Here is a 115,343-nt window from a genome sequence, read left to right on the forward strand (position 1 = left end):
ATATTCTTCCGCCGACTGACATCATTCCACCAACGGATATTCTTCCGCCGACTGACATTATTCCACCTACAGATATTATCCCCCCAACAACTTACATCGGTTCACTGTTGTCGAGCGGGGCGTTTGTGTCTGGAGATGTGTACTGTGACGGCGTTCATCTTGAAAACGGAACGTTCAGTGTTAAACAAGGCGTGAGTTTTAGTTGTACCTTGGGTCACCTTACTTTAGGTGATTTCACTGCTCCTTTCCCTGAGATAACAGAGTTCACGATTTCAAATGATGGGCTTAACGCGGCATTTGAGTTGACAGAATTACACGGAGACAACGTTACTAAAGTACTCGAATCAATTGATGTTTGTGAGACAGAAAGTGCTATCTGTTTAAAAGAACTGGATGCTTTTGATATTGAGGATGTGTTCTCGCAACTTGATGATCAAGATGCTGTCGATGCATACTTTTCATCGAAAGAAGAAGAATCTACCGATGAAGTAGGTAAGGCTCCTAGTTCACACGTAGACACAACTGTTGTTCCTGCGGTTGACCCTAATGCGGACAATAACCTTAACGCTGGTTTTGTTTCTGCAGACGCGGAGTCTACCTATGCTTATAAGCCAAGTGTTGAAGGTAAGGTGTTAACTCGCAGTAAGCTTACAGATGCTAATGGTACGCCGATTTCTGGGATCAGTTTCTTTTCGGCTAACGCGACGGGCGTGACGGATGAAGAGGGAATTTTTGAGTACCTGTGGGGTGACAGAATCGCTTTTGGTATTGATACGTTTGAGTTTGGCTCCATTACGGGTAATCAGATTGCTTATCAATTGTCTGATGTGACCAATAATGTGGTAGAGAAAGCGAATATCCAGTCATTACTAGAGCGCTACGCGGTTGATCATCTAAGCCATTATGAGATATCTGAAGAAGTCCAAGATACCTTTTCAAAGTACCCTAACGTTATAAATGAACTGATTAACCTAACTCTGCCAAATGGGGGATTAATAGAGGGTACAGACTTTGAACTTCCTAATGAGTTTGTTGGTCAGTTTAGCCAAGGGTTAACGGCAGTAATCGATGAGCAGCTGCGCCAAACGCCTCAGTTTATGGATTATGTTCGTCAACCTGCCGTTTTATCTATGGATTCTGGTCAGTATGTAACAGAGTCTCTGCAGCAAATCTTTCACAACGTCACCACATTCCATGTATTCAATGATAATGGTAGCTTTTACGGTGCAACGGGTTATACCCGTGGTATGCGAGCTCTGAATATATCGAACAGAGCATTCCCTGTGATGATGCCAAGAACTGATAAAAACCGTGAGCTTTACTTTGGTGAGCAACAGGCCTGGACTCGTGAAGGCAAGCCTTACATCGCACAACACCCAAGCATCTCGATGCCGCCGATTCCTTTAGTCTCTGAAGACAACGCGACTTATGGTTTTCCATTCGTTACAGCAGGCGAGATAGGCAAAGGTAAGGTCGTGTTCATGGGTAATGGCTTATATCCAAGTATTCTGTCATGCCCTGAAAATTATTGGGCCAATCGAACATTGCATATCGATAGCAACAAACAACAGTGCACTGTTTCGACGTTCGAAAACCTACTGCATGATGACCAAGGCAGCATGAGGTCGTTTTTCTCGAACTTGTTTGAGTGGTTCAATAATGGTCTGCCTATTGCTGGGATGAATACAGTCACCAATATTGACCAAGCTTATTCGGCTTATCACCACTCCACAATGGGTAAGCAGTACACGTTTTTTGTTAGTCCTCAGTATGGTTTTGCATCAGTAGAAAAGCGCGGTTCAGGTGACTTTGATGGTTTGGATGCGAGCACCACGCCTATTTTGATCCTTCAGGCATACCCACCTAAGTTGGTTCAAGATGGCATGACTAACCAGTTTGTTGCTGACTTGGATAACCCTAACTTAAACCAAGACGATATTACGGCTCTTATTAACTATGTTAATGACGGTGGCAATATCTTGTTTATGGATGCGATTCAAACGACTAACCCTGAACCTATTGGGCGCTTAGCGGACGCCGCGGGTGTATCTCTAGGTGGTGAAAACGTTACGCCAACAAACCAAGCTTTCTGCGGTAGCTCTTATTACTGCCAAGCGCCGTATCCAAATCTTCACGTGAAGAGTGAAAAGGAAATGGTGGTTCTTGAGCGTTTTCAAGATAACCAAGGAGAGCCTCCGTTCACGGTAAATCAAGATGGTACGGTTGAGTGGATTGAAGATGAATCCAAAATCAAGTTTGAAATCCCGACTTATGAGGTTGCTAAGTTAGACGCTGAGGGGAAGCCAGTGCTTGATGCGTCTGGTGTAACGGTAATGGAGGCAAAATCCGCACGTATCTTTGTTGAATCTGTAGCAGAGCGTGAAGCGGCGATCAAAGAACTGCAGTCGGCATTCGTTGGCACTGAGCTTTGTCAGAACGAGTATGAATACGAATTTAACTGTATAGAGACTCGTTCTGGAGACGGTGTGACTGTTCGCGGTGCTTATCATAGAGCCGATTTCGATCGCTATGAAGTGAGTAAAACCATTGTCGACAGTATGGTGAAAGCAGCGAACTTGGGTTCTAACTTTACAGCGCTCTACGAGCACGAGATTTACTATCGCACGAAAGGTACTCAAGGTAAGCGTCTGTCTAACAGCGAATTGAATCAAGCGTTTGATAACCTGTCTGTTTGGATGTGGAATGACAACGCATACCGATTTGAAACAGACATACAAGATGAGTTGGGGTTCAAGCAAGCTGTTCAGTTCCTTAACTGTTATACCGAAGACTTACATCAAACAGATACACTAGAAGCACAGTGTCCTGTTGACCTAAAAGCGTCGTTAGTCGCTAATGGAATGATACACGGCGAAGGTGAGTTATCGGGACAGTTGAATCCGAGCTATCCATTAAATTACATGGAGAAACCTCTGACTCGCATTATGTTGGGGCGCTCATTCTGGGATCATGAAATCGTTGTTGATACCACAATGTATCCGGGTCGAACTTCAGGTGCATCTTCGTCAAGTTCGGTTCTTGTCCAAACAGATGGCAAGGGCGTCACGTATTCGGCTGGGAACAATCAATCGACAGGTTTATGGGCTCCTCAGCTACAAGATGTGACGATTAGTCATGGTGTCGCTGCAACGATCACTGTGATGATAGCGGATGACCTTACAGGCAAGCCGAATCATGAAACCAGTTTGAAGCGCCCTCCGCGTATGCAAACTAACTATGCTTACGACGGTTCGAACTTAACCTTCAAGGTGCCATATGGCGGCCTTATCTACATTCAACCGAAAGTAAAAGAGCTTGGTGAAGTCTCGTTTAGCATTGAGGGCGCGTTAAAAGCTGCTTGGTGGAAAGAGGGACAGTGGATTAACACTATTCAATCGGCAGACGCACCAATTGCAGAAATCGATACGGGTTCATTTATTTACACTACACCAATAAGGAATCTAGAATCCGCTGATTTGAACCAATTCGCAACAGATATGAATCGATTCGCTGAAGCTGCAAGTGACTTCTACGGGCGTGATGAGAAACAAAGCACTGGTTTACACCGTAGGTTCACTTATCCAGAACTGAAGGCGTTCCGCCATCGTTTTGTGAATGACGTGCAGATTTCGATTGGTGCTGCTCACTCTGGTTACCCAGTGATGAATTCAAGCTTTAACGCAAATCGGACATACATTCCAACCAACCCTGTGAACGACTGGTTGTTGTGGCATGAAGTTGGTCATAACTTAGCATCAGCTCCTTTCCTAGCGGCTGGTAGTACAGAAGTGACCAATAACCTTCTTGCGTTGTATATGCAGGAGTTAGAGGGGCGCAATGCAAACCCTGAAATGGATCGTATTAAATCGGATATTAAGAAAGCACCTAAATGGCTAGAGCTTAATAATGAACATGCGTGGTCACATGGTGATGCAGGTTTACGATTAGTTATGTTTGGTCAGCTAAAAATCTGGGCAAAATCGAATTTTGCAATTGATGATTGGTATACACGCGGCGCAAGCCAATCTGATGTGTATGGTGAAGATGAAGGCTGGAACATGTTCAAACTTATGCACCGTAAAGCTCGAGGTGATACAGAGGGTGATGCGGTTGAAAACTATTGTAGTGCCAAAGATACTGGGCTAACCGGTGGCGACTTAATGCTGGTATGTAGCTCCTACGCTTCGAACTATGACTTAAGTGATTTCTTTGTTGCTTGGAACGTGGGAGAAACCTCGATGACTAATGCTGATGGCTCGAAGTCTTATAGTGGTGGAATTAGCTCTAAAGGTCTTAGTGCGGTTGAACAGTTAAAACTAGATAAACCAAAGAACAGCCCCTTGAATGTTGATTCAATTTACTAACGCTAATTCTTGCTAAGGCATTTTACAGCTAAAATATAAACGCCACACTTAAATTACGTGTGGCGTTTTTGTTGCAATGTTCTAGAAATTTCAGCTAGATCAGTCTTCTACATGATGTTTAATACTTCGGCTGCCATTGGTTGGCTGTCCTTGCTAGAGAAAGCAGGTTAAACTGTTTGCATCATAATTCTAAAGGATGGTGCCATGTACCACGGTCATATCTATTTCCCTCTGCGCTTTGCAGAGCAGGCAGAAACACTGCGTCAGAAAATTCTATCGGAACGTAAAGATGTGTTAGAGACTTTCCCATTAATACAGCGTTTGGTTGGCCCGCATAAAATGCCGATGTTTGAGATTCACTTTGCGAACAAAGAGTCGGGCATTGTGGAATGGCTTGAAAAAGAACGCGGTGACATGTCGGTGTTGATTCACCCAGTAACCGGCGGTGAAGAAACTCTAGACCATACAGTACGTGCGACTTGGCTTGGTCGCGAGCTTGGTGTATTCGAAGATACGCTGACTAGCTAATTCAATTCTGCGCCCGACAGTGTGTACCTAATATTTGTACTTAGTAACTTAGTAATTTAGGTGCTGTCGGGTGTGTCGGTGCACACCTCGTTTTGCTCATTGTCTTCTTGCCTAAATAACTAGCTTCTCCAGCTATTGCCCAGTAACAGTGATACTGCTACCGACACACCTAATGCGATTAAGATATTAGGTAAGTACAGCCCCCAAATCGCGACACAAACCGCCACCGTTACCGCTGCCCACAATAGTGTTTCTAAAATCCAAGTGCCCATAACATAACTCCTAACTAGATTGTGCGACTAGCATAACCAAGCAAGGGTAAACTTTTGGTCACCATCCAATAACCATTTAGGCAAATCGTTACAGCATGACTTTGACGATGAACTCATGGTTGTGAGTTTCATGAGTAAACTGCCAACCTTGGTTCTGACAAACGCGATCAATGAGCTCTAGGCCAATACCAAATGAGGTTTGCTGTTCAGAGTCGTTTGCTAGTTTTTCATCTTCCAAACGGTTGATCACCTCAAACTGATGTTCTGTCAGTGTGATACATATATCTCCGTTGCCACCGTGTTGGAATGCATTTCGGACTAAGTTGGTGATCACAACCTCAGTTAACTCGCGGGGGAGGGAGTGTTCGCCTTGATCGACCTTGGTTTGAATGTCCACTTCTTTGTTTTTTAGAAGATATCGTTGGCTTTCGATAATATTATTGAGCAGGGATTCTAGCTTGATTTGCTCATAGTTGGTCTCTATCTCGTTGTTACGACTCATCCATAGCAGAGTCGTTACCAAGGCCTTCATGCTGATGGCTGAACGTTGGATTCGCGCTACGGCACGTTGACCACTGTTTGGAATGTTTTCGGATAACCGCACCAGCATATCGCCACTGGCTGAAATAGTGGCAATCGGTGTTCTTAATTCGTGGCTTGCTGCTCTCAAGAAAAAGCTCTCACGCTCATTGGCTTGGCGTTCACCCTGTACGCTTTTAACCAGTTGCGAAGCCAACTTATGGATCTCTTTATACCGAAACTGAGTCAGCCCTTCTGTGTTGTCCACATCCAGAGATTCAGACCATTTTGATAGGGTAAGAATCGGTTTGGTGACTCTGTGTATCAAAAGGCGAATGATCAAGAACACCAAGAGCAATAGGACGCCGATGGCAATGAAGGCATTGTTAATTTGGTTGACGGAATCGGGTGGGTTGAGCTCGAATAGATTCAAGTAGATGGCTTCATCGTACTCAGAAATGATGTACAGCGATTCGTCTTTTCCAGAAATTTGATGTTTGGCGGCGTAGAGGTATTGGCCTGACTCATTGTTATGTGATTGCTCGTAATGTTCATAAATAGCGTCGTTATCAAATGCATTCCAATCAAAGGCTTGTTGAAATTTAGCGGGCAGTTCCGAATAGGTTAGAAAGGCTTGGAATGTCGGGTTTTGATAGTCTGGTAGTTGCCCTGTTTCGATGTAACGTTGCTCTGCGACTTCCAATTCATACAAGAATCCATATTTTGCCGATTCATTAAGGCCAATCTGGTAGCTCTGTGAAACCATCAAACTGTAGATTGCCGTTAGTAACACCACTATTCCAAATAAATAGAGGTAGATGTCACGCTTAATACTGACTCGATTCATGTTCGCGTGTTTCATGATGGCTCCTCATGCAAGACAACACCAATACCATGAACTGTGTGAATCAGTTTTGAGTCAAAGGGCGCATCAACCACTTGTCGAAGCTTAAACAGGTGCGCTTTCACGCTGTCAGAGCTTGGCATTTCGTCTTCCCATGCTTCTTCAAGTTTGGCTTTGCTCACCACGTTAGGGCTGTTTCGCACTAACATCACAAGCATTCGCCAACAGACTGGGGACAGCCTCAATAGCTTGCCGTCTCTAAGGGCTTGGTGCTTGTCTAAGTCCAGTTTGAGATCTGCCACAGACAGTGACGTCACCGATCCTTGAGAGCGACGTATCAGCGCCATAAGCCGTACTTTCAGCTCTTCCATCGCAAAAGGTTTCACTAGATAGTCATCCGAACCCACTTCGAACCCGGCGATTTTGTCTTGTAATGTGTCCCTTGCCGTTAACATAAGGATAGGTGTCGTGACACCTTGGTGGCGAAGAGATTGACAGACATCGAGCCCGTCCATTTTGGGCATGTTGATGTCCGTCAAAATGATGTCATAACGCCCCTCTAACGCAAGATTGAGTCCTGCGCTGCCATTGTAAGCAAAGTCGAATTCGAAACCGTCGAGTTCCATATAGTCTGCAATGGCTTCTGCTAAGTCGCTGTCGTCTTCAATCAGCAGGGCGTTAATGCTCATAAGTGTCCTTACTTTGTTTCTCGTTCTCTTTTCCAAGCCCAAATAGGCGGCTGAATAAGAAGCTGTAGTCGATAATTCCAATTTGGCGCATGCCATAACTGTTGGCACAGTTTAACGTAGCCGTGGAAATATACCTTAAATGGGTTCACAGAGTTGATTCTCGGGAACACACCGTATCTGACTTCTTCCTCTTCTTTAGCGAAGGTGCCGAACATACGATCCCAAATGATAAAGATGCCAGCATAGTTCTTATCAAGATACTGCTTGTTGGTCGCGTGATGCACTCTGTGGTGTGAAGGCGTATTAAACACCGCTTCAACAGGGCGGGGCAGGCGCTTAACTGTTTCGGTGTGCAATAGCGTTTGATAAAGCTGCACAAAGGTTTCACACATCAGCACCACAAACGGATTGAATCCGAGCAGGATTAACGGCAAATAAAAGAAGAACGGGAAGAACCAATCCAAAGGCCCGAATCGGTAAGCGACAGAGATATTAAAGTAAGGCGAGCTATGGTGAACAGAGTGCGTTCCCCAAGCTAAACCGTTGCTGTGCAAGAATCTGTGTTCCCAGTAGTACGCGAGATCGGCCAAGATCAAGCAACCCAGAATTGTCCAACCAGATATCGGTAGCTGAGTTAGGCTGAAATTCTCGTAGGCGTAAACAAACGTGCCCACATAGGCTAACCCGACAAAGAAAAGGGTCACCAACAAGAAGAACAAGGTGACTAAGTTAGTCGCGCTGTCTCCCAACATATTCCAGCTGAGCTTTTTCTTAAAGGCATAGCGGATAAGCTCAAAGATAAACAGAGCCAGAGCAAGCAGCAGAAAATTATCATCTACCCAAGTTTCGGTTAGGATGATGCTCGTTTCTGTGAATGTTTGAGAGAGAAAATTCCCAATGCTATCCATAGTGAAATTCATAACTAAATCCTTTACTGATTGTTCTTATAATAGACGTATAACTCACTAGAATCTGGCAAACCATGCTGGTTCAGCTGGTGATGTTCTATAACCATATCCACTTCTTTTAGAATCGCGATACCTTCCCAAGCATGTGCTAGTTCTTGTTCAGTATGTTCGCCTTTACCTAGCAGAAGGGTGCTTTTGGATTTCCTTGGAATCTTAATTAATGGTTTTTTTTTATTTAATTTTGATTGCTGAGTCGGGAAGCCAATCGTGATTGTTGCTTCGCTGAAATCTAAGCTGATGTCTTGATAGATCACGATGACTTGTTGTTGTGCGCTCTCTTTGTCATCGGATTCGAGGTTCTGGTAGAAGTCCACCCACAACTCTGGAACATCCTCTAATGGAATCGTTTTGCTCAAACCTTGCAGATAGGTCGTGTTTGCAGTCGCCTGTTGTTTGACCTCTACGGACTTGTTTTTTGGCTGTTTGTAGATTGATGACTTGTTCGTTGATAACTCAGCGATTGGCTGCTCCGTCGATGCATCCGCAATCGCAGGCTGAATATGTAATAGCCCCCAGACAGCACCAGTAATACCGACTGTCGTGAGTATTGAAGCGAATAATTTCATGCTCTTTCCTTGTGGTTCATTTTTCTTATCAAGGACAGTAAAGGAGGCGAGGTAAACAAAAGGTAACCGTGGGGATTGTTTTGGTCAGAGGGTATAGGTGATTCATTAAAAAAGGCTCCTCAATTGAGGAGCCTTTGCTTTACAAAGGAACTGTTTTATCAAGAGCCTCTGTTCGTCAGCCTTAACCGCTAAACAGAGTAGGGGGATTAAGCCTCTGCAGTCACTTTAGAATCGCTCATCTTTTTAAGAGCTGCGTAACCAAAACCTGTTACCGCTGTACCTGCTGCAATCGCCACTAGATACATAAGAACTGGAGAGATAGCGCCAGGAATTAGCAGTACGAACAAGCCGCCGTGTGGAGCCATTAGTTGTGCACCAAACATCATTGATAGAGCGCCCGTTAGTGCGCCACCTGCCATACATGCTGGGATAACACGCATTGGGTCTTTCGCTGCGAATGGGATTGCACCTTCAGAGATGAAACATAGTCCAAGAACGAATGATGCTTTACCTGCTTCGCGCTCGCCTGCTTCAAACTTGTCTTTCACTAGGAAAGTTGCAAGGCCCATACCTAGAGCCGGAACCATACCTGCAGCCATGATTGCTGCCATTGGTGCGTAAGTTTGTGAAGCCAATAGACCAACACCGAACGTGTAAGCCGCTTTGTTTACTGGACCACCAAGGTCGAAACACATCATTGCGCCTAGAATCACACCCAGAAGAATCGCATTAGACGTTCCCATGTTGTTTAGGAAGTCTGTCATTGCGCTCATCACGCCTGAAACTGGACCACCAACGATGTAAATCATGACCAAACCAGTGAACAAACTCGCGATAAACGGAATGATCAGAATTGGTTTGAGGGCTTCCATGGACTGTGGAAGTTGAACCTTGTCGGCAATGAATTTTGCTGCGTAACCCGCAATGAAACCCGCTGCGATACCACCTAGGAAACCTGCACCTGTTGAGCTAGCCAACATACCGCCAATTAGACCTGGAGCCAGACCCGGACGGTCTGCAATAGAGAATGCAATGAAACCAGCAAGAACAGGAATCATCAGTGCGAATGCAGAACCACCACCGATAGTCATCAATGCTGCTGCTAATGTACCTTCTTCTTTGAACGCTTCGATACCGAATACGAAAGACAGTGCGATGATCAAACCACCCGCAACAACCACAGGAAGCATGTGAGATACACCTGTCATTAGGTGCTTGTACACACCTTTCTTCTCATCAGCAGGCACTGAATTTGAAGACGCTGTGTGCTGGTATGGCTTAGCTTCAGCGAATGCTTTTTCCATCTCTTGCTTTGTTTTCTTCAAAGCAGGACCTGTTGTGGTTTTGTATAGCGCTTTGCCGTTAAAACGATCAAGAGGAACGTCGATGTCGGCAGCGATGATAACAAGATCAGCGTCTGCGATTTCTTGGTCTGTCAGTTGGTTTTTCGCACCTACTGAGCCGCGAGTTTCCACTTTGATCTGGTGACCTAAGCGTTTGCCTTCTGCTTCAAGTGCTTCTGCTGCCATAAAGGTGTGTGCAACGCCAGTCGGGCAAGCGGTAATCGCTACGATCTTCTTGCTGCCTGTGCTTACTGTTGTAGAAGAGTTTGTTGAAGTACTAGTAACGGTAACTGCTTTTTCAACTTGAGCAGCGTCTAATACCGTTGCTTCTGCTACCGCTTTCTCTAGAAATGCTTTTGCATCTGCTGTGCATTCAGAGATAGCTGCTTGGTACACTTTTTTGCCAACAAAGCGCGCTTTATCAACGTTTGTGTTGGCAGCAATAACGACAACGTCGCTGCTGTCGATCGTGTCTTGTGATACTGGAGAGTTAGGTAATACGCTAGATTGACATTCAATAGCGGCGTTCCAACCCAGTGTTTTTGAAGCTTGCTCTAACAAGCCTGCTGCGATGATGCTGTTTGCTACGCCACTTGGGCAAGCTGTGATGATGGTAATATTCATAATAATCCCTTTGTCCTATTTACTTGTGTCTAACTGACTAGTTGGAGCACTAAGCGCCTGTAATTGGATATTTTGTCGTACTGAATCCAGCTCTTGTTGGCTGGTTACACCCACGCCTACCTGTGAAACTGCTAGAGCAGATAGGGCGGTTGCGAATTGAATAAGTTCTGGTTTTGGCATCTGTTGCATGTGACCCCAACATAGGCCTGCAACTAAGGTGTCACCTGCACCTACCGTGCTTACTACTTGCATGCGCGGTGGTTGAGCGTGTAACCACTCACCTTGGTTAAGCCACATCACACCTTCAGCACCAAGTGACACAACGATGTTATCGATGCCTTTTTCACTTAGGGCTTGGCCTGCGTGTTGGCATTGGTCGCGTGTAGTTAGTTCGGCGTTGAATAACTGAGATAGCTCTTCATCGTTTGGCTTGATCAGCCATGGTTGTGCATCGAGTCCCGCTTTAAGTGCATCACGGCTGCTGTCGAACAACACTTTCTTGCCCATATCGTGAAGTTTCTGAATCCACGATGCGCATAACATAGGTGAAATACCCTGAGGTGAGCTGCCTGCAATCACGAAATATTCGTGGTCTTCAGCTAACCCGAATAGAGTGCGCTCAAACTGCTCGATGGCAATCGGTGTTACCGCTACGCCAGGGAAGTTGATGTCGCTAACTTGACCACTTTCTTCTACTAACTTCACGTTGATGCGAGTTGCGCCGTCGACACGAATAAAGCGGTCAGTTGCGCCCATCTGTTCGAACAGTTGGCAGAACGGTTCTTCGTTATTGCGACCAAGGAAACCTGTTACGGTGACTTTAGCGCCAAGCTCTGAAAGTACTTTTGCTACGTTTACGCCTTTACCCGCTGCATGCAGTGAGCTTTTGTTCACCAAGCTAACTGAACCTACGTTTAGCACATCGATGCTACCTGTCAGATCCAGAGCAGGGTTTAGGGTTACGGTAACGGCTTTGATTTGTTTATCAGACATATCGATTTCCTAACCTTCGCCAAGGCCAGAAGCGATAGCTTTGCCAATAGACTCAAGTGCTTGAGCTGCATCTTCACCTTCAGCAACAAACTGAAGCTGATGGCCGTGTTTAACGCCAAGCGCGATTACTTTCATCAAGCTCTTCGCGTTCACTTCTTTTCCATCGCCATCTAGGTTTGATACGCGGATAGTTGATTCGAACTTCTTCGCTTCAGCGACTAGCATTGCGCCCGGACGAGCGTGTAGGCCGTGTGCATTTTTGATTTTGAATACCGCGCAGTTGTCGTCGTCTTGAGAAGCTGTAGAAACCGCTTCACCTTTTAGAAGGCCAATCACTTGTGCTGCGTCAGCGGTTAACAGTTGTTGCTGTTTACCTTCGAAAACCATCTTGCTTAGGTTTGCCAGAATAGATTGGTGAGCGCTGTTACAAGCAGCAAATGCCACCAATGCTTTAACTGGTGTGCCTTCGTATTCGCAATCGTTCGCTGTTGAAACGAAAGATACGCCAGTGCGAGTTACGCCTTTATCGCTGCCCAACAACCACAAGCCTTGGCCTAGGTGAGTCGGTGTTTTTGTTACTAAGTCAGCAACGAATGCATTGTCTGTGCAACCTGTGTTCTTAAGTAGGCCGCCCGCAACTGCCGACATTTGAATCATGTCGCTCGCAGGGAACAGTAGCTGAACTAAAGAAGCGTCTAGGTCGGCTTCAAGCTGAACTTCGCCGTTAAGTAGAGCGATGATTTCGTCTTCTGATTTCGCTTGCTTTAATTTCTCTTCAACACCGTCTGCCGCTAGAACCTTTGTTAGTTGCTTAAGGATGCCTAAGTGCTCGTCAGATTTCGCTGCAATACCAATTGCTACGTAAACACGGTTGCCGTCTGCCCAATCAATACCTTCAGGGAAGTGGTGTACCGCAACGCCTGTCTCTTTCACTAGGCCACGAGTATCCGTCGTTCCGTGAGGAATCGCGATGCCGTTACCTAGGAACGTAGAGTTCTGGTTTTCACGGTTCAACATTCCTTCAACGTAACCAGAGTCAACTAAACCTTTAGCTGTCAGGTCGCCAGCAATGCTTTGGATTGCTTTGAATTTGTCTTCGGCAGTTTGGCCTAGAGTGATGTCAGATTTTGATAATTTAAGCATGGTGCCTCTTTAGCGTATCGCTTGAGAATTTGTGTATCGCTACGATTCAGTCTAGAGCAATATTTGCCCGCTGCTTTATGCTTGCTGAATCGGTTCAGCATTCGGTGTAAAAAAATTCAGCAAAGCCGATTTTGGTTTTCAAAATAGTTTTGCTGCGTGTCGTAATTCCAGTTTCGTTAACAACAAGAAGCTGAATCACGACAAATGGCGCTCAATTCATTCAAAAGGATGATTGAAGTCACTTTTCAGATTTTGCTGAATCCTTTCAGCTTTTATACTGAATCGATTCAGCATATAATTCAACTAATCCAGGGATCAGATCATTGGTTATATGATCCTACGCACAAAATACAGGTCACTCATATGACACTTGATGAAATCGCTAAGTTGGCTGGAGTATCGAAAACCACAGCCAGTTATGTCATCAACGGCAAGGCGCAGAAATACAGAATCAGTGAAAAGACTCAACAGAAAGTCATGGCGGTTGTAGAAGAATATAATTACCGTCCAGACCACGCCGCTTCGTCGTTGCGCGCTGGTAATAGCCGTTCATTTGGTTTGATTATTCCGGATCTGGAAAACAGCAGTTACGCGCGTTTAGCTAAATTGATAGAGCAGAATTCACGCAAAGTGGGCTACCAGATATTGATTGGTTGTTCTGATGATGATGCTGAAACCGAACGAAAAGTGGCTGAAGCTTTGGTAAGTCGTCGTATTGATGCCTTGCTGGTTGCGAGCTCAATGCCAGATGCCAACGAGTTCTACTTAAAGTTGCAAAACTCAGGAACGCCTGTGATCGCAATTGACCGTCCGTTAGATGATGAGCACTTTGCTTGCGTACTCAGTGAAGATTTCGAAGCCGCGTTTGAATTGACGCACTCGATTCTCGATGACAACATTCATAGTGTTGGTTTGATAGGTGCACTTCCTGATCTAAATATCTCACGCGAACGTCACCTAGGTTTTGAAGCGGCGAATAAAGCACATACTCAACAAACAGGGCTAGCAGAAAACAAGCCGATGGTTGTGGGTTATGGTGAGCACTTTGATAGGGAATCTGGACGCGAGGTTTTTGAAGAGTGGATTGCAAAAGGCACGGTTCCTGATGCGATTGTGACTATGTCTTACACCTTGTTAGAGGGTGTGTTGGATGTGATGGTTGAAAAGCCAGAGCTGATTAATCAAGTAAAACTGGCAACCTTTGGTGATAACCGACTGCTCGACTTCTTGCCTTTCAAAGTCCATTCACTGCCGCAGCAATTCGAAGTGATTGCCGATAGTGCTTTTGCTTTGGCGTTAAATGCATCTGCTAAGCGTTACCAAGCGGGTATTGAACTCGTGCCGAGAAGCTTAGTGAAACGAGGCTAAATACGGTTAGTTTCCGTTTAACAGTTAGTTAGAACCAAGTAATAAGCCCAACTCTACAATGGCAACAATGCCGAGCAACAAAGCCAACACCTTCCAAAACTGGATTGGGTTTCGGTTTATCAAAGGTTGCTTGGCTTTGCTTTTCACCAAACTTTGGTTTGGCGTGTAAAGGTCTGCCACAAAATCCCCCAACACTTGATGGCGCTCGCTTGGTGATTCCGCGCAGGCTTTTTGTAACACCAAATCCACCCAGCTTGGTAAGTCAGTTCGTTTTTGAGTGATGGGTTGGTATTCCCACTGATGATGACGAGATTGCTTAAGTGATTGTGCGGTCATTTCAGAGTAGGGCAATTCACAGGTTAGCATCTCATAGCCGATCACAGCGATAGAGAACAAATCTGAGGTGGTTGTCGCGGTGTTATGTTTGATGGTCTCGGGCGCAATGTAATTGACCGCACCTAATGGAGTGTCGTCTTTGTCTGCGAGCTCTCCTTCTTCAAGTCCTCTCACTAATACAGCGCCGAGGTCGATGATTTTAATCTCACCATCACGTTGAAGCATGATGTTCTCGGGCTTTAAATCTCGGTGCACCATATCCGCACGTTGCAATACTCGAATGCCTTGTGTGATTTTTTCTAGTATGTCGCGTACTTCATTGAGTGACGGCTTTGGATTGTCGTACATCCATTGTCTTAGCGTGATGCCTTCTACCCATTCGCAGATTTGATATAAAAATTGCGAGTTCTCTGGCGTCGGGTAGACCTTCATTACCTTCTTATTGTTCAGCAAGATGCCCGCCCATTGTTCATTAAAGAAGGCTCTCAGTTGCGACGGGCTATCATGATATTGGACGGAAGGGACTTTCAGCACGAACTCGGTTTGTGTCTCTTTCTGCATCACACGATACACATGGCTTCTAGAGCCTGCATACAACACCTCAAGCACCATAAAGTTGTCGATACTTTGCCCGAGCTTTAACGCGGGTGGGATGGCACGTTTAGCCAGTTTTTCATGGAACTCGATGAGCGAAGGCTTAGGTAGATGACTAACTTGCACAATCAAGCAGCTCACGTTGTCTGAACTGTTGTGGCTTAAAGCAGTGTTACAGATGGTTTGTGCTGCGTATTCAAAATCCGCTCCAGGCTTATCGATGTGTTCTTTGAAAGTATTGGGAGCAACAAACTCGTGCACACCATCCGAAGTGAGGATAAAGCAGTCGTTTTTCTTGATAGGCAGGGTTCGATAGTCAACGTTGAGTTGGTTGTCCATGCCTAAGGCGCGTGTTAAGTAATGCTTCTGCCCCATATTTTTACGGGTGTGGTCGCGTGTCAGTTGGCGTAATTCTCCATCTCTTAGTAAGTAAATGCGACTGTCGCCAACGTGAAATATATGCGCGGTGTTCGATTTCAATATCACGCTGCTAAAGGTGGAAACGAGCGCATTATGGTTCACTTGTTGTGCGGGATGAATATTAGAAACAGACGTGTTGAAGAGCCAAGAATTGAGTGAGGTTAAGACCTTTTGTGCCGAACGTTGAATGCTCCAGCTTTGGGGAGTGGCGTAATAGTCGTCGATAAACTGCATCACACTGGTGTGGCTGGCTTTTTGGCCGTGTTCACTGCAACTTGCACCGTCGGCTATACAAGCAACACTGCCTTTTAGCTCTTGCTCAGCGCGAGTTTTTGGGTGTTTTACAATGATGGCGTCTTGTTTTTCATCACGAATGCCTTTATTCGAATAACCACCAAACTTGAGTGTGAGCTGGTTATTTGATTCTGGCGTGACGACTTGCCCTTGGCTGAATGAAATTGTCATAACTGATCTTCTTTTAACTGTTCTTCTTCCCGCTTCCTTGACAGAACATCCTAGGAAGAACAAAAGCTCTAGTGAACGTAGAGCCTTTGAACGAAGCACCTAGCGTTGATGTATTCGCTAAGGTGCCTCTCCCGATTCAATAATATCAATGCTTCTTAGCACAGAGACTAATTTGAAACATTAATTAGCGTGACACTGCCGTCGTCATTCACTTCAGCAATTTGGCCGTTAGGCTCTTCCATGAACATCAGAGTAACGAAGCCTAGTACCGCTGTTCCTGCAATCACTAAGAAGAAGGTTTGGTAACTTACGAATGAAAGCACAGTTAGGTAAACCACCGCACCCACGTTACCGTAAGCGCCAGTCATACCTGCAATTTGACCTGTCATACGACGTTTAATCAGAGGTACTGTTGCAAACACCGCACCTTCACCGGCTTGTACGAAGAAAGAACACGCCATTGCAGCAACAACCGCTAGCCATACTGGCCATGTACTGTCTACTTGACCCATTGCAAAGTAACCTACAGCAAGACCAATCGTCAGAATAAGCAGTGTTGGTTTACGACCGAATTTATCTGAAATCCAACCGCCACCTGGGCGAGACATCAGGTTCATAAAGGCATAAGCCGATGCAACCATACCCGCAAGAACCGGCGTTAATTCAAAGGTTTCAGAGAAGAACAGTGGCAGCATAGAAACAACAGCCAGTTCAGAACCAAATGTCGCGAAATACAACACGTTAAGTACCGCTACTTGCTTGAATTTGTACTGGTGAATCTCAGGCACTTCTTCTTTAAATACGTTCTTGTTTACTTTCCAAACTTGCGACACTTCGTACACGTAAAGTGCGGCTAAACCTGCATACACTGAATACACCGCCATGTCAGACAACATGTTGATGTTGGTTGGTGATAGCTTCCATGTCAGTAGCGCTAAAGCGGCATACATTGGGATCTTCATAATAAGTAGGAAGAAAAAGTCACCCTTTGATGTCACTTCCATTGCCGTTACTTGAGCCGGTTTGAAGTAAGTCGATCCTTTTGGTGTATCCGTTACGTTTTTGTAGAACACAAACGAGAACGCTAAGCTCATTACGCCAGTAATACCGACCGCATAACGCCAGCCGTCTTCACCACCAAATGCTAAAGCCAGAGTTGGAAGCGTGAATGCTGCCGCTGCTGAACCGAAGTTACCCCAACCGCCGTAAATACCTTCAGCTGTACCTAGTTCATTGTGTGGGAACCACTCAGACACAAGACGAATACCAACGACGAAGCCAGCGCCAATGAAGCCAAGTAGGAAACGAGCAATCGCAGCTTGAATGAAAGAGTCTGCCAGAGCAAACATAAAACAAGGGATTGAACAGACCGCGAGTAGCGAAGAGTAGACCAATCTTGGGCCGTACCTGTCGGTTAACATACCAATGGCGACACGCGCCGGAATGGTCAATGCAACGTTGAGAATAAGCAGTGTTTTGATCTCTTCAGTAGAAAGACCAAGCGACGTTTTTACCATTTGCAGTAGTGGGGCAAAGTTGAACCACACAACAAAGGTGATAAAAAAGGCCATCCAGCTTAGGTGTAAGACCTTCATCTTACCCGTAAATGAAAGCAGCGAAAATTTAGTGTTATCCATGGTTTAAATCCTTTAAATCTGGAAAATTACCCGGTTTGTGCATCTGCGTTACTTCCGAACTTCGAACGCTTTTAATGTGCATAAACCCTGTGCCGAAATTGCTCACGCTGATAAAGCGTTTACATGATGATGTCGGCGTTTAGTTAACTGGCGATAGCAAGCGGTGCGAGAACCTGAACCTGTTCTCCTTGCTTGCGAACTTCAAATTTCACGAGTTTGAGATCGGGTTGTTCAAGGCACGCGCCAGTTTCTAAGTGGTAATGCTGCTTGTATAAGGGTGAGGCGACGTAAGGCTCACCGCTTAATGAACCAATTATACCACGTGACATAACATTCGCCTTGCCTACAGGATCGTAATTAGAGAGCCCATAAAGCGTGTCACTGCGCTTACAGTAAAAAATAGCCACTTGGTTATCGTCTACTTTGGCGCAAATACCACCGTTTGGGGTTAGGTCGCGGGTGTTGCATACGGTTGTCCAATTTTCCATGACTTTCTCCTAGTCAAAACATAAAAACTAATAATCAATTTAATTAGGGTGATAGCCAACAGCGGTTTTCTTGGGCTGCGCCGCTGTCGACTATCGATATTGGGTTTAGTTGTTACTGATTCACTCACCAGCAATTCGTCTTACGAAACTTCCGTGACTTCGATTTGGTCAGCCTTGGTAAGCATTTCATCTCGTTGTGAATCTGAAGAAGAGCTCAAGCTCGGCTTAGGAAAACGCTGCTCTCGTTCTTTGATGAATGACAGGCTAGTGTCCATTTCTTCGCTGTTGATGTAGTGCTGGAAACGCTTCATTTTTTCAGGGTTTTCGATGGTGGTTTTCCATTCACACTGGTATTTTTCGATGTTGAGAGCGATATCGGCCTCAAGTTCTTCAGCAACGTTGAGCTTGTCTTCAATCACGACTTGCTTGAGGTATTCGATGCCGCCTTCAAGGTTTTCCATCCAGACCGATGTACGCTGTAGGCGATCTGCGGTACGTGTGTAGAACATCAGAATACGGTCGATGTATTGCAGAAGGGTGATTTCATCAAGGTCGGTAGCAAAAAGGTCACCGTGGCGAGGACGCATACCGCCGTTACCACAGATGTAGAGGTTCCAACCTTTGTCGGTGGCGATAATGCCAAAGTCTTTTGATTGGGCTTCTGCACATTCACGAGTACAGCCAGAAACCGCAAACTTGATCTTGTGTGGTGAGCGTAAGCCTTTGTAGCGGTTTTCTAGTCGAATCGCTAAGCCAACACTGTCGTCGACGCCGTATCGACACCAAGTGCTACCCACACACGATTTCACGGTACGTACCGATTTACCGTAGGCATGGCCTGTTTCAAAACCCGCATCGATTAGTTTTTTCCAGATGATTGGCAGTTCGTTAAGTTGCGCGCCAAACAAATCGACACGCTGACCACCGGTGATCTTGGTGTATAGGTCGAACTCTTTTGCGACTTCGCCAAGCACGATTAGTCTATCGGGTGTGATTTCACCGCCAGCAATACGTGGAACCACCGAGTAGGTGCCGTCTTTCTGCATGTTGCCGAGGTAGATGTCATTGGTGTCTTGCAGTTCGATGTGTTGATCTTCGAGGATGTAATCGTTCCAGTAAGAAGCCAAAATTGAACCGACTGCTGGCTTACACACAGTACAGCCTAATCCGTTTCCGTGAGAATCTAACAGCTCATCGAACGTCTTAATTTTGTTGACTCGAATGATGTCAGTCAGCTCTTGGCGAGAATAAGCAAAGTGCTCACAGATATCGTTAGAGACTTCCACACCTAGGTTACTTAGCTCGCTATCGAGAACCTGTTTAGCAAGAGCAGAACAACCGCCACAACCTGTCGAAGCGTTGGTGGTCTCTTTTAATGCAGCAATAGTGGTGCAGCCAGCAGAAACTGCATCTTTGATATCGCCTTTGGTCACATCAAAACATGAGCAGATCACAGCGCTATCGGGCAGAGCTTCAACACCCATTGCCGAACCTGAATCATCTGCGACATTAGGTAGAATCAGTACTGATGGGTTTTCAGGAAGAGGCATGTCATTTTGTTTGATTTGCAGTAGCGAACCGTAAGCTTCGGCGTCACCGACTAAAACAGCACCGACAATCTTCTTGCCATCAGCCGATATGATCAGGCGTTTGTAAACTTGTTCGATTTCATCGTTATAGGTATACGATTGAGCGCCTTCCGTTTGGCCGTGTACTTCACCGATACTTGCTACGTCTACACCCAATAGCTTGAGTTTGGTACTCATGTCAGCGCCAGTAAATACAGCATCGTCCGTACCGCCGGACACAATATGCGAAGCCGCGACTTTAGCCATCGAATAACCGGGTGCCACTAAGCCGAAGATCTTGTTGTCCCAAAGCGCACATTCACCAATCGCGTACACGTTGTCGATGTTGGTTTGGCAGTGATCATTAATCACGATGCCACCACGTTCACCAATGGCGATATCAGAGCTGTGAGCCAGCGCATCTTGAGGGCGAATACCCGCAGAGAACACGATCATATCGGTTTCAAGGTGGGTGCCGTCTGCAAAGTTCATTCTGTAGCGAGCGTTCTCACCCGCGACTATCTCAGAGGTTGCCTTCTCGGTATGAACTTGCACGCCAAGGTCTTCAATTTTTCTGCGCAGTAGAGCACCGCCACCGTCATCTAACTGCACGGCCATCAGGCGAGGTGCAAATTCAACAACATGTGTTTCCAAGCCAAGGTTTTTGACTGCGTTTGCCGCTTCTAAGCCAAGCAGACCACCACCAATAACGACGCCAGATTTGCTGCCTTTGCTAGATAGTTCAATGGCGTCTAGATCTTCGATGGTGCGATAAACGTGGCAGTGTTCTTGGTCGTTACCGGGAATTGGGGGAACAAAAGGGAATGAACCGGTCGCCAGAATCAAGGTGTCATAACTCTCGGTATGTCCCGATTCAGTCACAACGCACTTATTTTCAGTATCTAGTTGAGCGACTCTCGCGTTGAGAAGGTAATTGACGCCATTACTTTGGTAATACTCTTCGCTGGTTAATGCTAAATCATCAGCATTTCCGCGCTTGAAGTAAGCGGTCAACTGAACACGGTCGTAGGCCAACCTTGGCTCTTCACTAAAAGTAATAACATCAAACTCATCACTGTCTGATTGCAGGATGTTGTCGATAAATTTGTGTCCAACCATGCCGTTACCCACAACGACGATTTTCTTCTTGCTCATAATCCATTCCTTATTCTCGGTGTCACTACCACTAGCATCTAATTTCTAGCTGTTAGCAGATGAATACCGGGTTGAGATTCCACTCAATTCATAATCATCAAGAAAAACAAAAATGTTTTTTCTAAGTCTTGGTTTCTAGTGGAGCAAGGAGGATGCCAGATTGCAGTTTGTTCATTTAAATAAAATTTAATTTATATTTTTCAGTCGTTTAAAATTTATAAGCGGCACGCATTTACCCCTAAAGTGGTATGTGGATTTTTTGTTAGATTTATATAAATGAGCGTTTGTGGTGCAACTTTCCGCAAGATGGTGCAAAAATTAAGTTTCTATCTTGGTTAAGTTGAAATCTATTCAGTGTTGATATTTTGTTTTTTATTAAGTGATTGTTTTTAATGTTAAATATTTCATTTTTGTCGGCTGGTATTAAGTGGCGTGCTATTTGCTTGGTTTGAGTTATTACAATTATGGATAATTGAGCGAGAAACGGATGACCGATTCAAACAGCGGCTGGATAAAATCAACTTGTGCTTATTGTGGTGTAGGGTGTGGAATAGAAGCGAGACCAACATCGTTAGGAAAGCTAGAAGTACGTGGTGATAAAGATCATCCATCAAACTATGGAAAGCTATGTACTAAAGGGATTGCGCTTGGTGATACTGTCACACCTTTAGGACGTCTAACACAGCCGGCTCATATTCAGAATGAGCAAAAACAAGAGCTGGATTGGAACAGTGCTACTCAGTTGGTCGCAGACAAATTCAATCAAACGATTGAAGAATTTGGGGCCGATTCGGTTGCGTTTTATGTTTCTGGTCAGCTGCTTACCGAAGACTATTACGTTGCCAATAAATTGATGAAAGGCTTCATCGGTAGTGGCAACATCGACAGTAATTCTCGCCTTTGCATGGCTTCAACTGTGGTCGGGCATAAGCGAGCATTTGGCGCAGACACAGTACCTGTTTGTTATGAAGATCTCGAGCAAGCCGATCTAGTCGTGATTACTGGCTCAAACCTCGCTTGGTGTCACCCTGTGTTATTCCAAAGGTTAAGAGCCGCCAAACAAGCCAACCCTGTATTAAAAGTGATCGTTATTGACCCGCGTTATACCGACACTTGTGAAATTGCAGATATCCACTTGGCGTTGGAATCCGGCTCAGACGTAGCACTGTTCAATGGTTTGCTAGCCTACTTAGATGACAACGACCTGCTCGACACTAACTACATTGAACATCACACCCAAGGTTTTACCGAAGCCATTCGATCCGCGACTCATTACCGTTATACCGAATCAAGTAAGTGCGACAAAAGTGTTCCTGAGCTCACAGGGTTAACAGAGCAGCAGTTAAAACAGTTCTACAGTTTGTTTGCATCGAACGAGAAGGTGCTGACCATTTACTCCCAAGGCGTGAACCAATCTACACAAGGGTGTGACAAGGTGAATGCCATTATTAACTGCCATTTAGCCACCGGGAAAATAGGTAATCCGGGTATGGGGCCATTCTCTGTAACGGGCCAGCCGAACGCAATGGGTGGCCGAGAAGTGGGCGGTTTAGCCAATACCTTAGCGGCGCACTTTGAATTTTGTGATCCGCAATCACACCAAACCGTGAGTGAATTTTGGCAAACCGACAGCTTAGCCACACATGCGGGGTTAAAAGCGATTGACCTGTTTGATGCGATGAATGAAGGCAAAATCAAAGCGGTGTGGATCATGGCAACCAACCCAGTTGTGAGCCTGCCTGACAGCGAAAAAATCAAAGCCGCATTAGAGAAGTGCCCATTTGTGGTGGTGTCGGATTGTATTGCCGATACTGAAACCACTCGCTTGGCCGATGTGGTGCTGCCCGCACAAGGGTGGAGCGAGAAGTCGGGTACTGTGACTAACTCTGAGCGCCGAATCTCACGCCAACGCCGTATATTACCAAGCCCAGGGGAAGCTAAACCTGATTGGTGGATCTTAAAAGAAGTCGCACAAAAAATGGGGTTCAACGATCAGTTTGATTACCGCCACGAAGGCGAGATCTTCAAAGAGTATTGCGAGATGACAGCGCTCGGCAATGAAACAGGTAAAGCGCGTGACTTGTGCTTAATTGGACTCACGCAACTGGATGAAAAAGGCTATGGCGAACTCACTCCACAGCAATGGCCAGTACTTGAGTATCAACCTGAGATCATTGAGCAGCGTATGTTTACCAATGGTGAGTTCTTTACAGAATCTGGCAAAGCGCAGTTTATTGCAGTTGAGCACGACAAACCGATTGCCGATACCAGCCTTGAATTCCCACTTATCATGAACACAGGCCGAATCCGAGACCAATGGCACACCATGAGCCGCACGGGCTTGGCCGCAGGTTTAGGCGAACACACCCCAGAGCCGTTTGTCGCCATGCACCCAGATACGGTTGCAGAGCTTGGCTTAGATGAGTTTGGGCTAGATGCCTTCAACCACTCCACTATTAATCCTGTGGTGAAAGTACGCAGTGCACAAGGGGAGTGCCAAGCTCGCTTAGTGGTGACCAAAGAGATGCGCCGTGAACAAGTCTTCATGCCGATTCATTGGAACGCACCGACCGCCAAAGACAGTAAGCCGTGTGACTTGATCTTGCCTCATACTGATGCTGCATCAGGCCAACCAGAGTTCAAACATACCCCAGTAGTGGTTGAACCGTGTGGTTATCGCAGTGAAGCCGCACTGGTCAGCGACAAGGTGATGGATTGCAGCGGCTTTGATTACTGGGTTCGCCAAAGAGTGGAGGGCGGTTTTTTGTATCGTATTTCATCATCGAAGAACCCAATGGAGTTGGTGATTCAACTTGCCAACACACTCGATGCTTTACCAGAACCGAATGCAGAGGCGATTAAATCACTCCATTACCACGGCAATAAATCATTCAAGAACTACGGTTCTGCCAAGCTGGGTCAGTCTGGCGTAAAGCAAGCCTTTGTGGTGAACAGTAAGCTCGACCATCAAAGCATCGATTGGCTGGTGGAATGCCTAACCCGAGAAGCCGATGAAGAGTTCGAAGCCGAGTTTTTGAGTGCTTTGGCGAGGTAGTTACTACCTCTCACTCACCGTACCTATAGCGAAAGCGCCGACAACCATGTTGGCGTTTTTTGTTTGAAAATTAGATACATAAGATATGGCCATTCTTGGTCCATACTGCAGCTCAATCCTCATACGAGTCACTGGCCTTTTAGCTCAAATACTTAGGTTGCCTTAAATCAATAAACAAGATTACGACCAATCTATACATTGAGCCATTGCTTGGCTTTAGCTTTAACTATATGTGAAATTTATGATTTCGGTCATATTTGATGCGAAATAAGTAGGTAAGATTCTGTTATTAAATAAGTTATTTTAAGCGGTCTGTTCTATTTAGTTACTAAACAGAATTGTGTCAGGTACGCATGAAGAACTATTCACACGCATCTACAGTAAGTATCGCACTTTCAAACTTGATACTAAGTGTTTTAATAAAAACTGAGGAAATGATGACTAGGAATTATTGGGGTTACAGAATAAATAAAGACAAAATTGACTTCTTTCGTTCTGAGTTAGAGCAGGGACGGTTACGTCAAGGTTGGGGATGGGATCCAAAACAGTGCTTGAACAACTTGGAAATGGATAGTGGTGCAAGAAGAAACCTTCCTATTTTTAATAAAGTTAAAAAAGGTGACATTTTACTCATTCCTCGACTTCCTACGTGGAATGAAGTCGCTGTAGTTGAAGCAACTGAAGATTTTGACAAAGGGTACAAATATGAAATTGATCAAAATCTTGGAGATTTTGGTCACATTTTTCCAGCAAAGCTTATAAAACAATTTGTTAGAAAAAATGAGTCAATTTCGGGTGATATTCGTTCTACATTAAAAAATGTATCAAGGTTTTGGAGCATAGGGCATTGCGCTGATGCGATCGAACAAGTTATCTCAAAAGAAGACTCTGAATTAAGGAATGAAGTTAGTTTTACAGATCGATTCCACAGTATTCTGACTGATAGTTTATCAAATAGCTTTGATACGGAAAGTTTTTCTAATGAAGTTTATGACCGTTTGAATGCGAATTTATCTAACGAAGAGTGGGAGTACGCTTTAGTTGAGGGACTTAAAAAAATATACCCTGCTCCAGTTGTAGTTGAGCGTACGGGGGGAATTTTAGAAAAGCAGCATGGCACGGACATATTGATCAAATTCCCAGGGTTATCCGACTTTCAGTATGCAATAGCTATTCAAGTGAAAGATTATTCTGGTTATATGTCTGGTTATGCTGTTCAGCAAATTTCAAAGGCTGATGGTTACTGGAAAACTGAGGGGCTAGTACTCATAGATAAGTATGTGATCGTTACTAAGTGTAAAAGAGAACAAAATTTGGATGTCGCACTCTTAGATGATTCAGTAAAAATTATTTTTGCGAATGAACTAAAAGAGCTGTTATTAAAAATAGGAATGAGCGAGATGGGGTTGTCAGTCGATACCAACAACTAACAAATAATTCAGGAATGATTCAGTATACCTGGAATTTAAAATTCGGCTTACTTCAGTGATTACAATGATAATTTTAGTGTATTGGTTGCGTTGTCAGCTATCTAATGGGAATTATTGCTTAGGAAATAAAAATGGCGTTTGTAATAGCAAATACAGCAACCAAAAATCAGTTGCTCTATGCATTTGAACCAAGTCTTTCAGCAGACTGTATAGACTTTAAGATTGTTCAGCTTGAACATGTTCAGTATGACCATGATGGCAATATATTGGTTGACTCTGGGACTCTAAAAGAATTTGAAGCTTTGGGCATTCCGGTATTCGAAAGGAAGTCATCGGCGAAACAATTTCTGGTGGGTTTAAATTTGGTAGGTAAGGCTAAGTATGTTGGTGTACGTTACAAACGTGCCTTTGAACATCAATATATAGATCTAGGCTTATTTTCAAGTTGGACGGCTCTAAATCGCTAAACGTGAGCTTCGTTATAATCAGGACTATGGCGTCATGGTTAATTTTTGACGTTATCTTTATCCTAGATTACATAGTTTATCTGTATCGAATGTAAGCTTATAACCATCCTTTTCATGCCGGCAACTATCGCTACTTTTGTGGGTTTTCCTGAATCTAACAATTGTTCATATGTTGTTAGATGTAAGGTTGCATTCCATGGCTAACATCATTGTCCAAGTTGGCTGGGTGTTCTTGTCTAATAATGTTTACCACAACACGCTTCAACGCATTAGCGGCAGCCATACCATTTTTGACTAAGCATGAAGAATAGTGTGATTTTACCTAGGTCGATACTGAAGAATCAGACATGTATAATACGATGCAATTAAGCACTACACAAGTGTAGCAGATCCTCGGAAGAGGGCGCCCATGTTACTCGCTAGGTTACCAATAAAAAAAGGTATTTTCATGGTTAAAAATGACTTTCAATTTATTAACGAATTAGCGGTCGATTTCTTTGGTCAGCAGTATATTGTTGAGCGACTGAAGCTCATTGAAAGTAATAAGTTGACTGGTTGGGAGATCTGGCTTCAGGTTGAATTTGCCATGTTTCTGGAAACTCAACTGCTTGTGGATGAATGGATCCGAGAGTTTCAGTATTCAATGGACAGGCGAATCTCTAAGAGTAAAAAATTCATGGCGATAGACTTTTTGATTCGAAAGAAAAATGCCCGACTTGGGCATTATATAGCACTTGAAATCAAACAAAACTTGAGTGCCGCTTCATGTATTGCAGGTATGATGAAAGACGTGTGTAAAATTAGTCAAGTGAAAGGTTCAGAGAACGATATTAGATCAATGTGGTCATTGGGTATTCATCCTTTTTTACCGCAAGTACAGCTCGAGACTTTAGTTAATGAATACGCAGAAAGCTATGATGTCGAATTGGCGTCGGGCTGTATTTCAACGAACCGAATAGGCAAGACCAAATTTGCGTTTACAGTATTTTAGCTAGCAAATAAGGATGAAGTCTTTACGCAGCCAACACTAAATCCCAAGTGTTGAACAAGCCCGAAGCCACTTCATTAAATAAATTGTACGATTGCATTTGAAAGGCACATCGCTTTGAGGTTCTCTTAAGGCGAGTGAGGTCCAAATAAGGTAGCGATAACAATCTTATTAATCATTTAGCCATTTTCCTGTTTCTTTCGTCGTCACATCTCCTCTGATTCCGAAAATGCCATTCTCTTTATTTGCGATGCCTTTCGGCTGGGTTAAAGTCACCATCAAATTATGAATCGATACTGGATGTGATAATGGGAATTAATCGCATTAATCATTTGCCTTGCAAGTATTGATTGGTAAGGTGTTGTTAAAGATAGGTTTATCGTATTTTAAGTTGGTTGGCTTTATGGAGGAGGAACAATGGGAAGTGGCAAAAAGAATATTTGGCTTGAGTCTGATTCGATTGTAACAAGGAAGAGCCCAAAGCCTCTTAAGCTTAATACGTTAGAAAATATCTACGTTAAAGAGCATGACATTAAAAGTAAAATCACAAGGTCGTTCTTTATTGCGCTTGTGTTTAGTTTACCTATTTTCCTTTTTCGTCCACTTGCTGGTATTGGTGTGTTTTCCATAATTGGCATCGCTGGATACCTTTTAACCAAAAAGTATGAGTTACGTGTCGGTGTTTTCAATAACGATGACGTTGGTGTTGTAGAGTCTGGGTTATATTCGTCAAACAAACGCGAGGAACTCGATGAAATAGTAAGGCTCGTGATGGAATATAAAACAGGCAAGTAATAAAAAATAAGGATTAATATGATGCGTTACGCTCGGCGGTTACGCTCGATGGTTACAGTAAGAGTACCGTGTACTTAACTAGCTCTTTGGGGTTCACTTTCTTACGGGCGTTAGGATTGATATTGATTATTGACACATATAATAAGTTGGTTGGTCAAAAAAATGAAACAAGCTGTAGAAATGAAGAAATTTAACTTACCTATTAAAAAGGTAGGTGCCGGAATTACCGTTGCTTTTGTTCTCTTTAGTTCAGTTTATACTGTTAATGAGGGGCACATTGGTATTGTTAAGCGCTTTAGTGAAGCTAAAACACAGGTAAGCCCAGGCTTACACTTCAAAGTACCGTTTATCGACAGCGTTGAAGAAATTGAAGTTCGAACACGCAAGAATGAAGAGAAAATGGCCTCTAGTACAAAGGAGCAGATGCCAGTTACTGTCGTCGTATCCGTTAACTGGACGGTAGATAAATCTGCAGCGTTAGATCTTTTTAGACAGTATGGCGGTCTTCCGCAATTTGAAGCTCGTATTCTTGACCCTAGATTTAGGTCGGCAACCAAGGATGTTATTCCTAAGTATGATGTAGAGCAGTTAATTCAAGATAGAGCGAGTGCTATTCAGGCGATTGAATCCAATTTAATTGAAGAAATGGCCGCGTTTCCAGTAAGCGTAGATAATATACAGATTGAAAATATAGCCCTACCCAAAAAATACCTTACCTCAATCGAAACGAAGCAGACTGAGAAAAACTTAGCAGCTGCCGAGAAACATAAACTGGCTAGACAAAACTTAGAAGCTCAAAGAGCCGTAAATACGGCAAAAGCCGAAGCTGATGGTATTGAGCTTATCGCTATAGCTGAAGCGAAGGCGATTAAATTAAAAGGTTTTGCTGAAGCAGAAGCGATTAATGCAAAGGCCAAAGCTCTTGGGGACAACCCATTAATCATTAAACTGACCGAAGCTCAAAACTGGGACGGAAAGCTGCCAGCAACAATGTTGGGTGGTGAAAATATGCCTATTTTGGACATGAGAGCTAAGTAGCATTAGAGAATTAAAGGTAATCCTAATTCAGAAGGGGTGAGATGTTGCACAGTCAGCATTTACCCCTGAAGCTTGCATAAGCCCAAAGTCACTTTGTTAAGCAAACTGTACGATTAGGTTTGAAGGGCACACCGTGTTGAGGTTTCTCTCAAGGCGAGTGAGGCCAAGGTAAGGTTGTGATAGTGATCTTATCAAGCCGTTAGTCATTTGCTGTTTATTGTCGCCATGTTTACTCTTATTCCACAAATGCCACCAGCCTTGTTCTCGTTGTCTTTCTGCTAAGTGAGTTGGCTCAAGCTTTACACATGCCAAAACCAATATTAAAAATACGGCCGTATGACCTAGTTTATTTAGTGTTCTTGTCCAATATTGTGCATTGTCACACGCTTCAACGCCTATACGCATGAATGGCATATTTACTATTGTAGTCAGTAGGTTAAAGTGGGGTGATGCTTTATGAAGCAGGACTTACTATTTTGGCCTGCGGTATGAGGGCTAAAGTGGTTTTTAGCTAGGTCGATACCATAGAAATAGGTACCGCATAATGTGGCAGAACCTCGAAAGGGGGGATCCATGTCATTCGTAATATGGATTTCAACATCGAGGGTTTTGAATGAAAGCAGTAATCGGAAGTCTAAAGAGGTTTTGGAAACGTTATAAAGAAGAAAACCCAACTATACAGCTTAGCGTTCCATTTGTGGGAGGGTTCGCTGCGAACATTCCTTTAGTTGAAAAAGGGAAGATAAAACGGACTAGAACTGGAATAAATGCTCAAGATAAAATCGGTCTTTTTGTCGAATCCAACACTAATAATTTAGTTAAATTCTATAGTCAATATGAGTTAGAAAAAGAATATAAATTCTGTCGCGCACCATATGCTGAAACCATACCTCTAAGAAAAGGAAATAAAGGCTTTTCTTATGGAAAAAATGTAGATGATTTAGAAGTGTGTTTTATTGACGCGAAATACCAGGTTCCCGACTATTTAAAAGAACATTCAGAAAAAGCAGTAGAACTATTTAAAGCCTTAGGCAAGATAAAAATTGATGAAACATCAGGCGAGTGGCAAAACGATTACTCCATACGTATCACTAATTTTGATGTAACGGAAAACAAAATTCATATCCAACCAGCTACTTACTTTGATCAAGTCGCAACGAATCTAACTTTAGATTGGGCTTCTGGTGTATTAGGGGAAGACCCATTACTAACGATTCGAAATGATTATGAAAAAGCTCATAATGGTCTAATTACTCCTCTAAGATCATCAATACTTTCAAATACTCTAGGCGTGGCTGCTATTGTCGTTAATCCAAATACAAAAGAAGTACTGATACCCATTCGTGGGAATGAACAAGCTATAATGGATAACGGCCTAGGTAAATTCCATTGCTCTGCATCTGGGGTTTTTGCATGGAATGAAAATGATACTATTACGAATACCTTATCATTCGACTTTTTCTGTAAAGGAATAGAAAAGGAAATAAAAAGTGAAATTGGACTTAGACCAGATCAATATAGCCTAATACCGCTTGCGTTTACAAGGGAGCTAGTCCGAGGAGGTAAACCCCAGTTATTTTTTATTGCTGAAACTACATTAGATATTGCTAGTATTCAATCTGAAATGAAAATGGCGGAGGAGAGTTGGGAATTTATTAGTATTGAGAGTGTTGATGAAAGTAATCCACTTTATAAATATATCGAGTTCCCTTTAAATGCCCCCCAAGAGATGTTCACATATGAAGGATGGATGGCCATGAAGATTGCAATGGCATATTTTTATAGAACAGAACCACCTTTCAACGCATGCTAGCTGATATCCACATAAACGAATAAGGATTAAGGCTTCACGCTGGCAACACTAAATCCCTGAGTGTTGAGCAATCCCGGAACCATTGTATTGAGTAAACTGTACGATTAGGCTTGAAGGGCACATTGCTTTGAGGTTTCTCTCAAGGCGAGCGAGGCCAAGGTAAGGTTGTGATAACCAACACAGGCCTCACGCTTATACGCATGAGTGACATATTTGCTATTGTAGTCCGTAATTTAGAGTGGGTTACCGAGTTATGAAGTATGACCTTACTATTTTGGTTTACGGCATGAAGGCTAAAGTGGTTTTTAGCTAATTAGATAGCGCAGAAATAGATACCACATAAATATTGTAGAACCTCGGAAGGGGAAATCCATGTTATTCGTTATATAGAAAGGGAGGTAGAGTGCTAAATCGTATCGCTAAGTTGTTAATGCATTTATTGGCTTCATCTATAACGGCTTTTTTGGCTGGGATTTTGAGTGTAATTCTAACGATGATGGGAGGTTTTCTAATAATTCCTGCTTTTCAAACTTGGTTTATCATGAAGTATCAAAGAGGGAATGTTTTTATATCAAGTATGATTGCGTTTGCCCCTTGGGTTGCCATTCATTTTTATGCAATCAATCAGCCTAATCTCACTCAAGTGGTAATCAATCTAGCATGTCAGTCTGCAATTGCTGGGATTATTTTATACGGACTTAGATATCATGCATATCCGAAAGTTATGGATTATTGGTCAGGTAGATAACTTTGTATAACAAGTATTTAAGAGTGAACCCAATTCGAGTTACCACACTCCTAGTAGTGGGCTAACGTGCTTCAAATTAGAATGTCGCGTGCTCAGGGGCAAGGGTCTTATCCAAGCCCCTGAACAAGAAGACGATAAAAATGCCAATTCTCAGCTGCAGCAGGCTAGGCTCCAGTTTGATTTGAAGTTTCTTTTCCATGATATCCCTTGTGATGCACTAACGATGCGATGAATTAAATGTTTATCAAAGGATATCTATAGTCTTTGTGTTTCATTTCTTTTTTCAGTGCCTTATGTAGCAAGAAATGTCTGGTTTGTTTGTTCCTCAACTTTATCTGATTCAAAATCTTGCTGTTTGATCAAGCTAATGGCGAGACTTATTGGCATTGGTTTATAGAAGTAGAAGCCTTGGATGTAGTCGACGCCTAGTTTCGACAAGATCTTCAGTTGCGACTCGTACTCAACGCCTTCAACTATGACTTGCATGCCTAAGGTGCGTGATAGCTGAAGCATGGATTCTAATAGTGGGATACCAAAACTGGATTCGTCGGATATGTTTTTCACGAACACGCGATCAATCTTGAGAATACTGAACGGAAATTGCCTTACAAAGTCTAATCCTGCGTAGCCAGTACCAAAGTCATCTATGGCAATTCTCACACCAAGATCAGATAGCTTTTGCAAGTTGTCCTTAATTTTGACCATATCGGCATCAGAACACTCACCATCCTCTGTCACCTCGAAAACCACTTGTTTGAGAATCTCAGGGTGTCTTTTAAAGATGCTAATCACTTTATTAGTGAAGTTACTGTTGGATACAACGTTTCGGCTGATGTTGACGCTGATGTACTTTGATGCAAACACCTCTTGATTACTTTTCAATGTCGTTAACACTTCATGCAGCACGAAATAGGTCAGCTTCTCAATCAAGCCTAAACTTTCAGCCAATGGAATGAAGATAGCAGGGGAGACGTTACCTTCAATTGGATCGTTCCATCTCAATAATGACTCACAGCCTACGATTTTATTGGTGCTTTGGTTAACGATAGGTTGCATGTGAACATGTAGGTGTTTGTTTTTCAGAGCACTGGATAGCGAATATTCTAAGCTACGTTGGCTCTGTTTTTTATGCTTGAGGGAAAGGCGAATAATGGTCGTAATTCCGGCCATAAGAAAGCCGAACCATAAGTGACTCAGCATGAAGTTAATATAATACTGATAACCAATGTATGAGGTGACGGTGAATGGGTAGATGTCTGACTGTATCCGTACTGTCGCGTTGTATGAGCCGAGGTCGGTAGGGTGAATGTCTCTTTTGATCACCTCAACTTTAGAGTTAATGCCCTGGCTATTCAAATTAGCTTCTACAAGCTCAAAGATGAAGTGCGGAGGAATCATCAGGCTCACTCCTGAGCCTTCCTTAGTCGAGAATATCAGCATGATTGATCGAACTTGAGTGATGGCCGAGTTTGAGTACGATAAGGTCGTTAAATTCGGGGCGTCATTGAGTCGCTGCCTGATGGTGTTGTATAGGCGAAATGAAACTTCACCCTCGGTGGTTGAACAGTAAAATCGGTTCTCTTTGTCGAACACCGCGGCTTCTTTCACCCAATCAGCTTCAAAAACGTTTTGTCGAAGTTGTCTAACAATCGTGTCGCAAGGCTGATCTGGGGTAATTTCAGATAAAAAACGGTCGAACCTTGATTGAATCCCTTCTAACCTCGTTTCTACTAACCTTGATGTGTCTTCGGTTAACGTTTGGTAATGAGAAGGTGTCAAAGGAATGAGCAATGCCATGAAAAAAAAGAAAGAAATGGCAAAGAAGAACGAAGTTTTGGCAAAATGGTGGTACTTGATATCCATATTAAGAGAAGCGTGACCGATTGGTGTGTGCATGCAACTTAATTTATAAATTTAGCGATAATAACGCAAGCTTATGCATAAATAGTGTGAACAAAAGTCTGAGTTATTGATATAAATAGCGTAACGCATGGTCGCACTATAGAAATCAGGATGTTAGATATGCTTCCAAGGTTGAGTGTGTCGTTTTTTTGTTCAGTACTTTTGCGTTTTTTGATGAAGCGGATTGTTGCCGGTTTTTTATCATCAAGTTGAAAACTGTAATTTTTGAAATAATGCGAGTGAGTGGATTTGAGCGTAATGATAAAAAATATGATTTGGATGTTGGTGCGTGTGTTTATCGCGTTTCTGATGATTGCTCCTACCTACGCGATCTTTATCTTGTCTAATTCCGCAACACCTCGTCTTTTTGAGACCAAACCAGAAGTGTTAGCTTGGCTTTCGTGCTTTCTTCTTGTGATTGGTTATGTACTGATTAGGTTTTCTAGAATGAGGTATGTGGGAAAACTATTATCGCTTGGTGTATTGGGGGCGGTAGTGTTAATCATGTATGTCGATGAGCGTTATCGGATTTTTGAAGTCAGTGTTCACGCATGGAGCTTATTTTTAGCCGCTCTGTATTTGATTATGCTTTTGTATTTCATTTTCCCGGTTAAGCAACTTAAGCCGCTACTGAGTTTAGTGCCTGTCGCAGGCGTGTCGTGGTTTTTAGTCTGGGCTTTCGTGGGCCCAATAAGCTTAACGTATGAGTTGATTAGCAGTAAAACAACAATTTCAATTGTGAACTATCAAAAGGTAGTCGACTTGCTACCTGAGTTGTACCTAGATGGTTTCCAGTCAGGTTTGTTTTCAATGCTTCTTGTTATTTGGTTGTATGCTTTTGTGGTTTTTGGACATAATCCTAAACGCAGTTATCAGAAACTGGCCACCTATTTAGCAAAGAGCCGCTAAGAAGATGAGTGAAACGCAATAGAATCGAAAAGGGCAAGGTTAGTTAACCTTGCCCTTTGTTGTTTGGGTCTGTTTCTTCAATCTGTTGTTTAGAACAGTTGCTTAGATTTGTAGAAAGGAGCCCTAAATCGCTTTGACGCTGCTTCGTTCAACTAACGTTGGCTCTAACTCAACAACTTGCGGATACGCATCTGGTGTTTTGAGTCGGTTCAAGAGAGTATCTACCGCCGCTTTACCTAAACGGTGCTTTGGCTGGTGGATAGTGCTCAAAGCTGGGGTCATGTACTTTGACAAGTGGATGTCATCGTAGCCAATGATCGAAAGATCGTTTGGAATCGACGTGCCATCTTGTGCGGCAGCGTGAATCACACCCATTGCCATCATGTCATTACTCACGAAGATTGCTGACGGCATTACGCCTCGGGTTTTTAGTGTTTGGTAAGAGTCAAAACCGCCGTCGCATTCGAAGTTGGATTCAACAATCCACTTAGGGTTGATCTCTAGCTTTGCTTCTTCCATCGCTTGCTTGAAGCCTTGATAACGAGAAGAGGCTTGATTGCGGTGAAGTGGGCCGGTGATACAACCAATCTGAGAGTGGCCGTTGTCTATCAAATGCTTGGTCGCCATGTAGCCACCTTGGTGCGAGTTGTCTTGGATCTTATCACTCGCGAACAGCATTGGGCCCCAGTCCATGACCACAACAGGTAGTTCTGGGTAGCGTTCAAATACGTCAATATGCTGCCCTTCAAGGGTTGAACACATCAACATCAAGCCATCGACTCTCTTTTGCAACAAGGTATCGATAGATGACTTCATACGGTCGCTGTCGCCTTCGGTGTTACACAAGATAAGGTTGTAGCCTTTCTCATAACAACGACGTTCAACACCTTTTACTACTTCGCCAAAGAATGGGTTTGTAGAGGTAGTAACCAGCATGCCTAAGGTTTTGGTTTGCTTCATTTTCAAGCTGCGAGCCAATGCAGACGGCGCGTAGTTGAGCTCTTTAGCCGCACTGTTAACACGCTCAGCGATCTCTTCACTGACAAAACGTGACTTGTTGATCACATGGCTGACGGTTGAAGTAGAAACCTTTGCTAGCCGAGCGACGTCTTTCATTGTTGCCATAAAAAATCCTTGTGGGAGTAACTTGCCACGTTGCGCGATATTCTGCCTGAATACAGGGGCTTATGCTTGTTATTTGTTGTTACCGAATTTGAAGGCTCACATCCGTTAACTACGGTTTAGCTCAGGAGTTAAGCCTTCAAATGGGTCTAAAGTTAGGCAGATAATTGCTCTGATAAAAACGCATCGGTTTCAGAACGGTTCGGAATCGACGTTTGAGCACCAAAACGAGTTACGGAAATAGCAGCAGCGGCATGAGCAAACTTAATCGCGCGCTCAAGTGGCATGTCTTCAAGCAAGCCTGTCACCAATGCGCCGTTGAAGGTATCACCAGCAGCGGTTGTGTCTGTCGCTTCAACGCGAAACCCTGCAATGAGCTCACCTTTGTCGTTTTTACTTACCCAAACGCCCTTCGCGCCAAGTGTGATCATCACAGTCTCGATGCCTTTTGCGTGCAAAGCTAAAGCTGCCTGATGAGCGGATGCGCTGTCAGTAACGGTAATGCCTGTCAAAACTTCTGCTTCGGTTTCGTTGGGTGTAATCACATCAACGCAAGCAAGCAATGAATCCGATAATGGACGAGCAGGTGCCGGGTTTAGAATCACTTGAGTGCCACTCTCTTTTGCTACTTTTGCTGCGTATTCAATGCCTTCAATTGGCGTTTCAAGCTGAGTCAGCAGGTATTTAGCGCCGCGAATCTTCTCTAGGTGAGGTTCGATTTGGTCGCAAGTCAGCTTGTTGTTGGCTTCAGCAGAAAGACAAATGCTGTTTTCACCTGTTGCTGATACTTGGATCATCGCGATGCCTGTCGGCGTGTTGTCTGCAACGATAACACCATCGATGTTGATGCCATCTTTAGCAAAATCTTGACGAATATTGATGCCGAATGGGTCGTCACCGACACAGGCGATAAAGCCGATATCTGCGTTTAATCGCGCTGCAGCTACCGCTTGGTTTGCGCCTTTGCCGCCAGGGATGACCTGATAGTTGCCGCCAATCAAGGTTTCACCCGGACGAGGGAAAGAAGGAACTTGCAGTACGTGGTCAGCGTTAACGCTACCTAAAACAATCAGTTGAGTCATGATACGAGCCTTATGATATATCGTATTTGAAAATGCATGGGTCTTTCTCATTACGTAAATTGCTCGCCTTGTTAGACGGCTTATGAGAAACAGCGATGCACTGTCGGTTTTTTTGTTTTTTCTTGAGTCAGCAAGTCAGCAAGTTAGTGAGCTAATGAGCAGGGAGATAGGGGACTCCCTGCTTAATTAGATTTCAGCGTTAAACTGAATTACTTAGTAACAAACAAGCTTACTTAGCGATGATTTTTAGAGCTACTGGTACGTACTCGTCTACTGTCTCGCCTTTCAGTACTTTGTCTGCTATTTCAATACCTAAAGAACCGATTAGGTCAGGCTGTTGTGCAACCGTTGCGCCTAGTAGGCCGCGGTTAACAGCAGCGATACCGTCTTCAGTGCCATCAAAGCCAACGATCATCACTTCTTTACCTGAAGCTTGAACGGCGCGAAGAGCACCTAGTGCCATTTCATCGTTTTGAGCGAATACCGCTTGTACATCTGGGTTAGCAGCAAGCAAGTTTTCCATTACGTTCAGACCTTTAGTACGGTCGAAATCAGCAGGTTGGCTTGCAAGAAGCTCAAGGTCGCTGCCGTTTACTGCGTTCATGAAGCCTTCGCCACGTTCACGAGCAGCCGATGTACCCGCGATACCTTCAAGTTGGATTACTTTCGCTTTCTCGCCCACTTTTTCCATGATGTAGTGACCCGCCATTTCACCGCCAATTACGTTATCAGAAGCAATGTGGCTCACTACGTCACCACGGCTTGCACCACGGTCTAGTGTCAGTACTGGGATGTTTGAACGGTTAGCAATACGAATCGCATTAGACACAGCGTCTGAATCCGTTGGGTTAATCAGGATTGCCTTAACACCACGAATGGTTAGATCTTCAATGTTCGAAAGCTCTTTGCTTGGATCGTTTTGAGAATCAAGAACGATAAGCTTGTAGCCTAGCTCTTCTGCTTTCGCTTCTGCGCCATCTTTCATGGTTACAAAGAATGGGTTATTCAGTGTAGACAGAACGATTGCCATTGTATCTTGCGCCTGTGCAGACACAGATACTGTTGTAGAAAGAAGGGCAGCAGAAATAAGAGTCGCTAATTTTTTCATGGTGTAAGTCCTTTATGTAGGGTGAGCTAGGTTGGATAACCCTAGCTCGTTGTTACATTATTTATAGATTTAATGTTTATAGGTTTGTTACTGATAGATATTTCAATTAAAGGTGCTTTTCTATGGGTTTTCTATAGATAAAGCAGGGTGTTGCATTGACTCAAACTAGAGTCTTATTTGTTTTTGTTGTCGACCAATACTGCCAGAAGAATAACCACTGCTTTTGCAATCATCTGGTAGTAAGAAGATACGTCTAATAGGTTTAGGGCGTTGTTTAGGAAGCCGATAATCAGTGCACCTATCAATGTACCCATAATGCGACCACGACCGCCCGCTAAGCTTGTGCCGCCAAGAACCACGGCTGCGATGGCGTCTAATTCATAACCCATACCTGCGGTAGGTTGAGCAGATGACAAACGCGATGCCACGATGATGCCAGCCACTGCAGCTAGCAGGCCACAGATTGCGTAAACGCCGATTTTCACTTTGTCTACGTCGATGCCTGATAGGCGAGTTGCTGATTCGTTGCCACCCAGTGCGTAAACGTAACGACCAAAGCGTGTGTGGTTTAATAGGTACCATACTGCTGCGAACACCACGACCATGATCCATACTGGAACTGGGATGCCCATTGCGTAGCCTGTACCGAACCAAGCGAATGCGTCTGCTGTGTCTGTAAAGCCTGTTGAGATAGGGCGACCGTCGGTGTAAACCATGGTTACGCCGCGAAGTAGTGTCATGGTTACAAGCGTTGCGATGAAGGCTTGGACTTTACCCTTAGCGATAATCACACCACTAATAGCACCTAATGCTGCACCAGCTACTAGAGCGGTTGGCACTGCGATCATCACAGGGATTTCCATGCCAATCATGCTGGCTGCGAATGCACCACAAAGCGCAAGTACAGAGCCGACACTCAAGTCGATACCCGCGGTTAAAATAACCAGTGTCATACCGACTGCGATAATCGCGTTAACTGAGGTTTGACGCAGGATATTCAGAATGTTGTCGACAGTAAAAAAGTTTGGGTTTAGGAAAGAAACGACAACAATCAGGAAGATCAAAGCAATCAATGACTTTTGATCAATCAGCCACTCTTTGCTGATTAATGGTTTTTTCTTTGGCGCTTCAGTTTCAGTTGTTTTGCTCATGGTTTTAGTACTCATGCTGCGTCCTCGTTGATCTTTTTACCGACCGCACACGCCAGTAATAATTCTTGGTTTGCTTCTTTAGCATCAAATTCACCGCTTACACGGCCTTCATGCATCACCATGATGCGGTCACTCATTCCTAACACTTCTGGCATTTCAGATGAGACCAAAATAATGCTCATGCCGTCGGCTTTAAATTTATTAATGAGTTGGTAAATCTCTTTCTTAGCACCGACATCGACACCACGCGTTGGCTCATCGAGAATCAATACTTTTGGTTTTGTCATCAAGCCTTTAGCGATAGCCACTTTCTGTTGGTTACCACCAGAAAGGTTGCCAATGATTTGCTCGCGAGTCGGGGTTTTGATGTTGAAGAGCTTGATGAAGTCATCCACGGCGATCACTTCGTCTTTATGTTGGATTTGACCGCTCTTTGTCAGTAGGTCAAGTGAACATAAAGACATATTCTCTTTCACTGAAAGCCCTAGAACTAAGCCATCGCCTTTACGGTCTTCAGAGATGTAAGCAATGCCATTCGCCAAGCCATCTTTCGGGCTTACCGGGTTGATGGTTTTGTTTTCTAGGTTGATGACGCCGCGTTCACTTGGAAGGGCACCGTAAATCACTTTCATCAGTTCGGTACGACCTGCACCCATTAGGCCAGATACACCAAGAATCTCGCCGCGCTTTAGAGTAAAGCTCACGTCATGAACACCAGAACCTGTCAGGCCAATCACTTCAAGGCAGGTTTCACCGTGGCTCTGTCCGATACGTGGATATTGCTCGTCCAGTTTACGGCCAACCATCATCTCGATTAGGCCATCTTCGTCGGTGTCTTTTACTTCACATTGTCCAATGAACTTACCGTCACGAAGCACGGTGATGTCATCACAAATCTCAAAGATCTCTTTCAAACGGTGAGAGATGTAAACAATGCCACAGCCTTCATCACGTAGTTCGTTAATTACTTTAAATAGAGACTCAGTTTCGGTATCGGTTAGTGCATCCGTTGGCTCATCCATGATGATGACCTTAGATTCAAACGATAGGGCTTTCGCTATCTCTACCATTTGCTGCTCACCAAGGCTTAGCTGACCTAAAGGAGTTTTTGAACTGTGTTTTACGTTAAGGCGTTTAAGTAGCTTGTCCGCTTCTTGGTACATTTCGTTCCACAAGATACGTCCCATGGTGCCTGTGATTTCACGACCTAAGAAGATGTTCTCGGCGATGGTTAGCTCAGGAATTAGGTTCAACTCTTGGTGAATGATGCTAATGCCGGCTTGTTGTGAATCACGTGGTCCTTTAAATGCTGCGGGTTTACCTTGGTATGCGATAGTGCCGCCGTCCAAGTGGTAAATGCCGGTAAGCACTTTCATCAACGTTGATTTACCTGCACCGTTTTCCCCCATTAACGCCATTACGCGCCCTGGGTAAACGTTGAGGCTCGCCTTATCTAATGCTTTAACACCTGGGAAGGCTTTCTCAATTGAGCTAAGTTCTAAAATGGCTTGAGTCATGTCGGTTCCTTTACTCGGGGCCAGTTGTATTTGATTGTTTTGGTTCAGTGATGACACTGAGCTGTCGTTGCGCTTAGGTTCAAACGCTGAGCTTGAGCTAAAACGTTACGCCAGCTTGGAAAATAACATTTGCGTATGGCGTGCATTCGCCAGTGCGAATAACCGCGCGGCTGTCATGCGTTCGCTCTTTGAATTCTTCATGAGTGATGTAAGTAATCGAAAGCGATTTGCCGCAACGCGCTTCTTCTGTCTTAACTAAATCAATCAGTGCAGCGTGATGGTCTGGGCTTACTTTCGCAAACTCTTCTGCAATCACAACGCCTTCAATCTGAGATTCATCCAGCATGGTTTTTACCGTTTGCTGAAAGCTCGGAACACCATGAGTTAAGGCAAGATCAATACGAGTTACGTGATCTGGAATCGGCAAGCCCGCGTCACAAATCGTGATTTCATCTGTGTGGCCAAGAGTCGCCACTAAATAAGAGAGTTCAGAATTAATTAGAGTACTTTTTTTCATATCACGACCTATCGAAAAATAACGTTTAATGGGTTGAGAACAACTCAAGAAAAACCATCGAAACGTTTCGATAGTGATAATAGTGTCTGATTTATCATTTGCACTCTTCACTTTCCTAGAGTGTGATAACGATCATCGAAACGTTTCGATGGGGCGTTTTTTAGTGATCTTAATCAACGCCATTGATTGCATAAATACGTTCACAATGGAGATATAAAGAGTGCGCTACGGCTTGTTGCTCATACAGTTTTGACACAATGTAGTGTCGCTTAAATTTAATTAAGTGGGGTCAACCGACAAAATGTAGCCAAACTTGGTGATTGTGGTTATCTGAATGTCTGGTGTTCTTAAGCGCGTAAAAACATTACGCAGATTATAGATGACGTTAGCAAGTATGTGAGGAGAGGTGAGTTCCCCTTCCCAGCACATATCAATAATATCTTCCCTAGAAACGGGGTCCCCTAGATTTTCTGTTAGTAAACAGAGCACCGAAAGTAGGTGAGGGCGTAAAGTAATTTTATTCCCCTGTTCATTAGTAATCGTTCGAGAGTCAGTATCAATGATTAAGCCGTTAAGCTCTATTGTGTGGTTCATCGTGTTTCTATTCGTCTTATTCTGAATGGTTGAGATTGAGTTAAGTCGCAAGCTACTAAAGCGTGTGGATTATGCAAAATCACGCCACTCTTGAAAGTAAGCTTGCGTAAGTGCGAGGTGGAAAAACCTAAAAACCGGATGATTTGGAAGGGAATAGATTGTTCAAACAAACGTTAGGTGTTTTTTTATTTCTTTTTTATTCAGGCTCTTATGGTGTTTTAACTAATTCTGTTGTCTGGGGTTATAAAGTGATTACATTTTTATTTATTTTTTTGTTTTCTGTGAGCCTATCATGTTCGCGAATTCGACGGGGTGTCGGGTAACTCTAACAAGATTGTGCAGCACAGGAAGGCGTAACAATCTTGATTTGCATTAAGTAAGGTCAAGTAGTAATGGGCAATAAATTAATTCTAAGCATCGCAATGATGTCAGCATTTGCAGCAAACAATGTAATGGCAGCGGACAGTGGTTTGTATCTAGGTGGTGCCATTGGTACTTCTGGCGTCGATGATGGTGGACTATTTTCATCAATTAAAGAGCCAGTGACGTTTGAAGCAGAAGACAATGCTTACCGTATCATTGCTGGCTATAAGTTTAACCGTATTGTATCACTTGAGCTTCAGTACACGGATTATGGTGATGTGGTTGCTAAATATCCTTTAAGAAGCAACGCTGGCTTTACATGGACTCCTCAAGTCTTTTCGATTGCTGCAAACCTTGGTTATACGTTTGATAATGGCGTTCGCCCATTTGGTACAATTGGCTTATCTTCAATCGATCTCGATATGAAGTATGCAGACGGTTCACGTCCTTCAAGTTCTGATTTCGATGATTCAGGTGCAGGTGTACGAGTTGGTTTTGGCGTTGAGTACACCCCAGAAAAGCTATCTGAGTTAAGCCTGAGACTTGGTTATGAAGCCGATGCATTTACAGTAGAAGTTGACGAGGGCAACTCTTGGAACCGAAAAAAGGTAGAGAAAGATATCGTATTGGCTTCATTCTATCTTGGCGCAATGTACACATTCTAAGTTTCACACTTTGCTAAACGGTAAATCGGTTTCTAAATGGGGCGTCGGTTGGCTCAACCCGTTTGGCTAAAGTGGAAGGCCGCAGTTTTTGACTGCGGTTTTTTTCATGTTCAACTCAGGTAAGTCTCGCTTGAAGATGTAATCGAATAGCTAGGCTTCACGGATATGAGCGGTGACAGCAACGATGGCATGGTCAGTACTGAATTGGTCGTGTTCAAAGCTGGGATTGATGAGGTGATGGTCGAGCACTGTGTAGCGAGAGATCTCCATCAAGCTCGATGAGTTCTGACAATCGAACTCATTGGACATCAAAATGTAGTCCAGTACAGATCCAGACGCACCGTAGTAGTGCGTTGGTTTGCGTTGTTCGAGCAAATCTTGTTCATGCAATTGATGATAAATATCCCAGCTGTCTTTTAACCGGAAGTGGGAAAGCCAATGCTTGCTGTTTTCGTCTCTGTTTATTGAATAACTTAATAGCCCTTTAAACTCGTCGTTGAATAGAGGCTTATTAAAGTCACCCATTAACACAACAGGCTGATCGGTTTGGTAACGATGATTGGTGATGTATTGATGCAGCATCTGAGCTTCAAGGCCGCGCTGAACGCTAGATAACCAAGAGCCAAGTTGTTCTTGGTGGAAGCGAGTGAGCGTGTCACTTTGTGGTTTTTCACCTTGCTGAGCGTTATCCACATCGATAGATTCAATTCTTGGTTCCGTCGGACGTTGCGATTTGAAATGCACAACATAACAGTCGGTTGAACCTAAATGGGGTAACGTAATGGTGGCGTGAACAGGTGTTCGGTTGAATGAGAATTTGTCGCCAAGGTTGAAGGCTGAAAGTAGCTCTGAATCAGGCGTAACAGGCTGCACGTTTTCAATCGGGTAGCGGGATGCGATACCAACGACAGGTGAGGTGTATAGGTAATCATCTTCAACGTGTGCGCTATCGACCACAGCAAAGTATGGATAACCTAGCTTGTTCATCAATTGCTCTAAAGACTTCGGGCTAAATATCTCTTGAAAGCCAATCACATCACAATCTAATGAACGAATCGCTTCAGCCATCCAATGTTGCTTCTTCTGCCATTCTTCGAAGCTGTAGATGTTCTCAAAATCATAATACGCATTCGGCGGTTCGAGATAGTTCAGCAGGTTGAACGTTGCAAATGTTATGTGGTTTGGTTTGTTCAAAGTGTCATTCCATTTAGACCTAAGCAGCAAGGATACTCCAGTAAAGTATAGTTTGTTGATTATTTAGAACCTAAATTTCACTTTCAAAGCGAATCAAAGGGAATCTAAACCGTGGAGGCTTATGTCATTCTCGCTAGAGCAATCTCCTTCCCCCGTTCTTTCCAGCGCCACCAAGCTAATTAAAGGAATCAAAGCAATCAGCGCCAACTGCATCCAATAACTTCGAGCGGTGACGAGTTAATTGTAAATAAACCGTCAGAGATGGAGTGCTGATGGTTTTATTAGTTATTACATGATGTTAGATTTGAACCTATACTTGTTTTAACGGTGTGCATTCAAAGCCGGTTAATCAAGTTGAATATCGAATTCATAACATTTGAAGGGAGAGTCAAATGGGAACAGATTTCCGAAGCAAAGCCTCGCAGCGCACTCAGTTTTTCAGGTCTAATTTGAAGTCATGTGCAGTCATGCTGTCGCTAATTGCTCTATATCCCTCCGTTACACACGCCTCTGATACCGAATCAACTCCCGCTGTTACCGTTATTGAAACCACTCAACTGGTTGGTTTTGGTGAAGCAAAATATCCTGTCGACTTCACCCATTTCGATTACGTTAATCCGAATGCGCCAAAGCAAGGCAAAGTAACCTATGGCAGCATTGGTACCTACGATAGTTTTAATCGATTCGGTTCTCGCGGCGTTGCTGCCAGCTATACGGGTGAGATTTACGATACCTTGATGTTTTCTCCGAGCGACGAGATTGATGCGTATTATCCATTGATCGCTTCAAAGGTTCGCTACGCCAGTGATTTCACTTGGATGGAAATCGACATCAACCCAAATGCTAAATTCCAAGACGGTAAACCTATCACTGCGCATGATGTTGCTTTCACCTTTGACAAGTTTTCGAAAGAAGGTGTGCCTCAATATCGCGTGTATTACAAAGAAATCGAGTCAGTAACGGCTGTCTCTGATTCGGTTGTTCGTATTGAGATGAACAAGCCAAACCGCGAGAAGCTGTTTAGCTTTGCGCAAAGCACTCGTGTACTACCGAAACATTTCTGGAAAGACAGAAAGCTGTCTGAACCTCTAAGTGAGCCACCAGTAGGCAGTGGTCCCTATAAGATCATTAGCTACAAATCTGGTCAAAGCGTTACCTACGGTTTAGATGAAAATTACTGGGCTGCGGATCTACCCGTTAACGTTGGTCGCAATAACTTCAAGCAAGTGCAGTACGATTACTATCGCGATGACACCGTAATGCTGGAAGCCTTCAAAGCAGGGGAGTTCGATCTTCGAACTGAGAACTCGGCTAAGTTCTGGGCAAACTCTTACACGGGGGCGAACTTCGATAAAGGCTACATCATTAAAGAAGAGATCAACCATGAGAAGCCAGAGACGACTCAAGGTTTTGTCTTCAATATTCAATCTCCTGTGTTCTCAGATCCTAAAGTTCGAGAAGCGTTAACCTACGCGATGGACTTTGAGTGGATGAACAAGAACATGTTTTATGGTCAGTACAAACGTACTCGTAGTTACTTCCAAAACACCGACTATGAAGCGAAAGGCTTACCAAGCGCAGCTGAAGTTGAATTGCTGTCTCAGTACAAAGATCAAATCCCGCCAAGAGTTTTCACCGAAGAATTCCAGCCATCAGTCACCGATGGCAGCGGCCGTATTCGTAGCCAAATGCGTACTGCGTTCAAATTGCTGAAAGAAGCGGGCTGGGTATTGAAAGACAAAGTAATGACCAACGAAAAGACTGGCAAGCCGATGTCATTTGAGTTGTTGATTTACAGCCCAACCACAGAACGTATCGCAACACCTGTTCAAAAGAACCTGAAACGTATGGGGATCGAGATGAAGATCCGTACCATCGATACTACTCAGTACATCAAGCGTCTTCGTGATCGTGACTTCGATATGGTCTCTTCGTCATTTTCGGCAAACCCTTATCCTAGCCCGAACTTAATGATCGTTTGGAACTCTAACTACATTGATTCTACTTACAATACTGCAGGTGTAATGGATCCGGTGGTTGACGCGTTAACAGAAGAAATTGCGCGTAACCAACAGCATCCTGAAAAGCTTCTTACACTAGGTCGTTCACTTGACCGTGTATTGCAGTGGAATTTCTACAACATCCCGCAATGGCACGTTGGCGAGTACCGCGTCGCGATGTGGGACAAGTTTGAGCGTCCAGATGTATTGCCTAAATACGATTTAGGTATCGATACATGGTGGATTTCAGAAGAGAAGGCGGCATTGCTTCCTGAAAAACGTCGCTAGGAGTTAGTTAGCATGGCCGCGTATATATTTCGGCGTTTACTGTTGGTGATCCCCACGTTGTGGGCGATCATCACCATCAACTTTTTCATTATTCAGATCGCCCCGGGTGGTCCGGTAGAACAAGCCGTTGCTCAGTTAGAGGGGCATAACTCTGGAATCATGGAGCGCTTTTCTGGTGGTGGACAAGAAGTTGATTTAAGCGAAAGTGACCAAGCGTCTGCCAGTGGCTATAAAGGCTCGCGCGGGCTTGATCCTGAAGTGGTTGAAGAGATCAAAAAGCAGTTTGGTTTTGATAAACCGATTCACGTTCGCTACTTCGACATGTTGAAAAACTACGCGACCTTTAACTTCGGTGAAAGCCTGTTTAAAGGCGGCAACGTTATTGATCTCATCATCGAGCGTTTACCTGTATCCATTTCCTTAGGGCTATGGAGTACGTTAATCATTTATGTGATTTCGATACCCTTAGGCATTATGAAGGCGATACATCACGGATCTCGGTTTGATATTTGGTCGAGTGCGGTGGTGATTGTTGGCTATGCCGTACCGGGCTTCTTGTTTGCGATTATCCTGATTATTTTGTTCGCGAGTGGTAACTACTTCAGTTGGTTCCCATTGCGTGGGCTCGTGTCGAGTAACTTCGACCAACTCAACTGGTATCAGCAAATCGGTGATTACTTCTGGCATTTGGCTTTGCCTATTTTTGCAATGGTTATCGGTGGCTTTGCAACACTCAGCATGCTGACCAAAAACTCCTTCCTTGATGAAATCAATAAGCAATATGTGGTGACGGCGCGAGCGAAAGGTTTGGACGAGAGCAGCATTCTTTACAAGCACGTTTTCCGTAACGCGATGTTGATCATTATTGCCGGTTTCCCGAGTGCATTTATTAGTATTTTCTTCACGGGTTCTATGTTGATTGAAGTGATGTTTTCACTAGAAGGCATCGGTCTGCTTGGCTTTGAGTCGACCATTCAGCGAGATTACCCAGTGGTGTTCAGCTCTCTCTATATCATGACCTTGCTTGGCTTGGTGCTGAGCATTATCTCCGACCTGACGTATACCTGGGTTGATCCTCGAATTGATTTTGAAGCGCGTTAATGGCGAATGAATAAAAAGGTATTGATAATAAATGTTTAACAACCCTTTAGCTGAAGCTCGTTGGTTACGTTTTAAAGCAAACAAGCGTGGTTTTATCTCCCTTTGGATATTTACCATTTTGTTTGGATTGAGCCTGTTCGCTGAGATCATCGCCAACGATAAGCCACTCCTGGTTTCTTATGATAATCAGTGGTTTGTGCCGGTTATCAATGAGTATTCCGAAACCGAATTTGGCGGCGAGTTTGAAACCGAAGCGGATTATAAAGACCCTTATGTTATCGAACTCATTGAAGACAGCGGTTACATCGTGTGGCCCATCATTCCGTTTAGCTACGACACAATAAACTTCGATATTTCGGGCGCGGTGCCGTCGGAGCCTGACTCGGTGAACTGGTTAGGAACCGATGATAAAGGGCGAGATGTATTAGCTCGCATCATTTATGGGTTCCGTATTTCTGTCTTATTTGGCTTTATTCTGACGATTGTATCGAGCGTGATTGGTGTGGTTGTTGGGGCGACCCAAGGTTACTACGGTGGTTGGGTGGATCTGTTTGGTCAGCGCTTCATTGAAGTTTGGTCGGGCATGCCGACCCTGTTCTTGTTGATCATTCTATCGAGTTTTATCGAGCCGAACTTCTGGTGGTTGCTCGGGATTATGGTGTTGTTCAGTTGGATGAGTTTGGTTGGGATTGTGCGAGCTGAATTCCTACGTTGTCGAAACTTTGATTATGTAAGAGCCGCGCAAGCCATGGGCGTTGACGACAAACGCATTATGCTTCGCCACATGCTACCCAACGCGATGGTGGCTTCGTTAACCATGATGCCGTTTATCCTTTCAGGCTCGGTCACCACATTAACGTCGTTAGATTTCTTAGGCTTTGGTTTGCCTGCGGGTTCGCCTTCATTAGGTGAGCTATTGGCGCAAGGTAAAGCTAACTTGCAAGCGCCTTGGCTTGGCATTTCTGCTTTCGTCGTACTTTCATTGATGTTGACGTTACTTGTCTTCGTTGGTGAAGCGGTGCGTGATGCTTTCGACCCACATCAACAGAAGTAAGGATAGGTTATGACTTCAAATACAGTTCCTGCTTCAGGGTCAACAGCAGAGGCTTCGAATGCATCTCCAGTTCTGACCATAGATAAATTGTCTGTCGGGTTTGGGCGTAAAGACTCGATAGAACAAGTGACGCAAGACGTCTCGTTGGAGATATACAAAGGTGAGACACTCGCGCTGGTGGGCGAGAGTGGCTCCGGTAAATCGGTCACGGCTAACTCGATTTTAAAGCTGTTACCTAAAGGTTCATCGCACTACTTAAACGGTAAGATTAACTTCTCTGGCACCGATATTCTGAGTTGTTCTGAAAGGCAATTGCGAGGGATTCGTGGTGGTCGCATCGGCATGATCTTCCAAGAGCCTATGGTGTCGTTGAACCCACTTCATAGAGTCGGTAAGCAGCTGGTTGAAACTCTTTCTATTCACCGAGGAATGCGAACCAATAAAGCGCAAGCCTTGGCGATAGAGTGGCTTTCAAAGGTGGGTATTCGTTACCCAGAGCAAAAGATTTCAGCCTATCCTCACGAGCTATCTGGTGGAGAGCGTCAGCGTGTGATGATTGCGATGGCACTGATCAACGAGCCAGAGCTGCTTATCGCTGACGAGCCGACGACTGCGTTGGATGTATCAGTACAAGCGCAGATTCTCGACCTGTTAAAAGATCTGCAACAAGAGCTGGGTATGGCGATGCTCTTTATCACACACGATTTGAGTATCGTTCGTAAAATTGCCGACAGAGTGGCGGTAATGAAAGATGGTCGCTTGGTTGAAAGTAATGACTGCCATACCCTGTTTAATGCACCAGCTCACCCTTATACGCAAAAGCTTATCAACTCTGACCCGAAAGGTTTGCCCGTTCCAGTTTCTCCGGAAAGTGAACCTCTGCTCGATGTTAATCAACTTCGTGTTTGGTTCCCGATTACGGGCGGTTTATTCAAGCGAACCATTTCTCATGTCAAAGCTGTGACCGATATGGAGTTCACTTTGAAGAAAGGGCACTCAATCGGTCTAGTTGGAGAGAGTGGCTCTGGTAAATCAACAACTGGTATGGCGATATTGAAGTTGGTGGAGAGTGAAGGTTCAATTACCTACGCTGACGAACAAATTCAAGGCTTAAACCGTCAACAGATGCTACCGTTTCGAAGCCGTATGCAAGTGGTCTTTCAAGACCCATTCTCGGCGTTGAATCCAAGAATGTCAGTCGCTCAAGTGATTGGCGAGGGTTTGTTAGTGCATCAACAATTGGATGAGAACGAGCTTGACCAACGCATCTGCGACGTAATGAAAGAGGTCGACCTAGACCCAGAAACTCGTCACCGTTACCCAAATGAGTTCTCTGGCGGCCAAAGGCAGCGTATCGCGATTGCTCGTGCTTTGATTCTGAAGCCAGAGTTTATCTTGCTAGATGAACCTACGTCTTCGTTAGACAGAACCGTTCAAGCGCAGGTGCTGGATTTGCTGAAGTCACTTCAAGAAAAGTATGGTCTGACTTATCTCTTTATCAGTCATGATCTGAATGTCGTGAAATCCTTGTGTCATTACACCATCGTCATGAAAGCGGGCGAGGTAATAGAGAAGGGTGACACAGAAACCTTATTCGGCAATCCCCAGCATGAATACACCAAGCAACTTGTCAGCCTTTCGAATGTTGGTGGTGCGGTATAAAGTGGGTGCGTAACGAGAACAAAAGAGTGCTCGGTGAATTCAACATGGTCATTTAGTTGTTTTAAGATTACACTGCGCCCAATATTTCAGAAGTACATATTTAGGTAGAGGTCACCATGGACCAAGAACATTACGAAGACGCTGACTACGAAGGTCAAGAGCTGGGCGAAGAAGGCGAAGAGATTGAGATTGAAGCAATTGGTATTGATGTATCGTCTCAGCCCATCGAACTCTACAAAGTGTTTAAAATTGCTAACTTAGTGAGTGGTGGCGGTGAAGCTAAACACATCATTTCTGAAGGTTATGTAGCGGTTAATGGTGAATTAGAAACTCGTAAACGTCGTAAAATGTACGATGGCGACTTCTTTGAATTCAACCAAGAGTACTATGTAGTGGTGTGTGATCAGCCAGTACAAGAAGAATCAGAACAGCCGAAAAAGAAAGAAGCGCCTAAAAAAGAGAACAAGGCGAAGAAAGGTCAGTCTAAAAAGGATTCTAAGAAGAAAGAATCTAAGAAAAGCAAAGCAGAAATGCTAAGCGCAACGGCTGAACCAAAGAAAGAGAAAAAAGAGAAGAAAGAAAAAAATCCGAAAAAGAAAGCGGATACGCCAAAGCCAACACGTGACGACAAAAGCGGCCGTAACTCGATTGAATTCTTTTAAACTACAGTTCTAAACGACTGCTCTAAACTGCTTTTCTAAAACGAATCTTTTAAAACTATTCGTTTGAACATCAAGCAACGTTAGACCTAGGTTTTACGTTACGCAGATATCAAAAGGCTCACTAGTTAGTGAGCCTTTTTTGTATTTGTTTGTTAGCACAGCTAACGGCCAATAACGCTTATTCTCAGTGTCGAGTGCGAGAAGACGTCAGTTCTGATGCGCGAAGCTGAGCAACGGCTTTTGCGAGTTCAAGCTGAGCTTGTGCAAAGTTGATGTCTACATTGCCCTTATTGATATTCTCTAGGGCTGCATATTTCGCTTCTTCTGCGCGAGCGCGGTCAATATCTTGGCCGTGCAAGGCAGTATCGGCTAACACCGTTACCACATCCGGCTGAACTTCTAGCATCCCGCCAGAAACATACAGCACTTGCCCCTCTGATTTAGGATCTGTGACAAACACTGTTACGCCTGGCTTTATTTTACTGAGAAGCGGGGAGTGACCGGGGCGGATCCCCAGCTCACCATCAGCGCCAGAAACGGCTAAGGCATACGCTGGACCTGAAAACAGCGTACCTTCCGCACTTACAATATTAAGTTGAAATGTATTATCTGTAATTCCGATAGCCATGGTGCACCTGCCTCTTAGAGTGATTTTGCTTTGTTAAGCACTTCGTCGATAGAACCACAGTACAAGAATGCTTGCTCTGGGATATCGTCATATTCGCCGCCTAACAGGCCTTTAAAGCCTCTTAGTGTTTCGCTTAGCGGTACAAATACACCTTTCTGACCAGTAAACACTTCGGCTACGTGGTAAGGCTGAGTTAAGAAACGTTCAATCTTACGAGCGCGAGATACGGTCTGTTTGTCTTCCGTAGACAGCTCATCCATACCAAGAATCGCGATGATGTCTTTTAGCTCTTTGTAGCGTTGCAGCGTTGTTTGGACTTTTTGTGCAATGTCGTAGTGCTCTTGACCAACCACAAGCGGGTCCAATTGGCGAGATGTTGAATCCAATGGGTCGATTGCAGGGTAGAGGCCTAATGCAGCGATATTACGAGACAGTACAACGGTCGCATCTAAGTGAGCAAAGGTTGTTGCTGGCGATGGATCGGTCAAGTCATCCGCAGGTACGTATACCGCTTGGATAGACGTGATAGAGCCTTGTCTAGTCGAAGTGATACGCTCTTGAAGCACACCCATCTCTTCAGCGAGTGTTGGTTGGTAACCTACTGCTGAAGGCATACGACCTAACAGTGCTGACACCTCAGTCCCCGCAAGCGTGTAACGGTAAATGTTATCAATGAACAACAGTACGTCACGACCTTCATCACGGAAGCGCTCAGCCATAGTCAGGCCTGTAAGTGCAACACGTAGACGGTTTCCCGGTGGCTCGTTCATTTGGCCGTAAACCATGGCTACTTTGTCTAGTACACCCGCTTCTTTCATCTCGTAGTAGAAGTCGTTACCTTCACGAGTACGCTCACCAACACCAGTAAATACAGAGAGACCTGAGTGGGCTTTTGCGATGTTGTTGATAAGCTCCATCATGTTGACGGTTTTACCTACGCCAGCACCACCGAACAGACCGATTTTACCGCCCTTTGCGAACGGACAAATAAGGTCGATAACCTTAACGCCGGTCTCAAGAAGTTCAGTGCTGTTTGCTTGTTCTTCATAAGAGGGTGCTTCACGGTGAATTTCGTAGCTTTCTTTTTGACCGATTTCACCGCATTCATCGATGGGCTGACCTAGAACGTTCATGATACGGCCTAAAGTTTCTACGCCCACAGGAACGGTGATTGGAGAACCGGTGTTTTCAACAGTTAGGCCGCGGCGCAAGCCATCTGACGTACCCATTGCTATACAACGAACGATACTGCCACCCAGTTGTTGCTGAACTTCCAATACGAGCGAGCTTGCTTCCTCGCTAGTCACTTTCAATGCATCATAAACGCGTGGGCTGTTGCCGCCGCTGAACTCGACGTCTACCACCGCGCCGATAACTTTAACTATTTTTCCAACACTCATCTCTAAATCCTCAAATTCTATTCTTAACCCGCTCTTTTCTGCCTTTAGACAGCTTGAGCACCTGAGACTATTTCACTCAGTTCTTGGGTGATGGCAGCCTGTCGCGCTTTGTTGTATACCAACTGCAAATCATCGATGAGTTGGCCTGCGTTATCGGTCGCCGCTTTCATGGCCACCATTCGGGCTGCTTGCTCACAGGCAATGCTCTCTACGATGCCTTGATACACTTGCGATTCAATGTATCGATGTAACAGCTCAGAGAGGATGTCTCTTGGTGCTTGTTCATAGATGTAGTCCCAACGACGTGCTTTTTTCGCGCCTCCATCGGCCTCAGAATCTGAAGGGTGTGGCAGCAACTGCAAGGTCGTTGGTTCTTGAACCATGGTGTTGATGAACTGGTTATAAACGAGATACAAGCTGTCGATTTTTTCGTCGTCGTAATGCCCTAGCATCGCGTTAACCGTACCTAAAATGTCTTCTAATTTAGGCGCGTCACCAAGGCCTGACGTTTGCGCGATAACATTGCCGCTGCGTTGGAAGAACGAGATAGCCTTAGATCCCACTAAGGTTGTTTCTACCTCGACTCCTTTGGTGCGCCATTGCTCCATTTCTTCTAACACTTTCTTGAACAAGTTCGAGTTCAAGCCACCACATAAGCCCCGGTCGGACGAAATAATGATGTAAGCAACGCGTTTTGGTTCACGCTGTTGAAGGTAGGGATGCTGGTATTCCAGCGACCCTGATGCGACATGAGAGATAACTTTGCGCATGTTCTCCGCATATGGACGTGTTAGCGTCATATTGTCTTGAACCTTACGCATCTTACTTGCCGCAACCATCTCCATTGCACTGGTGATTTTCTGAGTGTTACTAACACTGCCTATCTTGGTGCGAATTTCTTTAGTATTTGCCATTATCTGCTCCTAATTTGTTTTGATTTCCAGCCAACAAACCGGAGCGTTTACCAAGCTTTCAACGCTACAAAGTCACCGAGAAGCTTTGCAAGAGCGCCATCAATTTCATCGTTGTAGTCACCATTAGCGTTGATGGTGTCGAACAACTCTGGGTTTTGACCTTTTGCGTAAGCAATCAATTCTTCTTCAAAACGTGCAATTTTGTTCAACTCTACGTCAGCCAAATAGCCTTTTTCTGCTGCATAGATAACCGTTGCTTGCTCAGCGACAGACATCGGCGAGTATTGCTTTTGCTTCATCAGTTCGGTTACACGCTCACCATGGTCAAGCTGCTTACGCGTCATGTCATCTAAGTCAGAAGAGAACTGAGCAAATGCGGCTAATTCGCGGTATTGAGCTAATGATGTACGGATACCACCAGACAGCTTCTTGATGATCTTGCACTGCGCTGCGCCACCCACACGAGATACCGAGATACCTGGGTCAACAGCAGGGCGTAGGCCTGAGTTAAACAGTTGGGTTTGTAGGAAAACCTGACCATCAGTAATTGAGATTACGTTGGTTGGTACAAACGCAGATACGTCACCCGCTTGAGTTTCAATGATAGGAAGCGCCGTCAGTGAGCCTGTTTGGCCTTTTACTTCACCGTTCGTAAACTTCTCTACATATTCCGCATTCACTCGTGCTGCACGTTCTAGTAGGCGTGAGTGGAGGTAGAATACGTCGCCAGGGAAGGCTTCACGACCCGGTGGGCGTTTCAGTAGCAATGAGATTTGACGGTAAGCGACGGCTTGTTTTGATAGGTCATCATAGATGATCAGTGCATCTTCACCGCGGTCACGGAAGTATTCGCCCATGGTGCAACCTGCATAAGGTGCTAGGTATTGAAGCGCGGCTGATTCTGATGCTGATGCTACAACAACTATGGTATTTTTAAGCGCATCGTGGTCTTCCAGTTTACGAACCACGTTAGCGATGGTTGAAGCTTTCTGGCCAATCGCCACGTACACACATTTGATGCCAGAATCTTTTTGATTGATGATTGCATCGATGGCTAGCGCCGTTTTACCTGTCTGACGGTCACCGATGATAAGTTCGCGTTGACCTCGACCGATAGGCACCATGGTGTCAACGGCTTTATAGCCTGTCTGAATTGGCTGATCGACGGACTTACGCTCGATTACGCCGGGTGCAATTACTTCAACTGGGTCGAGTCGGTCACAACTCACTGGGCCTTTGCCATCGATTGGCTCGCCTAATGTGTTCACTACACGGCCAAGAAGTCCATTACCGACAGGTACTTCTAAGATACGACCTGTCCCTTTCACTTTCATACCTTCAGAAAGGTCAGTGTAGGGACCCATAACCACGGCACCGACTGAGTGCGTGTCAAGGTTAAGAGCAAGAGCGTATTTGCAACCTGGAAGCTCGATCATCTCACCCTGCATGACATCCGCAAGGCCGTTAATGGTAATGATGCCGTCACGAACCGAGACTATAGTGCCTTCGTTGCGAGCTTCGGTGCTCACATTAAATTTCGAGATGCGATCTTTGATTAGATCGCTGATTTCATTTGAATTTAATTGCATAATTGTTACCTATCTCGCGTGAAGTTGATGGGCTAATCGGTTAATTGATGTGTTCAAAGAACCATCGATGACGGTTTCGCCCGCCTTGATTACGATCCCGCCAACCAGCGAGTCATCAATAACCTGTTCCATTTCAACCTGACGTTCTAATTTCTTCTCAAGTGCAGCAGTGAGTGATGTAACTTGATCTTGTGTAAGCAATTCTGAACTGGTGACAGTGACAGGGATTACACGTTCATGTTCGTCCTTTAGGTCGCTGAACAAGTTAAACAAGTCTCTGATCACTGCAAGACGGCCATTCTCAGCCAAGACTTTAATGAGATTAATGACGTGGTCATCAACGAGTCCTTGGCAAACGTGAATGATGAGATTGACCAGTTCTTCAGATTGCTGTGTATGAACACCTTCTGCTGATGAAATCTGTTTAGCGATCGTTTCTTCTTCCGCTACCGTCACAAGAATGGACAGCATTGAGTGCCACTCTTGTAACTTGTTTTCACCTAAAGCAAAGTCGAACGATGCTTTAGCATAGGGATGAGCAATATTGGTGTAATCTGACATATTGCCTCCGTTTAGAGTTCGCTTATCATTTGATCAACTAACGCTCGGTTCGTTTCAGAATCTAGGTTTTTGCTAATCAATTTCTGTGCACTTTGAATAACAGCATCTGCCATATCCGCCTGAAGTTCACGGCGTAACTTTTGACGTTCGCCTTCTAGCTCAGCTCTACCTTGTTCTAAGATGCGTGCCTTTTCTTGCTCACCTTCTTGGTGAGCTAAGGTGATGATTTCGTTGCGGCGTTTTTTGCCTTGCTCAATCAGTTCGGTCACATTTTTTTTCGCATCTGCGACGAGTTGTGCGCCATTTGATTTTGCTAGTTCTAGCTCTTTCGCTGCATTCTCTGAGTGGCGTAAACCATCAGCGATTTCTTTTTGGCGCTCGTCTAACATCGCGGTGAGAGGGGGCCATACATATTTCATGCATAGCCAAACAAAAATCACGAATGAGATTGCTTGACCAAACATGCTGGCATTTAAGTTCATACCTTCCTCACTAAATCTTGATTATTTACAAATCGATCTTTTCAAAGCTTTTAATTAAGCCACGGCAAAGATGATGTATAGACCGATACCAACACCGATCATCGGTACAGCATCTACAAGGCCCATCATGATGAAGAATTGAGTACGAAGCATTGGAGTAAGGTCTGGTTGACGAGCAACACCTTCAAGGTATTTACCTGCTAAGTTACCAATACCAGATGCTGCACCCGCTGCACCTAAACCGATCAGTAATGCACCTGCTACATATAAAACTGCGCTTACGATATCCATTTGTATCTCCGATAAATAATTTGTTAGTTAATTTTTAGTTATTAATTAATGGTGTTCTTCTGTTGCCATTGCTAAATAAACAACGGTCAGTACCATAAATATAAATGCTTGCAAGAATACGATTAATATGTGGAATAAGGCCCATGGAACACTAAGTGCCCATTGCATCCACCAAGGCATTAGTGCGATAAGGATGAATATCATCTCGCCTGCATACATATTTCCGAATAATCGTAAGCCTAGTGATATTGGCTTTGAAATTAATGTTATTAATTCAAGAACGAAGTTAACAGGATATAAAAGAGGGTTATCAAATGGCTGAGTAGTGAGCTCTTTGATAAAGCCTTTCAAACCTTTATTTTTTAACGTATAAGTTAACAGTAGAATAAACACACCGAGTGCCATCGACATTGGGACATTTACATCCGCTGTCGGTAGATCTCTAAAGTGTTCTAAACCCATTACACGAGTTAACCCTGGTATTAAATCAATTGGTAATAGGTCGACTGCATTCATTAACAACACCCAAACAAAAGTGGTTAATGCCAGTGGCCCTATTAATTTATCCTCCGCTTGAAAAATCTCTTTGACTAGGTTGTTAACGAAATCAAAGATAAGCTCGATAAAACATTGAAAACGACCTGGAACACCGCTAGTGCCCTTGGTCACTACATATCGAAAAGCTCCAATAAACAATAAACCCGTAATCCAAGATACCAACATTGAGTCAATGTTGAACGCCCAGAAACCATCACCTGTAGTTAAGAAGGTTAAGTGATGCTCTATGTATTCGTGAGCGGTAGTGACTTGATCCATACTACACGTACTCCGATCTTGTAGAGGCAGTAATAAATGGTGTTAAGAAGTACCCAATCATTGTGAAAATGTACGCGTATAATATTACTGGGTTATCCAATTTAAAAAACTGGAATGCCAAGATAAACATTAAGAACGTATAGGTTATTTTCACGACACGACTCATTTGCATTAAGTCACGTAAACTATAATTAGGATTCTTGTGCACCTTTAGGCTTGCATATATAAAACCAAACAGCGGTGGTAACATCGCGATTACGACACCCAAAGCTGAAGACTCCATATCTACTTTATTACCAAAAAACACTTCATATAAAACTACACCGACGGCTAATACTATTTGGCAGAGAATAACTCTTTTAGCAGCAACAAGGATGTCGCTACTTATTCCATTAATCCTCATAATAAAACCCTATATTTAACAGTGTAAGTCAATATAAAACACAGTTTGAATATGTTTTGTTACTAGCACTTACTTGTTAATAGCAATTTGACTTGTTAATAAACCTTTACTTGTTAACAAAGAAATAATCTTTCTGGCTTTATATCTCCTGACGAAATTAAACGATAAAAACTAATTCGCTATCGTTTCGACAAAATATAAACTACGCCTAAAATTATGTGATCAAAACGACAAAAAGCGACATCAATAATTCCATTTTTGAAATGAATGTTTTTCATTTATGAAAGTAATAGTTGAATAACTTTATTCATGAGAATTTTTAATGCTTTATTTTTAGCGAAAATGGGCGTTTTTGTGAAAGAGTTTTAGCTACCAATTGGGCAAGTTACGATCTTATCAATTACGTATATTCAAACACTTAGCGTCATTTATAAGTTGATTGTTGAGTGTGATTCTACAAGTGGATAAAGCAAGTTTAGTTAGCGATGAAAGCCGTCGTGCATTGAGTTATTTATTTGTACGACGTTCTCTATCTAGAAGTGATTATTTTTCAAAATAGTTTGTCGTGACTTCATTCTTAACGCCTTTCAGGCGATCCGAAACGGATAAGTCGGCGTTTAAGATGAATATGATGGAAGAAATTCAGCTCCTCACATGGATGTAAGGAGCTGAAGATAGGGTAAAAATCTGAAGGTTAGGGCACTAAGCCCAAGATAGAAAGGTCAAAACTCTGGATATTAGAGCTGGAATTTCTTGATGTGTTGCTCTATCAACCGCTTTTTAAGAAAACAAACTCAATCATGTCCCTCTATTCGTCTTCATAACTTAGATATTGAATACATAAGTCATGAAAGGCTTGTGCTTGTGGCGAGATCGTACGGTCAGCCAATCTGAAAATACCGATCTGACGCTGTAAGGGCGGGTCAATCAATGGAATCCAAACCAAACGGGTTTCATTGGTTGGGAAAGCCAGCTTAGGTAGTGTGGTCACGCCTATCCCGAGCTCTAACACTGAAAACAACGAAGTGATGTTCTCTACCGAATAAAGAGCCTGGTCGCTGAGCATTCGTGCCGGAGTTGGGTCAAGTAGGGTACAAGTACCGTTGCGAATGAAGGGTTGTTTTAACAAAGTTTGCCATTCTATTCCCTCTCGTTGAGAGGCGATGGGGTTATCTTTGAGGCAGACCACACCAATAGGGTCAGAGAGCAAAGGCGTGAAGTCGATACTCTCTTCTTCTAAATGGGAGCTATTTCCGAGGGCTACATCCACCTCTCCAGAGAGTAATCTCGCTTCCACACCTGCCGCATTATCGTCAATTAAGCTGACCTCAACATTGGGGTACTTTTCGCAAAAAGCCCCTAAAACACTAGGGATTAGTTTTGCGGCCACTGAAGGGACACTCGCTATTCGAACTCGCCCTTGTTGGCCTGCCGCGGCTGCGCGTAGGTCGTTATCTAATGCCTTGTAAACATTTAAGAATTGAATGATTTTCGGTAAACATATTTCGCCAAAAGGTGTCAGCGTCGATTTGTTGCCCGTTTCAAACAGTGGTTGGCCGAGAATTTTTTCTAGTTCTTTTATCGATGTTGAAAGTGCCGCTTGCGAGCGATTTGCTCGGTGAGATGCCGCTCTAAATCCGCCTTCTTCGACCACTAAAACAAAATGTTTTAACTGTTGTAGCTTAATACTCATGACAGGAATCCTTCTCTAGGCCTTGCTATACCTTACTTTTTTAAAGGTGATAGATTTTATTTATCAAATGCACAAAATTTACCGTTAGATTTATCAGCCGTCAAGGTGCAGTATTTAACTATCTTGAAACATAGTTGTTACAAAGTTGGATGGAATCGTGAACGCACAAACTAAAAAACACCCAGTAAAAACCGAGCTTTTCGCTTCAAAAGCACCACTAGAGTGGGCAATCGTTAATAACGGCACTCTATACACAGCGCAGATTCCAATTGATGAAACTGGCGCAGTAGTAGAAGGCGGTATCGAAGCGCAAACGCGTCAGACTTTTAACAACCTTGTTCATACGTTGGAGTGTGCAGGCGAATCTATGGATTCAGTGCTGCAAGTTCTGATTTACGTGACAGACCGTGAATATCTAAAAACGGTCAACAGCGTATACGGAGAATACTTCAATGCACCTTATCCAAACCGTGCTGCGGTCGTCGTTGCAGGGTTAGCAAGAGAAGAAATGTTGGTTGAGTTCGTGGTTTACGCATCAGCCTCTCAACCTGAATAAAGATACTGTGAACTGAGGCAATTTGCGGATTAAAGCTATTTGTTTGTAAAGAAATTAGTCTGTAAATATCTTTATTGATACAAGCGTCTTGGTTTAGTTTTAGATACAAGATTTAAACGTTATTTCTTATATAAATTAACGTTTTATTCATTAATCAGATGGTTGCCAGGCTCAAACGCAACCTAACCGTTACAAGGACAGAATGATGACTCAATTACAGAATGTTCAAGCAGAAAACGCACTTTACATTGGCGGCGAATGGCAAGCGGGTGTAAGCACCGTTGCGAACATTAACCCATCAGATATTTCTGAAAACATCGGTAACTTCGCACAAGCAAGTGCTGACCAAGTTCAACAGGCGATTTCAGCGGCGAAGCACGCTCAACCAGAGTGGGAAAAAACGCCGATTGAACGTAAGCAAGCAGTACTTCAAGCGATTGGTGACGAGCTGATTGCACGTTGTGATGAGCTAGGTACGTTGCTTTCTCGTGAAGAAGGTAAGCCTTTTGCTGAAGGTCGTGGCGAAATTTACCGTGCAGGTCAGTTCTTCCAGTACTTTGCGGCTGAAGTGCTTCGTCAAATTGGCGACAACGCAGAATCAGTACGCCCAGGCGTTTCTGTAGAAGTGACTCGTGAAGCGGTGGGTGTTATCGGCATCATCTCTCCTTGGAACTTCCCGACAGCGACTGCTGCTTGGAAAATCGCTCCAGCGCTTGCTTTCGGTAACAGCGTTATCTGGAAACCAGCAAACCTAACACCAGCAAGTGCGGTTGCATTAACGGAAATCATCCACCGTCAAGGCATGCCAGCAGGCACGTTTAACCTTGTTCTAGGTAGTGGTTCAGAAGTAGGTGATGCACTGATCAACTCTAAAGAAGTGAATGGTGTGAGCTTTACTGGTTCTGTTGATACAGGTCGTAAGGTTGCGGCGGCTACAGCGCCAAACTTCGTTCGTTGCCAACTAGAAATGGGCAGTAAGAACGCACTTGTGGTTGCTGATGATGCGGATATCCAAACAGCTGTTGATGCGACTATCGCAGGTTCGTTCTCTGGCGCGGGTCAAAAATGTACAGCATCTTCTCGTCTAGTGGTTATGGATGGCATTCACGACCAATACGTTGAAGCACTGATCAAACGTATGAGCGAGCTTAAAGTGGGTCACGCACTAGAAGACGGCGTATTCATGGGCCCTGTTGTCGATGGTAACCAACTTGAAGCAAACCTTGGTTGGGTTGAGAAAGCACGTCAAAGCGGCGGTGAGCTAGCATTTGGTGGCGAACGCCTAAGCATGAAACACGAAGGTTTCTACATGTCTCCAACGCTGTTCTTGAATACTAAGAACGATTGGGAAGTGAACCAAGAAGAAGTGTTTGCACCAATGGCAAGCGTGATTCGTGTAGCCGACTTAGAAGAAGCTATCGCGACAACAAACGATACTCGCTTTGGTCTAACGGGCGGCATCATTACTCAAAGCCTACGTACTAGCGCAATGTTCAAGCAACAAGCGCAAACAGGTTGTGTGATGGTGAACCTACCAACAGCAGGCACCGACTACCACGTACCGTTTGGTGGTCGTAAAGAGTCTAGCTTCGGTCCTCGTGAGCAAGGTCAGTACGCGAAAGAGTTCTACACAGTAGTGAAGACAGCTTACCAGCGTCCTTACTAATCAACTTTCTATATAAGAATTGGATAGCTGAAGATATTAAGTCTCTAGCTATCCAGCTATCGAATTGGCCTGATTCACAGAGTCAGGCCAACATCCCAACCAAAGCAGCAAACGAAATTAGACAAGTGATTTAACCCAGTTTTGAAAACATGTTATTTGAGCGTGTTTTCAAAACCGAGCTAGAACACTGAGCTTTCAATAGGAGTGGTTATGTACCAGCAACGGATTGTTATAGATGGATTGCAATACTGCAATTGGAACAGAGAATATTTCCAAACACTAAAGGCGAGCGGCATTACAGCAGTTCACGCTACCGCGGTTTACCACGAGACAGCTCGTGAAACCTTATCTCGCTTTGCAGAATGGAACTTAAGATTCGAGCAAAATGCAGACATTATCATGCCGATTCATTCAATGGCTGATGTTGAAACTGCAAAAGCGACCGGCAAAGTCGGCATTTTCCTTGGTGCTCAAAACTGTTCTCCAATCGACGATGAGATTGGTCTTATCGAAGTGATGCGCAAGCAAGGTCTTTTGATCATGCAGCTTACTTACAACAACCAGAGCTTATTGGCGACGGGTTGTTACGAGAAGAACGACACTGGTATCACGCGCTTTGGTAAGCAAGCTATCGAAGAGATGAACCGAGTGGGCATGATCATCGATATGTCTCACAGTGCGGAGCGTTCAACGCTTGAAGCGATTGACCTGTCTTCTCGTCCTATTTGTATCAGCCACGCGAACCCAACGTTTGCTCATGATGCACTACGAAACAAATCAAACGATGTGATTAAAGCCCTAACCGAACGCGGTGGCTTAATTGGATTCAGCTTGTACCCATTCCACCTACCAAATGGCAGCCAATGTACGTTGGAAGATTTCTGCCAAATGGTTGCGACGACCGCTGACATGGTTGGCGTAGAACACCTAGGTATTGGTAGTGACCTATGCTTAAACCAACCTCAAGCCGTTCTTGAATGGATGAGAAATGGTCGTTGGTCTAAAGCAATGGACTACGGTGAAGGCTCTGCGAACAACTCAGGTTGGCCAGATGCGTTGCCTTGGTTCTGTGGTAGTGCGGGTATGGAAAATATTTATAACGGATTGATGCGTCATGGTTTCAGTGAGTCTGAAGCTGGGCAAGTCTTGGGAGAAAACTGGTTTAACTTCTTGAAAGATGGCCTAGAGCCTCAAAGCAAGGGTTAAGTGCTTTCTCACTAGTAATCATCGAATTAGCAGCCTTCTAATAAACGTTCATTTAGACGTGCTGTTGTAACCAATTTCACTATTCAAAAGGAACAACGGTCTATTTCGCAACGCGGTAACCCAAACATGGATTAGCCTGCCCAACACAAAAAACAATAGGGCAGGTGTTAAATACACCTCTTGTAGTCATCATTAAAATGACAGCTGCAAAGAAACCTCTGGAGTCAGAGTATGTCTGATTTAACCAATAGCGTGAAATCTTCAAACGTAAATGCGGGTCAAGCACACACAGCAAGCAACAAAACAAGTAACACAAACCAGTCTGAATCGACTTCAGACAAATTAGGACTTACCAACCCAGCATTATGGTACAGCGGCGGGTTTATCGCTCTGTTCGTAACGCTTGCTTTGTTTGATGGGGAGCTACTCTCTACCCTAGTAAACACGGGCTTTGCTTGGTCTGTAAAAGTGTTCGGCCCTTATTGGCAAATGCTTCTTCTTCTGACTTTTCTTATTGGTCTTGGCCTGGCGGCAGGGCGAACAGGCAAGGTTATCCTAGGCGGCATCGCGAAACCGGAAATGGATGGCTTCCGTTGGATGGCTATCATTTTCTGTACGCTACTTGCGGGCGGCGGTGTATTTTGGGCAGCAGCAGAGCCTATCGCACACTACGTTAACCCACCACCGTTGTATGGCGCACAAGAAAACGCACAGCAAGGCGCAGTGAATGCGTTATCACAATCATTCATGCACTGGGGCTTCCTCGCATGGGCAATTGTGGGCAGCTTGACGTCTATCGTGGTAATGCACCTTCACTACGACAAAGGCTTGCCTCTTAAACCTCGTATTTTGCTTTACCCAGTTTTGGGCGAAAGAGCACTGAAAGGCCATACCGGCGCACTGATTGATGCATGTTGTATTGTCGCTGTAGCGGCGGGTACCATCGGTCCGATCGGCTTCTTGGGCTTGCAAGTCAGCTACGCTCTGAATGAACTGTTTGGTATTCCAGATGGCTTCACAACTCAGCTAATCATTATCTTGTTCGCTATCGTGCTTTACACATTGTCTGCATTAAGTGGTCTAAACCGCGGAATGCAGATGCTAAGCCGTTACAACGTAATTTTAGCAATGGCATTGATGGTTTACATCCTTATCTTTGGTCCAACGAACTTCATCTTCAATGGCTACATCCAAGGTGTAGGCAGCATGATAGATAACTTCATCCCAATGGCAACATACCGTGGTGACGAAGGTTGGTTAAGCTGGTGGACAGTGTTCTTCTGGGGTTGGTTCTTAGGTTACGGTCCAATGATGGCAATCTTTATCGCTCGTATTTCACGCGGTCGTAGTATTCGCCAATTGGTATCAACCATTAGCCTTATCGCACCGTTTGTAACTTGTTTCTGGTTCACGATTGTTGGTGGCTCTGGTCTTGCGTTCGAAATTGCGGACCCAGGCAGCGTAAGTAAAGCGTTCGAAGGCTTCAACTTACCAGGCGCGCTACTGGCGGTAACTCAGCAGTTACCTATGCCGATGCTTATTTCTATTCTGTTCTTGATCTTAACCACGATCTTCATCGTAACGACCGGTGACTCGATGACTTACACCATTAGTGTGGTAGTCAGTGGTGAGACTGAGCCTAACGCAATTATTCGTACCTTCTGGGGTGTGATGATGGGGGTAACAGCGTTGATTCTGATTTCCCTAGGTTCTGGCGGCATTTCAGCGCTGCAATCGTTCATCGTAATCACAGCGGTACCAGTGTCCATAATCTTACTGCCATCGCTCTGGAATGCGCCTCAAATCGCAATCAAGATGGCAAAAGAACAGGGTTTGTAGAAGAGCCGAGTTTATAAAAGAGCAGGGTCTGTAAAGAAAAGAGCCTGCAGAGAAAACGCTCTCTAAAAATGAAAGAGAAACAAGGTGTCAGCCTTTGAAAGAAGGCTGACACAAGATTCCGAAAGGAAGAGGAAACCCGTACTGGTGAAGATACACCGGGCGGCACGTATTTAGGTCAATCGATCTAGTCAGGACAAATAATAAGGGGTGAGTTCACTTACCCCAAATAACGTGAAAGCTAACCAACACACTGTAAAAACGAATGCTTCAAATGATGGCAACGATCGGTTCTGAATGGCTAGCAAAATCCTATAACTATAAGGTGGTGAGCAAAATGGATGCACATCGTTCTACCTACACTGAATCAGCACTACGTGACGCGACTGTCGTCATGGCACCGGAAAGGCTAGGTGCAATGCACCAAACACGTATCAGCTTCGTTAGAACTCTGATTCGTAAAATGGCCCAGCAAGAATGGAAAGTGACGAAACATGAGTGGCAATTAGACGCTCAAGGTTTTGGTCATGTTATCTATAAGCTTGCGACGCCAAACCATGTTTATCATTTGGTTGTTTTCTGCGATGAGATTGCAGATGACGAACGAAATGACCGTGTAATTGCTGAAAAGTGGGACGTAACGTTTGCACTTGTTCTTGGTGATGTTGATGTCACCCTACTTGAAAGACTTCGTGCGAATGTACCGCTTCAAGAAGCCGGCCGTAATCCTAACAATGTGCTTGTTTTAGCGCGTGCAAACAAAAGTGTACGTGTGTTTGAACATATCGTTAGTCACCTGGCTAAAGGTGTTCAACCAACGCCCAAAGAACTGGCTGAAGTAGGCTACATCCTGCGAACCACTGCCGTTTATGGTAATGGCAAATTTGGCATCGCTGATTTTAAAATCTTAGAGAAAAATGAAGATTTCAATCAGTCGTTTAGCGCTCAAATGTGTGCGGTGTATATGCTGCGTGAGTTCAGCTTAGACTGGGTTCATTACCTAGCAGAGCAACAAGGCGGTGAACAAGCGATTACCTTGCATCGAGGATTACAACGTTACCTTGGTGTTGGTAATGCAACTGGTTTAGGCATGGCGCCATACCTTATTAACCACCCTAGTATTGTCGATCAGTGGATGACGACCCGTGAACATGCATTGGCGGGCGTGTTGTCCAGTGAGACTAATACGGCGTTGATCGGGCCACTACGTACCTTAGTTAAAAAAGCGATTTGTCATTTAGAACAAGTCGTTACTATCAATGAAACACAACAAGAGCTGAACAAAGCTGCTGTTGATGATTTGAAGCACACAGAACAATCATTAGAAGCTTCTGTCAGCCTGTGCGATACATGGTCGCAGTTAGTCGAGCAATCTAAGCAAATGAGTATGGAAGCCCAAGAAATCCTTATCTCATGTTTGATGGAATTGTACCCAGAATTAGTGGACGCCCATCAAGAGCAAATGAATTGCAGCGAAACACTGTCGCTTCCTAGCGGCAAAAAGATTCAAGACCTTCTGGTTGTACTAGAAGAAAAGTACCGTTGGGCGATCACGACCGACTTTACTAAAGCAGAAAACAACTACTGGTTCTGGTATCGCTCTCAAGACAAAGAAGAGCCAAGGCTCGGAGTTCGAGGCGAAGAGTTGGGTGAAGAGCGTGAACTGCCGTTGGATATTGGCCGTCAAGCTTATCGTTTGTACCATGCTTTATTGCAATTTGCGCCTGAGCTTTCATTGGCCGAATTCCTTGTTAAACAGCCGCAACACCGTGCGATTGCGCGCCGTGTGTGGACGCTAGGTAACAAAGCGATGGGTGACATTCAAATGAATGTGCTGCATCAAGATTCGCCGCCAATGCACTTACTGCGTTGTAAGCTAGCAATGTTTGGTGCGACTAAATTTGATCCTCGCTCAGATCGTTGGGTACGAGTGACGTTTTTCCAAGGTGCGCCATTGCTTGATGAAATTCATCAGGACGAATGGGTGTTCCCACTGTTACCGAGTGAAGCGGAGATGGCTGACTCAAATCAAGTTCCTACACATATCAACGCTCAACATGGAGGTAAATCGTTATGATCGTTTCTCACAATGAACTGGTAGCGGCCGTTAATAAAGCCTTTTTGGGTATGCGTCGTACATGTGGTGAAGCCGATGTGATAGCGAACATGGTGGCAGATTTACAGATGGTTGGCTTGGATGGTGTTCGTCATTTTAATAATGCGAGCAACTTTATGGGGTTAGAAGACGATTGCCCTGTAGACATTCAAGTGCGCAGCGATAACACTGTTGAAGTTGACCTGCACAAGGCGAGTTTGGCGTGTCACCTTCCTGTGGTTATCGATTACGCCATTGAAAAAATGGTCGGTAAAAAGACGCTGAAAATTGAGTTAAATAATTGCCACAACCGTTGGTTGGCGTACAGCGAGCTTGTAAAGTTAGCTGCGAAAGGTATTGCGTGCATGGCACGTTGGGATAACGGTTCTAACCCCAAGAGCACTTTGTATGTTCTTAATCGTGGTTGCGTTGCTCCGGAACTGTTTTTATCAGATTTGCCACTGGCATCGTACGAACATATCCACAATATGACCATCGAACTTTCCGTCCAGGATTTCGATATCGAACGTTTGTCAGATGGCTACCAAACACACATTGAATCAGAAGCGCTTTTTAAAACTCAAGAGAAAGCGTGGAACGATGGCATTGAAGTTGATGATGGGGAGTGGGCGGCACTGAAAGAGACCGCTACCGCAATCCTAGTTCAGAGCAGCGAACGCTCGACTCAAGGTGCCGGTGAACTGACGGCTTCGTAGTCGTTAGATTTAATAGGTTCATTAGAACTAACAGGTTCGATAGATTAACAGCGAGTAAGCCAGTTAGTTTATCAACACAGATAAAACCAAAGAGCTTAACGTATCCTCACCTCGTTAAGCTCTTTTTATTTGTCTCCCGTTTTCATCATTTCTCTCAATAGACCGCCCCTTAAGCCTCCTGTTTTGAAACAAGTTGTTACGCGTATAAAGCTGATTGGGCGATTTAATGAAGTACCTTCACATTCAGGTTCAACAAACGGTTTCATTTACAAGCTAGTATGCGTATCTTGCTAAGGAAGGTGCCAACGGGCGCCGTTTTTATTCGTACCGATGACTTTAGAATCAGATAAAAAGGAATGAAGCGTGCAAGCTAACTTTATTGATGGAACCACCCTGTATCGTCAGCACTCGTTTGAGTTGCCACTCGACTATCAAGCAAAAGATGGACAACAGATCCAAGTCTTCGCACGTGAGCTGGTTGATCTCGCTAAAGATGGGCAAGAACTGCCGTGGCTTATCTACTTTCAGGGCGGCCCAGGCTTTCCATCTCCTCGAGTGAGCGGTCAATCAGGTTGGCTAAAGCGTGCATTACAAAACTATCGTGTTCTGCTTCTAGACCAACGTGGGACAGGCAACAGCACGGTGATCAGTCATGAAATCTTGGTCCATCTGTCTCCAGAGCAACAAGTCGAGTACTTAACGCATTTCAGAGCCGACAATATCGTTCGTGACGCTGAAGCGATTCGTGAACAATTCGCTGTTAAGCAATGGTCTACAATTGGCCAAAGCTTTGGTGGTTTCTGCACCTTGAGCTATTTGTCACTGTTCCCACAGAGCTTGCAACGTTGCTACGTGACGGGCGGCATTCCTTCTATTGAACGAGAAGCTGACGATGTTTATCGTGCGACTTACAAGCGTGTAGAAGACAAAAACAGAGCCTTCTTTGCTCAGTTCCCACAAGCACAAGCTATGTGTCGCGAGATCTCTGATTACCTGCTTAACAATGATGTGAGACTGCCAAACGGTCAGGTGTTTACAGTTGAACAGTTCCAGCTAATAGGTATTAATCTTGGTGGCGGCGAAGCAAACCTTCCAATGTATTTCACACTGGAGAGTGCGTTTGTTGAAGTGAACGGAAGCAAGCAGTTGAGCTACAGCTTCTTAAATCAAATGCAGCAAGAGCAGGGCTACCTAACGAACCCAATCTACGCTATTTTGCATGAATCGATTTACTGCCAAGGTGCAGCGTCTAACTGGTCTGCACACCGAGTACGCGAGCAGTACCCACACTTTAACTATCAATCGGGTAGCGAGTTCTGGTTTACCGGAGAAATGGTGTACCCATGGATGTTCGACCAACTAGAAACGCTTAAGCCATTACGTGAAGCGGCAAATATGTTGGCCGAGAAGTCGGACTGGGGCGCTTTGTACAACGCAGAGCAGCTGAGTAAGAATACGGTTCCAATGGCATGCGCAGTTTACGCTGACGATATGTACGTAGAGCTGGATTACAGCCGCGAAACACTGGCGAACATTCCAAACTCAAAAGCGTGGATTACCAACGAGTATGAGCACAATGGTTTGAGAATGGATGGTGAACGAATTGTCGATAAGTTAATGACGATGGTTGATGCGTTAGAGAACCTGCCAAAATAGTCAAACTCTCTGCGTAGGTTATCTACGTTAGAAGCTATCGATGTTAGAAGCTCTCTACGTTAGAGACAAGATACGCTAGAAACAAGAAAACGCTGCATCCGTGCAGCGTTTTTTTATGTCATCAAACTCTGTTTTACTCAGTATCGTATTGATTACTAAAGCGAGTAAAACAGAGAGTTTAAGAACCGGGAGGGATAGTTCCTAAACTCATTATGGTTGGATGACGATATCTTGATTTTCAGTAGTCGATAAGCTGGCGCGGTTCTGTTCGATAAGTTGAGCCGCATAAGAGGGAGTCACAGCTTGAACTTCGCCCTTGGAACGAATAGTTAGTGCTTCCCACGCATGATCACGGTATTTGCCTGTTTGTGTATATTCAATAAGTACTCTCATGATTCTTCAATCCGATGTGTGGTTAACGTGCTACTAACATTAGCGCCATTGTTGAGGTTGCACACCTGTTAAAAATGGAACATAAGATTAACCAAATGAGAATGCGTGTAACTTGAAAAACAGACCTTATTGAACTGATCTTAACTAACAGTATTTATCGTACCTAACTGCATTCATCGTAACCAACGGTACTTATCGTAAATGGCATCCATAAAAAACGCTGCACAGTGGCAGCGTTAAAGTTGAGAGCGGTTGAAGATTACTTAGCTGTTTTCTAAGCCAACAATCTTGCGTGCAGACATCACTGCGCTATCCAAATCGGTCAATCTACCAGCACTTGCTGGACCAAGAACTGATGAATACAAAGCCAACTGCTTCTCAAATGATAAATCTAATTGGTTATATAGATTTTGGCGGATTTGAGCGTGTTGCTGTGGCTTTGCGCTCGACAGACCTTCCAATGTATCGTAGATGAGTGTAGTTGTATCCATAACTGTCCTTAGTACATCTTTAGAAAATTTTGCATATTATGCACTTGGTGTCATCTTTGTTCTGCGAGATTGATCGCATTATGTGCAGCTCTGCTTAATTGTGTAATCAGTTAGTTATAATTGTGTTGTGGTCTCAATCGTTGAGAGTGTCAGTTTGATAACAATTAAAAGGAGACACGCTGGTCTCCTTTTAATTGATTAAGCCGTGATAGAAGTAACGTATTGTGGCTGCTTACCGAGTAAATTGAATACGTACAGAACCTAGCGAATGTTAATGTTCTTATCTCGACTTTCGTACATTTCAGGTGTGGTGTGTAACCCTCCAGCGTAACCTGCAGCTTCAAGAGTTTCTCTTACCTCTCGAACGTGTTCTGCCGTTACTGGTTCCTCTCTATCTCCAAGGTGCAATCGCACGAAGGTGATCAACTCAGCTAACCTTTGATCCGACAGCACATCTTCAAAGCTTGCCATTGGCATGAAGTTTCTGTCTTTGTCGAGATAGGTGGGTTGTAGTCCACGGACGGTTACCGCGATGGTGTTGAATGGATCGCTGTGCATGATTATGCCGTTATTCAACAGAGTAGGGGCGATAGGGTCACGTCCCTTACCATCGTCACCATGACAGGCTCCACATGTCTGGCGATACGTGGTGTAAATGTCAGTCGCGTAAGAGTCTTCATCAAACCCTTTGGGCTGCAACGGAACGGCGTCACTGCTGATGGTGTTGTTGATGTCACCACTGAGTAGGTAATAGGACATCGACTCGATATCTTCACGCGTCATCAAGCTTAGGCTGTTTTTTACTACGTCTGCCATGCCCGCAAAAGCAGTCCCTTTGTCTGAGTGACCCGTGTGTAAGAAATCGGTCAGTGTCGCTTCATCCCAACCATCGACATACAGCTCGTTGGCCGTGATATCGGGCGCATTCCAACCGTCAATCAAGTTACCTTGGAAAATACGTTCGGGTATCAGAGCTTGAGCAATGTTTCGAGGGGTATGGCACTCAGAGCAGTGTCCAAGACCAGCCACCCAATATTTCCCTTGTTGCCATTTCTCAACGTTTTCGACTTCCGATTTAAGTTCTTCAGGCACTTGATAGTCAATCGGGTCGGTATCCATGAACACAATGTTCCACCCGAGCAGACCTAGACGTATATTCGAGGGAAACATCATGCTGTTGTCGTCATTGCGGCGAGGCACCGCGGTGATTGACTGCATGTATTCCCACAAGTCGAGCATGTCTTGGTCGGTGAGGTATTGATAAGAGGTGTAAGGCATTGCAGGGTACAGGTAACCATTCTTACCTTTGCCTGCAACTAACGCGGCTCGGAAATTATCAAAATCGTAAGTACCAATACCTTCCGTTGTATGGGGTGTAATATTGGTTGAATATACGGTGCCGAAAGGGGTCACAAACGGCAGGCCGCCAGCAAAAGGTTCGCCACCTTCGGCACTATGACACGCGACACAGTCACCGGCATAAGCGAGGTATTCACCACGTTCAACAGACTGAGCTTCTATGTTCGCGAGTCTTTGCTGCTGCTCTGAGCCCGCATGTCGAATGTAAGCACCCAGTGCGAGTATCTCGTTTTCCGTAAGCTGTTTATCAAATGCAGGCATCAGGTTGTTCAAGCCTTTGTTGATAGTGTGCTGAATTTCTTCAATACTGCCGCCATGCAGCCAAATATCGTCGGAAAGATCAGGGACGCCGATCGCCGGATTCGCGATAGAACCATCGGCGTGACAAGATGAACAATATTTTGCAAACAGCTCTTTGCCGACTTTAACTTTTACTTCTGGAACATCGGTATGGCGTTGATTGAGCGAAGCTAAGTAGTAAGAAACCTTAGCCACTTCATCGGGGCGCATTATCTCGCTCCAACCCGGCATCGCGCCATTTCGCCCTTTGGCGATCGAATGAATGATCGCTTCATCACTACCACCATATAGCCATTCTTGGTCAATAAGGTTAGGGAAGTGTTTCTGACCTTGAGCGTTGTCGCGGTGACAAGCCGCGCAGTGAGTTTGGAACAAGATTTGTCCGCTGTTTACTATTTCGGGTATGCCAGACAATCCTTCGAGGGTGGTTTCCGTTGTTTGAGAGAATTGCTCGTTTAACGTTGTGCTGGGTGAGCTGAGTTTGTCGTCACTTTGCTTCCAATCGACTAACCCTTCCCATTCACCAAGCCCGGGGTAGAGCACCAAATAGCCAGCAGACAATAGAAAGGCAATAGCATAGCTAATGAAGAGTAGTTTTGGCGGTGGCGCATCCTTTTCTTCAATGCCATCAAAAGTGCCAAGGGTGTGGTCTTGATCGGCTTGGTGATTGCTACGCCAATATTTAACGACAACAGACACCATAAGAACGAAGAAGATTAAGGTTAAAATTACCGCCCATAGATTCCAAAATGCACTCATTGTGATACCTCCTGTGACGTATCTTTACCAAGGCTTTGTAGATAGCGGATCAGAGCTTCACCTTTGGTTTTCCCTCTTACTTGTAATCTGGCATCACCTATTTCTTGGTCAGTATAAGGAACGCCAAGTATGCGGAGGGTTTCCATTTTGTCGCTTATGTCGTCGCCTGACAGAGTCTGTTCAAATAACCAAGGGTAGGCGGGCATGATCGATGTCGGTACGACTTTTCGAGGATCAATTAAGTGAATAGCATGCCACTGGTCAGAATACTTTCTACCTAGGTTAGTGAGGTCCGGCCCCGTGCGCTTAGAACCCCACAAGTTAGGAAATTCGTAGATGTCGTCTGCTTCTTTGTTTGGGCGACCATTACGTTTCACTTCAGGCTCTAGAGGGCGAACCATTTGTGTATGGCACACATGACAGCCTTCACTGATGTAGATGTCTCGTCCTGCTAACTCTATCGGTGTGAGTGGCATCGCTAAGCTGCCTTTGGCAATATCATCGCCACGGACAATGCTTGGCACTACCCAGACCAATAAAGAGAAGGAGGCCACGACAACAGTGGTCAAAATTAAAATGACGATTGAATGTGTAAAGTCTTTACTCATCATTTAAGCCCCCTCATTAACGGCGTGTTTAGCGTTATGTACTACTGGCATACGAACGGTTTTGTACAAGTTGAAAGCCATTAAGAACAATCCAAGTACAAACAGCGCGCCACCAAAGAAACGCATGAATAGCCAAGGTGCTTTAAAGTCCATAGCCTCTACAAAACTGTAAATCAGTTCGCCATTTTCATTTTGAGCGAGCCACATATATCCCTCGCCGATGCCTGCGATCCAAAGTGCTATCGCATAGATGGCGACGCCAGCATGAGCGAGCCAAAAGTGCCATTTAATCAGTCGTCGTGACCATAGTTCGGTTTGGCCCCATAAGCGTGGAATGAAATAGTAAAAAACCGCTATCCCTGACATTCCAACCCATCCGAGAGCCGCGGAATGTACGTGCCCGATGATCCATTCGGTGTTGTGTGCCACTATGTTGAACCAGCGAATAGCGAGTAGCGGACCTTCGAATGTTGCCAAGCAGTAGTAAAGAATCGCTGAGAAAAAGAATAAAAGAATGTAGTCGGACTTCAGCTTTTCTTTGTTTTGTAGGAGGGTCATTGCGCTATTAAACGCACCGGCCCAAGAAGGGAGCCACAGGATCAATGACATCACGATTCCGATGTTCTGAATCCAGATGGGAACGGAAGAGTAGACTAAGTGGTGCGTTCCGGCCCATGTGTAAAAGCCGACCAAGCCCCAGAAATGGATCACAGACAAACGGTATGAGTAGATAGGTCGGTCCGCCGCTTTAGGTATGAAATAGTAGTTCATACCAATCACACCAGCGGTCAGTAAGAAACCAACGGCATTATGTCCCCACCACCATTGAACAATCGCATCTTGAGCGCCTGCAAACACAGAGTAGGACTTCATCGCCGATACTGGCATCGCTAGATTATTCACAATGAAAATCATGGCAACAACGATAATGAATGCTGCGAAGAACCAGTTAGCGACGAAGATATGGCTGACTTTACGCTTAGCAAGGGTGCCAAAGAACAACACTGCATAGAGCACCCACACCAGTACAATCATTAAGTCGATTGGCCATTCAAGTTCCGCATACTCTTTTGAGCTAGTGTGGCCACCAGGCAAGGAGATGACCGCGAGCAGTAGAATAAGTTGCCATCCCCAAAAGACCATCCACGACAGGCTTTTATTGAACAGCTCACAATGGCCAGTTCGTTGGGCAATATAGAGTGAAGTCCCCATTAGAATATTCACCACAAACCCATAAATAACGCCTGAGGTATGCAGAGGGCGAAGACGACCAAATTGGAAATATTGAGAATCGAAATTGAGCACAGGCCAATACAATTGAGCGGCGAGGATCACGCCGATGATCATCCCCACAATCGCCCAGATTAAAGAGGCGATGATAAAGTATCTCACGACCTTGATGCTGTATTGCGTTGTCACTTGTTCCATAACAAGGCTCCTTGCCTACAGTTTTGATTTGCTGTCTGTTTTTGAGTCGCTAACTGAACTTGATTCCTTGCCGAGCATTGAATAGAAGTAGGAGATATCTCGGATGTCTTGGTCTGAAAGTATGTCGGCTTGTTGCTGCATGAGAATTGCCAAACCACTGGTTCTTTCCCTTGTCTGATAATCTTTCAGTGAGGAAATGAGATACCCTATTTTTTGGCCACGAAGGTTCGGGTAGGGATCTTGAGTTGAGATACCATCAACGCCATGACAAGTCATACACACCTTGGCTTTTTGTTTTCCTAACTCGAACTGCTCGTCGTTAGATTCTGCGTAAACTGGATTCATGACAGCCGTCATTAGCAGAATGGAAAGTGCGGTTATGGGGTTAAACTTTTGCTTATTTAATCTCATTACGTATTCCCTTATTGAAGAAAAGAGCGAGTGCTTGATGAACCTCAGAAAACACTCAGCTTGGTGTAAAGGTTATGCATGCATAAGCGTTCTCGCTACTTACTGACTCATATTTATTGTCAATTTTGTTAGTCAGTACGTATTCAGTGGCAGGATTGGATTACTCATTGTCTTTAAAAAACAGGGATTACTTGTATGAACGCTAATTAAAGTCTTATTGAGATAAGGGGAGGTGTTGTTCGCAACTGGTTACAGGAATGAAACATTATTTGAGAAAGATTCGAACAGCATCATTGAGAAAATAGACAATGTCTAAGCAAGTCAAATGACCAATATGAACTAGACTCAAATTAGTGACCTTTTAAAATGGAGTTTAAAATGAGAGCTGCACTTCTGTTTATACTTTCACTGTGTTCATTTTCTATTTTTGCAGCATCGGAACTGACAATATTCGATCACTTAGGGCAAAAACATCAATTCAGTCGAGAACAGCTGTTATTGCTTCCTCAAAAAGAAATCACCACGTCATTACCTTGGCTGGATGGAGAATTGGTTTATAGTGGTGTGGCCTTACAAACGGTGCTTGAAACTATGGATTTACCCATGGCCTCGCAGGTAACTTTTGTTGCACTAAACGACTATAAAATAGCGGTGCCCAAAGAAGACTTTGACGACTACCAGCCGATCATTGCGATTAAACAAAATGGCCAATTTATGTCAGTCAGAGAAAAAGGCCCGTACTGGTTGATATATCCACTTTCTTCGACTCCAGACATTGATAACACTGACTTCCATGCCAAGATGATCTGGCAGATACGCGATATTCATTTGTAAGGACTTAGTATGAAAAAGCTGTTGTCATTGACTGCAATTAAAGTCGTCGTGTTATCTTTAGCGGCAGTGGTACTCACCATTAATATCTACAGTGTGACCCGCATTAACGATATCAATAAGAGTTTTTCCACCCGACAAAATGAGGCAACGTGGTTCGTTTTTCAATTGGTGAAAGAATACGCCAATTTCTTGATGGTAAGCCGTTCTGAAACTATTGATTATGATGAGTTATGGTTAGCGTACGATATTACGTGGAGCCGATTTGACATATTAATTAACAGTACTGAGTCCTCCAATTTCATCAAGTCAGCAAACTTTAAACCTTATTTTAGTGCGGAATTTGACAAATTTAAGAGCTTGGAATCCTCAATTAAACTGGTCAGTCAAGGGTTGTTGCCCAAGGAATCTCTGCAGAAAAAAGTCGATATTTGCTACCACACACTCGTCGATTTTATTAATGACAAGTTTCGATTACAAAGCCCTGTGATTGAAGAAAACACCTCAATGGTTGATAACTTGGTTACTGTTCATCGGATCAGTAGCGTTTTTCTTGTTGGCATCTTGTTATTGACTGGGATTATTTTTTATATGGATTTTTCTATTAAAAGAAAGCTCTACTCTACGGATTTTATTACAGGATTTCGCAATCGAATTTCGTTGATGAAATTTGTTAAGAATAGCTACTCGAAGGACAAAAACTTTGATCTCTATTTTGTCCGAATCAGAAATCTTACCGAGATTAATCAAAAATATGGCCTTGAATATGGGGACCTTGTGGTGAGCTCGGCTGCTAAGTCTTTGACCACAAAGATCCCTGAAAGCACCATTTCGTTCCGTAGCAGTGGAAGCCAGTTCTTATTCTTCATTCCTGATCATTTGTACGCGAGTGATGAAATTCAGGACAAGTTTAACGACGTCCTTAGTGATTACATCTCTGCAGGTAACTTAGAGTTAATGATTGACGCCGTAGTGAGGCACAAGAAGAACATAAGCTCTAAAGACATGATGGAGCTGTTGACCTCGATGCAAGGCTAAGCTTCTAAAAGGTTTGGTCGTGGTTATTAAGTAGTCATGCTTTCGGAATACGACTACTGTTTCTGATTGAGTGCCACAATCCTTTCGTTAGAGCTTGGTTCTAAAAGGGCTTGTTGATCCAGAATAGTCTGCGGATTGTGGTCACGAACAAATTCAATGAACTCAATGTAAGTGAGTGGTTGGCTGAAAAAATAACCCTGTATTAGGTCGCAGTTGGCTTTTTTAAGGTGATGATATTGTTCGAGAGACTCGACACCTTCACCAACAACGAAGGTGTCACAAGAGTGCCCTAAGTTAACCATGGATTCGACCATCTTTCGGTCAGCTTTGTCGTCGACGATATTATCGATAAAGCTTTTATCAATTTTAAGCTCATCGACAGGGTAGTGAAGAAGTTGGTTAAAAGCTGTATAGCCTGTACCGAAATCGTCAAGAGACACTTTTAAACCTAAGCTCCTGATACTTTCGATAGTCTGCACTGTAAGTTTACTGCTTTTAACGTAACTGGTTTCGGTAATTTCTATAATGATGTTGGCTGGTGGTACTTGATAACGCTCGATTACCTTTCGAATATTGTCGGCAAAGGTACGATTGTAAAGTTCCATCGCTGAGATATTTATTGATAAGCTACCTGTGTACTTGTGAATTTCAGAGAGCTCTTTATAGCTTTTTATTGCGGTACTAATGACCCACATGTCGAGTTTGGATATTAGATTGCTCCTCTCCGCGACTGGAATGAACTCATCTGGACCCGCTTGAATGTCAAACAGTGCAGGGCAGCGAATGAGACACTCAGCGCCATCGATTTGCAGGGTCTGAGCATTGAAGATGGGCATAAAGCGAAGTTCAAAGTTGTCGCTTTCACAACACTCCAATAGCCTTTTTTCGATAACGTCATGTATTTCTAGTGAATGAAGTAGTTCTTCGCCGTAAACGATTCGGCTTTCTCCATCACTGTGCGCTTTGGCATTAATCAGCATCTCATCGATGCATCGGTGCCATATCTCCTCGAACTTAGGGGTATCGACGGGTAGTACACCTGTTGCAATTGAAAGCCTGAATCCGTAGTAATCTAGGAAAGTCGTACCCGTTAGGGTGTTGTTAATGTTCTCGATTTCTTCGTTTATTGATTGGTGCTCACCCATTTCCAATATGGCAATGAATTGGTTTCCTCCTAGCCTTGCAACTGAATAGTCGTTGCAACTGAAGCCGAAAGAGGATTGTTGATTCTGCAGGGTTTCTCTTAGTGTTTTGGCCAGACTAACGAGTACATTGTCACCTACTTTTGCACCATATAAGTCATTGATTTTACGGAAATCGATAATATCCCAGCAAACCAGATAGCAATGAGGGCTTATCGAGCTTTTTAGACGCACATCGAGGTGTCGGATGAACGAGCGTCGGTTGGCTAATTTAGTTAATTGATCAAATTCAGCTTCGAACTTTAATTCCGTGAGTGAATCAATGTAAGCGTTCTTCAAACCATCAATTTCACTGTGCCCGGATGAACGTTTGAAATACCTCAGTTTAAGTCCGCCAATCGATATCTCGTGTAGTAGATCTTTGAGTGGACGTACTAATTGGTAGCGCACCACCATGTGTACGATGAGCATAATAATGAATAGTGTCGTCAAACTGCCAAGTAAGGTCTGCTTAGCAATGATAGATTTTTCCTGATTGAATTTTTTTTCGCGAATATTAACTTGAGCGAGGAAGTGACGGCTGTTCATCTCAACTTTGATTCTGTCTTTGGTTTGTTCAAACGATTTGATAACAAACTGCGTATTCTCTATGTGTGCAGTATTCGATGATGGCTCAATCAGAAGCTGCATATTGTCATCATCGTTGTATTTTATTAGTAAGTTGGATAGTTGTTTTAATGGACCATCTGCAATCAGTATGTATCGATTTAAGCTGTCGTTTGCGCGTTTGTCTTGTGGGAGCAAGTAAGGGTCGATTGCAATAACGTAAGCGTATCTAAGTTCACCACTCACAGAGATATATGAGAAGCCTTTATGAGACAGCTCGTTTTTATTGATTAACGAGGTATAGATATCGAAGATTTTTTCATAGATGTTATCGGGGATTTTTAACCCTTCGAAAGGGTCTGCTCGTAACGTAGATAGCGTTAACTGGAACTTAGGGTCAACGATATAGATGTTACGTTGACCAAACTGGTTAACGTGACTTTGGTTTAAGACGCGAAGCACTCTTTTTTCCAGCAGGGACAAGGTTGTGTAGTCACTAGGGTTTTGAATATATCGCAAGAACTGTAGCGATGAACCAATATCTTTTACAAGCAAAGATAAACCAAGTTGCTCGTACTCAGCGGCCACTAGCGCTGTGTTTACGTCGGATTGCACCTCGTCTAAGTACATGTGTTTCGCATGGTTGGAGGCTAAGTTGTAAGTAACCATTCCGCCTATTGCAAATACGAACAATAAAGTAGGAATGAGCACAAAGTAGAGCTTCTTTAATACTGGCATTAATTATCTCAAACTGTCGACAATGCGGTTACGAATTTGAATGCTATTGGGTTCGAGTTGCTGATACAGATAGCTGCGTTCTAAAACCTCTTTGCTAGGGAAAAGCTCCGGATCATTTTGGTACTCTTGTGTTGTTAAGGCTTTTGCTTTTGAGCTTGGAGTTGCAAACCATGAATCCATTGCGTTTTGAGCGGCGATCTCGGGTTGCGACAAGAATGATAGAATCGTTGTTGCTTGTGCAGACAACTCTCCGTTATTAATCGCAGCAATGCACTCTAACCATAACGTTGTGCCTTCTTGAGGCACAGCGTAGGACCAAGAGGCATCAGGCTCCAAATCATTGAGTACATAACTGTCACCAGAATAACCGTAGGCAAGGTCGATGTTAGCAAGACGTTCGGGTTGGCGAATATAGTCGATGACGTATTCGTTGCTTTCTAGGTGTGGCTTTTGAGCTTGCAGGGTTTTATAGGCAACGCGAAGTTCTTGCTCATTATTGGTGAATGGATCAAATTGATTTGCTAACAGTGCAGTACTCACCAAATCCGTAGGTTCGTAATACATACTTATACGGCCACTGCTGTTCGTGTCTGGTTCGAGAATAGCGTTCCAAGAGGTGGGAGTGTTTACTTTGTCACTGCGATATAAGATTCCCGCAGTCCCCCAAGCGTAGGGAATGCCATACTCGCCACATCCATCAACCCACCGTGAATCTATGTTACCAGCAATGGATTGTTGTAACTCACTGAGATTATGAAACAGGTTCTGCTTGGCTAACGCATTGAGCTTTACACTTTCTATAATGACTAGCTCAAATGCGCCACGACGTTCGCTCAATAGCACTTCATCTCTGATCGACTCATCAGAAAAAAACTGTTGTTTCAAAGAAATGCCGTACGTGTCACTTAGTTGGGTCACGACGCTATTGGATAGAAATTCATCCCAATTGTAGAGATAAATATCATTTTGTTGGCTAAACGCTGTGCCAGTTAAAAAGGATGATGACGCAAGAACAGAAACATAAAATGCTTTCACTGACGGATTCCTTTCCTACTTTGCTTAACTAAATCGTAGCCCAAATTTTGCGACATAGCTCAAATTTAGGTCTCTAATTTCAGTTCAACCTAACGCAATGCATCTAGGTGTGAAAATCCTATGAGCTAATTGGAACTAAAAGTAAGCTTTGAGCACAAAATCATTATGTTAAATCAAGGGGATATCAACCTTTGACCGACGAACGCCTGAAGAAGTGCACGAATGACTCATCTACTTCCGATTTGGCACGACGAAAACACGGGATTTGTTTGATTATTAGGTTGTTAGTAAATATATATTCATCTACTTGAGCATTTTTTCGTTAGTTATGCAATAGTAGGGCATTAATTGAACGACAGGAGGTTGGTTTATGGATGCAGGTTTAGTTGGGATTTTTGTTACCGTGGCGATTGCTCACTTTTTGGCGCTATTGAGCCCCGGACCAGATTTTGTGATTGTGGTAAAGAGTGCTGTTAAAAATAAGGGTAGAAAAGCACTCGGCGTTGCATTCGGTATTGCCAGTGCCAATGCAGTCTATATTGGTTTGTGTCTTATTGGGGTCGGTTCTATTTTGGCAGCTTCGGTTTCAGTGATGATCGCTTTAAAAATTATTGGCGGCTTGTTTCTGGTGTACCTTGCAGTTCAAGCGATAAGAGCGAAAAAATGTAATTACAGTAATATCGATGTTGTCGAAGAAGGTGTCTCCATTCAAACCACTTTTCTTAAAGAATTTGTTACGGGTTTTCTATCGGGAATCCTTAATCCTAAAAACCTTTTGTTCTATTTGAGCTTATTCACGGTTGTACTGAATAATGAGGTGGGTTTCATGTTTAAATTAGGGTTAGGCATTTGGATGACAGTGGTTGTGTTTGTGTGGGATGCCGCGATTATCTTCCTTTTATCTGCACCTAAAGTTCGACGAGAGTTTACACGTGTTGCTTACTATATTGATAAAGTGACAGGAGTTATGTTGGGTCTGCTTGGCTTGACCATTGTGAAATCTGCTCTGGTACGTCAGTAGATTCAATAAAGTTACCATTGTTGAGTAACCTCACGTTTGTGGCACGATACAATGCCTATGTGCCGCGAATGTGTGCTTGTTTCCTACCAGGGCTGATACGTTTTATCTCTTATCTGCCCGATGTTAAACCCTCAGCTTAATCCACCAATTCTTTTCATAACTGCTTGTTTATCATTCCTTAGTTCTTAAATAAGTATTAATAATGTTGCTGTTGAACACTTGTAGCACGGGGTGTTTGTGCTTATTGTAGGCTGCAATGTCTATTCGATATCAGCGCTAGGAGCCATTGTGAATTTAGAGATATATCAAGTGGATTCGTTCACAACTCAAGCTTTTAAAGGAAACCCTGCAGGGGTTTGTATTTCACAAGAACCTTTAGAAGAGTCGTTGATGTATTCGATTGCTGAAGAGATGGCAGTATCAGAAACGGTATTCTTAGCCCTCAATACGATGACGTTGAAATGGTTCACACCAGAAGTTGAAGTCAAATTATGCGGTCACGGTACGTTGGCAACAGCGCATGTGATGAAGGAAAGAGGGTTAGTCAATGTGGGTGAGGTTGTGACGTTTGATACGCTTTCAGGGGAGCTATCTGCCACAGTTTGTGACTCCACAATCGAGCTTGACTTCCCAAGTACTGTGCTTGATCTTGGATTGGATACTAATAAAGATTTGCTTGAATATTTAGGGCTGTGTGAAGCCCAAGTCGTGTCATACAGTGAGTTCGATACCAAGCAGTTTATTGAGGTTGTCAGCGAACAAGTTTTATTAGATTTATCACCAAACTTTGATGCTCTAAAGCGTATTAAAGGTCGAGGCGTTGTTGTGACAGCATTGTCGTCGAACTCTGAGCTTGATTTTGTTTCGCGCTATTTTGCGCCGTGGGTGGGTGTTAACGAAGATCCCGTTACGGGTTCAGCGCATTGCGCTCTCACACAATACTGGTCCGAGAAACTAAACAAAGCGCATTTCAATGCTTACCAAGCGTCGCGCCGCGGTGGGTATGTATCGACAGAGCTATTACCGAATGGTCGTATAAAACTGATGGGGTCTGCAACCACCGTAATCAGTGGTACTTTAAAAGTCTAAACTTCAATATCATTCATAAAACAGTAATGTCGTTATTTAGAACGGAAACGTCATAATTTAAATCTGCTAGGTCACTACTTAAGGAATAATCGTGTCAGCTTTTTATCTTTCTCAGGTATTAGTCGCAATTGCTATTTGTTTCGATCTTCTGTCTTTTCAATTTAAAGAGAGGAAGAAAATCGTCACATGCTTGTTTTTTGCAGGCGTTCTTATTTCTAGCCACTTTATTCTTCTTGAACAATGGACAGCGGCGAGCCTAATGACGATCGCCACTATTCGATATTTGACGAGCGTGTTTTCTACGTCACCCAAATTTAAATATTTGTTCAGTTCCATGTCAGTAGTCGCAACGGTTGTGACTTACTCGGGGCTCACTAGCATATTGAGTTGCTTTGCTTCCGTATTTCAAACCTTTGCAGCCTTCAATAAAGATGACCGTCGATTAAGAGAGTTGATGATCATCGGAACTAGCTTTTGGTTGGTTCACAATTACTTAGTTGGTTCTCCAACTGCTGTACTGATGGAAGCGCTATTTATCTGCAGTAACTTGGTTGGCTATTATCGTTTCTATTTCAGAAAAAGTGCTGTGGCTTAGGGCTTAGGGCTTATAGCTCAGGAGCTCAGGAAGCTAGGCTTTAGATAAAACGATAAAACGATAAAACGATAAAACGATAAAACGATAAAGCACTGCACCATATTCATCTAACAAGGATTAGGAGAGAGCGATGTCAAATATCTACTCGAATGTGCCTTCGTCAATACCCGACGAAATCTTCAACGACATCATTACTACTGAGAATGTGCGGATTGAAAGAATAATATCTCATGGGCACAGTTCTCCAGAACAAGGTTGGTATGACCAAGATGAAAACGAATGGGTTATGGTGGTAGAGGGGCAAGGTGTTATTGAGTTCGAAGACGGACGTGTCGTTACCTTGTCTAAAGGGGATTACATCAATATTGCCGCGAGAGAGAAGCACAAGGTTATTGGTACGGATAGAGACGTTGTGACTATTTGGCTAGCTGTGTTTTATCGTTAGTATTGCTATCAAGTAGTGAATAGGCAATCAGCAATACATGAAAGGACTGTGTCGTGGTTAGAATTCGAAATTACCAAGTTAGTGATGCCAAAGCATTATGGGAGATCTATTTCCATACCGTCCGAAATATTAATGTTCGTGACTATTCTCAAGAACAAGTTGAGGCTTGGGCTCCAAGTGACTTTGACTCCGAGGTGTGGGAAAAGTGTCTGCATCGTATCCAACCTTTTGTAGCGGAGTTGGATGGCCACATTGTTGGCTATACTGACTTGCAACCGAATGGGTTGATAGATCACTTCTTTTGTCATCATGAATATCGAGGTAAAGGTGTAGGGCGAGCTTTGATGGAGCATGTATTCGAGATTGGTCGATTTCGTGGTGTATCGAGATACTTCTCTGAGGTGAGTATTACCGCTAGGCCTTTCTATGAGCACCTTGGCTTTAAGTTAGTGAATGAACAGGAAGTCGAAATACGTGGCGTTAAGCTGACTAATTACGTGATGGAGAAAACCACTAAGTAGCCATTAACGTTATGTCTAGTGTAGGTAAAATTGGATATGCTCAACGCTTAGCCCAGTAGGTTAAAAAGGGTGTGAACTGTCACACCCTCAAAGAGTTTGGTTTGCCTGAGACTTTCTTTCTATTTGATTATTTCGGGAGCAAGACCGTATCAATTACGTGGATTACACCATTGCTTGCTTCCACATCAGCCGCAATCACTTTCGCATTGTTAATCATAACCGTGCCATCGCTTACGCTTATCATCACGTTTTGACCTTGAATTGTTGTCGCTTTGTCTATTTTCATAACGTCTGCCGCCATCACTTTCCCTGCGACTACATGATAAGTTAGCACGGCGACTAATTTGTCTTTGTTTTCCGGTTTCAAAAGCATATCGACAGTACCATCTGGCAACTTGGCAAATGCTTCATCGGTTGGAGCGAAAACGGTAAAAGGTCCTTCTCCTTTCAAAGTATCTACAAGTCCACCCGCTTTAACAGCAGCAACAAGTGTATTGAAAGAGCCATTTCCTACTGCGACATCGACGATATCTTTTTTCATCTCATGATGATTGGCGTTAGCGAATGCACTAAAAAAAAGTGCAGCGACAAGAAGAGATAGAGACTTACTAATTTTATTAATCATGTTGGAATCCTTTGAGTTTGTCCGTTATTTTCGTCAGGTATTACGAAAGGCTCAAAGCGATGGATCAATTTATACCAATCACAGTAAGTAAGTGATCAAAAATAGCGCAGGAAAAAAGCTTGAGAACAAGGCTGCTCTTTTCAATAAATAGTTTCGATAAGTAGTTATTCTACAATCAAAAAACCTAACGACGTTATCGAGATTTTTAACAAGCTAGGGTGAACAGTTATTTACTACGATTGGTATTATTATACCTTTGAGCTATTTGATTCGAGAGCGAACTTTACTCTATGAACAGGCGAGTGAGGGACTTCAATGGTGCATTTTTAGTATTTGAGTTTGTTATTTATGGGCTGTGGCGACTGTTTTATGGGCTATGACGATTATTCAATTATTTCTGTCACTTACGGTTGTAGCTACTCGTTGCTATCCGTAATATGAAAATTAGCTTAAGGATAGAAATAGACAGTAAGGAATCACTTTGGAAATACAAATTAGACATCTTGAAACCACAGACAACCAAGACATTTTTGATATTTATCGTCATTCATCAGTATCAGAAAATACCTCACAAAAACCTTTCCTTAGCTCTGATCAAGTGGAGCGATTGTTTGGTCATTCAGACCATTTCACTTTAGTCGCAGAAGTGTCAGGTAAAGTCGTTGGGCACATTACCTTATTCATGACGACTAAGGTGAGAGACCGACATAGTGCTGGCTTAGGGATTGCGATTCACCCTGATGCACACGGCAAAGGGGTTGGGAAGGCATTAATGAAAGAAGCGATTAATCAGGCTGATAATTGGCTTAATCTGGTCCGTCTGGAGCTAGAGGTTCATGCCGATAACAACGCTGCCATTGCTTTGTATGAACGAGTAGGTTTTCAGTTAGAAGGCACTAAAAGGCTGAGTACATTCAAAGGCGGGAAATACATTGATATGTTGTTGATGTCGAGGATTAGACCTGATTATCGTTGATTGTTAGACCTATAACGTCCTATTTAGATGAAATCAAAGAAGCTGGCAGTGTGCCAGCTTCTTTGGTTTGAACGAGATATTTTATAGATTTGTTCGTAATCGAATCTACTTGTTCACGTAATCTTTGAATTTCTGCTTCGTTTCAGCATCGGCTTTTTCGTACCAAAAATACAACATTTCTTCAGCTGTGTTAGCCGCATTTCCATCAATTTTTGCTGGAAGTGTTACAGGTTGAACAACCGCCGCTGTTGTACCTATAGCTAGCGCAGCAATACCGCCTTTCTGGTTGTATTCTTTTGCTTCTTGAGGGTATTTACGTCCAATTTGCATACCGTCTTTAACTAGCTTGTCTTGCTTAACGCTGATTTCATTCTGGTTCTCGTCAACAAGGCTCCACTCTAAGTTTTTAAACCCAGATTTTGCTTCTGCTGTGTTGCGGTATTTTGGCAGATCGAAAGTCAGTGTGGTATCAGTCGCATCGAATGTTGCGATAACAGCGTCGCTGTCTACGAATTCACGATCGTTACCTTTATCAAATGCAAGTTGATATTGGAATACGATTTGGTTTTGGCCATCTGGTAACGTCAGTGTTTTATGAGAAGAGAATAAGCCGCCGTCTAAGTCAGGCTTAGCTTCGTTAACCGCTAGAATATCAACACTGGATGGAACTTGGATTTCAACGTCAGCTAATACTGAAGGTGCAGCAACGATAGCTGAGAGTAGGGCAATGCTTTGGATTGTCTTCATAATCATACAGTTGTTAGGGTGAGTTAAAATACAATCGCACGCATATCTCTGTATTTCAAGTGATGTCCGTGGGATTTGAAAAAATTTGCGTAATCTTAACGTAACGGTCATAAACGAGGCGAGTTACAAGGCTATGCGAGTAAATGTATGCGGATAACCTTGTTCGTCACTCGTTTGTTAAAGGCTTATGTGGGACAGTTTTCATTGTTGATATACTGAAAAGCCGTGATAGCACTTGAGCTATCACGGTTTGGTTTCGCTTTCCTAGGTTGGTTAAGCTTTAGCTAATTATTTAGCTTGCGCTGCTGCCGCTTCTAATTGCTTAAGTTTACCTTGAAGCATGTAAGCATTTTGGTTGAAGTTACCAGGGTTCAACACTTGGCTTTGCTGCATTGGGTAGTCAGGTAGCGTGTTCATGAACTCTTGTACTTTGCCGCCTACTGGTACGAATAGCCACATGTTGTCTGCCATCCAGCGTAGGTACATGCCCGATTCGTGTGGTGCTTTTTCGAATGGGTCAGCACGTAGGTGAACTACTTGAGGCCAGTTTGGTTGGAAGCGAACTGCATCAACAATGTTACCGTCCATTACTGCGAACGAAATCTTGAAGTCATTCCAACGAACTGCGTTTAGCTCAGCGTTAGCAGAGAAGTAAAGCATGCTGTCACGAGGGCCTTTCTCTTCTTTGCCTTGGAAGTAAGGTAGGAAGTTGTAACCATCTAGGTGAACACGCCAGTTTTTACCGTTGTAAGTTGCACCTTTATCAGACGCAAGTTTCTCAACCACTTTATCATCACCAGCGGCTGCTAGTAGAGTAGGGATCCAGTCTTGGTGCCCCATGATATCGTTGATCTTAGTTCCCGGTTTGATAGTACCAGGCCAGCGAACTAGCTGAGGAACACGCATGCCACCTTCGTACGTTGTACCTTTCTCACCGTGGAAGTAAGTAGCACCACCATCAGGCCAAGATACGGTTTCTGCACCGTTATCGGTAGAGTAGATGACGATAGTGTTGTCTGCGATTTTAAGCTCATCAAGCTTGTCTAAAAGGATACCCACTTGGTCATCGTGCTCTAACATGCCATCAGCGTAGATGCTGATACCCGATGCGCCTTGGTATTTTTCTTGTAGACGAGTCCACACGTGCATACGAGTGGTGTTGTGCCAAATGAAGAATGGTTTGTCAGCTTTCACTGCTTTTTCCATGAAGGCTAGAGATTCTTCTAGGAACTCTTCATCCGCATGCTCCATACGCTTACGCGTCATTGGGCCTGTATCTTCAATCTTACCGTCAGAAGTCGATTTGATTACACCACGAGGGCCAAAGTTCTTACGGAACTCAGGGTCTTTAGGGTAGTAGTATGTCTCTGGCTCTTCTTCCGCGTTTAGGTGGTACAGGTTACCGAAGAACTGGTCAAAACCGTGGTTCGTTGGAAGGTGTTTGTCTTGGTCACCCATGTGGTTCTTACCGAACTGAGCTGTCATGTAGCCTTGTTCTTTAAGAAGGTCTGCGATCGTTGGAGCCCAATCAGGGATACCGTGGTCCGAACCTGGCATGCCGATAGTCAATAGACCAGTACGGAAAGGTTCTTGACCTGTTAGGAATGCAGCACGACCAGCAGTACACGATTGTTGACCGTAGTGGTCAGTAAATAGTGCGCCTTCGTTAGCAATACGGTCGATGTTAGGTGTTTCGTAACCCATCATACCGTTGTTGTATGCACTGATGTTGAATACACCAATGTCATCACCCCAGATAGCAAGAATGTTTGGTTTTTCTGCTGCTGTTGCCGCTGAAGAAGCTGCTAATAAGCCAACACCTAATGCTAGTTTATTAATTTTAGTACCCATAAGGACTCCGATTCACTTTTAAGATTAATGCGTTAGAACAACGCATCGATGAGTAAATGTTATTCTCAAAATTCCGTTACGTCCTTTTATAGTGCTTATAACCAATCGTTATGATGCATGGTTAACTTGCTGATTAAATTGAATTTAGGCTGATGGTTACCAGAAACCCTTAGATAACATGTGTGATCCTTATCATGTTTGTTGCCGTAAACCATATCGATGACTTCTGTATCCATATCTTGATGAAAATGACAAAAAGATTAATAGCTTAGGTAATCTCGCGTATGCGCAAAAAATGAACTATACGTTGTAGGGCAGGATGCAAATAACTTACGAAGAGGTTTCTATGACAGCGAAGTATGGCGCTAAACGTCGATTAGCGATTTTGGGTACAGCAATGATGGCCGCGTCTAGCGCCACCTTTGCAGCAGAAAAGCCAAATATATTGGTCATTTGGGGGGACGACATTGGTCAATCCAATGTGAGTGCGTACACCTTTGGCTTAATGGGTTACCGCACTCCAAATATTGATAGCATCGCCAAAGAAGGCATGATGTTTACCGATTATTATGCGGAGCAGTCTTGTACCGCAGGTCGCTCAACGTTCATCACGGGTCAAAGTGTTCTTAGAACGGGTTTAAGTAAAGTAGGCCTTCCAGGAGCAGACATTGGTTTGCAAGCGGAGGATGCAACGATTGCAGAAATGCTTAAACCTATGGGGTACATGACAGGTCAATTTGGTAAAAACCACCTTGGCGATAAAGATGAATTCCTTCCAACAGCACACGGGTTTGACGAATTTTTTGGCAACCTTTACCACCTGAATGCTGAAGAAGAACCGGAGAATGAAGATTACCCAACTGACCCAGAGTTCCGTAAGAAATTTGGCCCTCGTGGTGTGATCAAATCATTCGCAGATGGCAAGATTGAAGATACAGGCCCACTAACGCGTAAGCGTATGGAAACGGTCGATGAAGAAACACTAGACGCGGCACTTGATTTCATGGATCGCGCAGTGAAAGCGGACAAACCATTCTTCGTTTGGTGGAACGCAACAAGAATGCACTTTAGAACGCACGTGCAGCCAGATAGCAAAGGTGTAACCGGCATCAGTAATTACGCTGATGGTATGGTTGAGCACGATCGACACGTTGGACAACTATTGAAGCAAGTGGATGAGTTGGGCATCAAAGACAACACCATCGTTTTCTACTCAACGGATAACGGTCCACACATGAACTCTTGGCCTGATGCCGGTACAACGCCGTTCCGTGGTGAGAAAAACACCAACTGGGAAGGCGCATACCGTGTACCAGCAATGGTTCGTTGGCCAGGAAAGATTGAACCGGGCAGTGTTTCAAATGAAATCATGCACCACATGGACTGGATGCCAACCTTCGTTGCAGCTGCTGGTGATGATCAGATCAAAGAGAAACTACTGAAAGGTCATACTGCGGGTGATAAAACGTTTAAAGTTCATCTAGATGGCTACAACTTCCTGCCTTACCTAACCGGTGAAGAAGAGAAAGGTCGTCGTTCGGAGATCTTCTACTTTACCGATGACGGTGACCTTGCGGCACTTCGTTACAACCAATGGAAAGCGGTGTTCATGGAGCAGCGTGCGACGGGTACCATGCAAATTTGGGCAGAACCGTTTGTAACGTTACGTCTTCCTAAGCTGTTTAACCTCCGAATGGACCCATACGAAAACGCAGATATCACATCGAATACGTACTATGACTGGTTGTTAGACCATGCTTATATGTTCGTTCCTGCACAAGCGTATGTTGGCAAGTTCTTAGAAACCTTTGCTGAATATCCACCACGTCAAAAAGCAGCGAGCTTTAGCTTGGATCAGGTTATGGAGAAACTTCAAGAGAACCATAATAAGTAAGCTTTGGTTTATTGAAACTGATGTTTGATGAAACTGGTAACACGAAAGAGCTCTTCGGAGCTCTTTTTTTATGAGCATATCGATGAGTAGATATCAGTCGTGAATATGAATCACAACTATCGAGCCCACTGCCACTAAATAATTGTAATTTCATTGTTTTTACGTCTACCTTATTAAGCATAAGGATGTATAAAAACAAGGAATGTTATGTCTGCATGGTTGTGCTCACTAGTGAACGGATTGAAACACCAGCGAGTTGCAGTATTATCCTCAATGTTGTCTTTACCTATGTTGTCGACACTCAGTATCAGTGTGAATGCTAATGAACAAGCTCCAACGATCACTGAAGCTACGCTTATTGGTTCAGGAACTTTAGATGCCAGCTCTCCCAAGGCTACGTATGTCGGTTCTGAAGCATGCGTTGACTGTCACAGCGAAGAAGTGGAAGCGTGGCAAGGCTCTCATCATGATATGGCGATGAAGCATGCTACAGACGAATCTGTATTAGGCGATTTTAACGACCAAACGGTCACTCATGACGGTCAACCTAACCGATTTTTCCGCAAGGGCGAAGAGTTCTGGGTCAATATCGAAGGGCCAGACGGCCAGTTTAAAGATTACAAAATCAGCTATACCTTTGCCTTTGAACCACTACAACAATACATGGTTGAATTTGAAGATGGCCGTGTACAGTTGATTCCATTCGCTTGGGACTCTCGCACTGAAGGCGAAGGCGGTCAACGCTGGTTTCACCTCTATCCTGATACCACCAATACCGATGAATTCTACTGGACCAATAGCGGTCAAAACTGGAACTTCATGTGTGCCGATTGCCATTCAACGAATCTAGAAAAAAACTACGACAGCGCGAGTAATACCTACAACACCACATGGTCCGAGATTAATGTCGGTTGTGAAGCGTGTCATGGCCCTGCGAGTGAGCACGTTGAACAGGCCAAGCTAGCCAAAGCTAACGGTGGAAAGGATGCTCAAGTCTCGGCGCATTATGGTTTTGACCGTGACTTGTCGAAATCGGTGAAAGAGTGGATCTATCAAGAGGGTAATTCAACCCTGCAACCAAAAGACATCATCCATACCAATCAAGTTCAAACCTGTGCTCAATGCCACAGCCGACGTACTCAGTTGAATGAAACGGGTGACCACGTGAACGGGTCATTCTTTGATAAGTATCGCCTGAGCTTAATTACTCCTGAGCTTTACCACAACGATGGTCAAATCTACGATGAAGATTACGTTTACGGCTCTTTTTTGCAATCTGTGATGGCAGAGAAAGGCGTCACTTGTACTAACTGCCATGATCCCCATACTGCAGAATTAAAAATTGCAGAGGAAGCCGTGTGTAGCCAATGTCACATTGCATCAGAGTACACGCCTGAAAAGCACACCTTCCACGAGGCGAATACCGAAGCTTCACAATGTACCACTTGTCACATGCCTGAGACGACTTACATGGAGGTCGACCCAAGACGCGACCACAGTTGGCATATCCCGCGTCCTGATATTAGCCAACACATTAAAACGCCGAACGTGTGTACTAGCTGTCATGAAGATCAAACCGACCAGTGGGCAGATAAGCAAATCGGTGAGTGGTTCCCAGATTCTAAGTATCGTAATCAGCAGCATTTTGCCGTTGACTTTTATGCTGACTCAATAGGGCACCGAGGTGCAGAAGATGCACTGGCGTATTCGGCTCAAGATTCAAGTTTAAGCAATATCATTCGAGCTTCGAGCTTAGAACGCTTGGGTGGTAACACAGGCAAGAACACACTTATCTCATTGGCGAGAGCGGTGAAACATGATGATGAGATGATCCGTTTAGGCGTTGTGCAAGGCTCGTCTGCTTTCCCATTCACTGACCGTTGGCAGATTCTAGAGCCGCTACTGAAAGACCCTGTATTATCGATTCGTTCAGAAACCGCAGGTGCATTGGTACGTTATTGGGGAGAAATGAATCCTCTGCAGAAAGACCAAATCAAGCCTGCATTGGAAGAGTACATTGAGATACAGCAATTTAATGCCGATAGAGGATTTGGACGTACTAACCTAGGCAACGTTTACCGAGATTTAGGTCAGCACGATAAAGCGATTGAGTTCTATCAAGGTGCTATCGAGATTGAGCCTTACTTCGAAAACAGCTACGCCAACTTGGCGGATTTGTATCGAGCGCAAGGTAACGAAGCAAAAGCGTTGTCGACCTTGAAGCAAGGTATTGAAGCTCAGCCTAAATCGAGTGTTTTGCCATACAGCACAGGGTTATCTCTGCTTCGTGTAAAAGATTACGAACAAGCAACGGAGTACCTTAAACAAGCTGCTGAAACTGCACAAACCGACCCACAATATTGGTATGTGTACGGATTGGCTTTGGAGAAATCGGATGTGCTTGCGGCAAGTCAATCACTGCACAACGCTTACCAATTTAGCCGCAACCCACAGCACCTGTATGCCCAGTGTGAAGTGTTGGCGCGAAACAGCCATATACCGGGCGTACCAAAGGCGTTTGAGCAATGTATTTCATCATTGAGCAAAGTGGCACCACCGGAAGCCATTAACCAATTGAAAGCTAGGTTTAAATAAAGCGATGAGGTGAGCTTGGCTATCGAGCTTGCTGCTGATTCCGCTTGTAACTAATTGTCTCGCTTATGAGCAATTATCACGTTTATAACTTATCGCGCTGATGAACAATTATCACGTGTATAACTAATAGTTATGGGGCTTGTGAGTAGGATGTACGCAGCCAGATTTAATTAAGGGAAGACCTATGAACCATGCGCAACAAGCAATAAACCAACTGATTGAACAAACAGAGAAAAGTGTTATCGGTCAGAGCCACGTCGTTCGGGCTCTGGTGATAGGGTTATTGACTAATGGCCATGTGCTTCTAGAAGGGCTTCCCGGTACAGCGAAAACTCGCTCGGTGAAGTCATTGGCGAATCTACTGAACACCAGTTTTGGTCGAATTCAGTTTACGCCTGACCTGCTGCCATCAGATGTAACTGGTACAGAAGTGTATCAAGAGCTTGATGGCAAGCCTCAGCTGCATTTCCAACCGGGTCCTATTTTTAATAGCATCGTTCTGGCCGATGAAGTGAACCGTGCGCCCGCAAAGGTACAAGCGGCTCTGCTTGAAGCGATGGCGGAAGGGACGATAACAGTAGGCGGCCAAACTCACATCCTTCCGGATTTGTTCATGGTCTTGGCGACTCAAAACCCGGTTGAACAAGAAGGTACATATCCGCTACCTGAGGCGCAGATGGACCGTTTCATCATGAAAGTGACGGTCGACTACCCAGAAGACGAAGCGGAACGCGACATTATTAGATTGGTGCGCAGTGAAGAGCTGGGCAGCGAGACGAGTTCAGAATTAGTCACCCCACAGCATATTGAACCTGAATTGGTACTTGAAGCGCGCCGCCAACTTCCAGATATTGCGGTTTCTGATTTAGTTGAAAACTACATTGTGGCTTTGGTGATGGCGACTCGTAAGCCAGAGCGTTACCCAGAATCAAATTTGTCTAAATGGATAGAGATTGGTTCAAGCCCACGAGCATCAATCTCATTAGATAAATGTGCCCGCGCTTATGCGTGGCTACAGGGGCGTGACCACGTCACGTTAGATGATGTGCGTGCAATGCTACCCACCGTACTAGGACATCGATTCTCGTTGTCTTATGACGCATTGGCCGATGGTGTTGACCATCAAAGAGTGGTTGAAGAGCTGCTTGATAATGTTGAGATCGGATAACAAGGGGGCGTCATGGCGAAGCCAACACAAGCTCCCAAACCGCAAGGCCTTGATCCACGTTTGTACTGTGATTATTCAAGGTTAGTGCGAATACAGGCTCAAGCTGAGTCGTTTTCTCTACTGCCTCATCTAAAGGCGGGCAGTGTGCTGTCGGGCAGACATAACTCTTTGTTCCGTGGTCGTGGTTTGAATTTTGAGGAGTTACGACACTACCAATTGGGTGATGATATCCGTAATCTCGATTGGAAAGTCACCATGCGAACGGGGAAGCCGCATGTTCGCAGTTACACCGAAGAGAAAGACCGTAATGTGATGATCTGTGTCGATCAGCGCAGTTCGATGTTTTTTGCTTCTCAAAACACCATGAAATCCGTTGTGGCTGCCGAAGTGGCGGCACTGTGTGGGTGGCGAGTGCTAAAAGATGGTGACCGTGTCGGCTTCGTTTTGGTCTCACACCAAAAACTCTTCCACACCAAAGCACAGCGTTCACAGTCTGATTTACTGGCTCAGTTAAAGCACCTTACTAAAGCAAATCAAAGCTTAGACGTGAGTGTGAGTGACAGCGAAGGAGTCGGGTTCAGTCAATGGATTGAACTGATAAAACGAATGAGATTAAAGCAGTCGACCTTGATCTTTATTAGCGATTGGCGCGACTGCCAAGAACAACATCTAGACCGACTAAAGCAGTTACAGCAACACAACGATATCTTGGCCATAATGGTCACAGACCCATTGGAACAATCATTACCTCAAGATCTCGCAAGCGCAAATTGGGTGGTGGGTGATGGTCGCTTTCAACTTAATCTCGATAGCCAATCTAAGGTTAACCTCGCAAGTGAAAGCCTTGCTCAAAAGGCTGCACTCCAGAAACAGTCCCTTGCTAAATTAATGGCGATCAAAAACCTCCCTTATATCGAATTAGATACGTCTGGAACTCATATTTCTCAGCTTCAAAAGCTGGTGGGAGGGCGTTAGATGGCCGTTGAACATACGCCTCCAAGTACTTATATCCTTCGCGATCTGCACGATGTCGCCATTCCCGAGAGCGTGAGCTGGATGCCGCAAACTATTGGCTGGAAGATCCTTGGCGTCATTCTGTTATTGGTCGCTGTCTATCTGGCTTATCGTTTAGCGCTAAGGTGGTGGAATAACCGTTATCGCAAAGAAGCGCTTCAAGAACTCATGGTACTGGATGCAAGAGACAAGAACTCAACTGAACGAACCTTTAAAGTCCTCAAAGTGGTACTTCGTTACCTAGACAGCAGCAATGCAAAGCTGTTTGGAAAAGCCTATGTAAACCGTCTGAACGCTTATCTGCCTGTTAGCGCTAACACAAGTGAAAACAGCAATGCGTTCTTTGCCGATGAAGTTTCGGAATTATGGATGCAAAGCCTAATTGACCCTAATGTGCGTCTGAGCTTTGAACAGCGTTTAGAGGTGATTCAAACTGCGATGATGTGGCTAAAGCTTCATAAACCCGATGTACAAACAAAACCGAATGTACAGGTAATGGCTGAGGGGCAAGACAATGTTTGATGTTTTATCTGCCAGCTTTGAATTTGCGCACCCGCTATGGTTTATCGCGCTGCCTTTGCCGTTGTTAGTCTACTTTGCCGTGCCAGCTTACCGAACTAAGCAAATGGCTATTAAGGTGCCATTTTTTCGAGAATTGGTTGAAGCGATTGGCGAAGCACCGTCACAAGGTGCCAGCCAGTTAACACCAAGCTGGTGGCAACGTGCTACGCTGATCATTACCTGGGTATTAGTGATCTGCGCATTAGCGAAACCTACCATTCTTGGTGAGCCACAAGTTCGTGAACAATTAGGTCGCGACGTGATGGTGGTTGTCGATTTGTCTGGCTCAATGGCTGAACAAGATTTTACGTCTAAACAAGGGGATAAAATCTCTCGCTTAGATGCGACCAAAGAGGTGTTAGCCGATTTCGCGAAAACCAGAAAAGGGGACCGACTCGGTTTGATTCTTTTTGGTGATGCAGCGTTTGTACAAACACCGTTTACAGCTGACCAAGATGTGTGGCTTGAACTGCTTAATCAAACCGATGTCGCTATGGCAGGGCAAAGCACGCACTTAGGTGATGCAATTGGCTTGGCGATTAAGGTGTTTGAACAAAGCGAAAAGCAAAGTGCTGCCGTTCAAGATTCAAGTGTTGATGCCAACGAAAAAGAGAAGGTCGTGATCGTACTAACCGACGGTAATGATACGGGAAGCTTTGTTGAACCTATCGATGCCGCCAAAGTCGCCAAGGCGAAAGGCGTTCGTATTCACGTTATCGCCATGGGTGATCCTCAAACCGTGGGAGAAGTGGCGTTGGATATGGAAACCATCAAACGAGTAGCGCAAGAATCCGGTGGTGAAGCCTTTGAGGCACTTAACCGCGACGAACTTACCAAAGCCTACGCTCAGATTGGTGAGCTAGAACCACAATTATATGAAAGTACCACTTATCGCCCTAAACAGGGGCTGCACCATTACTTAATGGCGATTGTTGTTGTGATGTATCTGACTGCCTTTAGTCTGGCGACTTTACGTAGAAGGTCGCTTTTGGCTTCTAAAACTAAAAAATTGAAAGGAGAGGATGATGCCTGATTCTCTCACTCTGCAACAGTTCTTTACCCAGTTTCATTTTATCCGACCTTTGTGGTTGTTGGCCTTTATTCCGATGTTCTTCCTGTTATGGGTTCGTTGGAGAGAAGAGACCAAACCAACGTGGAAAGACATTCTACCTGCACACTTACGTGATGCATTGACCATTGGTGAAACAGGCTGGCGTAGGCAGCTGCCATTGAAGCTATTGGTGGTGATTGTAACTATCGCCATCATTATCTGTTCTGGCCCAACATGGCAACGTGAGGCTTCGCCTTTTGGTGAAGACAAAGCGTCGATGTTGGTTGTGCTTGATAACAGTGAATCTATGCTGGCTAAAGACTTACCACCGAGTCGCTTGGAACGATCTAAGCAGAAGATTAGAGACTTATTAGCAGCTCGGAAAGGCGGTAATACGGGCTTAGTTGTTTACGCAGGCAGCGCACACGTCGCGATGCCCGTTACTCAAGACAGCAAGGTATTCGAACCGTTTCTAGCGGCTATCACACCCGATATCATGCCGGTATCAGGTAAGTCAGCAGAAGAAGCGTTACCACTCATAAATCAACAACTGTCTGGTGAGTTAGGCTCTTCTGTACTGCTGGTATCAGATGGTGTCAACCCAAGCACCATTAGGGCGTACGAGAGTTTCTTTAACGACAATCCGTATCAGTTGCTCATTCTCGCCGCAGGAAACAGTAATGTGGTGAGCGATAACCCAGTCGACCTAGATTCACTGCGTAACTTAGCGAGTAAGACGGGTGGACGAGTGGTTGAGGTGACCGTTGATGATTCGGATATCCAACAACTGAACAGAGCGGTTGAAAGAAACATGCAGCTCAACGGCGAATCTTCAATGCCTTGGAAAGACATGGGCTATGGCTTGCTTATCCCAATGGCGATTATCATGTTGTTGTGGTTCAGAAAAGGGTGGTTGGTTCAGTGGTGTGTTGTTGGCGTGCTGATTACAGGTAGCATGTATTCACCAGACACTTTGGCGAAAACAGTCAACTTAACCGCTGAGAAACCCGTTGTGGTGGAGTCGGTTACGGTTTGGGATAAAACAGCCCAATGGTGGTGGGATTTATGGTTAACGCCCGACCAGCAAGGTCAACGCCTGTTGAACCAGAAGGAATACCTTGAAGCGGCAAAACATTTTACTGACCCAATGCGAAAGGGCGCGGCTTACTACTATGCTCGTGATTTTAAGTTAGCTCACAGTGCCTTTTTACAAACCAAAACCGATTATGGTTTGTATAACGCCGCGAGTGCTTTAGCTCGACAGCGAGAATACCTTGCCGCGCGAGACCTTTTGAAGTCATTAAGCGAGAAAGAGGGTCTGTCACCAGAACTAAGAACGGATGTGGAGAACAATCTTGCTGTGCTTAGTGGCATTGTCGAAGAGGTTAATCGCACCAGTGAAAGCCAATCAGGCACAACTGATGGCCCTGAAGAATCTTTAGAATTAGATGACGACCAGCCGCGCACGGGTGATGGTGCAGAAGAGGAAACGGTAGCGGAATTGATGCTTAAGGAAACACTTAACGCGAATGAGATTTTGGGTAGCCAAGAGCTTGCCGACAAGTGGTTGAAGCGAGTAGAAGCCGATCCTAAGTTCTTCTTGAAATCCAAATTCCAAATTCAGTTAAGAGATCCTGCGCCTTCGATCGAGCAGATGCGAAAACAAGAACAGACGCCAAAACAGGAGCAAACCCAATGAGTCGACATGATTTAGCTCTTGAATTGATTCAAGTAAAGGTAGGGCGCTCAGAATCCTTTAAACTAACCAAGACCTTGCTTGTGTCGATGGTTCTATTGATTAGCACTGTTTTCCCTACACTTGCTTCTGCGACGGATATCTATGATCTGCAGAAGAGTGGTGATGTTGAACTGATCGCTTGGGTTGGAGACAAACCGAAGTCAGGCGATAAGATAACGCCAGCGAAAGTCAGCGTTAATGAGCAAGTGATTCTGAATATTGAGGTGGCGACCCCTCGCTGGCTAACGGGTGGTACGCGAATTGGCAGCATCGAAATCCCCAATGTTATTGCTAAGCAGCGCAACCAACTCGCGACGAACTACACAGAGCGAGTGGGTGGCACAACATGGTCACGTCAACGTTGGGAAGTGACGCTTTATCCGATGACTTCTGGCGAGTTTGTGATTCCTACAGTGCCTGTTCGTATTCAAGTGTCAGCACCTGATGGCTCAAACGTTGGCGGCACGCTTTACACGCAGCCGATTAAGTTTGAAGCCTCATTACCGTCTGGTTTGTTAAGCGATGAATCGCCTTGGTTTTCAGCGACAGACGTGGATGTTGAGCAGCAATGGCAACGTTCGAGCGAAGACTTAAAAGTGGGTGATGCGGTTACTCGAACCGTGACGATCAAAGCGAAAGACAGTTTGTCGGTGTTACTTCCCAATGTGTTGACCAATGAATCGACTCAGCAATATCAAGCTTACCCTCAGCCTAATCGTTTAGATGACACACAAGAACGTGGTGACTATCGGTCCAGTAGAATTGAAGAGACGGTTTATGTGATTCAGCAAGGTGGTGAATTTACCTTACCGGAGTTCACATTCCAGTGGTGGGACAGCAAAAATCAGCGTCTTGAGAGCGTGGTGATAAAAGGCGAGGTGTTTGAAGCAAAACATACGCTCCGATCTTTCATCAAGGCTTACATGTCGATCTTTATAAGCGTTGGTTTGGCAGTGGTGTTATGTGGCATGTTATTCGTTACGGCGAAGCGCTATTACAAAAATCGACCAACACCAAGTTGGTTGGTATTGCGTCGTTTGCTTAAGCAAAATAATTGGCCCGCATTGAGAACCTTTATCTATCGTCAATTACGAAACCAAACTTCTCAGCTAGAACTGAATAAAGCGAAACTGGGTAAAGCGCAACTTGGTAATTTGAATGGACAAAAACGTTGGGTGGAAGACAGTGAATCCCTCCAACAAGGGCGAGAAGACAAAAACGTATTTACTCGTTTGTGGAGAGGGTTACGTAACTTACCCAATGACACATCAAACTCAAGCAATTCTCGTTCAATTTTCGACCGCTTGAAAATCCCTAAAGCCTTGCCAAACTTAAAAGATAGAACTAAGTAGCAAACTTTAGTTATTCGCATCGAACAAAATCGGCAGGCTCTCTACTATAGGGGACCTGCTTCTTTAATATGGAACTGTATGAAAAGCACCGAACTCAATTTAATTCCTATATTTGTTGCTATCTATGAAGAGCAGAACTTATCTAGGGCTGCTAATCGCATGGATATAAGCCAACCTGCTGTGAGCAAAGCGCTTGCACGGTTGCGAGATATCTATGACGAGCCACTGTTTCACCGTACCACATCAGGCGTAGAGCCAACCACATTCGCTATTGATATCTATCCGGCAATGGCCGCTGCGCTTAAAAATTTCACTTCTACCTTATCCGCATCAAGAGATTTCGACCCCAAAACTTCAGGGCGCGTGTATTCAATTGCCTGCGTCTCGGCGGCGAGCTACGAAATGATGCCAAGAGTGATGCAGTTAATCAGCCAAGTTGCACCTGGTATCGCGTTAGAAGTTCACCCTCTATTTACGGAAGATTACGAGTCTGATTTAAGGCTTCAAAGACACGATGTTATTATCGATATGACACCTAAAGGAAGAACCATGCTCAAGCATGAGGTGATCTCTAAAGAGGAACTGGTGGTGGTGTGCCGCAAAGACCATCCTACGATTGGTGATACGATCGATATGGAGCAGTTCCTATCAGTTGAGCATGTGGTTGTATCTCGTTGGCATGCACGTAAAAGCTTATTGAGTTCTGAACACTACAGTGACCTTGAAAAGCGCAGAATAGTCTATCGCGCTGCGGGTGTTGTTGAGATGCTGCCAGTTATTGAGGGCTCCGATTACATCGGAGTGTTACCTATGTCATCGGTGCGTTGTTTTTCTGAAAAGTACTCGGTTAAAACACTACCACTACCATTCGAATTGGAAGACCTCGATATGTGTATGATTTGGCACCCGAGTCGCACTAATGAACCTAGCCACAAGTGGTTGCGCGCTAAGATCAAAGCGGCAGCAAAAGACATATCAAGTTAGCCTCTAAAGGGCGATTAATGGAAAATGTTTGTGCGAATAGCCGTTATTCCCAGCACTGACATACGTTGATTGGATTTCGACCTAACTACAGGCAATCAAAAAGAGCCGCTTATCTGTTTTGACTGAGTCAGTCTGAATTGATAAGTGGCTCTTTTACTTGGTGTGGGTTTCGACATTAAAACTAAGAAACCTCAATGACATCTATTATTCGGTAATTTCTTGCAGAACTTCTCCAATTGAACCACTTGGTTGAGTGATACCCAGTTTGTTCGAAAGCGTTGGTGCAATGTCGTATGGCGTGACTGGACGCGAGATTTTCTGAGCTTCAACGTCGTAGCCTGCGAAGATGACAGGGACATGTGTATCGTACTTCCATGGCGAGCCATGAGTCGAGGCTATTTGAAGGCCTTCCATGTCGTTAATGTAGCTACGTGGAGCAAATACCACATACACATCGCCAGAACGAGCTGGGTGGTAGTTGTTCTTAATGAGCTGCATTACATGAGTATCAGGTACTCGGTTTGCCGCGATATCACTGCTTGATACGGCAAACGCCACTCCCTTCACTTTCGCTATTTCATCGGCGATCGCTTCCTGTACTTTAGCTAGGTCAAGTTTCTTCTCTGCGATTAAATCGTGATTCAGATAAATATAAGGCTGTGCGTACAAGCGTATTGCGTCTTTGGATAAACCAAACTCATCCTTCAACCTTTGCTCTACGCCACTCGAGAGCAGTGTGTCTTTATTGAAGTATTGAGCTTGATTGAAGCCAAGCGCATTTGCCGCAGGTGAAGATTCAGGTACACCGTGGTCGGCAGACAACACAATTAGTGTATTCTTTAGTCCGACTTGGTGATCAACGGTTTTAAGAAGCTTGGCGATCGTCTTATCGAGTCGAATTAGGTTGTCTTCTGTTTCTAGGCTTTCAGGGCCGTATAAGTGCACCACGTAGTCGTTTGATGAAAAACTTACAGACAGGTAATCGGTCACGTCACCTTGACCTAGCTTCTCTTGCATCAACAGTGTGCTTGCAAAGTTTTCTGTGATTTCATCGCCAGCCGGGCTAACGGTTAGCGTTGTGCTGTAGTACTTGTAACTCGCGGGGCCATAAGGGTGAGGGAAGGTGCGTTGGAAATCACCGAGTTTCACTTTGTGTTCGGTATCGTGCTCTTGCAGCGTGTAGTTTTCACGTGGTAATGAGAGCTCCCATTTTTGTTTCGAGTACTCTGCAGCAATCGCTTTCTCGTTCCAACGTGATACCCAATCTGGATACTCGTCGTAGTAATAGTTGCTGGTGACAAACTCAGATTGCGCTTTGGAGAACCAGAAGGCTTTACCACTGTGTCCCGCTAATGAGATTGCACCGCGGTCTTTCACGGATACACCGAACACTTTTGATTTGCCACTATTGGAAATTGTCAGCTCGTCACCAAACGTGGTGGCAAGTATAGGCTCTGGAGATCGCCCATCACCTTGTGCTGTCTTCTGAGTTGGGTCGATCTCAGTTGCTTTATCGACACCCGCACCAGAGGTCAACATTTTGTAGTTACCGTCTTCTACGTTATACACCAAACGTTCTTCGCTACGGTCATACCAAACGTTACCTACCATGCCGTGTACGCTCGGTGGAGCGCCGGTTGCAAGCGACACATGGCCCACGATCGTTTCCGTGTTGCCATGTTGATAGTTCGCGTTGGTGTAGTAAGTACCATCATCCATTAAGTACCGGAAACCACCTTCACCGAAGTTGTGCTTATATCGTTCGATAAGATCTGCGCGCAGGCCATCTACCGTGATTTGAAGGACTAGATTTGGCTTCTCTGCTGCTGAGACAGGGAAGGCACAGAGTAACGCGAGTGTAAGTCCTGAAAGCTTGGTGTATTGCATAGAAGTTCCTTATTCAGCGTTGCCGCAGAGTTCTAACGTTTGGTCAGATTTCTAACGTGTGTCAAATTTCTAATGTGTGTATAGTGCAAGTCGTATTTTAGTATTGCTTGTGAAGATTGTTGATTCATAACCGTTGGCATCTTTAGTTAGTTCATTCTTCAACTAGCTCATAGCTTTAGCTAGTTCGTGTCTCTAACTAAACGCAGCCCCATATCTGACATAGTGATCGATTGGCTTGCGAAATCACGACGGTAACTTTCAGATTCATTTTCGTCATAAGCAAAGCTGCCACCGCGAACCGATTTATGTGATAAACCAACGTCGCTGTGTTTTGCGTTGTTAGGATTGTCTGTTGGACCGAATCGGTAGAAGGTGTCATCGAAGGCATCAATCACAAACTCACCCACGTTTCCGGTCATGTCATATAAGCCTAGTTCATTTGGCTTCTTTAGCCCGACTGGATGTGCTCTATTTTTTGAATTTGCTGAGTACCACGCAACATCATCTAAGTTATTGGAACCACTGTAAGTATAGCCTTTGCTCTTGTTGCCACCCTTCGCTGCAAACTCCCATTCAGCTTCAGTCGGCAGGCGGTATTCTTCACCAGTAAGTTCGTTCAACTGTTCAACGAAATAGTTCGCTTGTTGCCAGCTTAGGTTATTGACCGGAACTTGCGGGTTTTGGAAATAACTGAGAGATGAACCCATCACCGATTCGAACAATTCTTGAGTCACCTCAAACTTCGCAATGTAGAAACTATCTACAGTTATATCTCGTGCTGGTCGTTCTGCTTTGGTCGCTTCAGGATCGTTCGAACCCATGGTGAATGTACCACCTTCAACTAGCACCATTTCTTGGTCAATTTGTTGGGCGATGGGGTGTGTAGGCACGCTCGCACAGCCGCTTAGGAAAATAGTCATGGTGACGCTGCTGATCGCCGCTATTTGTTTGTAATTAAAAAATTTCATCACGTGCCTCGAATGTTCGAAATAGAGGGCAATTTTAACGTTTAAGGTCATTCCTATTGGTTATAAAGGGTATAACATGCCACTGATTGAAATAGGCATTATGATGGCTACAGACACTAAGATAGGTAGATAAATCATGCACATTACTCAAGGTCCACAATACAATGGTAAAGCGTCTAAACGCTTGCATGTTATGGCTAAGCCAATTGGCGCAGCGTGCAACATTGACTGTAAATATTGTTATTACCTAAGTAAGCAAGATTTGTTGGAGTACAAGAAAGGCAGTTCTCCAAGAATGGATGATGAGACGTTAGAAACCTACATCCGACAATACATCGAAGGTCAAAATACGCCTGAAATTATCTTCTCATGGCAGGGCGGTGAACCGACCATGCTGGGTTTAGCGTACTTTGAAAGAGTGGTTGAACTACAGAAAAAGCACCGACCTGAAGGGGTGTTGATTTCAAACGATCTGCAAACCAATGGCACATTATTGAATGACGACTGGGGCCGATTCTTAGCAAAGAACAATTTCCTAATCGGCTTGAGTATTGATGGCCCTGAAATGCTACACAACGCGTATCGTGTCAACAGAGCAGGCCGTGGTACATTCAAACAAGTGATGGCGGCCGTTGAACTGCTGCACAAACACCAAGTGAAATTCGCAACGCTGACTTGTGTGAATAACCTCACCAGTCAAAATGCACTTGAGGTGTATCGCTTCCTACGTGATGTGGTGAAGTCACCGCAAATGCAGTTTATCCCTATCGTTGAGCAAAAAACCTTTAGAACGGTTGCGCCACAAACGTCTCAAGTGAGTGAGCAGCTCAAACAAGGCGACAAACGCCTTATCCCCGGCCATAAAGACTCGATTATGGAATCGTGGTGTGTGTCGGACTTGGCTTGGGGTAACTTCCTTATTTCTGTATTTGATGAGTGGGCGAAGAACGACATCGGTAAAGTGTTCGTTCAGTATTTTGAAGCAAGTTTAGAAACATGGATAGGGCGTCCTAACCCGCTTTGTACTCTGAATGAAATCTGCGGTAAAGGCCTCGCGATGGAGCCTAATGGCGACGTATTCTCATGCGACCACTATGTTTACCCTGAATACAAGATTGGCAATATTCATCACGAGAAGCTTGATGACTTGGCGTACAGCGCACCACAGCAAAAGTTTGGTTTTGCTAAATCACGCACACTGACCAGTCAATGTCAGCAGTGTGAGTACAAGTTTGCTTGTCATGGTGAGTGCCCTAAGAACCGCTTTATCAAAACTCGTGCAGGCGAACCGGGTTTGAACTACTTATGTGCAGGTTGGCATAAGTTCTTTTCTCATGTCGACAAGTCGATGGCTTATATTGCTCGTGCGATGGGGCATCCGGTTGCTCACGGCAAATTCAGCGACTCAGCATTGATGGCGCATCGAGCAAAACAGGCGCAACAAGCTATGTTCGAGACCAAGTTTTAACTCGTTCTTTGGATCAACAGGTCCAAGATAAATTTAATCAGATACGAGTCTAAGGACAGGCTAAGTTCTCCAGTTTAAGGTAATACTATGATGAAGAAGAGTTTAGCGACGGCTGTTGCTTTATTGGTTTCAACGTCCGCATTGATATCAACGTCTGCATTGATTTCAACGTCAGCAATGGCTGCCAATAGCGTTCAACAAACCGTTGACGCACCGGCACAAAATATCAATCAAGTGCTTGAAATGACGGACACACAAACCCGAATTCAACAGTTGTCTTACATGGCTCAAGATCAGAATCAATCCGTTGAAAATCGTACTGGTGCACTGCAAGAACTTGCTTCATACCCAAGCCAGAATGCGCTGGTGGCGGTGGCAAGAGGTTTGAAAGATCAAAACCCTGAAGTTCGTGAGGCTTCGATTATCGGTTCTTCGCCATATCAACTTGAGCATCGTTGGGCGTTAGTTTCGCCTTTGCTGAGCGATACAGACTCTATGGTTCGTCATTCAGCAACATCGAACTTAGTTCGTGATTACAATACGTTAGATAAAGAACAGAAAGCACAAATCGAACAACCTGTCGCTGAGTTAATAACATTCTTGGAATCACAAGAATCTGAAAAGTTTCAACTGTTGTTTGCTGATGTTCTTCGCTGGCACAACGAGTGGGATAAGGCGGAAACTGTTTATCTGGAGCTCATCAACACTCATCCCAGAGACCCACAAGTTTGGTTGAGCTACGCGGATAACTTCCGATCTCAGAATAAAGATCAACAAGCGGTCGAGGTGTTGGATCGTGGTTTGAAGAACGTGCCGGACAATGCAGCGATGCACTATTCTAAATCATTAACTTTGGTTCGCCTTGAAGACAAGGCAGCAGCAGCCAAAGAGATTGAAGTAGCAGCAGAACTTGCAAAAGATAACAGCTACTACTGGTACTTGAATGGGGTACTACAAGAAGAGCTGGATATCGACAAATCGACTAAATCGTTCGAGAAAGCGTATTTGATCTCTGGCTCTCCAGAACAGTTATACGCGGTATGCGATATTTATGTACGCTATGGCAATGAAAAAACAGATGATTGCTTGGGTGAGCTAGGTAAAGTGGCTCCTGATTATGTTATTGAACAGTTGAAAGAGAAACGAGTCGCGCCAAGCTCATAATCTTTAGATGGGTTAATGGTAAGCTGATAAACCGTTATTGAGAAAGCCAGTCGAATATTCGACTGGCTTTTTTGGATCTTAATTGCTGCAAGTGACCATCGATTTGAATTCGAGCTAAAAAACAAAACTCAACATGATGGTGTAGAGCAATGCATCTTTATCGGTTTTAGGGGCGTCAATAAAGGCACCGTTTGACCTACGAGCTTCGAAGAATTGCATTTCACCATTGATAGATATATTTGACATCAAGTCGTAATCTACACCAACTAAGTAGCTATTCCCTTCTAAGTGCTCATTGGCGTTAAATTGCGCGCCGTATACTACGTAAGGTGTAAATGCTCCTAAATGGTAACCTAGGCTGGCGTACATGGATGAAGAAACGTCACTGATTTGACCTTCGCTCGCCAATACCGCTTGGCCAAATTCATATTCAGCGCCTAGCGACCAAAGTTGGATGTGTTGGTTGTCTGCTGTTGGAAGCGTGCCAACGTTTTTAATTTTTGTCGTTTGATCGAAATTTGAATCAAGGAAAGATAAGTTCCAACGATAGTTATCACCACTTAATTGAAGGTTTGCACCAAACATTCGATTTGTTTCGAATTCCAGCTCGGTTGTCGAATTGAACTCTACTTCATTCTTATCTTTGATTCCGACAAATGGAGAGAGTTGTAGGGTAGCTTCATCGGTTACATCATGAGTCCAACTCACTTTGACACCGTTGAAAGCGGTAATACCAAGAACGCTGTTATACACCTCTGTCGGTGGTCTTGCCGTCATATAGGCTTGGCCAACATAATAGTATTCAGAGGCAAGGAATAGTGGCAGTCGTAATCGACCAATACTCACATCGAAGTCGTTAAATTCATAGCCCAAGTAAGCCCACTCGAGTTGAGGATCACTCCAATCATATTGGGGTGGTTTGACAACTTGTACGGAAGCTTTAAATGAGTTGTAAAAGTAATCGAGTTGAACTCCAAGTGTCGTATCACAGTCATAACAATTTTCATCGGTAAAACCATTGTTGATGATTAAAGGGGAGTCGTTATCTGATGTTGCCCAAGAAGTAGAACCAAATCCGCTTAACGAAAAATTATCGGTAAGTTCAATAATAGCGAAAGCCGGAGAGGCAATTGAAGCACATAGCACTGACGTAATTATTTTTTTCATATTATTTCTCCGAGCTTATAACGTATAGAACATTGGCATTTTCAGGGAGCGTCGAGAGCGGGGCGTACCCAATTCGATTGGGCTTGTCATCAAGCCAGTCAACCAAGGTTTCGGTGGACGCCGATTTAATCTCTCTTGGATAACGAGCCTTACCAGAGAAGGATAAGCTCGCCCAATGGGCATTCATTTGAGCTGCGTTTTTTCCAAGCAGTTGTTGGTAAAAAACTTCACGTTCGCTGCTGTTTTCAGGCCAATCAGAAAGTTCTACACGTTTACCATCGAGTCGTTTTGTTTTTCCTCTATACAGCTTCCTTGCTTTGTTTATCGATATTTCTTCAAATCCTGAATCTAAAGAGAATATGGCGTAATCTTCTGCGGCATGAGCTGGGCTGAGAAGAAGCAAGTTTCCTAACAGCCCTACCGCGACGGGCAATATGACTCTGCGTGGAAGTGTTTTTATTGTTTTAATCCAATCCATGGGTTTCTCCTAACAAGTCGCACTTTCTATTTGATGGAATAGCTTTTCTTTTCTTACGGGCTTCGCTACGTATCCATCCATGCCTGAATCAAAGCACTTTTGAATGTCATCATCGATAACACTGGCGGTTAGCGCGATGATAGGAGTTTTGCTTAAGCCTAGGTTTTTCTCATGCTCCCGAATCTCCTTAGTTGCTGTGAAACCGTCCATAACGGGCATCATGCAATCCATTAGTATAATGTCGAAACTACTGTCGTTTTGGTACATATCAACGGCAATTTGACCATTCTCTGCAATTTCAAAAGCGTAACCAGCCCTTGTTAGCATGACCGAAGCGACTTTTTGGTTAACTCGATTGTCTTCGACGAGCAGTATTCTTTCAGATTTGCTCGGAACCGGGTTTTGTTCTCTTTCCTCTGGCACAGTCCGTTTAGCTGCAGCATTAAGAATCGGCGTTACGGTCGCGGGTTTTTTCGTAGATTTAGTTTTGTAGGCAACAGGAAGTGGCATTGCTTCAACGGCGGCAAGTACTTTTTCTTTTAACATTTCAAATTTGAATGGCTTTGGCACATAGTCATCCATGCCCACGTCGAAACACCTTTGAATATCGTCATCAATAACACTGGCGGTCAGGGCAATGATAGGGATACGACGCGTGGCATTGGTCTCTTTTTCAACGCGGCGAATATTACTTGTCGCTTCAAAGCCATCCATAACCGGCATCATGCAGTCCATGAGTATTGCTGCGTAGTGAGGGTTCGATCTGAACATGTCCACGGCTTCCTGGCCATTATTCGCAAACTCGAATTCAAAACCACTTTTACCAACATGAAGCCCGGCAATTTTTTGGTTGACCTTGTTGTCTTCGACGATCAGAATTTTGTGTTGTATCTCTAGAGAAGGTTGGCTCGCCTCTGAAAGCTCAACCCGACCTTGTGTATCACAGAGCTCAACCGCTTTAATCAAACGTAAACCGAGTAGGGGCTGTGATACTTGAGCCGTAACACAATTGCCGATGTCAGCCGGCTCGCTCAAAAATGATCGAATCAAGCAGATAGTGATGCCGTTTTGGTGGAGCTTATCTAAGTCACTGGTATAGTCACTGGCTTGGAATGTGTCATCTTCAGCAAAGACAACTGTGATTGGGTTAGTGTGCTTTTGAATCGTGAGTTGTTGTGTAAGCTCAACTGTATCTCTCGTTCGTTGGGTTATTTCTAAACCATAGAGGTTAAGGTCCCATTCTATTCGTTTAGAGAGCATGTTCGCGTTACCTAGAATATAAATGTCGGCGGTTGCTGTGCTTGGTTTTGGCAACATTAAATCAATGGGTAATTCTAGATCGAAGTAGAAACAACTGCCTTCACCTTTGACGGAGTCGAGTTGGATCTGACCACCCATAAGTTCAACAAGCTGAGTACTGATCGCAAGGCCAAGACCAGTACCACCGAATTGTCTGGTCGTTGAATCATCTTCTTGAGCGAACGGTTCGAATATCTGTTTCTGTTGCTGTTTATCGATACCAATCCCCGTGTCTCGCACAGAAAACCTTAGGGTGACATTGTTTTCTGCTTTGTTTAGCGTTTGAATTGACAGGGTAACGCCACCTTCTGCTGTGAACTTCACCGCGTTCGACATAAAGTTCATCAAGATCTGTCTTAATCGGTGATCATCGATCATCACGCGTGCAGGTGTGTCTGGGCTGATATCAACGTTCACTGATATCTTTTGCTCTTTAGCTTTTGGCGCGACAATAGATGCGATGTCGTAAATGGATTCTCTAATCGATGCCGAATGCGGGCTGATTAATAGCATGCCAGATTCAATCTTAGAGAAGTCTAAGATGTCGTTTATGAGGCTTAGCAGTAGTTGGGATGAGGTCTCGATCGTATCTACATAATCACGTTGTGTTGGTGTAAGTGGTGTGTCTGACAGAATCTCCGAAATTCCGATAACGCCATTCAGTGGGGTTCGAATTTCATGAGACATATTGGCCAAGAAGCTACTTTTCGCTTTGCTAGCTTGTATTGCGTGGTCTTTGGCTTCTTCGGCGTCTTCTTTAGCTCGCTCTGCGTCTTCTTTCGCTATCGTTAACTTCTCTTTTGCATGTTCTCGTTCGATGGTGAGTCGCTCTACTTGCTGAGCAAATAGGCTGAGTTCGTCTTTGCCTTGAATCAGTTTGTCCAAAGAAGGGCGGGTATCATCGTTTTCACTTTTTAAGAACCTAAGAACTAGCCCAAGATTGTTGGTGACTTGTTTCGCTAAACTGAGGGTTAATCCCATAACAGTTGCTGCAAGCAACGTGACGATGGAGATAAATAGCGTTCTTTCTGTTTGAGCATCTGAGATCGCTTGAGCTACTTCGGCTTGGAACTCTTGTTTGATCACGTCACCTAAATTCTGCAACAGGCTTAGGCGAGCACTCATCGCATTGAGTCCGGTAGTGATCTCTTGTGGAGTCAATGCGCTTATTGTGGATGAACTATGAAGTGCGTGACGTATCTCTTGGCTTTTCATAAAAGCCTCATCTTTAAACACTTCAATCATGAGTGAAACTTGATGTGTATTGGCATTCAAGGATACAAATCTTTCTAAGAACAAAACTTGCCTAGCATTGAGGCTTTCAACCAACTCGGCTAGTTCAGAATCATACTCTTGATGATTTTGGTAAATATCGAAGAGTGAAGCGCTGAGCTTAAATTCTTCATTTGACCAAAACATCAACCACTCTAGTTGATGCAAGGCGGTGAGGTGCTGTTGAATCTCACGCTTGGTGATATCAAAAGGGACTTTCTCAATGGCTAGCAACAATTGTTGGTACAAGTCACTTTGCCATTCAATCGCATCCAGCTTATCGAAACTGTCGGTCGTTTTCATAGTCGACAAGGTTGCCTCACTGAAGTCGGCCAGCAGTTGGTTCACTTCTTCGGAACTGTTTAGAAATATGCTGGGTGAAAGTGCTTTGAGCTCGGCATTTACCTTAGCACTTCGATTAACGAACTCTTCAGTGTTTGGGGCCAAAGTACTTCGATACAAGACAGAGATATCTTCAAGGTAAATTGCTAACTGATTGGTTCGCTCAAAATCGTTTAACTGCGTCGTCAGAAAGTAAGCTTGTCTACCGGCTAAGAAAAGGAGCAATGAGATCGGTAGTAGAACTAAGCCAAAGAGTTTATGTTTAACTGAAAGGTTATTCCAGACCGTAAGTGTCGACATATTAAGGATCCATCCAACTGGTTTTATATAAAAACAGTAGAATAAAAATGCTGATATGGAAACTTTGAAACTGTAAATTTAATGGAAGTGTGGGAGGGGTATAAGTTCTTGTGATTCCACAGCTTATTTTGAAATAGCTTCTCTTGCTAGCAATTTATAGCGTTTGGCGGTCGGTTTGATTTTGATGCTTATTGATGAGTATCTTAAAAAGCGAGTTAATTAGGGTGATTTTTATCGAGACTTAGTTCAAATAGAAGTTGCTCTAACACCGTTTTTGCAGAAGGTTCTAGCGCCCAAACACCGAGCACTCTGTTCAGTGCAGCGCGGTACACTCTGTTTTTGAGTAGGAAAGCGAGCGTACGCGTATCGTTGCTCAGAACATTTGATTGTACGACGGTTAACTCAGCTTTGTTCTCGATATCGATTTTCTGAAGATTGAAAGCGGGTAGAAAGGCACACTCATACCAAACTTCTATGATCTCTCGAAGTTCGATTTCCTCTTCAGGCACATCGCAGCCCTGAAGTTGATGTTTTTCAGGAATTGCGGATAAGTAGGCTACATCAAGCTTGTCTGCAACGAATGTGTACATTTGCTTCCTTTTTATCGGTGATTTTAGAGCGAATCATCTCTCTCACTTATGTTTTTGTCAATTACATCCATTTATCTACCAAGTAATTTGTGAATAAGCATCGTCGTGTTTAACTCAAGCTGTTTAAGTATTTGTCTGTTAAGCCAAAATATTTCAAGTTGCCATCAGGTTCTAGAACCAAACTCATATTGGAAGTAGCGATCAAACCGGGATCATTGGTCGAAAAAATGACGGTTTTATTCAGCAACTTATCGCTGAACAGGCGGTTAAAATACTGGGCGTTTTCATTTTCAGCCCCGTTGAACGGTTCATCAATGATTATCAGAGATTGCTCACAGTTGCCTAAACCAAGTGCCAAACGCAGCTTTTGTTGAATGCCATTGGGAAGACCTTTGCACTTATCGACACTCAATTGAGTCGCCAAGCCTTCTGGCAGCCATTCGTCTAGCTCGAAGAAGCTCACCATCTCCTGCATTTTCTCTGTCGGAATCAATCCATTGTGTAAAATGAAATTGGTCTCCAAAGAACCTTCGAAAATGTGCAAATTGAAAGGGATGTAGTTAATCGACGTGCGATAGCGATAACTGTTGAATTGCTTAATGTTATAGCCATCGACAGACACCGCGCCCTGATAACGATCTTCTAAACCAGCCATGATTGAAATGAGCGTGGTTTTTCCACAGCCAGTCGGGCCACATATGACGACTTTTGCACTGGGAGGTATCTTGAAACCAAGGTTGGTTAACCCTGTTGCTGCCCCTGTGTAACGGTGGCTGACACCACTGCCCACAATATTTCCTTGGAACAGCCGAATAGGCGGGCTTTTTTCTAGCGTTAGCTTGTCGTCATTCATCGACATTAAATTGTTTATCTGTGCCGATGACGCCTTGATGGATTGAAACTTAGAAATTGAGTTATAGATCCCCATGATCGGGCCTAGTGCTTTCCAAACGAGAATAACGGTTGCAAGCATCGCACCCGCATCAGAAGTGCCTTCCATGACTCCGATTACTGCGGTCACGATACTTGCAGTACCAATCACCTGAATCAAACTACCACCTGCAGCCTGAATTTTACTGTTGGTTACAGCGACATTCTCCGCATCACTGGTGCTTTGCATATGGGAGGCACTAAAACGAGATTGAACCACGCGCAACAAAGGCAAACCCTGAATGGTCTTGATACCACGAAGGATTTCATTCCATTGATAAGAGACCATCGCATTGGCGCGAGAGCTTTTAGATGTGGCTTGTGAGTAGATGTAACGAGAGTAAACACAGAACACCAACATCAATATTAAGCCGCCCATCACCACAAGTGCAGCGGTGCCAGACATTAGGGCTATCGCAATGATGAATACAATAACAAACGGCATATCAAAATAGCTAAGCGTTGATTCTGCAGTCACTAAGCGTCGGAACGTGTCGATATCTTTCAAGCGAGCTAACTGAGAAGAGACCCCAGCAGTGGATGTCATCGCATAAGGTAGCCACAGCAGCTTAGATATAACGGCTTGCGAGATGTGCACGGCGAGGTCTTTACCGGACGTGGCAATGATATTTACCCGCATCTTTTTAAAGAAATACTCCGAGAAGCCAACAATAATGGCGAATAAGGTTAACCAATACAGTGTCGCCTCAGAACTCGAAGTCAGTGCGAAGTTATAGACACTCATGATGAAGAATGGCTGCAATGCACCGAGAATACTGATGACGAAGCTCAGAATGATCAGGCTTTTAAGTTCATTGTTGTAACGATAGAAAGCGTATTTTATCCAATTGCTTCTGTCTTGCGATTCCGGAGGTGGTTCGCGGAACAGACGAGAGTACTCGCTAATAGAAATCAGCAAGCAGGGCTTTTTACACATTGGGTATTCAATGGTGTTGTTGTTCGTGTAATCAAACAGCAGCAACTTCCCATCTTTTGTCCCTAAGAAGATGGCACTGAGGTTTTCTATCTCAATAAAGCACGGGTGAGGATATTTATCGATATTCTCGAGTGTCTTTAGTTTGGTCACATCACAGCGGTATCCAAGGCGCTCTATGGTTGCTGTAAAGCTATCGCCGTCTTTGGGTTTTGGAATAAAAGCATCGCTGAGTATAGCGGGCGTGCCTTCCCATTCGAGTGCTATCAAGGTGTAGGCCAAACCACGAATAAGTGGCGATTGACTGTAACGTTCGTCGTATCCACTAGATTCAAAATCCAAAACACGTTGCGGCACATTATTGAAGTCTACTAGGATACTCATTGGTCACCTCCGGTAAGTTTTACGCGTTTGAGGCGGTGGTTAAGTTTATCCATCTTATTGCTGGCGATGATTAAGATTTTGTCATTGGCACGATAGGCGGTACTGGTCAGCACGACGCGCGCAAATTCCTCATCAAAGACACAATCTATATCGTCGAATATTAATACACGTTTACTGGCGAGCAGGGCTCTGACTAATAACAGAGCATATCCCACTTGGCGAGAGAATGGATTGCGCATATGCCCTTTGAGTTCCGTATAAAAACCAGCAGGAAGTCCGTCAATTTGCGCCTTGATGTTCATGGTTTCACATAAGGCGAAAGCAGTGTTATTCAAGCTTGGGCGGAAACAGGTGAGGTTATCGATAATCGTTCCTTCTACGAAAGAACTTGTCTTGTCGACCATCAATACACTGTTACGCCAAACGTTGTAATTGATGTCATCCAAAGGCGTGTCGTTAATCATGATATCGAGTTTGCTATCACTGTTCTGACGCGTAATACAGTTAGCGAGGTGGGTCTTACCGGAGCCACTTTTCCCTGTCAGCAAATAGGCTTGTCCGAGTTCGAACTCGATACGCTGCTTTTCAGAATACTTAACCGAAATACGTTCTACTTCTGTTGTTTCATGTTGGTGCTCGACAGAGGCTGCTAATTCAAGGAGATCAGCGATACGTTGGATATGGAGTTTGTTTAGTTCCCAACGGCTCGCGGTACGCATCACTTGTTGGTAGGGCGCAAAGTAACGGTTGGTCAGCATGATTATCGCGGCCATGATGCCTTGGCTTGACTCCATATTGATCACGGCTGTTGCCAAGACCACCACAACACAAGCAATTGAGAGTTGTTGGATGAGCGCTAAGATCAAGCCAAAATTCGATTCAATCTGTTCGTATTTGATGTTTTCAACTTCACGTTCCTCGACCATTTGTGTCATCAGGCTTTCAACGCGGTATTCCATGTTTCGTGCTTTGATATCCAGCGGGCTAGAAATGATTTCAATGATCTTGGACGTCGTTAATCCCTCTATATCGGACTTGTTTTGTAAGCTTCCAATCTTTTGCTTAGAAAGGCTCCAAGCGAAAATAGCTAAAATGAGCGAGGCAATCAGAAGCGTCACGCCAGCCCATATGTTGATAAGGCCGATGATGAGGATGGTTATGACGCTGACGGCAAGGTTGATCAGCGCTCGAACCGATTCCCCACCAAAGAAGGTTTTCAGCTCAGGAATGGTTGAGATTCGTTCGAGGTATTCGCCCGGTTCTAAGCGGCGAAATTTAGAGATTTCAGCCAAACAGATTGATTGGAAGACCTTGTTGGTTAAGTTGGTCTCAAACTGCCTCATGATGACAGAGGAAATCTTTTCTTCCTGATTTTTCAGGTGGTAGTCGAGGAAGATAGAAATCAAGATAATCGCGAATAATAAGAACAACGTATCTTGTGCTTGGTTGGGTAATACTCGGTCGAAAATGATGAGTATAGAGAAGGGCAGTACCAAGCCAAATAGAGTGGAAATTATCGTAGAGAAAGTCAGATAACACTTATCTGCCATATTGATCTTTTGAGAAAACTGCTCAGTTTGCATTACGACCTCCTGTTTTCAACGACTCAGTTGAGAGAAGGTGTTTCGGCACTAATTCTTGATTGTTTCGTCCTTCGATATCACTCATCAATTGCATGATGCTTTCTATCGATTGAATCGAGAGCACGCCCTTAACTTGCTCAAGCTTGATGGTTTCGATGATGTAGTCGTATCGTGCGCTTTCATAATCTCTTAAGGCGCTGAAGAGCTTACTTTCTGCGGCAAGCAAATCGGTGATCGTACGGGTGCCTAACTGGTATGCCCTTTGAATGCCTTTGTAAGAGGCATAGTTGGCGCGAATGATGTTCTCGTAACTGCTTATAGATTGCGAAAAATCGTTGATGTTGAGCACAGAGGTGTTCACGCTGTTGCGCGTGGTGTAAAGCGAGTCTTGATAAAGCAGCTCGGTACGTTCAATCGCCGTCGAGGATTTTTGATATCCGTAGTAATCAGAGCCACCCGACAAGATAGGCAAGGCTAGGTTCAAGCCAACGCTAGTTGAGTTGCTTTCGCCTGTCGCTGTGATGTCGGTTTTATCGTAGTTATTGGCGTCATCGTGACGATAGCTGGCTGAAAGCGACACGGTAGGCAAGAAGT

Annotated in this window: 96 protein-coding genes and 2 pseudogenes (1 of these 98 running past the window's edge); 44 read left to right on the top strand and 54 right to left on the bottom strand. The window is 44.2% G+C overall.

Translation table 11 applies throughout. The features are described from left to right. The first annotated feature begins 2 nt into the window (after positions 1 to 2). Together ACED42_RS01130 and ACED42_RS01135 are read left to right on the top strand one after the other, a co-directional pair. A complete protein-coding gene (locus tag ACED42_RS01130) occupies positions 3 to 4,364 on the top strand; it encodes an SslE/AcfD family lipoprotein zinc metalloprotease (RefSeq protein WP_371701042.1) in 4,362 nt (1,453 codons plus the stop codon). A gap of 204 nt (positions 4,365 to 4,568) precedes the next feature. Beyond that, positions 4,569 to 4,892, top strand: a complete 324-nt coding sequence (locus ACED42_RS01135; RefSeq protein ID WP_017103393.1) for a DOPA 4,5-dioxygenase family protein — start codon at positions 4,569 to 4,571, stop codon at positions 4,890 to 4,892. Positions 4,893 to 5,011: 119 nt separating this feature from the next. Here the strand turns inward: ACED42_RS01135 and ACED42_RS01140 are convergent, their stop codons facing one another. From ACED42_RS01140 to fruB, 8 genes are all read right to left on the bottom strand, one after another. Continuing rightward, a complete protein-coding gene (locus ACED42_RS01140) occupies positions 5,012 to 5,164 on the bottom strand; it encodes a hypothetical protein (RefSeq protein WP_371694520.1) in 153 nt (50 codons plus the stop codon). An 88-nt stretch (positions 5,165 to 5,252) separates the two neighbouring features. Next, the gene (locus ACED42_RS01145; protein ID WP_371701045.1) at positions 5,253 to 6,545 is read right to left on the bottom strand and encodes a sensor histidine kinase; all 1,293 of its coding nucleotides are present in this window, start codon (positions 6,543 to 6,545) and stop codon (positions 5,253 to 5,255) included. After that, positions 6,542 to 7,216 (bottom strand): response regulator transcription factor, encoded by a 675-nt coding sequence (locus tag ACED42_RS01150; protein WP_371701047.1) that lies wholly within the window; start codon positions 7,214 to 7,216, stop codon positions 6,542 to 6,544. The genes ACED42_RS01145 and ACED42_RS01150 overlap by 4 nt, the downstream gene beginning before the upstream one ends. Before the next feature lie 8 nt (positions 7,217 to 7,224). Continuing rightward, complete coding sequence (locus ACED42_RS01155) at positions 7,225 to 8,136, bottom strand: sterol desaturase family protein (protein ID WP_065680098.1); 912 nt, start codon at positions 8,134 to 8,136, stop codon at positions 7,225 to 7,227. An 11-nt stretch (positions 8,137 to 8,147) separates the two neighbouring features. Further along, on the bottom strand, positions 8,148 to 8,750 hold the full coding sequence (locus ACED42_RS01160; protein ID WP_371701049.1) for a hypothetical protein: 603 nt from the start codon (positions 8,748 to 8,750) through the stop codon (positions 8,148 to 8,150). A 206-nt stretch (positions 8,751 to 8,956) separates the two neighbouring features. Continuing rightward, entirely contained in the window at positions 8,957 to 10,717 is a 1,761-nt protein-coding gene (fruA, locus tag ACED42_RS01165; RefSeq protein ID WP_017096325.1) for a PTS fructose transporter subunit IIBC, read from the bottom strand. Between the two features lie 15 nt (positions 10,718 to 10,732). Continuing rightward, positions 10,733 to 11,710: a 1-phosphofructokinase gene (pfkB, locus tag ACED42_RS01170; protein WP_371701052.1), complete on the bottom strand. Its 978-nt coding sequence runs from the start codon at positions 11,708 to 11,710 to the stop codon at positions 10,733 to 10,735. A gap of 9 nt (positions 11,711 to 11,719) precedes the next feature. After that, a complete protein-coding gene (gene fruB, locus ACED42_RS01175; protein ID WP_371701054.1) occupies positions 11,720 to 12,853 on the bottom strand; it encodes a fused PTS fructose transporter subunit IIA/HPr protein in 1,134 nt (377 codons plus the stop codon). A 363-nt stretch (positions 12,854 to 13,216) separates the two neighbouring features. Between fruB and cra the strand changes: the two genes are divergently transcribed. Continuing rightward, on the top strand, positions 13,217 to 14,221 hold the full coding sequence (gene cra, locus ACED42_RS01180; RefSeq protein WP_032499489.1) for a catabolite repressor/activator: 1,005 nt from the start codon (positions 13,217 to 13,219) through the stop codon (positions 14,219 to 14,221). Positions 14,222 to 14,245: 24 nt separating this feature from the next. Here cra and ACED42_RS01185 read toward each other — a convergent pair whose 3' ends face one another. The 4 genes from ACED42_RS01185 to nirB form a co-directional block, all read right to left on the bottom strand. Continuing rightward, complete coding sequence (locus tag ACED42_RS01185; protein WP_371701056.1) at positions 14,246 to 16,036, bottom strand: protein kinase; 1,791 nt, start codon at positions 16,034 to 16,036, stop codon at positions 14,246 to 14,248. A gap of 167 nt (positions 16,037 to 16,203) precedes the next feature. Then, a complete protein-coding gene (locus ACED42_RS01190; RefSeq protein ID WP_371701058.1) occupies positions 16,204 to 17,673 on the bottom strand; it encodes a NarK family nitrate/nitrite MFS transporter in 1,470 nt (489 codons plus the stop codon). Positions 17,674 to 17,816: 143 nt separating this feature from the next. Next, complete coding sequence (nirD, locus tag ACED42_RS01195) at positions 17,817 to 18,161, bottom strand: nitrite reductase small subunit NirD (protein WP_004730303.1); 345 nt, start codon at positions 18,159 to 18,161, stop codon at positions 17,817 to 17,819. Between the two features lie 140 nt (positions 18,162 to 18,301). Next, complete coding sequence (nirB, locus tag ACED42_RS01200; RefSeq protein ID WP_371701059.1) at positions 18,302 to 20,884, bottom strand: nitrite reductase large subunit NirB; 2,583 nt, start codon at positions 20,882 to 20,884, stop codon at positions 18,302 to 18,304. A gap of 472 nt (positions 20,885 to 21,356) precedes the next feature. On the opposite strand from nirB, the gene ACED42_RS01205 reads away from it, so the two are divergent. From ACED42_RS01205 to ACED42_RS01230, 6 genes are all read left to right on the top strand, one after another. Further along, positions 21,357 to 23,939 carry a molybdopterin oxidoreductase family protein gene (locus ACED42_RS01205; RefSeq protein ID WP_371701061.1) on the top strand — a complete coding sequence of 861 codons (2,583 nt, stop codon included), beginning with the start codon at positions 21,357 to 21,359 and terminating at the stop codon, positions 23,937 to 23,939. 353 nt (positions 23,940 to 24,292) lie between these two features. Continuing rightward, entirely contained in the window at positions 24,293 to 25,369 is a 1,077-nt protein-coding gene (locus tag ACED42_RS01210; RefSeq protein ID WP_371701063.1) for a hypothetical protein, read from the top strand. A 131-nt stretch (positions 25,370 to 25,500) separates the two neighbouring features. Then, on the top strand, positions 25,501 to 25,836 hold the full coding sequence (locus ACED42_RS01215) for a hypothetical protein (RefSeq protein ID WP_371701065.1): 336 nt from the start codon (positions 25,501 to 25,503) through the stop codon (positions 25,834 to 25,836). Positions 25,837 to 26,284: 448 nt separating this feature from the next. Beyond that, positions 26,285 to 26,827, top strand: a complete 543-nt coding sequence (locus tag ACED42_RS01220) for a hypothetical protein (protein ID WP_371701067.1) — start codon at positions 26,285 to 26,287, stop codon at positions 26,825 to 26,827. A gap of 414 nt (positions 26,828 to 27,241) precedes the next feature. Further along, positions 27,242 to 27,619, top strand: a complete 378-nt coding sequence (locus tag ACED42_RS01225; RefSeq protein WP_371701068.1) for a hypothetical protein — start codon at positions 27,242 to 27,244, stop codon at positions 27,617 to 27,619. A gap of 162 nt (positions 27,620 to 27,781) precedes the next feature. After that, positions 27,782 to 28,657: a prohibitin family protein gene (locus ACED42_RS01230; RefSeq protein WP_371701070.1), complete on the top strand. Its 876-nt coding sequence runs from the start codon at positions 27,782 to 27,784 to the stop codon at positions 28,655 to 28,657. 330 nt (positions 28,658 to 28,987) lie between these two features. On the opposite strand, the pseudogene ACED42_RS01235 reads toward ACED42_RS01230, so the two are convergent. Continuing rightward, a pseudogene (locus ACED42_RS01235) lies at positions 28,988 to 29,232 on the bottom strand (hypothetical protein); the annotation flags it as partial. A gap of 38 nt (positions 29,233 to 29,270) precedes the next feature. On the opposite strand from ACED42_RS01235, the gene ACED42_RS01240 reads away from it, so the two are divergent. Continuing rightward, positions 29,271 to 30,470, top strand: coding sequence for a hypothetical protein (locus tag ACED42_RS01240; RefSeq protein WP_102249207.1), 1,200 nt, complete (start codon positions 29,271 to 29,273; stop codon positions 30,468 to 30,470). A gap of 187 nt (positions 30,471 to 30,657) precedes the next feature. On the opposite strand, the pseudogene ACED42_RS01245 reads toward ACED42_RS01240, so the two are convergent. Further along, positions 30,658 to 30,804 (bottom strand): annotated as a pseudogene (locus ACED42_RS01245) (IS110 family transposase); the annotation flags it as partial. Positions 30,805 to 30,873: 69 nt separating this feature from the next. Here ACED42_RS01245 and ACED42_RS01250 point away from each other — a divergent pair. After that, positions 30,874 to 31,218, top strand: coding sequence for a hypothetical protein (locus tag ACED42_RS01250; RefSeq protein WP_241909248.1), 345 nt, complete (start codon positions 30,874 to 30,876; stop codon positions 31,216 to 31,218). Between the two features lie 76 nt (positions 31,219 to 31,294). Here ACED42_RS01250 and ACED42_RS01255 read toward each other — a convergent pair whose 3' ends face one another. Beyond that, entirely contained in the window at positions 31,295 to 31,417 is a 123-nt protein-coding gene (locus tag ACED42_RS01255; RefSeq protein ID WP_371701156.1) for a hypothetical protein, read from the bottom strand. Between the two features lie 92 nt (positions 31,418 to 31,509). Beyond that, the gene (locus ACED42_RS01260) at positions 31,510 to 33,081 is read right to left on the bottom strand and encodes a cyclic diguanylate phosphodiesterase (protein WP_371701154.1); all 1,572 of its coding nucleotides are present in this window, start codon (positions 33,079 to 33,081) and stop codon (positions 31,510 to 31,512) included. Positions 33,082 to 33,378: 297 nt separating this feature from the next. On the opposite strand from ACED42_RS01260, the gene ACED42_RS01265 reads away from it, so the two are divergent. Then, complete coding sequence (locus tag ACED42_RS01265) at positions 33,379 to 34,029, top strand: hypothetical protein (RefSeq protein ID WP_371701072.1); 651 nt, start codon at positions 33,379 to 33,381, stop codon at positions 34,027 to 34,029. Positions 34,030 to 34,152: 123 nt separating this feature from the next. Here ACED42_RS01265 and ACED42_RS01270 read toward each other — a convergent pair whose 3' ends face one another. From ACED42_RS01270 to ACED42_RS01300, 7 genes are all read right to left on the bottom strand, one after another. Then, on the bottom strand, positions 34,153 to 35,154 hold the full coding sequence (locus ACED42_RS01270) for a substrate-binding domain-containing protein (protein ID WP_012600807.1): 1,002 nt from the start codon (positions 35,152 to 35,154) through the stop codon (positions 34,153 to 34,155). A gap of 152 nt (positions 35,155 to 35,306) precedes the next feature. After that, the gene (gene rbsK / locus ACED42_RS01275; protein WP_017102568.1) at positions 35,307 to 36,233 is read right to left on the bottom strand and encodes a ribokinase; all 927 of its coding nucleotides are present in this window, start codon (positions 36,231 to 36,233) and stop codon (positions 35,307 to 35,309) included. Positions 36,234 to 36,462: 229 nt separating this feature from the next. Continuing rightward, complete coding sequence (rbsB, locus tag ACED42_RS01280; protein ID WP_012600805.1) at positions 36,463 to 37,341, bottom strand: ribose ABC transporter substrate-binding protein RbsB; 879 nt, start codon at positions 37,339 to 37,341, stop codon at positions 36,463 to 36,465. A 173-nt stretch (positions 37,342 to 37,514) separates the two neighbouring features. Further along, positions 37,515 to 38,507: a ribose ABC transporter permease gene (rbsC, locus tag ACED42_RS01285; protein ID WP_009844905.1), complete on the bottom strand. Its 993-nt coding sequence runs from the start codon at positions 38,505 to 38,507 to the stop codon at positions 37,515 to 37,517. After that, positions 38,504 to 40,009 (bottom strand): ribose ABC transporter ATP-binding protein RbsA, encoded by a 1,506-nt coding sequence (gene rbsA / locus ACED42_RS01290; RefSeq protein ID WP_009844906.1) that lies wholly within the window; start codon positions 40,007 to 40,009, stop codon positions 38,504 to 38,506. Before rbsA ends, rbsC begins: the two co-directional genes overlap by 4 nt. 97 nt (positions 40,010 to 40,106) lie before the next feature. Beyond that, entirely contained in the window at positions 40,107 to 40,526 is a 420-nt protein-coding gene (gene rbsD, locus ACED42_RS01295; RefSeq protein WP_009844907.1) for a D-ribose pyranase, read from the bottom strand. Positions 40,527 to 40,805: 279 nt separating this feature from the next. Next, a complete protein-coding gene (locus ACED42_RS01300) occupies positions 40,806 to 41,120 on the bottom strand; it encodes a winged helix-turn-helix domain-containing protein (protein ID WP_009844908.1) in 315 nt (104 codons plus the stop codon). Between the two features lie 392 nt (positions 41,121 to 41,512). On the opposite strand from ACED42_RS01300, the gene ACED42_RS01305 reads away from it, so the two are divergent. After that, on the top strand, positions 41,513 to 42,148 hold the full coding sequence (locus tag ACED42_RS01305; RefSeq protein ID WP_009844909.1) for a porin family protein: 636 nt from the start codon (positions 41,513 to 41,515) through the stop codon (positions 42,146 to 42,148). Between the two features lie 150 nt (positions 42,149 to 42,298). Here ACED42_RS01305 and ACED42_RS01310 read toward each other — a convergent pair whose 3' ends face one another. Beyond that, the gene (locus tag ACED42_RS01310; RefSeq protein WP_017102572.1) at positions 42,299 to 43,342 is read right to left on the bottom strand and encodes an endonuclease/exonuclease/phosphatase family protein; all 1,044 of its coding nucleotides are present in this window, start codon (positions 43,340 to 43,342) and stop codon (positions 42,299 to 42,301) included. A 392-nt stretch (positions 43,343 to 43,734) separates the two neighbouring features. Between ACED42_RS01310 and ACED42_RS01315 the strand changes: the two genes are divergently transcribed. From ACED42_RS01315 to ACED42_RS01335, 5 genes are all read left to right on the top strand, one after another. Beyond that, on the top strand, positions 43,735 to 45,630 hold the full coding sequence (locus ACED42_RS01315; protein ID WP_269335102.1) for an extracellular solute-binding protein: 1,896 nt from the start codon (positions 43,735 to 43,737) through the stop codon (positions 45,628 to 45,630). 12 nt (positions 45,631 to 45,642) lie between these two features. Beyond that, a complete protein-coding gene (locus ACED42_RS01320) occupies positions 45,643 to 46,731 on the top strand; it encodes a microcin C ABC transporter permease YejB (protein WP_004730359.1) in 1,089 nt (362 codons plus the stop codon). Between the two features lie 31 nt (positions 46,732 to 46,762). Then, complete coding sequence (locus ACED42_RS01325; protein WP_012600800.1) at positions 46,763 to 47,785, top strand: ABC transporter permease; 1,023 nt, start codon at positions 46,763 to 46,765, stop codon at positions 47,783 to 47,785. Positions 47,786 to 47,794: 9 nt separating this feature from the next. Beyond that, positions 47,795 to 49,447: a microcin C ABC transporter ATP-binding protein YejF gene (gene yejF / locus ACED42_RS01330; protein ID WP_371701076.1), complete on the top strand. Its 1,653-nt coding sequence runs from the start codon at positions 47,795 to 47,797 to the stop codon at positions 49,445 to 49,447. A 116-nt stretch (positions 49,448 to 49,563) separates the two neighbouring features. Continuing rightward, complete coding sequence (locus ACED42_RS01335; protein ID WP_371701078.1) at positions 49,564 to 50,109, top strand: RNA-binding S4 domain-containing protein; 546 nt, start codon at positions 49,564 to 49,566, stop codon at positions 50,107 to 50,109. A gap of 184 nt (positions 50,110 to 50,293) precedes the next feature. On the opposite strand, the gene ACED42_RS01340 is transcribed toward ACED42_RS01335, so the two are convergent. From ACED42_RS01340 to ACED42_RS01385, 10 genes are all read right to left on the bottom strand, one after another. After that, positions 50,294 to 50,737, bottom strand: a complete 444-nt coding sequence (locus ACED42_RS01340) for a F0F1 ATP synthase subunit epsilon (protein ID WP_004730391.1) — start codon at positions 50,735 to 50,737, stop codon at positions 50,294 to 50,296. 14 nt (positions 50,738 to 50,751) lie between these two features. After that, positions 50,752 to 52,137, bottom strand: a complete 1,386-nt coding sequence (gene atpD, locus ACED42_RS01345) for a F0F1 ATP synthase subunit beta (protein ID WP_108195932.1) — start codon at positions 52,135 to 52,137, stop codon at positions 50,752 to 50,754. A gap of 44 nt (positions 52,138 to 52,181) precedes the next feature. Beyond that, on the bottom strand, positions 52,182 to 53,051 hold the full coding sequence (gene atpG / locus ACED42_RS01350; RefSeq protein ID WP_009844931.1) for a F0F1 ATP synthase subunit gamma: 870 nt from the start codon (positions 53,049 to 53,051) through the stop codon (positions 52,182 to 52,184). A 47-nt stretch (positions 53,052 to 53,098) separates the two neighbouring features. Continuing rightward, a complete protein-coding gene (atpA, locus tag ACED42_RS01355) occupies positions 53,099 to 54,640 on the bottom strand; it encodes a F0F1 ATP synthase subunit alpha (protein WP_371701080.1) in 1,542 nt (513 codons plus the stop codon). Between the two features lie 9 nt (positions 54,641 to 54,649). Next, on the bottom strand, positions 54,650 to 55,201 hold the full coding sequence (locus ACED42_RS01360; protein WP_009844933.1) for a F0F1 ATP synthase subunit delta: 552 nt from the start codon (positions 55,199 to 55,201) through the stop codon (positions 54,650 to 54,652). Between the two features lie 11 nt (positions 55,202 to 55,212). Beyond that, on the bottom strand, positions 55,213 to 55,683 hold the full coding sequence (locus tag ACED42_RS01365) for a F0F1 ATP synthase subunit B (protein WP_004730401.1): 471 nt from the start codon (positions 55,681 to 55,683) through the stop codon (positions 55,213 to 55,215). 54 nt (positions 55,684 to 55,737) lie between these two features. Continuing rightward, positions 55,738 to 55,974: a F0F1 ATP synthase subunit C gene (gene atpE, locus ACED42_RS01370; protein ID WP_004730405.1), complete on the bottom strand. Its 237-nt coding sequence runs from the start codon at positions 55,972 to 55,974 to the stop codon at positions 55,738 to 55,740. A gap of 45 nt (positions 55,975 to 56,019) precedes the next feature. Continuing rightward, positions 56,020 to 56,790 carry a F0F1 ATP synthase subunit A gene (atpB, locus tag ACED42_RS01375; protein ID WP_017111917.1) on the bottom strand — a complete coding sequence of 257 codons (771 nt, stop codon included), beginning with the start codon at positions 56,788 to 56,790 and terminating at the stop codon, positions 56,020 to 56,022. A gap of 1 nt (position 56,791) precedes the next feature. Then, positions 56,792 to 57,193 (bottom strand): ATP synthase subunit I, encoded by a 402-nt coding sequence (locus ACED42_RS01380; protein WP_371701082.1) that lies wholly within the window; start codon positions 57,191 to 57,193, stop codon positions 56,792 to 56,794. A gap of 808 nt (positions 57,194 to 58,001) precedes the next feature. Continuing rightward, on the bottom strand, positions 58,002 to 58,886 hold the full coding sequence (locus tag ACED42_RS01385; protein ID WP_371701084.1) for a LysR substrate-binding domain-containing protein: 885 nt from the start codon (positions 58,884 to 58,886) through the stop codon (positions 58,002 to 58,004). A 157-nt stretch (positions 58,887 to 59,043) separates the two neighbouring features. On the opposite strand from ACED42_RS01385, the gene ACED42_RS01390 reads away from it, so the two are divergent. The 7 genes from ACED42_RS01390 to ACED42_RS01420 all read left to right on the top strand — a co-directional run bounded on the left by ACED42_RS01390 (position 59,044) and on the right by ACED42_RS01420 (position 68,617). After that, positions 59,044 to 59,442 (top strand): RidA family protein, encoded by a 399-nt coding sequence (locus ACED42_RS01390; RefSeq protein ID WP_004730412.1) that lies wholly within the window; start codon positions 59,044 to 59,046, stop codon positions 59,440 to 59,442. A gap of 205 nt (positions 59,443 to 59,647) precedes the next feature. Beyond that, complete coding sequence (locus ACED42_RS01395) at positions 59,648 to 61,108, top strand: aldehyde dehydrogenase family protein (RefSeq protein ID WP_269335105.1); 1,461 nt, start codon at positions 59,648 to 59,650, stop codon at positions 61,106 to 61,108. 210 nt (positions 61,109 to 61,318) lie between these two features. Then, positions 61,319 to 62,314, top strand: a complete 996-nt coding sequence (locus tag ACED42_RS01400) for a membrane dipeptidase (RefSeq protein WP_122047072.1) — start codon at positions 61,319 to 61,321, stop codon at positions 62,312 to 62,314. 231 nt (positions 62,315 to 62,545) lie between these two features. Continuing rightward, entirely contained in the window at positions 62,546 to 64,153 is a 1,608-nt protein-coding gene (locus ACED42_RS01405; RefSeq protein WP_371701086.1) for a BCCT family transporter, read from the top strand. Between the two features lie 271 nt (positions 64,154 to 64,424). Next, a complete protein-coding gene (locus tag ACED42_RS01410) occupies positions 64,425 to 66,227 on the top strand; it encodes a hypothetical protein (RefSeq protein WP_371701088.1) in 1,803 nt (600 codons plus the stop codon). Next, positions 66,224 to 66,961, top strand: a complete 738-nt coding sequence (locus ACED42_RS01415) for a DUF3726 domain-containing protein (RefSeq protein WP_012600771.1) — start codon at positions 66,224 to 66,226, stop codon at positions 66,959 to 66,961. Before ACED42_RS01410 ends, ACED42_RS01415 begins: the two co-directional genes overlap by 4 nt. 363 nt (positions 66,962 to 67,324) lie before the next feature. Next, complete coding sequence (locus tag ACED42_RS01420) at positions 67,325 to 68,617, top strand: alpha/beta fold hydrolase (protein ID WP_371701090.1); 1,293 nt, start codon at positions 67,325 to 67,327, stop codon at positions 68,615 to 68,617. Positions 68,618 to 68,827: 210 nt separating this feature from the next. Here ACED42_RS01420 and ACED42_RS01425 read toward each other — a convergent pair whose 3' ends face one another. The 6 genes from ACED42_RS01425 to ACED42_RS01450 form a co-directional block, all read right to left on the bottom strand. After that, the gene (locus ACED42_RS01425; RefSeq protein WP_017102586.1) at positions 68,828 to 69,010 is read right to left on the bottom strand and encodes a hypothetical protein; all 183 of its coding nucleotides are present in this window, start codon (positions 69,008 to 69,010) and stop codon (positions 68,828 to 68,830) included. Positions 69,011 to 69,273: 263 nt separating this feature from the next. After that, entirely contained in the window at positions 69,274 to 69,501 is a 228-nt protein-coding gene (locus ACED42_RS01430; protein WP_004730426.1) for a PAS factor family protein, read from the bottom strand. Between the two features lie 261 nt (positions 69,502 to 69,762). Continuing rightward, on the bottom strand, positions 69,763 to 71,919 hold the full coding sequence (locus ACED42_RS01435; RefSeq protein ID WP_371701092.1) for a c-type cytochrome: 2,157 nt from the start codon (positions 71,917 to 71,919) through the stop codon (positions 69,763 to 69,765). Beyond that, positions 71,916 to 72,530, bottom strand: a complete 615-nt coding sequence (locus ACED42_RS01440) for a cbb3-type cytochrome c oxidase subunit II (protein WP_009844942.1) — start codon at positions 72,528 to 72,530, stop codon at positions 71,916 to 71,918. The genes ACED42_RS01435 and ACED42_RS01440 overlap by 4 nt, the downstream gene beginning before the upstream one ends. Further along, positions 72,531 to 73,955, bottom strand: coding sequence for a cytochrome-c oxidase, cbb3-type subunit I (gene ccoN / locus ACED42_RS01445; protein ID WP_371701094.1), 1,425 nt, complete (start codon positions 73,953 to 73,955; stop codon positions 72,531 to 72,533). Between the two features lie 15 nt (positions 73,956 to 73,970). Continuing rightward, the gene (locus ACED42_RS01450) at positions 73,971 to 74,366 is read right to left on the bottom strand and encodes a cytochrome c (protein ID WP_371701096.1); all 396 of its coding nucleotides are present in this window, start codon (positions 74,364 to 74,366) and stop codon (positions 73,971 to 73,973) included. A gap of 366 nt (positions 74,367 to 74,732) precedes the next feature. Here ACED42_RS01450 and ACED42_RS01455 point away from each other — a divergent pair, with 366 nt between their 5' ends. Next, entirely contained in the window at positions 74,733 to 75,200 is a 468-nt protein-coding gene (locus tag ACED42_RS01455) for a hypothetical protein (protein ID WP_012600765.1), read from the top strand. A 9-nt stretch (positions 75,201 to 75,209) separates the two neighbouring features. Then, positions 75,210 to 76,235: a diguanylate cyclase domain-containing protein gene (locus ACED42_RS01460; protein WP_004730440.1), complete on the top strand. Its 1,026-nt coding sequence runs from the start codon at positions 75,210 to 75,212 to the stop codon at positions 76,233 to 76,235. Positions 76,236 to 76,288: 53 nt separating this feature from the next. Here the strand turns inward: ACED42_RS01460 and ACED42_RS01465 are convergent, their stop codons facing one another. Both ACED42_RS01465 and ACED42_RS01470 read right to left on the bottom strand, forming a co-directional pair. Further along, positions 76,289 to 78,721 carry a putative bifunctional diguanylate cyclase/phosphodiesterase gene (locus tag ACED42_RS01465; RefSeq protein WP_371701097.1) on the bottom strand — a complete coding sequence of 811 codons (2,433 nt, stop codon included), beginning with the start codon at positions 78,719 to 78,721 and terminating at the stop codon, positions 76,289 to 76,291. A gap of 3 nt (positions 78,722 to 78,724) precedes the next feature. Further along, positions 78,725 to 79,756: a PotD/PotF family extracellular solute-binding protein gene (locus tag ACED42_RS01470; RefSeq protein ID WP_017099357.1), complete on the bottom strand. Its 1,032-nt coding sequence runs from the start codon at positions 79,754 to 79,756 to the stop codon at positions 78,725 to 78,727. Between the two features lie 370 nt (positions 79,757 to 80,126). On the opposite strand from ACED42_RS01470, the gene ACED42_RS01475 reads away from it, so the two are divergent. The 5 genes from ACED42_RS01475 to ACED42_RS01495 all read left to right on the top strand — a co-directional run bounded on the left by ACED42_RS01475 (position 80,127) and on the right by ACED42_RS01495 (position 83,427). Then, on the top strand, positions 80,127 to 80,777 hold the full coding sequence (locus ACED42_RS01475; protein ID WP_009844948.1) for a LysE family transporter: 651 nt from the start codon (positions 80,127 to 80,129) through the stop codon (positions 80,775 to 80,777). 288 nt (positions 80,778 to 81,065) lie between these two features. Continuing rightward, positions 81,066 to 81,866 carry a PhzF family phenazine biosynthesis protein gene (locus ACED42_RS01480; RefSeq protein WP_371701099.1) on the top strand — a complete coding sequence of 267 codons (801 nt, stop codon included), beginning with the start codon at positions 81,066 to 81,068 and terminating at the stop codon, positions 81,864 to 81,866. Between the two features lie 91 nt (positions 81,867 to 81,957). Then, a complete protein-coding gene (locus tag ACED42_RS01485; protein WP_017099360.1) occupies positions 81,958 to 82,461 on the top strand; it encodes a YgjV family protein in 504 nt (167 codons plus the stop codon). Positions 82,462 to 82,591: 130 nt separating this feature from the next. Next, a complete protein-coding gene (locus tag ACED42_RS01490; protein WP_017102594.1) occupies positions 82,592 to 82,906 on the top strand; it encodes a cupin domain-containing protein in 315 nt (104 codons plus the stop codon). A 53-nt stretch (positions 82,907 to 82,959) separates the two neighbouring features. Next, positions 82,960 to 83,427, top strand: coding sequence for a GNAT family N-acetyltransferase (locus tag ACED42_RS01495; RefSeq protein WP_017102595.1), 468 nt, complete (start codon positions 82,960 to 82,962; stop codon positions 83,425 to 83,427). Positions 83,428 to 83,554: 127 nt separating this feature from the next. Here ACED42_RS01495 and ACED42_RS01500 read toward each other — a convergent pair whose 3' ends face one another. Further along, positions 83,555 to 84,052, bottom strand: coding sequence for a fasciclin domain-containing protein (locus tag ACED42_RS01500; RefSeq protein WP_017102596.1), 498 nt, complete (start codon positions 84,050 to 84,052; stop codon positions 83,555 to 83,557). Between the two features lie 481 nt (positions 84,053 to 84,533). Between ACED42_RS01500 and ACED42_RS01505 the strand changes: the two genes are divergently transcribed. Continuing rightward, positions 84,534 to 85,028: a GNAT family N-acetyltransferase gene (locus ACED42_RS01505; protein ID WP_009844954.1), complete on the top strand. Its 495-nt coding sequence runs from the start codon at positions 84,534 to 84,536 to the stop codon at positions 85,026 to 85,028. Between the two features lie 105 nt (positions 85,029 to 85,133). Here ACED42_RS01505 and ACED42_RS01510 read toward each other — a convergent pair whose 3' ends face one another. Together ACED42_RS01510 and ACED42_RS01515 are read right to left on the bottom strand one after the other, a co-directional pair. Then, complete coding sequence (locus ACED42_RS01510; RefSeq protein WP_020477210.1) at positions 85,134 to 85,775, bottom strand: DUF2057 family protein; 642 nt, start codon at positions 85,773 to 85,775, stop codon at positions 85,134 to 85,136. A 288-nt stretch (positions 85,776 to 86,063) separates the two neighbouring features. Beyond that, positions 86,064 to 87,626, bottom strand: coding sequence for an arylsulfatase (locus ACED42_RS01515; protein ID WP_004730480.1), 1,563 nt, complete (start codon positions 87,624 to 87,626; stop codon positions 86,064 to 86,066). A 346-nt stretch (positions 87,627 to 87,972) separates the two neighbouring features. Here ACED42_RS01515 and ACED42_RS01520 point away from each other — a divergent pair, with 346 nt between their 5' ends. The 9 genes from ACED42_RS01520 to ACED42_RS01560 all read left to right on the top strand — a co-directional run bounded on the left by ACED42_RS01520 (position 87,973) and on the right by ACED42_RS01560 (position 99,983). Next, entirely contained in the window at positions 87,973 to 89,520 is a 1,548-nt protein-coding gene (locus ACED42_RS01520; RefSeq protein WP_029222847.1) for an arylsulfatase, read from the top strand. A 207-nt stretch (positions 89,521 to 89,727) separates the two neighbouring features. Further along, complete coding sequence (locus tag ACED42_RS01525) at positions 89,728 to 92,115, top strand: tetratricopeptide repeat protein (protein ID WP_371701102.1); 2,388 nt, start codon at positions 89,728 to 89,730, stop codon at positions 92,113 to 92,115. A 184-nt stretch (positions 92,116 to 92,299) separates the two neighbouring features. Then, on the top strand, positions 92,300 to 93,283 hold the full coding sequence (locus tag ACED42_RS01530) for a MoxR family ATPase (RefSeq protein WP_017094550.1): 984 nt from the start codon (positions 92,300 to 92,302) through the stop codon (positions 93,281 to 93,283). 12 nt (positions 93,284 to 93,295) lie between these two features. Next, positions 93,296 to 94,258, top strand: a complete 963-nt coding sequence (locus tag ACED42_RS01535) for a DUF58 domain-containing protein (protein ID WP_371701104.1) — start codon at positions 93,296 to 93,298, stop codon at positions 94,256 to 94,258. Beyond that, positions 94,259 to 94,819, top strand: a complete 561-nt coding sequence (locus ACED42_RS01540; protein ID WP_017098952.1) for a DUF4381 domain-containing protein — start codon at positions 94,259 to 94,261, stop codon at positions 94,817 to 94,819. It begins immediately after the preceding gene. Then, positions 94,812 to 95,891 (top strand): VWA domain-containing protein, encoded by a 1,080-nt coding sequence (locus ACED42_RS01545; protein ID WP_371701106.1) that lies wholly within the window; start codon positions 94,812 to 94,814, stop codon positions 95,889 to 95,891. Before ACED42_RS01540 ends, ACED42_RS01545 begins: the two co-directional genes overlap by 8 nt. Next, positions 95,884 to 97,608 carry a VWA domain-containing protein gene (locus ACED42_RS01550; protein ID WP_371701107.1) on the top strand — a complete coding sequence of 575 codons (1,725 nt, stop codon included), beginning with the start codon at positions 95,884 to 95,886 and terminating at the stop codon, positions 97,606 to 97,608. The genes ACED42_RS01545 and ACED42_RS01550 overlap by 8 nt, the downstream gene beginning before the upstream one ends. Then, positions 97,605 to 98,999, top strand: a complete 1,395-nt coding sequence (locus ACED42_RS01555) for a BatD family protein (protein ID WP_371701109.1) — start codon at positions 97,605 to 97,607, stop codon at positions 98,997 to 98,999. Before ACED42_RS01550 ends, ACED42_RS01555 begins: the two co-directional genes overlap by 4 nt. Positions 99,000 to 99,077: 78 nt before the next feature. Continuing rightward, positions 99,078 to 99,983, top strand: coding sequence for a LysR family transcriptional regulator (locus tag ACED42_RS01560; protein ID WP_009844964.1), 906 nt, complete (start codon positions 99,078 to 99,080; stop codon positions 99,981 to 99,983). Between the two features lie 204 nt (positions 99,984 to 100,187). On the opposite strand, the gene ACED42_RS01565 is transcribed toward ACED42_RS01560, so the two are convergent. Together ACED42_RS01565 and ACED42_RS01570 are read right to left on the bottom strand one after the other, a co-directional pair. Then, a complete protein-coding gene (locus tag ACED42_RS01565; RefSeq protein WP_371701110.1) occupies positions 100,188 to 101,870 on the bottom strand; it encodes an alkaline phosphatase family protein in 1,683 nt (560 codons plus the stop codon). 179 nt (positions 101,871 to 102,049) lie between these two features. Beyond that, positions 102,050 to 102,838 (bottom strand): formylglycine-generating enzyme family protein, encoded by a 789-nt coding sequence (locus ACED42_RS01570; protein WP_371701112.1) that lies wholly within the window; start codon positions 102,836 to 102,838, stop codon positions 102,050 to 102,052. Positions 102,839 to 102,974: 136 nt separating this feature from the next. Between ACED42_RS01570 and ACED42_RS01575 the strand changes: the two genes are divergently transcribed. After that, positions 102,975 to 104,306 carry an anaerobic sulfatase maturase gene (locus ACED42_RS01575; RefSeq protein ID WP_371701114.1) on the top strand — a complete coding sequence of 444 codons (1,332 nt, stop codon included), beginning with the start codon at positions 102,975 to 102,977 and terminating at the stop codon, positions 104,304 to 104,306. Between the two features lie 87 nt (positions 104,307 to 104,393). Further along, the gene (locus ACED42_RS01580; RefSeq protein WP_371701115.1) at positions 104,394 to 105,470 is read left to right on the top strand and encodes a tetratricopeptide repeat protein; all 1,077 of its coding nucleotides are present in this window, start codon (positions 104,394 to 104,396) and stop codon (positions 105,468 to 105,470) included. 114 nt (positions 105,471 to 105,584) lie between these two features. Here the strand turns inward: ACED42_RS01580 and ACED42_RS01585 are convergent, their stop codons facing one another. The 7 genes from ACED42_RS01585 to ACED42_RS01615 form a co-directional block, all read right to left on the bottom strand. Further along, positions 105,585 to 106,637 carry an ABC sulfate transporter permease gene (locus tag ACED42_RS01585; RefSeq protein ID WP_017099377.1) on the bottom strand — a complete coding sequence of 351 codons (1,053 nt, stop codon included), beginning with the start codon at positions 106,635 to 106,637 and terminating at the stop codon, positions 105,585 to 105,587. A 1-nt stretch (position 106,638) separates the two neighbouring features. After that, entirely contained in the window at positions 106,639 to 107,115 is a 477-nt protein-coding gene (locus ACED42_RS01590) for a hypothetical protein (protein WP_009844970.1), read from the bottom strand. A gap of 9 nt (positions 107,116 to 107,124) precedes the next feature. Further along, on the bottom strand, positions 107,125 to 110,328 hold the full coding sequence (locus ACED42_RS01595) for a response regulator (protein ID WP_371701117.1): 3,204 nt from the start codon (positions 110,326 to 110,328) through the stop codon (positions 107,125 to 107,127). A gap of 215 nt (positions 110,329 to 110,543) precedes the next feature. Next, positions 110,544 to 110,918, bottom strand: a complete 375-nt coding sequence (locus ACED42_RS01600; RefSeq protein WP_371701119.1) for a hypothetical protein — start codon at positions 110,916 to 110,918, stop codon at positions 110,544 to 110,546. Between the two features lie 109 nt (positions 110,919 to 111,027). After that, entirely contained in the window at positions 111,028 to 113,166 is a 2,139-nt protein-coding gene (locus ACED42_RS01605) for an ATP-binding cassette domain-containing protein (RefSeq protein ID WP_371701120.1), read from the bottom strand. Continuing rightward, positions 113,163 to 114,749 (bottom strand): ABC transporter transmembrane domain-containing protein, encoded by a 1,587-nt coding sequence (locus ACED42_RS01610; protein WP_371701122.1) that lies wholly within the window; start codon positions 114,747 to 114,749, stop codon positions 113,163 to 113,165. The genes ACED42_RS01605 and ACED42_RS01610 overlap by 4 nt, the downstream gene beginning before the upstream one ends. Continuing rightward, positions 114,739 to 115,343: the 3' end of a TolC family protein gene (locus ACED42_RS01615; RefSeq protein WP_371701124.1), read on the bottom strand. Its footprint extends 820 nt past the window's final position; only the last 605 of its 1,425 coding nucleotides appear in the window; the start codon falls outside the window, past its right edge — the gene reads right to left on this strand; the stop codon is at positions 114,739 to 114,741. The genes ACED42_RS01610 and ACED42_RS01615 overlap by 11 nt, the downstream gene beginning before the upstream one ends.

The sequence above is a fragment of the Vibrio sp. FF145 genome (assembly GCF_041439075.1).
Classification (GTDB): domain Bacteria; phylum Pseudomonadota; class Gammaproteobacteria; order Enterobacterales; family Vibrionaceae; genus Vibrio; species Vibrio tasmaniensis_A.

Bases quoted from the DNA above. Each gene is read 5' to 3' on its own strand.
- ACED42_RS01410 (WP_371701088.1), top strand. From the start codon at position 64,425: ATGATGGCAACGATCGGTTCTGAATGGCTAGCAAAATCCTATAACTAT.
- ACED42_RS01490 (WP_017102594.1), top strand. From the start codon at position 82,592: ATGTCAAATATCTACTCGAATGTGCCTTCGTCAATACCCGACGAAATC.
- ACED42_RS01325 (WP_012600800.1), top strand. From the start codon at position 46,763: ATGTTTAACAACCCTTTAGCTGAAGCTCGTTGGTTACGTTTTAAAGCA.
- nirB (WP_371701059.1), bottom strand. From the start codon at position 20,884: ATGAGCAAGAAGAAAATCGTCGTTGTGGGTAACGGCATGGTTGGACAC.
- ACED42_RS01340 (WP_004730391.1), bottom strand. From the start codon at position 50,737: ATGGCTATCGGAATTACAGATAATACATTTCAACTTAATATTGTAAGT.
- ACED42_RS01605 (WP_371701120.1), bottom strand. From the start codon at position 113,166: ATGAGTATCCTAGTAGACTTCAATAATGTGCCGCAACGTGTTTTGGAT.
- ACED42_RS01460 (WP_004730440.1), top strand. From the start codon at position 75,210: ATGAAAAAGCTGTTGTCATTGACTGCAATTAAAGTCGTCGTGTTATCT.
- pfkB (WP_371701052.1), bottom strand. From the start codon at position 11,710: ATGTCTGATAAACAAATCAAAGCCGTTACCGTAACCCTAAACCCTGCT.
- ACED42_RS01320 (WP_004730359.1), top strand. From the start codon at position 45,643: ATGGCCGCGTATATATTTCGGCGTTTACTGTTGGTGATCCCCACGTTG.
- ACED42_RS01585 (WP_017099377.1), bottom strand. From the start codon at position 106,637: ATGAAAAAAATAATTACGTCAGTGCTATGTGCTTCAATTGCCTCTCCG.
- ACED42_RS01305 (WP_009844909.1), top strand. From the start codon at position 41,513: ATGGGCAATAAATTAATTCTAAGCATCGCAATGATGTCAGCATTTGCA.
- ACED42_RS01565 (WP_371701110.1), bottom strand. From the start codon at position 101,870: ATGCAATACACCAAGCTTTCAGGACTTACACTCGCGTTACTCTGTGCC.
- cra (WP_032499489.1), top strand. From the start codon at position 13,217: ATGACACTTGATGAAATCGCTAAGTTGGCTGGAGTATCGAAAACCACA.
- ACED42_RS01150 (WP_371701047.1), bottom strand. From the start codon at position 7,216: ATGAGCATTAACGCCCTGCTGATTGAAGACGACAGCGACTTAGCAGAA.
- ACED42_RS01190 (WP_371701058.1), bottom strand. From the start codon at position 17,673: ATGGATAACACTAAATTTTCGCTGCTTTCATTTACGGGTAAGATGAAG.
- rbsK (WP_017102568.1), bottom strand. From the start codon at position 36,233: ATGACTCAACTGATTGTTTTAGGTAGCGTTAACGCTGACCACGTACTG.
- ACED42_RS01145 (WP_371701045.1), bottom strand. From the start codon at position 6,545: ATGAAACACGCGAACATGAATCGAGTCAGTATTAAGCGTGACATCTAC.
- ACED42_RS01515 (WP_004730480.1), bottom strand. From the start codon at position 87,626: ATGGGTACTAAAATTAATAAACTAGCATTAGGTGTTGGCTTATTAGCA.
- ccoN (WP_371701094.1), bottom strand. From the start codon at position 73,955: ATGGAACAAGTGACAACGCAATACAGCATCAAGGTCGTGAGATACTTT.
- atpA (WP_371701080.1), bottom strand. From the start codon at position 54,640: ATGCAATTAAATTCAAATGAAATCAGCGATCTAATCAAAGATCGCATC.
- ACED42_RS01545 (WP_371701106.1), top strand. From the start codon at position 94,812: ATGTTTGATGTTTTATCTGCCAGCTTTGAATTTGCGCACCCGCTATGG.
- ACED42_RS01555 (WP_371701109.1), top strand. From the start codon at position 97,605: ATGAGTCGACATGATTTAGCTCTTGAATTGATTCAAGTAAAGGTAGGG.
- ACED42_RS01455 (WP_012600765.1), top strand. From the start codon at position 74,733: ATGGAGTTTAAAATGAGAGCTGCACTTCTGTTTATACTTTCACTGTGT.
- ACED42_RS01535 (WP_371701104.1), top strand. From the start codon at position 93,296: ATGGCGAAGCCAACACAAGCTCCCAAACCGCAAGGCCTTGATCCACGT.
- ACED42_RS01510 (WP_020477210.1), bottom strand. From the start codon at position 85,775: ATGAAGACAATCCAAAGCATTGCCCTACTCTCAGCTATCGTTGCTGCA.
- ACED42_RS01465 (WP_371701097.1), bottom strand. From the start codon at position 78,721: ATGCCAGTATTAAAGAAGCTCTACTTTGTGCTCATTCCTACTTTATTG.
- ACED42_RS01135 (WP_017103393.1), top strand. From the start codon at position 4,569: ATGTACCACGGTCATATCTATTTCCCTCTGCGCTTTGCAGAGCAGGCA.
- ACED42_RS01255 (WP_371701156.1), bottom strand. From the start codon at position 31,417: ATGGAAAAGAAACTTCAAATCAAACTGGAGCCTAGCCTGCTGCAGCTG.
- nirD (WP_004730303.1), bottom strand. From the start codon at position 18,161: ATGGAAAATTGGACAACCGTATGCAACACCCGCGACCTAACCCCAAAC.
- ACED42_RS01160 (WP_371701049.1), bottom strand. From the start codon at position 8,750: ATGAAATTATTCGCTTCAATACTCACGACAGTCGGTATTACTGGTGCT.
- ACED42_RS01475 (WP_009844948.1), top strand. From the start codon at position 80,127: ATGGATGCAGGTTTAGTTGGGATTTTTGTTACCGTGGCGATTGCTCAC.
- ACED42_RS01590 (WP_009844970.1), bottom strand. From the start codon at position 107,115: ATGGATTGGATTAAAACAATAAAAACACTTCCACGCAGAGTCATATTG.
- ACED42_RS01450 (WP_371701096.1), bottom strand. From the start codon at position 74,366: ATGAGATTAAATAAGCAAAAGTTTAACCCCATAACCGCACTTTCCATT.
- ACED42_RS01430 (WP_004730426.1), bottom strand. From the start codon at position 69,501: ATGGATACAACTACACTCATCTACGATACATTGGAAGGTCTGTCGAGC.
- ACED42_RS01380 (WP_371701082.1), bottom strand. From the start codon at position 57,193: ATGAGGATTAATGGAATAAGTAGCGACATCCTTGTTGCTGCTAAAAGA.
- atpD (WP_108195932.1), bottom strand. From the start codon at position 52,137: ATGAGTGTTGGAAAAATAGTTAAAGTTATCGGCGCGGTGGTAGACGTC.
- atpG (WP_009844931.1), bottom strand. From the start codon at position 53,051: ATGGCAAATACTAAAGAAATTCGCACCAAGATAGGCAGTGTTAGTAAC.
- fruB (WP_371701054.1), bottom strand. From the start codon at position 12,853: ATGCTTAAATTATCAAAATCTGACATCACTCTAGGCCAAACTGCCGAA.
- ACED42_RS01440 (WP_009844942.1), bottom strand. From the start codon at position 72,530: ATGATGAGTAAAGACTTTACACATTCAATCGTCATTTTAATTTTGACC.
- ACED42_RS01435 (WP_371701092.1), bottom strand. From the start codon at position 71,919: ATGAGTGCATTTTGGAATCTATGGGCGGTAATTTTAACCTTAATCTTC.
- ACED42_RS01560 (WP_009844964.1), top strand. From the start codon at position 99,078: ATGAAAAGCACCGAACTCAATTTAATTCCTATATTTGTTGCTATCTAT.
- ACED42_RS01260 (WP_371701154.1), bottom strand. From the start codon at position 33,081: ATGGATATCAAGTACCACCATTTTGCCAAAACTTCGTTCTTCTTTGCC.
- ACED42_RS01395 (WP_269335105.1), top strand. From the start codon at position 59,648: ATGACTCAATTACAGAATGTTCAAGCAGAAAACGCACTTTACATTGGC.
- fruA (WP_017096325.1), bottom strand. From the start codon at position 10,717: ATGAATATTACCATCATCACAGCTTGCCCAAGTGGCGTAGCAAACAGC.
- ACED42_RS01550 (WP_371701107.1), top strand. From the start codon at position 95,884: ATGCCTGATTCTCTCACTCTGCAACAGTTCTTTACCCAGTTTCATTTT.
- ACED42_RS01270 (WP_012600807.1), bottom strand. From the start codon at position 35,154: ATGGCAACAATGAAAGACGTCGCTCGGCTAGCAAAGGTTTCTACTTCA.
- ACED42_RS01140 (WP_371694520.1), bottom strand. From the start codon at position 5,164: ATGGGCACTTGGATTTTAGAAACACTATTGTGGGCAGCGGTAACGGTG.
- ACED42_RS01600 (WP_371701119.1), bottom strand. From the start codon at position 110,918: ATGTACACATTCGTTGCAGACAAGCTTGATGTAGCCTACTTATCCGCA.
- ACED42_RS01500 (WP_017102596.1), bottom strand. From the start codon at position 84,052: ATGATTAATAAAATTAGTAAGTCTCTATCTCTTCTTGTCGCTGCACTT.
- ACED42_RS01315 (WP_269335102.1), top strand. From the start codon at position 43,735: ATGGGAACAGATTTCCGAAGCAAAGCCTCGCAGCGCACTCAGTTTTTC.
- ACED42_RS01230 (WP_371701070.1), top strand. From the start codon at position 27,782: ATGAAACAAGCTGTAGAAATGAAGAAATTTAACTTACCTATTAAAAAG.
- ACED42_RS01425 (WP_017102586.1), bottom strand. From the start codon at position 69,010: ATGAGAGTACTTATTGAATATACACAAACAGGCAAATACCGTGATCAT.
- ACED42_RS01610 (WP_371701122.1), bottom strand. From the start codon at position 114,749: ATGCAAACTGAGCAGTTTTCTCAAAAGATCAATATGGCAGATAAGTGT.
- ACED42_RS01530 (WP_017094550.1), top strand. From the start codon at position 92,300: ATGAACCATGCGCAACAAGCAATAAACCAACTGATTGAACAAACAGAG.
- ACED42_RS01335 (WP_371701078.1), top strand. From the start codon at position 49,564: ATGGACCAAGAACATTACGAAGACGCTGACTACGAAGGTCAAGAGCTG.
- ACED42_RS01220 (WP_371701067.1), top strand. From the start codon at position 26,285: ATGGTTAAAAATGACTTTCAATTTATTAACGAATTAGCGGTCGATTTC.
- ACED42_RS01365 (WP_004730401.1), bottom strand. From the start codon at position 55,683: ATGAACTTAAATGCCAGCATGTTTGGTCAAGCAATCTCATTCGTGATT.
- ACED42_RS01580 (WP_371701115.1), top strand. From the start codon at position 104,394: ATGATGAAGAAGAGTTTAGCGACGGCTGTTGCTTTATTGGTTTCAACG.
- rbsC (WP_009844905.1), bottom strand. From the start codon at position 38,507: ATGAGTACTAAAACCATGAGCAAAACAACTGAAACTGAAGCGCCAAAG.
- ACED42_RS01265 (WP_371701072.1), top strand. From the start codon at position 33,379: ATGATAAAAAATATGATTTGGATGTTGGTGCGTGTGTTTATCGCGTTT.
- ACED42_RS01405 (WP_371701086.1), top strand. From the start codon at position 62,546: ATGTCTGATTTAACCAATAGCGTGAAATCTTCAAACGTAAATGCGGGT.
- ACED42_RS01300 (WP_009844908.1), bottom strand. From the start codon at position 41,120: ATGAACCACACAATAGAGCTTAACGGCTTAATCATTGATACTGACTCT.
- rbsD (WP_009844907.1), bottom strand. From the start codon at position 40,526: ATGAAAAAAAGTACTCTAATTAATTCTGAACTCTCTTATTTAGTGGCG.
- ACED42_RS01415 (WP_012600771.1), top strand. From the start codon at position 66,224: ATGATCGTTTCTCACAATGAACTGGTAGCGGCCGTTAATAAAGCCTTT.
- ACED42_RS01575 (WP_371701114.1), top strand. From the start codon at position 102,975: ATGCACATTACTCAAGGTCCACAATACAATGGTAAAGCGTCTAAACGC.
- ACED42_RS01595 (WP_371701117.1), bottom strand. From the start codon at position 110,328: ATGTCGACACTTACGGTCTGGAATAACCTTTCAGTTAAACATAAACTC.
- yejF (WP_371701076.1), top strand. From the start codon at position 47,795: ATGACTTCAAATACAGTTCCTGCTTCAGGGTCAACAGCAGAGGCTTCG.
- ACED42_RS01540 (WP_017098952.1), top strand. From the start codon at position 94,259: ATGGCCGTTGAACATACGCCTCCAAGTACTTATATCCTTCGCGATCTG.
- ACED42_RS01215 (WP_371701065.1), top strand. From the start codon at position 25,501: ATGGCGTTTGTAATAGCAAATACAGCAACCAAAAATCAGTTGCTCTAT.
- atpE (WP_004730405.1), bottom strand. From the start codon at position 55,974: ATGGATATCGTAAGCGCAGTTTTATATGTAGCAGGTGCATTACTGATC.
- ACED42_RS01525 (WP_371701102.1), top strand. From the start codon at position 89,728: ATGTCTGCATGGTTGTGCTCACTAGTGAACGGATTGAAACACCAGCGA.
- ACED42_RS01385 (WP_371701084.1), bottom strand. From the start codon at position 58,886: ATGAGTATTAAGCTACAACAGTTAAAACATTTTGTTTTAGTGGTCGAA.
- ACED42_RS01210 (WP_371701063.1), top strand. From the start codon at position 24,293: ATGAAGAACTATTCACACGCATCTACAGTAAGTATCGCACTTTCAAAC.
- ACED42_RS01360 (WP_009844933.1), bottom strand. From the start codon at position 55,201: ATGTCAGATTACACCAATATTGCTCATCCCTATGCTAAAGCATCGTTC.
- rbsA (WP_009844906.1), bottom strand. From the start codon at position 40,009: ATGACTCAAGCCATTTTAGAACTTAGCTCAATTGAGAAAGCCTTCCCA.
- rbsB (WP_012600805.1), bottom strand. From the start codon at position 37,341: ATGAAAAAATTAGCGACTCTTATTTCTGCTGCCCTTCTTTCTACAACA.
- ACED42_RS01570 (WP_371701112.1), bottom strand. From the start codon at position 102,838: ATGAAATTTTTTAATTACAAACAAATAGCGGCGATCAGCAGCGTCACC.
- ACED42_RS01520 (WP_029222847.1), top strand. From the start codon at position 87,973: ATGACAGCGAAGTATGGCGCTAAACGTCGATTAGCGATTTTGGGTACA.
- atpB (WP_017111917.1), bottom strand. From the start codon at position 56,790: ATGGATCAAGTCACTACCGCTCACGAATACATAGAGCATCACTTAACC.
- ACED42_RS01240 (WP_102249207.1), top strand. From the start codon at position 29,271: ATGAAAGCAGTAATCGGAAGTCTAAAGAGGTTTTGGAAACGTTATAAA.
- ACED42_RS01225 (WP_371701068.1), top strand. From the start codon at position 27,242: ATGGGAAGTGGCAAAAAGAATATTTGGCTTGAGTCTGATTCGATTGTA.
- ACED42_RS01400 (WP_122047072.1), top strand. From the start codon at position 61,319: ATGTACCAGCAACGGATTGTTATAGATGGATTGCAATACTGCAATTGG.
- ACED42_RS01185 (WP_371701056.1), bottom strand. From the start codon at position 16,036: ATGACAATTTCATTCAGCCAAGGGCAAGTCGTCACGCCAGAATCAAAT.
- ACED42_RS01155 (WP_065680098.1), bottom strand. From the start codon at position 8,136: ATGAATTTCACTATGGATAGCATTGGGAATTTTCTCTCTCAAACATTC.